Source organism: Nocardioides cavernae (assembly GCF_013410035.1).
GTDB classification, from domain to species: Bacteria; Actinomycetota; Actinomycetes; order Propionibacteriales; family Nocardioidaceae; genus Nocardioides; species Nocardioides cavernae_A.
Window position 1 is genome coordinate 1,078,589 of the sequence record NZ_JACCBW010000002.1, and the last position, 112,775, is coordinate 1,191,363.

The 112,775-nt window shown below is 72.6% G+C and carries 116 protein-coding genes (1 of these 116 cut by a window edge); 73 read left to right on the forward strand and 43 right to left on the reverse strand.

From position 1 onward, the window contains the following. From F4692_RS12655 to purE, 6 genes are all read left to right on the forward strand, one after another. Nucleotides 1–381, forward strand: partial view of a biotin--[acetyl-CoA-carboxylase] ligase gene (locus tag F4692_RS12655; protein ID WP_179619976.1) — the end only. Its footprint begins 417 nt before the window's first position; 381 of the gene's 798 nt are visible here — the last part of the coding sequence; the start codon falls outside the window, past its left edge; it ends in the stop codon at nt 379–381. Between the two features lie 15 nt (nt 382–396). Then, nucleotides 397–906 carry a PH domain-containing protein gene (locus F4692_RS21825; RefSeq protein ID WP_179619977.1) on the forward strand — a complete coding sequence of 170 codons (510 nt, stop codon included), beginning with the start codon at nt 397–399 and terminating at the stop codon, nt 904–906. Then, the gene (locus F4692_RS12665; protein ID WP_179619978.1) at nt 896–1,909 is read left to right on the forward strand and encodes an adenylate/guanylate cyclase domain-containing protein; all 1,014 of its coding nucleotides are present in this window, start codon (nt 896–898) and stop codon (nt 1,907–1,909) included. Before F4692_RS21825 ends, F4692_RS12665 begins: the two co-directional genes overlap by 11 nt. A 105-nt stretch (nt 1,910–2,014) precedes the next feature. After that, nucleotides 2,015–2,332: a winged helix-turn-helix domain-containing protein gene (locus tag F4692_RS12670; RefSeq protein ID WP_179619979.1), complete on the forward strand. Its 318-nt coding sequence runs from the start codon at nt 2,015–2,017 to the stop codon at nt 2,330–2,332. A gap of 53 nt (nt 2,333–2,385) precedes the next feature. After that, nucleotides 2,386–3,555, forward strand: a complete 1,170-nt coding sequence (locus F4692_RS12675) for a 5-(carboxyamino)imidazole ribonucleotide synthase (RefSeq protein WP_179619980.1) — start codon at nt 2,386–2,388, stop codon at nt 3,553–3,555. 3 nt (nt 3,556–3,558) lie between these two features. After that, nucleotides 3,559–4,089 (forward strand): 5-(carboxyamino)imidazole ribonucleotide mutase, encoded by a 531-nt coding sequence (gene purE, locus F4692_RS12680; protein WP_179619981.1) that lies wholly within the window; start codon nt 3,559–3,561, stop codon nt 4,087–4,089. Nucleotides 4,090–4,111: 22 nt separating this feature from the next. On the opposite strand, the gene F4692_RS12685 is transcribed toward purE, so the two are convergent. The 3 genes from F4692_RS12685 to arfB are packed head-to-tail and all read right to left on the reverse strand — an operon-like array spanning nt 4,112 to nt 5,547. After that, nucleotides 4,112–4,429, reverse strand: coding sequence for an AzlD domain-containing protein (locus tag F4692_RS12685; RefSeq protein WP_179619084.1), 318 nt, complete (start codon nt 4,427–4,429; stop codon nt 4,112–4,114). Further along, a complete protein-coding gene (locus F4692_RS12690; protein WP_308645287.1) occupies nt 4,426–5,109 on the reverse strand; it encodes an AzlC family ABC transporter permease in 684 nt (227 codons plus the stop codon). The genes F4692_RS12685 and F4692_RS12690 overlap by 4 nt, the downstream gene beginning before the upstream one ends. Nucleotides 5,110–5,118: 9 nt before the next feature. Continuing rightward, a complete protein-coding gene (gene arfB, locus F4692_RS12695; RefSeq protein WP_179619982.1) occupies nt 5,119–5,547 on the reverse strand; it encodes an alternative ribosome rescue aminoacyl-tRNA hydrolase ArfB in 429 nt (142 codons plus the stop codon). A gap of 32 nt (nt 5,548–5,579) precedes the next feature. Here arfB and F4692_RS12700 point away from each other — a divergent pair, with 32 nt between their 5' ends. Then, on the forward strand, nt 5,580–6,563 hold the full coding sequence (locus F4692_RS12700; RefSeq protein WP_179619983.1) for a Gfo/Idh/MocA family protein: 984 nt from the start codon (nt 5,580–5,582) through the stop codon (nt 6,561–6,563). On the opposite strand, the gene F4692_RS12705 is transcribed toward F4692_RS12700, so the two are convergent. Continuing rightward, entirely contained in the window at nt 6,560–6,976 is a 417-nt protein-coding gene (locus tag F4692_RS12705) for a CoA-binding protein (protein ID WP_179619984.1), read from the reverse strand. The genes F4692_RS12700 and F4692_RS12705 overlap by 4 nt on opposite strands. A gap of 54 nt (nt 6,977–7,030) precedes the next feature. Here F4692_RS12705 and F4692_RS12710 point away from each other — a divergent pair, with 54 nt between their 5' ends. From F4692_RS12710 to F4692_RS12725, 4 genes are read left to right on the forward strand one after another with little or no spacing between them, the layout of a single operon-like run. Then, the gene (locus F4692_RS12710) at nt 7,031–8,203 is read left to right on the forward strand and encodes an acyl-CoA dehydrogenase family protein (RefSeq protein WP_179619985.1); all 1,173 of its coding nucleotides are present in this window, start codon (nt 7,031–7,033) and stop codon (nt 8,201–8,203) included. Nucleotides 8,204–8,208: 5 nt separating this feature from the next. Further along, nucleotides 8,209–9,045 carry an HAD-IIB family hydrolase gene (locus F4692_RS12715; protein WP_179619986.1) on the forward strand — a complete coding sequence of 279 codons (837 nt, stop codon included), beginning with the start codon at nt 8,209–8,211 and terminating at the stop codon, nt 9,043–9,045. Nucleotides 9,046–9,074: 29 nt separating this feature from the next. Beyond that, nucleotides 9,075–9,824 (forward strand): dienelactone hydrolase family protein, encoded by a 750-nt coding sequence (locus tag F4692_RS12720; RefSeq protein WP_308645288.1) that lies wholly within the window; start codon nt 9,075–9,077, stop codon nt 9,822–9,824. Continuing rightward, nucleotides 9,821–10,708, forward strand: a complete 888-nt coding sequence (locus F4692_RS12725; protein ID WP_179619987.1) for a hypothetical protein — start codon at nt 9,821–9,823, stop codon at nt 10,706–10,708. The genes F4692_RS12720 and F4692_RS12725 overlap by 4 nt, the downstream gene beginning before the upstream one ends. Here F4692_RS12725 and F4692_RS12730 read toward each other — a convergent pair. The 5 genes from F4692_RS12730 to F4692_RS21255 form a co-directional block, all read right to left on the reverse strand. Beyond that, on the reverse strand, nt 10,700–12,370 hold the full coding sequence (locus F4692_RS12730) for a copper resistance CopC/CopD family protein (RefSeq protein WP_179619988.1): 1,671 nt from the start codon (nt 12,368–12,370) through the stop codon (nt 10,700–10,702). The two genes, F4692_RS12725 and F4692_RS12730, sit on opposite strands and share 9 nt — an antisense overlap. Continuing rightward, nucleotides 12,367–13,104 (reverse strand): YcnI family copper-binding membrane protein, encoded by a 738-nt coding sequence (locus F4692_RS12735; RefSeq protein ID WP_179619989.1) that lies wholly within the window; start codon nt 13,102–13,104, stop codon nt 12,367–12,369. The genes F4692_RS12730 and F4692_RS12735 overlap by 4 nt, the downstream gene beginning before the upstream one ends. A gap of 61 nt (nt 13,105–13,165) precedes the next feature. Further along, nucleotides 13,166–13,708 (reverse strand): hypothetical protein, encoded by a 543-nt coding sequence (locus F4692_RS12740; RefSeq protein ID WP_179619990.1) that lies wholly within the window; start codon nt 13,706–13,708, stop codon nt 13,166–13,168. Nucleotides 13,709–13,742: 34 nt separating this feature from the next. Continuing rightward, nucleotides 13,743–14,192 carry a DUF1707 SHOCT-like domain-containing protein gene (locus F4692_RS12745; RefSeq protein ID WP_179619991.1) on the reverse strand — a complete coding sequence of 150 codons (450 nt, stop codon included), beginning with the start codon at nt 14,190–14,192 and terminating at the stop codon, nt 13,743–13,745. After that, nucleotides 14,189–14,902, reverse strand: a complete 714-nt coding sequence (locus F4692_RS21255) for a PadR family transcriptional regulator (RefSeq protein WP_218858410.1) — start codon at nt 14,900–14,902, stop codon at nt 14,189–14,191. The genes F4692_RS12745 and F4692_RS21255 overlap by 4 nt, the downstream gene beginning before the upstream one ends. Nucleotides 14,903–15,077: 175 nt before the next feature. Here F4692_RS21255 and F4692_RS12755 point away from each other — a divergent pair, with 175 nt between their 5' ends. Genes F4692_RS12755 through F4692_RS12770 form a run of 4 tightly spaced genes read left to right on the forward strand, consistent with a single transcriptional unit; the run spans nt 15,078 to nt 18,669 of the window. Continuing rightward, complete coding sequence (locus F4692_RS12755) at nt 15,078–16,169, forward strand: FecCD family ABC transporter permease (protein ID WP_179619992.1); 1,092 nt, start codon at nt 15,078–15,080, stop codon at nt 16,167–16,169. 15 nt (nt 16,170–16,184) lie between these two features. Continuing rightward, nucleotides 16,185–17,183, forward strand: a complete 999-nt coding sequence (locus F4692_RS12760) for an ABC transporter substrate-binding protein (protein ID WP_179619993.1) — start codon at nt 16,185–16,187, stop codon at nt 17,181–17,183. Beyond that, complete coding sequence (locus F4692_RS12765) at nt 17,180–17,980, forward strand: ABC transporter ATP-binding protein (protein WP_179619994.1); 801 nt, start codon at nt 17,180–17,182, stop codon at nt 17,978–17,980. The genes F4692_RS12760 and F4692_RS12765 overlap by 4 nt, the downstream gene beginning before the upstream one ends. Next, nucleotides 17,977–18,669, forward strand: coding sequence for a class I SAM-dependent methyltransferase (locus F4692_RS12770; protein ID WP_179619995.1), 693 nt, complete (start codon nt 17,977–17,979; stop codon nt 18,667–18,669). Before F4692_RS12765 ends, F4692_RS12770 begins: the two co-directional genes overlap by 4 nt. 224 nt (nt 18,670–18,893) lie before the next feature. On the opposite strand, the gene F4692_RS12775 is transcribed toward F4692_RS12770, so the two are convergent. Beyond that, nucleotides 18,894–20,102: an LCP family protein gene (locus F4692_RS12775; protein ID WP_179619996.1), complete on the reverse strand. Its 1,209-nt coding sequence runs from the start codon at nt 20,100–20,102 to the stop codon at nt 18,894–18,896. A gap of 25 nt (nt 20,103–20,127) precedes the next feature. Here F4692_RS12775 and F4692_RS12780 point away from each other — a divergent pair, with 25 nt between their 5' ends. The 10 genes from F4692_RS12780 to F4692_RS12825 all read left to right on the forward strand — a co-directional run bounded on the left by F4692_RS12780 (nt 20,128) and on the right by F4692_RS12825 (nt 32,692). Beyond that, on the forward strand, nt 20,128–20,625 hold the full coding sequence (locus F4692_RS12780; protein ID WP_179619997.1) for an acyl-CoA thioesterase: 498 nt from the start codon (nt 20,128–20,130) through the stop codon (nt 20,623–20,625). Then, nucleotides 20,622–21,209: a GNAT family N-acetyltransferase gene (locus F4692_RS12785; protein ID WP_179619998.1), complete on the forward strand. Its 588-nt coding sequence runs from the start codon at nt 20,622–20,624 to the stop codon at nt 21,207–21,209. Before F4692_RS12780 ends, F4692_RS12785 begins: the two co-directional genes overlap by 4 nt. Before the next feature lie 90 nt (nt 21,210–21,299). Further along, nucleotides 21,300–22,883 carry an LCP family protein gene (locus tag F4692_RS12790; protein WP_179619999.1) on the forward strand — a complete coding sequence of 528 codons (1,584 nt, stop codon included), beginning with the start codon at nt 21,300–21,302 and terminating at the stop codon, nt 22,881–22,883. A gap of 31 nt (nt 22,884–22,914) precedes the next feature. Further along, nucleotides 22,915–23,844 carry a glycosyltransferase family 2 protein gene (locus F4692_RS12795; protein WP_308645289.1) on the forward strand — a complete coding sequence of 310 codons (930 nt, stop codon included), beginning with the start codon at nt 22,915–22,917 and terminating at the stop codon, nt 23,842–23,844. Then, nucleotides 23,841–24,764: a glycosyltransferase family 2 protein gene (locus F4692_RS12800; RefSeq protein WP_179620000.1), complete on the forward strand. Its 924-nt coding sequence runs from the start codon at nt 23,841–23,843 to the stop codon at nt 24,762–24,764. Before F4692_RS12795 ends, F4692_RS12800 begins: the two co-directional genes overlap by 4 nt. 36 nt (nt 24,765–24,800) lie before the next feature. Next, on the forward strand, nt 24,801–26,009 hold the full coding sequence (gene glf, locus F4692_RS12805; RefSeq protein WP_179620001.1) for a UDP-galactopyranose mutase: 1,209 nt from the start codon (nt 24,801–24,803) through the stop codon (nt 26,007–26,009). After that, nucleotides 26,006–28,054, forward strand: a complete 2,049-nt coding sequence (locus tag F4692_RS12810; RefSeq protein ID WP_179620002.1) for a glycosyltransferase — start codon at nt 26,006–26,008, stop codon at nt 28,052–28,054. The genes glf and F4692_RS12810 overlap by 4 nt, the downstream gene beginning before the upstream one ends. Continuing rightward, nucleotides 28,051–29,016 (forward strand): ABC transporter permease, encoded by a 966-nt coding sequence (locus tag F4692_RS12815; RefSeq protein WP_179620003.1) that lies wholly within the window; start codon nt 28,051–28,053, stop codon nt 29,014–29,016. The genes F4692_RS12810 and F4692_RS12815 overlap by 4 nt, the downstream gene beginning before the upstream one ends. Then, complete coding sequence (locus tag F4692_RS12820; protein WP_179620004.1) at nt 29,016–29,828, forward strand: ABC transporter ATP-binding protein; 813 nt, start codon at nt 29,016–29,018, stop codon at nt 29,826–29,828. The genes F4692_RS12815 and F4692_RS12820 overlap by 1 nt, the downstream gene beginning before the upstream one ends. 158 nt (nt 29,829–29,986) lie before the next feature. Further along, on the forward strand, nt 29,987–32,692 hold the full coding sequence (locus tag F4692_RS12825; protein WP_179620005.1) for an FG-GAP-like repeat-containing protein: 2,706 nt from the start codon (nt 29,987–29,989) through the stop codon (nt 32,690–32,692). 21 nt (nt 32,693–32,713) lie between these two features. Here the strand turns inward: F4692_RS12825 and F4692_RS12830 are convergent, their stop codons facing one another. The 4 genes from F4692_RS12830 to cofD all read right to left on the reverse strand — a co-directional run bounded on the left by F4692_RS12830 (nt 32,714) and on the right by cofD (nt 36,189). Beyond that, complete coding sequence (locus F4692_RS12830) at nt 32,714–33,421, reverse strand: TIGR03089 family protein (protein WP_179620006.1); 708 nt, start codon at nt 33,419–33,421, stop codon at nt 32,714–32,716. Further along, nucleotides 33,421–34,158: a DUF3105 domain-containing protein gene (locus F4692_RS12835; protein WP_179620007.1), complete on the reverse strand. Its 738-nt coding sequence runs from the start codon at nt 34,156–34,158 to the stop codon at nt 33,421–33,423. The genes F4692_RS12830 and F4692_RS12835 overlap by 1 nt, the downstream gene beginning before the upstream one ends. Nucleotides 34,159–34,258: 100 nt before the next feature. Beyond that, nucleotides 34,259–35,161 carry a coenzyme F420-0:L-glutamate ligase gene (gene cofE / locus F4692_RS12840; RefSeq protein WP_179620008.1) on the reverse strand — a complete coding sequence of 301 codons (903 nt, stop codon included), beginning with the start codon at nt 35,159–35,161 and terminating at the stop codon, nt 34,259–34,261. Then, nucleotides 35,158–36,189, reverse strand: coding sequence for a 2-phospho-L-lactate transferase (gene cofD / locus F4692_RS12845; RefSeq protein WP_308645290.1), 1,032 nt, complete (start codon nt 36,187–36,189; stop codon nt 35,158–35,160). Before cofD ends, cofE begins: the two co-directional genes overlap by 4 nt. Nucleotides 36,190–36,343: 154 nt before the next feature. On the opposite strand from cofD, the gene F4692_RS12850 reads away from it, so the two are divergent. The 3 genes from F4692_RS12850 to F4692_RS12860 are packed head-to-tail and all read left to right on the forward strand — an operon-like array spanning nt 36,344 to nt 40,976. Further along, a complete protein-coding gene (locus F4692_RS12850) occupies nt 36,344–36,601 on the forward strand; it encodes a WhiB family transcriptional regulator (protein WP_056605988.1) in 258 nt (85 codons plus the stop codon). A gap of 36 nt (nt 36,602–36,637) precedes the next feature. Then, the gene (locus F4692_RS12855) at nt 36,638–39,580 is read left to right on the forward strand and encodes a glycosyltransferase family 2 protein (RefSeq protein WP_179620010.1); all 2,943 of its coding nucleotides are present in this window, start codon (nt 36,638–36,640) and stop codon (nt 39,578–39,580) included. Beyond that, nucleotides 39,573–40,976: a DUF5719 family protein gene (locus tag F4692_RS12860; RefSeq protein WP_179620011.1), complete on the forward strand. Its 1,404-nt coding sequence runs from the start codon at nt 39,573–39,575 to the stop codon at nt 40,974–40,976. Before F4692_RS12855 ends, F4692_RS12860 begins: the two co-directional genes overlap by 8 nt. An 11-nt stretch (nt 40,977–40,987) precedes the next feature. Here the strand turns inward: F4692_RS12860 and F4692_RS12865 are convergent, their stop codons facing one another. Continuing rightward, nucleotides 40,988–41,443 carry a metallopeptidase family protein gene (locus F4692_RS12865; protein WP_308645291.1) on the reverse strand — a complete coding sequence of 152 codons (456 nt, stop codon included), beginning with the start codon at nt 41,441–41,443 and terminating at the stop codon, nt 40,988–40,990. Between the two features lie 49 nt (nt 41,444–41,492). Here F4692_RS12865 and F4692_RS12870 point away from each other — a divergent pair, with 49 nt between their 5' ends. The 4 genes from F4692_RS12870 (at nt 41,493) to F4692_RS12885 (ending at nt 43,830) form a co-directional block, all read left to right on the forward strand. Next, on the forward strand, nt 41,493–41,855 hold the full coding sequence (locus F4692_RS12870) for a DUF3499 domain-containing protein (RefSeq protein WP_179620012.1): 363 nt from the start codon (nt 41,493–41,495) through the stop codon (nt 41,853–41,855). A 30-nt stretch (nt 41,856–41,885) separates the two neighbouring features. After that, a complete protein-coding gene (locus tag F4692_RS12875; RefSeq protein ID WP_179620013.1) occupies nt 41,886–42,062 on the forward strand; it encodes a Trm112 family protein in 177 nt (58 codons plus the stop codon). Between the two features lie 23 nt (nt 42,063–42,085). Continuing rightward, nucleotides 42,086–43,117 carry an SIS domain-containing protein gene (locus F4692_RS12880; protein ID WP_179620014.1) on the forward strand — a complete coding sequence of 344 codons (1,032 nt, stop codon included), beginning with the start codon at nt 42,086–42,088 and terminating at the stop codon, nt 43,115–43,117. 116 nt (nt 43,118–43,233) lie between these two features. After that, nucleotides 43,234–43,830, forward strand: a complete 597-nt coding sequence (locus F4692_RS12885) for a hypothetical protein (protein WP_179620015.1) — start codon at nt 43,234–43,236, stop codon at nt 43,828–43,830. A gap of 7 nt (nt 43,831–43,837) precedes the next feature. Here the strand turns inward: F4692_RS12885 and F4692_RS12890 are convergent, their stop codons facing one another. The 7 genes from F4692_RS12890 to F4692_RS12920 form a co-directional block, all read right to left on the reverse strand. Beyond that, entirely contained in the window at nt 43,838–44,344 is a 507-nt protein-coding gene (locus F4692_RS12890; RefSeq protein ID WP_308645292.1) for a GNAT family N-acetyltransferase, read from the reverse strand. A 4-nt stretch (nt 44,345–44,348) separates the two neighbouring features. Next, complete coding sequence (locus F4692_RS12895) at nt 44,349–44,738, reverse strand: nuclear transport factor 2 family protein (protein WP_179620016.1); 390 nt, start codon at nt 44,736–44,738, stop codon at nt 44,349–44,351. 40 nt (nt 44,739–44,778) lie between these two features. Further along, nucleotides 44,779–45,480: a polyprenyl diphosphate synthase gene (gene uppS / locus F4692_RS12900; RefSeq protein ID WP_179620017.1), complete on the reverse strand. Its 702-nt coding sequence runs from the start codon at nt 45,478–45,480 to the stop codon at nt 44,779–44,781. 7 nt (nt 45,481–45,487) lie between these two features. After that, on the reverse strand, nt 45,488–46,216 hold the full coding sequence (locus F4692_RS12905) for a class I SAM-dependent methyltransferase (RefSeq protein WP_179620018.1): 729 nt from the start codon (nt 46,214–46,216) through the stop codon (nt 45,488–45,490). Nucleotides 46,217–46,310: 94 nt separating this feature from the next. Continuing rightward, nucleotides 46,311–47,714 (reverse strand): HNH endonuclease signature motif containing protein, encoded by a 1,404-nt coding sequence (locus F4692_RS12910; RefSeq protein ID WP_179620019.1) that lies wholly within the window; start codon nt 47,712–47,714, stop codon nt 46,311–46,313. A 215-nt stretch (nt 47,715–47,929) separates the two neighbouring features. Beyond that, the gene (locus F4692_RS12915) at nt 47,930–48,592 is read right to left on the reverse strand and encodes a cysteine hydrolase family protein (RefSeq protein WP_179620020.1); all 663 of its coding nucleotides are present in this window, start codon (nt 48,590–48,592) and stop codon (nt 47,930–47,932) included. A 9-nt stretch (nt 48,593–48,601) separates the two neighbouring features. After that, complete coding sequence (locus F4692_RS12920) at nt 48,602–49,204, reverse strand: DUF4240 domain-containing protein (RefSeq protein WP_179620021.1); 603 nt, start codon at nt 49,202–49,204, stop codon at nt 48,602–48,604. A 99-nt stretch (nt 49,205–49,303) separates the two neighbouring features. Here F4692_RS12920 and F4692_RS12925 point away from each other — a divergent pair, with 99 nt between their 5' ends. The 10 genes from F4692_RS12925 (at nt 49,304) to secA (ending at nt 62,815) form a co-directional block, all read left to right on the forward strand. Next, the gene (locus tag F4692_RS12925; RefSeq protein ID WP_179620022.1) at nt 49,304–50,374 is read left to right on the forward strand and encodes a DUF808 domain-containing protein; all 1,071 of its coding nucleotides are present in this window, start codon (nt 49,304–49,306) and stop codon (nt 50,372–50,374) included. Between the two features lie 95 nt (nt 50,375–50,469). After that, nucleotides 50,470–51,921: an adenosylhomocysteinase gene (ahcY, locus tag F4692_RS12930; protein ID WP_179620023.1), complete on the forward strand. Its 1,452-nt coding sequence runs from the start codon at nt 50,470–50,472 to the stop codon at nt 51,919–51,921. Between the two features lie 61 nt (nt 51,922–51,982). Continuing rightward, the gene (gene mtrA, locus F4692_RS12935) at nt 51,983–52,681 is read left to right on the forward strand and encodes an MtrAB system response regulator MtrA (protein ID WP_179620024.1); all 699 of its coding nucleotides are present in this window, start codon (nt 51,983–51,985) and stop codon (nt 52,679–52,681) included. Nucleotides 52,682–52,699: 18 nt separating this feature from the next. Beyond that, entirely contained in the window at nt 52,700–54,301 is a 1,602-nt protein-coding gene (gene mtrB, locus F4692_RS12940) for an MtrAB system histidine kinase MtrB (RefSeq protein WP_179620025.1), read from the forward strand. After that, entirely contained in the window at nt 54,298–56,040 is a 1,743-nt protein-coding gene (locus F4692_RS12945; RefSeq protein ID WP_179620026.1) for an LpqB family beta-propeller domain-containing protein, read from the forward strand. Before mtrB ends, F4692_RS12945 begins: the two co-directional genes overlap by 4 nt. 63 nt (nt 56,041–56,103) lie before the next feature. Beyond that, nucleotides 56,104–56,841, forward strand: a complete 738-nt coding sequence (locus F4692_RS12950; protein ID WP_179620027.1) for a ComF family protein — start codon at nt 56,104–56,106, stop codon at nt 56,839–56,841. Between the two features lie 392 nt (nt 56,842–57,233). After that, nucleotides 57,234–57,848 carry a ribosome hibernation-promoting factor, HPF/YfiA family gene (gene hpf / locus F4692_RS12955; protein ID WP_179620028.1) on the forward strand — a complete coding sequence of 205 codons (615 nt, stop codon included), beginning with the start codon at nt 57,234–57,236 and terminating at the stop codon, nt 57,846–57,848. Between the two features lie 49 nt (nt 57,849–57,897). Then, nucleotides 57,898–58,584 carry a response regulator gene (locus F4692_RS12960; protein ID WP_308645293.1) on the forward strand — a complete coding sequence of 229 codons (687 nt, stop codon included), beginning with the start codon at nt 57,898–57,900 and terminating at the stop codon, nt 58,582–58,584. A gap of 121 nt (nt 58,585–58,705) precedes the next feature. Further along, on the forward strand, nt 58,706–59,938 hold the full coding sequence (locus F4692_RS12965) for a winged helix-turn-helix domain-containing protein (RefSeq protein WP_179620029.1): 1,233 nt from the start codon (nt 58,706–58,708) through the stop codon (nt 59,936–59,938). A 15-nt stretch (nt 59,939–59,953) separates the two neighbouring features. After that, entirely contained in the window at nt 59,954–62,815 is a 2,862-nt protein-coding gene (secA, locus tag F4692_RS12970; RefSeq protein ID WP_179620030.1) for a preprotein translocase subunit SecA, read from the forward strand. Nucleotides 62,816–62,818: 3 nt separating this feature from the next. On the opposite strand, the gene F4692_RS12975 is transcribed toward secA, so the two are convergent. Together F4692_RS12975 and F4692_RS21590 are read right to left on the reverse strand one after the other, a co-directional pair. Continuing rightward, nucleotides 62,819–63,340, reverse strand: a complete 522-nt coding sequence (locus tag F4692_RS12975) for an Rv3235 family protein (RefSeq protein WP_179620031.1) — start codon at nt 63,338–63,340, stop codon at nt 62,819–62,821. Next, entirely contained in the window at nt 63,340–63,954 is a 615-nt protein-coding gene (locus F4692_RS21590) for a LysM peptidoglycan-binding domain-containing protein (protein WP_179620032.1), read from the reverse strand. The genes F4692_RS12975 and F4692_RS21590 overlap by 1 nt, the downstream gene beginning before the upstream one ends. A gap of 101 nt (nt 63,955–64,055) precedes the next feature. Between F4692_RS21590 and F4692_RS12985 the strand changes: the two genes are divergently transcribed. Further along, nucleotides 64,056–64,592 carry a hypothetical protein gene (locus F4692_RS12985; RefSeq protein ID WP_179620033.1) on the forward strand — a complete coding sequence of 179 codons (537 nt, stop codon included), beginning with the start codon at nt 64,056–64,058 and terminating at the stop codon, nt 64,590–64,592. Between the two features lie 4 nt (nt 64,593–64,596). Here F4692_RS12985 and F4692_RS12990 read toward each other — a convergent pair whose 3' ends face one another. The 4 genes from F4692_RS12990 to F4692_RS13005 are packed head-to-tail and all read right to left on the reverse strand — an operon-like array spanning nt 64,597 to nt 67,947. After that, entirely contained in the window at nt 64,597–64,929 is a 333-nt protein-coding gene (locus F4692_RS12990; protein WP_179620034.1) for a sec-independent translocase, read from the reverse strand. Between the two features lie 33 nt (nt 64,930–64,962). Further along, the gene (locus F4692_RS12995) at nt 64,963–66,123 is read right to left on the reverse strand and encodes an Mrp/NBP35 family ATP-binding protein (protein WP_179620035.1); all 1,161 of its coding nucleotides are present in this window, start codon (nt 66,121–66,123) and stop codon (nt 64,963–64,965) included. A gap of 31 nt (nt 66,124–66,154) precedes the next feature. Then, entirely contained in the window at nt 66,155–66,667 is a 513-nt protein-coding gene (locus F4692_RS13000; RefSeq protein WP_179620036.1) for a DUF1003 domain-containing protein, read from the reverse strand. Continuing rightward, a complete protein-coding gene (locus F4692_RS13005; RefSeq protein WP_179620037.1) occupies nt 66,664–67,947 on the reverse strand; it encodes a magnesium transporter MgtE N-terminal domain-containing protein in 1,284 nt (427 codons plus the stop codon). Before F4692_RS13005 ends, F4692_RS13000 begins: the two co-directional genes overlap by 4 nt. 194 nt (nt 67,948–68,141) lie before the next feature. Here F4692_RS13005 and F4692_RS13010 point away from each other — a divergent pair, with 194 nt between their 5' ends. From F4692_RS13010 to F4692_RS13035, 6 genes are all read left to right on the forward strand, one after another. Next, nucleotides 68,142–70,085, forward strand: coding sequence for an exonuclease/endonuclease/phosphatase family protein (locus F4692_RS13010; protein ID WP_179620038.1), 1,944 nt, complete (start codon nt 68,142–68,144; stop codon nt 70,083–70,085). 81 nt (nt 70,086–70,166) lie between these two features. Then, nucleotides 70,167–71,291, forward strand: a complete 1,125-nt coding sequence (locus F4692_RS13015) for an endonuclease/exonuclease/phosphatase family protein (RefSeq protein WP_179620039.1) — start codon at nt 70,167–70,169, stop codon at nt 71,289–71,291. A gap of 27 nt (nt 71,292–71,318) precedes the next feature. After that, complete coding sequence (locus F4692_RS13020) at nt 71,319–72,884, forward strand: class I SAM-dependent methyltransferase (protein ID WP_179620040.1); 1,566 nt, start codon at nt 71,319–71,321, stop codon at nt 72,882–72,884. Next, on the forward strand, nt 72,881–73,123 hold the full coding sequence (locus F4692_RS13025; protein WP_179620041.1) for a DUF6752 domain-containing protein: 243 nt from the start codon (nt 72,881–72,883) through the stop codon (nt 73,121–73,123). Before F4692_RS13020 ends, F4692_RS13025 begins: the two co-directional genes overlap by 4 nt. Continuing rightward, a complete protein-coding gene (locus F4692_RS13030; RefSeq protein WP_179620042.1) occupies nt 73,120–74,187 on the forward strand; it encodes a hypothetical protein in 1,068 nt (355 codons plus the stop codon). The genes F4692_RS13025 and F4692_RS13030 overlap by 4 nt, the downstream gene beginning before the upstream one ends. Nucleotides 74,188–74,222: 35 nt before the next feature. After that, nucleotides 74,223–75,662, forward strand: a complete 1,440-nt coding sequence (locus tag F4692_RS13035; RefSeq protein WP_179620043.1) for a phospholipase D-like domain-containing protein — start codon at nt 74,223–74,225, stop codon at nt 75,660–75,662. An 11-nt stretch (nt 75,663–75,673) separates the two neighbouring features. On the opposite strand, the gene F4692_RS13040 is transcribed toward F4692_RS13035, so the two are convergent. Then, complete coding sequence (locus F4692_RS13040; RefSeq protein WP_179620044.1) at nt 75,674–76,288, reverse strand: hypothetical protein; 615 nt, start codon at nt 76,286–76,288, stop codon at nt 75,674–75,676. 131 nt (nt 76,289–76,419) lie between these two features. Between F4692_RS13040 and F4692_RS13045 the strand changes: the two genes are divergently transcribed. After that, nucleotides 76,420–77,616 carry an acyl-CoA dehydrogenase family protein gene (locus F4692_RS13045; protein ID WP_179620045.1) on the forward strand — a complete coding sequence of 399 codons (1,197 nt, stop codon included), beginning with the start codon at nt 76,420–76,422 and terminating at the stop codon, nt 77,614–77,616. 19 nt (nt 77,617–77,635) lie between these two features. Here F4692_RS13045 and F4692_RS13050 read toward each other — a convergent pair whose 3' ends face one another. Then, nucleotides 77,636–78,823 carry an ROK family transcriptional regulator gene (locus tag F4692_RS13050; protein ID WP_308645294.1) on the reverse strand — a complete coding sequence of 396 codons (1,188 nt, stop codon included), beginning with the start codon at nt 78,821–78,823 and terminating at the stop codon, nt 77,636–77,638. A gap of 95 nt (nt 78,824–78,918) precedes the next feature. Here F4692_RS13050 and F4692_RS13055 point away from each other — a divergent pair, with 95 nt between their 5' ends. The 9 genes from F4692_RS13055 to F4692_RS13095 all read left to right on the forward strand — a co-directional run bounded on the left by F4692_RS13055 (nt 78,919) and on the right by F4692_RS13095 (nt 89,107). Continuing rightward, nucleotides 78,919–80,451 (forward strand): sugar ABC transporter ATP-binding protein, encoded by a 1,533-nt coding sequence (locus F4692_RS13055; RefSeq protein ID WP_218858411.1) that lies wholly within the window; start codon nt 78,919–78,921, stop codon nt 80,449–80,451. Next, nucleotides 80,448–81,575 (forward strand): ABC transporter permease, encoded by a 1,128-nt coding sequence (locus F4692_RS13060; protein ID WP_179620047.1) that lies wholly within the window; start codon nt 80,448–80,450, stop codon nt 81,573–81,575. The genes F4692_RS13055 and F4692_RS13060 overlap by 4 nt, the downstream gene beginning before the upstream one ends. Then, nucleotides 81,572–82,684: an ABC transporter permease gene (locus F4692_RS13065; protein WP_179620048.1), complete on the forward strand. Its 1,113-nt coding sequence runs from the start codon at nt 81,572–81,574 to the stop codon at nt 82,682–82,684. The genes F4692_RS13060 and F4692_RS13065 overlap by 4 nt, the downstream gene beginning before the upstream one ends. Next, on the forward strand, nt 82,684–83,934 hold the full coding sequence (locus F4692_RS13070; RefSeq protein ID WP_179620049.1) for a substrate-binding domain-containing protein: 1,251 nt from the start codon (nt 82,684–82,686) through the stop codon (nt 83,932–83,934). The genes F4692_RS13065 and F4692_RS13070 overlap by 1 nt, the downstream gene beginning before the upstream one ends. Nucleotides 83,935–84,058: 124 nt before the next feature. Continuing rightward, nucleotides 84,059–84,901, forward strand: a complete 843-nt coding sequence (locus F4692_RS13075) for a sugar phosphate isomerase/epimerase family protein (RefSeq protein ID WP_179620050.1) — start codon at nt 84,059–84,061, stop codon at nt 84,899–84,901. Between the two features lie 30 nt (nt 84,902–84,931). Next, on the forward strand, nt 84,932–86,092 hold the full coding sequence (locus F4692_RS21830) for a Gfo/Idh/MocA family protein (RefSeq protein ID WP_179620051.1): 1,161 nt from the start codon (nt 84,932–84,934) through the stop codon (nt 86,090–86,092). Beyond that, the gene (locus F4692_RS13085) at nt 86,092–87,102 is read left to right on the forward strand and encodes a sugar phosphate isomerase/epimerase family protein (protein WP_179620052.1); all 1,011 of its coding nucleotides are present in this window, start codon (nt 86,092–86,094) and stop codon (nt 87,100–87,102) included. Before F4692_RS21830 ends, F4692_RS13085 begins: the two co-directional genes overlap by 1 nt. A gap of 58 nt (nt 87,103–87,160) precedes the next feature. Beyond that, on the forward strand, nt 87,161–88,018 hold the full coding sequence (locus tag F4692_RS13090) for a DUF1707 SHOCT-like domain-containing protein (RefSeq protein ID WP_179620053.1): 858 nt from the start codon (nt 87,161–87,163) through the stop codon (nt 88,016–88,018). Between the two features lie 57 nt (nt 88,019–88,075). Further along, nucleotides 88,076–89,107, forward strand: a complete 1,032-nt coding sequence (locus tag F4692_RS13095; RefSeq protein ID WP_179620054.1) for a MaoC family dehydratase — start codon at nt 88,076–88,078, stop codon at nt 89,105–89,107. On the opposite strand, the gene F4692_RS13100 is transcribed toward F4692_RS13095, so the two are convergent. Beyond that, on the reverse strand, nt 89,094–90,170 hold the full coding sequence (locus tag F4692_RS13100; protein ID WP_179620055.1) for a hypothetical protein: 1,077 nt from the start codon (nt 90,168–90,170) through the stop codon (nt 89,094–89,096). The two genes, F4692_RS13095 and F4692_RS13100, sit on opposite strands and share 14 nt — an antisense overlap. A 36-nt stretch (nt 90,171–90,206) precedes the next feature. Here F4692_RS13100 and F4692_RS13105 point away from each other — a divergent pair, with 36 nt between their 5' ends. Together F4692_RS13105 and F4692_RS13110 are read left to right on the forward strand one after the other, a co-directional pair. Beyond that, nucleotides 90,207–91,031, forward strand: coding sequence for a class I SAM-dependent methyltransferase (locus F4692_RS13105; RefSeq protein ID WP_179620056.1), 825 nt, complete (start codon nt 90,207–90,209; stop codon nt 91,029–91,031). 65 nt (nt 91,032–91,096) lie between these two features. Next, nucleotides 91,097–91,282 carry a DUF5302 domain-containing protein gene (locus F4692_RS13110; RefSeq protein ID WP_179620057.1) on the forward strand — a complete coding sequence of 62 codons (186 nt, stop codon included), beginning with the start codon at nt 91,097–91,099 and terminating at the stop codon, nt 91,280–91,282. A gap of 3 nt (nt 91,283–91,285) precedes the next feature. On the opposite strand, the gene F4692_RS13115 is transcribed toward F4692_RS13110, so the two are convergent. Continuing rightward, entirely contained in the window at nt 91,286–92,458 is a 1,173-nt protein-coding gene (locus tag F4692_RS13115) for an MFS transporter (RefSeq protein WP_179620058.1), read from the reverse strand. Nucleotides 92,459–92,497: 39 nt separating this feature from the next. Here F4692_RS13115 and F4692_RS13120 point away from each other — a divergent pair, with 39 nt between their 5' ends. Next, nucleotides 92,498–93,067: a histidine phosphatase family protein gene (locus F4692_RS13120; RefSeq protein ID WP_179620059.1), complete on the forward strand. Its 570-nt coding sequence runs from the start codon at nt 92,498–92,500 to the stop codon at nt 93,065–93,067. A 1-nt stretch (nt 93,068) separates the two neighbouring features. Next, a complete protein-coding gene (locus F4692_RS13125) occupies nt 93,069–93,902 on the forward strand; it encodes a PHP domain-containing protein (RefSeq protein WP_179620060.1) in 834 nt (277 codons plus the stop codon). Nucleotides 93,903–94,637: 735 nt separating this feature from the next. On the opposite strand, the gene F4692_RS13130 is transcribed toward F4692_RS13125, so the two are convergent. Genes F4692_RS13130 through F4692_RS13140 form a run of 3 tightly spaced genes read right to left on the reverse strand, consistent with a single transcriptional unit; the run spans nt 94,638 to nt 96,138 of the window. Continuing rightward, nucleotides 94,638–94,901, reverse strand: coding sequence for a hypothetical protein (locus F4692_RS13130; protein ID WP_179620061.1), 264 nt, complete (start codon nt 94,899–94,901; stop codon nt 94,638–94,640). Next, nucleotides 94,898–95,383, reverse strand: a complete 486-nt coding sequence (locus tag F4692_RS13135) for a GNAT family N-acetyltransferase (RefSeq protein WP_179620062.1) — start codon at nt 95,381–95,383, stop codon at nt 94,898–94,900. Before F4692_RS13135 ends, F4692_RS13130 begins: the two co-directional genes overlap by 4 nt. Nucleotides 95,384–95,385: 2 nt before the next feature. Continuing rightward, a complete protein-coding gene (locus tag F4692_RS13140) occupies nt 95,386–96,138 on the reverse strand; it encodes an SDR family NAD(P)-dependent oxidoreductase (RefSeq protein ID WP_179620063.1) in 753 nt (250 codons plus the stop codon). A gap of 60 nt (nt 96,139–96,198) precedes the next feature. On the opposite strand from F4692_RS13140, the gene F4692_RS13145 reads away from it, so the two are divergent. Further along, nucleotides 96,199–97,047 (forward strand): ParA family protein, encoded by an 849-nt coding sequence (locus F4692_RS13145; protein ID WP_179620064.1) that lies wholly within the window; start codon nt 96,199–96,201, stop codon nt 97,045–97,047. A 7-nt stretch (nt 97,048–97,054) separates the two neighbouring features. On the opposite strand, the gene F4692_RS13150 is transcribed toward F4692_RS13145, so the two are convergent. Next, nucleotides 97,055–98,503: a DEAD/DEAH box helicase gene (locus F4692_RS13150; RefSeq protein ID WP_374757301.1), complete on the reverse strand. Its 1,449-nt coding sequence runs from the start codon at nt 98,501–98,503 to the stop codon at nt 97,055–97,057. 119 nt (nt 98,504–98,622) lie between these two features. On the opposite strand from F4692_RS13150, the gene F4692_RS13155 reads away from it, so the two are divergent. After that, a complete protein-coding gene (locus F4692_RS13155) occupies nt 98,623–99,297 on the forward strand; it encodes a ferritin-like fold-containing protein (protein ID WP_179620065.1) in 675 nt (224 codons plus the stop codon). Nucleotides 99,298–99,311: 14 nt separating this feature from the next. On the opposite strand, the gene F4692_RS13160 is transcribed toward F4692_RS13155, so the two are convergent. The 3 genes from F4692_RS13160 to F4692_RS13170 are packed head-to-tail and all read right to left on the reverse strand — an operon-like array spanning nt 99,312 to nt 100,531. Then, on the reverse strand, nt 99,312–99,626 hold the full coding sequence (locus F4692_RS13160; protein WP_308645296.1) for a GlsB/YeaQ/YmgE family stress response membrane protein: 315 nt from the start codon (nt 99,624–99,626) through the stop codon (nt 99,312–99,314). 40 nt (nt 99,627–99,666) lie between these two features. Further along, nucleotides 99,667–99,885, reverse strand: coding sequence for a DUF3107 domain-containing protein (locus F4692_RS13165; protein WP_179620066.1), 219 nt, complete (start codon nt 99,883–99,885; stop codon nt 99,667–99,669). A gap of 58 nt (nt 99,886–99,943) precedes the next feature. Beyond that, nucleotides 99,944–100,531, reverse strand: coding sequence for a TetR/AcrR family transcriptional regulator (locus F4692_RS13170; protein ID WP_179620501.1), 588 nt, complete (start codon nt 100,529–100,531; stop codon nt 99,944–99,946). Nucleotides 100,532–100,738: 207 nt separating this feature from the next. On the opposite strand from F4692_RS13170, the gene moeZ reads away from it, so the two are divergent. Next, nucleotides 100,739–101,938: an adenylyltransferase/sulfurtransferase MoeZ gene (gene moeZ, locus F4692_RS13175; RefSeq protein WP_179620067.1), complete on the forward strand. Its 1,200-nt coding sequence runs from the start codon at nt 100,739–100,741 to the stop codon at nt 101,936–101,938. A gap of 3 nt (nt 101,939–101,941) precedes the next feature. Here moeZ and F4692_RS13180 read toward each other — a convergent pair whose 3' ends face one another. After that, nucleotides 101,942–103,807: a hypothetical protein gene (locus F4692_RS13180; RefSeq protein ID WP_179620068.1), complete on the reverse strand. Its 1,866-nt coding sequence runs from the start codon at nt 103,805–103,807 to the stop codon at nt 101,942–101,944. Nucleotides 103,808–103,965: 158 nt separating this feature from the next. Here F4692_RS13180 and F4692_RS13185 point away from each other — a divergent pair, with 158 nt between their 5' ends. From F4692_RS13185 to F4692_RS13215, 7 genes are read left to right on the forward strand one after another with little or no spacing between them, the layout of a single operon-like run. After that, nucleotides 103,966–104,763, forward strand: coding sequence for a DUF4129 domain-containing protein (locus F4692_RS13185; protein ID WP_179620069.1), 798 nt, complete (start codon nt 103,966–103,968; stop codon nt 104,761–104,763). Continuing rightward, a complete protein-coding gene (locus tag F4692_RS13190) occupies nt 104,760–105,197 on the forward strand; it encodes a hypothetical protein (protein ID WP_179620070.1) in 438 nt (145 codons plus the stop codon). The genes F4692_RS13185 and F4692_RS13190 overlap by 4 nt, the downstream gene beginning before the upstream one ends. A gap of 37 nt (nt 105,198–105,234) precedes the next feature. Continuing rightward, entirely contained in the window at nt 105,235–106,179 is a 945-nt protein-coding gene (locus F4692_RS13195; RefSeq protein ID WP_374757302.1) for an AAA family ATPase, read from the forward strand. Further along, the gene (locus tag F4692_RS13200) at nt 106,176–107,450 is read left to right on the forward strand and encodes a DUF58 domain-containing protein (protein WP_179620072.1); all 1,275 of its coding nucleotides are present in this window, start codon (nt 106,176–106,178) and stop codon (nt 107,448–107,450) included. Before F4692_RS13195 ends, F4692_RS13200 begins: the two co-directional genes overlap by 4 nt. Continuing rightward, complete coding sequence (locus tag F4692_RS13205; RefSeq protein WP_179620073.1) at nt 107,450–107,956, forward strand: hypothetical protein; 507 nt, start codon at nt 107,450–107,452, stop codon at nt 107,954–107,956. Before F4692_RS13200 ends, F4692_RS13205 begins: the two co-directional genes overlap by 1 nt. Further along, nucleotides 107,953–108,285, forward strand: coding sequence for an MGMT family protein (locus tag F4692_RS13210; RefSeq protein ID WP_179620074.1), 333 nt, complete (start codon nt 107,953–107,955; stop codon nt 108,283–108,285). The genes F4692_RS13205 and F4692_RS13210 overlap by 4 nt, the downstream gene beginning before the upstream one ends. 4 nt (nt 108,286–108,289) lie before the next feature. Beyond that, a complete protein-coding gene (locus F4692_RS13215) occupies nt 108,290–108,964 on the forward strand; it encodes a lysophospholipid acyltransferase family protein (protein WP_179620075.1) in 675 nt (224 codons plus the stop codon). 131 nt (nt 108,965–109,095) lie between these two features. On the opposite strand, the gene F4692_RS13220 is transcribed toward F4692_RS13215, so the two are convergent. From F4692_RS13220 to F4692_RS13230, 3 genes are read right to left on the reverse strand one after another with little or no spacing between them, the layout of a single operon-like run. Beyond that, nucleotides 109,096–110,496, reverse strand: coding sequence for a YlbE family protein (locus F4692_RS13220; protein ID WP_179620076.1), 1,401 nt, complete (start codon nt 110,494–110,496; stop codon nt 109,096–109,098). Continuing rightward, entirely contained in the window at nt 110,493–112,001 is a 1,509-nt protein-coding gene (locus tag F4692_RS13225) for an FdrA family protein (protein WP_179620077.1), read from the reverse strand. The genes F4692_RS13220 and F4692_RS13225 overlap by 4 nt, the downstream gene beginning before the upstream one ends. Further along, nucleotides 111,998–112,726, reverse strand: a complete 729-nt coding sequence (locus F4692_RS13230) for an oxamate carbamoyltransferase subunit AllH family protein (RefSeq protein WP_179620078.1) — start codon at nt 112,724–112,726, stop codon at nt 111,998–112,000. The genes F4692_RS13225 and F4692_RS13230 overlap by 4 nt, the downstream gene beginning before the upstream one ends. Nucleotides 112,727–112,775 lie beyond the last annotated feature (49 nt).

The following is a 112,775-nucleotide window of genomic DNA, read 5'->3' on the forward strand; positions in this document are numbered from 1 at the left end:
GTCGAGACGGCCTCGGGCCCGATGGCCGTCGTCGGCGTCGGCATCAACGTCGACCAGACCCTCGACGAGCTGCCGGTCGCGCTGGCCACCTCGGTCGCCCTCGAGACCGGCGAGCCGGTGGAGCGCACCGGGCTCCTCGGCCAGGTCCTCGGCTCGCTGCACGGCCTCCAGGGGCTGCTCGACGACGTCGAGTCGCTGCGCCGGGCGTACGCCGACGTGTGCGTCACCCTCGGCCGGACCGTGGACGTGCACCTGCCGGGCGGCGAGGTCCGTCGCGGGGAGGCCCTCGACATCGACGCGACGGGCGCGCTGGTGGTCGGGACCGACGAGGGCGCCTTCACCGTCGCTGCGGGCGACGTGGTGCACGTACGCCCCGCGTAGTGCCATGATCGGCGCGTGGCCTACCCGAGCAAGCTCCTCAACCCCGGTGAGCACGTCGTCGTCCACACCCGCACCCACGTCAAGGCGCTGATCCTGCCGGGCCTCGTGCTGGTCGCGGTCGCCGCCGCGATCATCGCGCTGAGCAGGGTGACCGACTCGACGGCAGCCGGCGTGGCCGCCGGCGTGGTGGGTGCGCTCGCGCTCGTGTGGTTCCTCGCCGGGCCGTTGCTGCGGTGGGCGACGACGACCTACACCTTCACCAACCGTCGCTTCATCAAGCGCTCCGGCTTCATCTCCAAGGAGGGCCGCACGATCCCGCTCAACCGGATCAGCGGCGTGGACTTCGAGATCGGCGTGATCGACCGGGTATTCGGCTGCGGCACGCTCGTCGTGTCCGACGCCAGCACCGACGGCAGCGTCGAGCTCTACGACATCCCCGACGTGGAGAAGGTCCAGCTCCAGGTCTCCGACGAGCTCCACCGACTCTCCGCCGGCGGGGGCGACCGGCGCGACGATGGCGCCTGACCGCAAGCGCCGCGGCGACGACCCGCCACCGCCCGAGCGGCGCGGCGAGCAGCTCGACCACGCGATCCTGCGCAGCAAGCCCGAGTTCAACGCCCTCGAGGTGGCCGCCGAGACCGGCGTGACGGTCGAGGAGACCCGCCGCCTGTGGCGCGCGCTCGGCTTCCCGGAGTTCACCGGTGAGAAGGCCTACACGGCCGCCGACGTCGAGGCCGTCGCGACGCTGATGAGCTTCGTCGACGCCGGGGCGGTGGACTTCGACACGGCCGTCAACCTGACCCGCGGCGTCGGCCAGACCATGGCGCGGCTCGCCGACTGGGAGGTCTCCACCCTCGTCAGCCGTGTGGAGGAGATGGAGGCCGGCGAGGAGGCCACCGGCTCGCGCATCGGGTCCGCCCTGCGACTCATCGACGAGGTCAACCCGCCCTTCGAGCGCCTGCTGGTCTATGCCTGGCGCCGCCACCTCGCCGCCGCCGTCGGCCGGATCGAGGCGATGGGCGCCAAGGACGAGGACCTCCACACCATCGACGTGACGGTCGGCTTCGCCGACCTGGTCTCGTTCACCGCGCTGTCCAACACGCTCGACCGCGACGAGATCGGCGACCTGGTCGAGGTCTTCGAGAGCCGCTGCCAGGACGTCGTCGCCCGCTATGCCGGGCGGATCATCAAGAGCCTCGGCGACTCGGTCCTCTTCGTCACCAACACCGCTGAGGAGGCGGTCGGCGTCGCCGAGGGCATCATCAACGTCATCGGTCGCGACTCGAAGATGCCCGACGTGCGGCTCGGCCTGGCGAGCGGAGCGGTCATCCTCCGGCTCGGCGACATCTTCGGCCCCCCGGTCAACATGGCCGCCCGGCTCACCCAGGTCGCACGGCGCAACCGGCTCATCGTCGACCAGAACACCGCCGACCTGCTGCCGGCCGACGAGTGGGAGAACCGCCGCCTCCCGGCCCGGCCCGTGCGCGGCTTCGGGCTGGTCGAGCCGGTGGCCGTACGCCGCCGCTGACCGCCGGAGGTCGACGGGAGGCGTGCCGGAGGTGGTCTGGACCAGTCGTCCATTTCTCGCCCAAAAGGTCTCCCGCGACGCCGTGTGCTCCTTACGTTCTGCCACGTGCTGGCTGTGCAAGACGTGCGACTGGACCCCTCGACGCGACGGGTCTGGCGTGGCGACCGCGAGATCAGGCTGTCGCGCAAGGAGTTCCAGCTCCTGCACGCCCTCATGGCGCGTCCCGGCGACATCGTGACCCGCGGTGAGCTGATGGCGGACGTGTGGCAGACGTCGTTCTACACCAACTCCAAGACCATCGACGTGCACCTGGGCTGGCTGCGCCGCAAGCTCGGGGACGACCCGCGCAACCCGACGCTGATCACGACGCACCGGGGGCGTGGCCTGCGGTTCGAGACCTCCGCCGACACCGTCGCCAGCTGACCCGCGCCGGGCCGGTCCACGGTCGCCCCGGCGCGGTCGCATAGGCTCCGCACGTGTCCTCGACCGGATCGCACCGTGCTCCCACGCTCGCCGTCATCGGGGGCGGTCAGCTCGCCCGGATGATGGCCCAGCCGGCCATCGCGCTCGGTCTCCCGCTGCGCCTGCTCGCCGAGGCCGAGGGCGTCTCCGCAGCCCAGGTCATCCCCGACCAGCTCGTCGGTGACCACACCGACCTCGACACCCTGCGCCGGGTCACCGAGAGCGCCAGCGTCGTCACCTTCGACCACGAGCACGTGCCGACCGCGCACCTCCACGCGCTGGCCGCCGACGGCCTCGCCGTGCGTCCGGGACCGGACGCCCTGGTCCACGCCCAGGACAAGGCGGTGATGCGCCGTCGTCTCGCCGAGCTCGACGTGCCGTGCCCCCGCAACGCGGTCGTCACCTCGCGCGCCGAGGTCGAGGACTTCGGCCTGCCGTGCGTCCTCAAGACGACCCGCGGGGGCTACGACGGCAAGGGCGTGTGGGTCGTGCGCGACCTCGACGAGGCGCAGGCCGCCTTCGACGCCGCAGCCGCGGCCGGGGTGGAGGTGCTGGCCGAGGAGCTGGTCGACTTCCGGCGCGAGCTCTCGGCCCTCGTCGCCCGCTCGCCCAGCGGCCAGGCCGCGGCGTACCCCGTCGTCGCGTCGACCCAGCTCGACGGCATCTGCCACGAGGTCGTGGCTCCGGCGCCGGACCTCTCGCCCGCACTGGCCGGTCAGGCGCAGGAGATCGCCCTGCGCATCGCCGGTGCACTCGACGTCACGGGCATCCTCGCCGTCGAGCTCTTCGAGACGACCGACGGCCGGATCCTGGTCAACGAGCTGGCGATGCGTCCGCACAACACCGGCCACTGGTCCCAGGACGGCGCCGTGACGTCCCAGTTCGAGAATCATCTCCGCGCCGTCATGGACCTCCCGCTGGGCTCGCCGGCCCCGCGTGCGCGCTGGACCGTGATGGTCAACATCCTCGGCGGACCCACCGACACCGGCCGCCTCTACGACGGGCTGCCGCACGCCATGGCCCGCGACCCGCGGCTGCGGGTGCACTTCTACGGCAAGGACCTGCGGCCCGGCCGCAAGGTCGGCCACGTCAACGCCTACGGCGACGACCTCGAGGACTGCCTTGAGCGCGCCCGGCACGCCGCCGCGTGGTTCCGCGGCGACCTGGGCAACGAGAGCGAGTGAGCGATGGGTGAGGTGCAGCAGGTGAAGGTCGGCATCGTGATGGGCTCGGACTCCGACTGGCCGGTCATGCAGGCCGCCGGCGAGGTCCTGACCGAGCTCGGCGTCGCATGGGAGGCCGACGTCGTCTCCGCCCACCGGATGCCGACCGAGATGGTCGCGTGGGGGCAGCAGGCCCACACCCGCGGGTTGTCCGTCGTCATCGCCGGCGCCGGCGGTGCCGCACACCTGCCGGGCATGCTCGCGAGCCTCACCCCGCTGCCGGTGATCGGCGTCCCCGTGCCGCTGAAGTACCTCGACGGCATGGACTCGCTGCTCTCCATCGTGCAGATGCCCGGCGGCATCCCGGTGGCGACCGTGGCGATCGGCAACGCGAAGAACGCCGGCATCCTCGCCGCGCGGATCCTCGGCACGAGCGACCCAGACCTCCAGCAGCGGCTCGTGGACTACCAGGCGACGCTGGCCGAGTCGGCCCACGCCAAGGGCGAGGCCGTCCGCCAGGCCGCCGCGGGCGGTCACCGCCGCGTCGGCTTCTGACCGGCTCGACTCAGGTCCGGGCTCAGATCGCCCGCAGTCCCGCGGTGACCAGCACGGCGACGGCGACGCACAGCACCAGCGAGCAGCGGCGCCAGAGCATCAGCGCGGCGACGGCGACGCCGACGGTGTGAGCACCCACCGACCACGAGCGACCGGCGGCCAGCACGGAGGTCAGGACCAGCGCGCTCAGCAGGGTCGGCGCCATCAGCGCGGTCACGCGGGAGAACCACGGCGGCAGGTCCCGGCCGCCCAGGAGCACCGGCCCGAGCGCCTTGATCGCCACCGTCAGTGCGGCGAGGCCGAGGATGAGGACCCAGACCTCCGCGTAGGAGAGCGTCACCGGGACCGCCGCACCAGGCCGACGAGCGCCACGACGCTCGCCGCCAGGACCGGGACGCCGGGAGGGGTGATCGGCACGAGGGCGAGCGCGAGGAGGCCGCCGCCGAGGGCCGCCCATCGCGACCCCGCGTCGCGCAGCTCGGAGAAGAGGAGCGAGAGGAAGAAGACGGGGTAGATCGCGTCGAGGCCGAGTCGGTGCGTGTCGCCGAGGACGTCGCCGAACACCGCCCCGACGACCGACCCGAGCGTCCAGGTGACGTACTGCGGGAGCGTCGTGCCGAACAGCAGCCAGCGGTCGAACGTGCCGTCGCCCCGGTTGGCCAGCGCCCACGAGGAGTCGACGACGGTCTGTCCCTGGAGCGCCCGCTTCATCCGGCCGCCCGGCAGCGACGGTGCCAGCGCGATCCCCATGGCCAGGAACCGGGCGTTCATCAGGCTCCCGGCGGTCAACGCTGCGGGGATGCCGCCCCCGGCCGTGAGCACGGACAGCGCGGCGAACTGGGCGGAGCCGGCGAAGACGATCATCGCGGTGACGCTGGCCTGGGCGACGCTGAACCCCGCCTGCCGGGCCAGCACGCCGAACGACGCGCTCAGGAAGAAGCCGACCACGGCGAAGGGGACGCCCATCCGCACGCCACGACGGAACGCGTCGCGGGCACCCTCACCGCTCGCCGCTGCCACCGGCGCAGGCTACTCGGTGACCCGCCCCCGCAGCGCCTTGGTCTGGCCGCGGGCCTTCTTCGTCCGCAGCCGTCGCTCCTTCGATCCGCGGGTCGGCTTCGTCGCGCGGCGCGGCGGAGGGGGTGGGGCGAGCGCCTCGCGCAGCAGGTCGGCGAGCCGTTCGCGTGCCGCGACCCGGTTGCGGTGCTGGGACCGGTGCTCGGACGCGGCGATCGTCACCTTCCCGGCCGGCCAGCGCCGCAACGCGCGTGCCCGCTGCCCGGCGTTGAGGACCTCGGAGGTGCGCAGGTCGTACTCCAGCTCGACGCGCGAGTCGGTCGTGTTGACCGACTGGCCGCCCGGCCCGGGGGACCGTGAGAACCGCTCGACGAGCTCGCCGGACGGCACGACCAGCCCGTCCGGGAGCCCCGGTCCGGCGGCTACGTGGAGGTCGCGCATGCCCCCATTGTCGGACGGCTAGGGTCGGGCGCATGACGACGCGCTGGGGGATCGCCGCCACGGGTGGCATGGCGGCCACCTTCGCCTCGGACCTGGCGCTGGTGCCGGACGCCGAGCTGGCGTTCGTCAGCAGCCGTACGCCCGGCTCGGCCGCCGACTTCGCCGCGCGCTTCGGGGCCGCGGGCTCGGGCACGCACCGCGACCTCCTCGGCGCAGGCGTCGACGTCGTCTACATCGCCACCCCGCACCCGCAGCACCACGCGCTGGCGCTCGCCGCGATCGAGGCCGGGATCCCGGTGCTGGTCGAGAAGTCGTTCACCGCCACGCTCGCCGGGGCGGAGGAGGTCGTCGCCGCGGCCCGTGCCGCCGGCGTCTTCTGCATGGAGGCGATGTGGACCCGGTTCCTGCCGGCACTCGCGCACCTCCGCGAGGTGGTCGCTGCGGGAGACATCGGTGAGCCGGTCGTCGTGCAGGCCGACTTCTCGTCCTTCCGCCCCTACGACCCCGCCAGCCGGCTCTTCGACCTGTCGCTCGGCGGGGGAGCGGTCCTCGACCTGGGCGTCTACACGGTCTCGCTGGCCCAGCACGTCCTCGGCCGGCCGGACACGGTCACCACGACGGGCACGACCTTCCCCAACGGATCCGACGCCTCCGCCGCGATCCACCTCTCGTACGCCGACGGGCGCGCCGCGTCCCTCGTCTGCTCGCTGGCCAGCTCCTCGCCCGGCCGTGCGGTCGTGCTGGGGACGGGCGGCTCGATCGAGCTGGTGGCGCCGTTCTTCTCCACGACCGGGCTGGTGGTGCACCGCAACGGCGGGGAGCCGGAGCGGCTGGACCTCCCGCCCACCGGACGCGGCTACACGCACCAGGTCGAGGAGGTCCAGCGCTGCCTGGCGGCCGGTCTCACCGAGAGCCCGGTGATGCCGTGGTCGGACACGCTCGACGTGATGTGGGTGCTGGAGGAGTGCCTCACCCAGCTGGGCGTGAGCGTCGCCGAGGGACAGGTCGAGGTCTAGCGACCGCGCGTGCGCCACTCGATCGCGGGGCAGGTGTCCATCACCATCGGCACGCCCGCCGCGGTCGTCCGCTCGAAGGCCTCGGGGTCGACGACGCCGAGCTGGAACCAGACGCCGCGCGCGCCGACCTCGACGGCCTGGTCGGCGAACTCGCCCGCTTCCGACGAGCGCCGGAAGACGTCGACCACGTCGATCGGGAACGGCACCTCGGCCAGCGACGCATAGCCCTGCTCGCCGTGGACCGTCGGGGCGCTCGGGTGGATGGGGACGATCCGCTTGCCGCGCTCCTGCAGCAGCCTCGCGATCGACCAGGCGGTGCGCTCGGGGTTGTTTGAGAGGCCGACGACGGCCCAGGTCTGCGCCTCGTCGAGCATCCACTCCACCGCCGCGGGGTCCTGCCATGACGTGGTCATGACCACACCGTAGACCGCTGCCCCAGAATGCATGGACGTCCTACAATTCAGGTCATGAGCGAGTTCCCCCTCTACGCCCTCTCCGAGGAGCACCAGGCCATCCGCGAGGCCGTCCGAGCCGTGTGCGACGCCAAGATCGCCCCCCACGCCGCCGCCGTCGACGAGGAGGCCCGCTACCCGCACGAGGCCGCCGAGGCGCTGCTGGCCTCGGACTTCCACGCCCCGCACGTGCCCGAGGCGTACGGCGGGGCCGGGGCCGACGCGCTCGCGACCGTGCTGGTCATCGAGGAGGTGGCGCGTGCGTGCGTGTCGTCGTCGCTGATCCCGGCCGTCAACAAGCTCGGCTCGCTGCCCGTGCAGATCGCGGGCTCGGAGGAGCTCAAGCAGACCTACCTCGGGGCGCTCGCGCGCGGCGAGGGCGGCTTCTCCTACTGCCTGTCCGAGCCCGACGCGGGCTCGGACGCCGGCGGCATGAAGACCCGCGCCGTGCGTGACGGCGACGAGTGGGTGATCGACGGCGTCAAGCGGTGGATCACCAATGCGGGCGAGTCCGAGTTCTACACCGTCATGGCGGTCACCGACCCGGAGAAGAAGACCCGCGGTGGCATCTCCGCCTTCGTGGTGGAGAAGTCCGACGAGGGCGTGTCCTTCGGCGCTCCCGAGAAGAAGCTCGGCATCAAGGGCAGCCCGACGCGCGAGGTCTACTTCGACAAGGTCCGGATCCCGGCCGACCGGATGATCGGCAAGGAGGGCACCGGCTTCACGACCGCGATGAAGACCCTCGACCACACCCGCGTCACGATCGCCGCGCAGGCGGTCGGTGTCGCGCAGGGAGCGCTCGACTACGCGCTCGGCTACGCCAAGGAGCGTCAGCAGTTCGGCAGGTCGATCGCCGACTTCCAGGGCCTGCAGTTCATGCTCGCCGACATGGGCATGAAGGTGGAGGCGGCGCGGCAGATGACGTACGCCGCCGCCGGCCGCTCCGAGCGCGGCGACGACGACCTCACCTTCTTCGGCGCGGCGGCGAAGTGCTTCGCCTCCGACGTCGCCATGGAGGTCACCGTCGACGCGGTCCAGGTCCTCGGCGGCTACGGCTACACCCGTGACTACCCGGTCGAGCGGATGATGCGCGACGCCAAGATCACCCAGATCTACGAGGGCACCAACCAGGTCCAGCGGATCGTGATGGCTCGCCAGCTGCTCGCCGGCGTGCAGTCCGAGCTCTGAGCGGGGTGAGGGGCGACCTCGCGCCCGGCGAGCTCGCGGACGTCCGCCTCGTGGTGTCCGACCTCGACGGCACGCTGCTCGCGCCCGACCGTACGCTCCCGGCGGGCACCGGCGACCTCGTCACCGAGCTCGTCGCCGCCGGCGTCACGTTCGTCCCGGCGAGCGGGCGGGCGTACCGCTCGCAGGCGGAGCTCTTCGACGGCGTGCGCGACATCGACACCTTCATCGCCGACAACGGTGCGGTCCTCGTGGAGCAGGGGGCAGCCCGGGCGACGGGCACCCTGGACCCCGGCCTCGTGCGCGAGCTGCTCGCCGCTGTCCGGCAGCACGTCGCGGCCGGCGAGCGCCGGTCGACCGCAGTGGTCTGCGGGATCGACGACGCGTGGGCCGAGGTCGACGGCGAGCTGTGGGACGAGGCGCTCAACTACCACCCCCGGCTCACCCGGGTCGACCGCCTCGAGGACGTCACCGACACCGTGATCAAGGTGGCGATCGTCGACCTCGAGAGCACCGAGAGCGTGGACCGTGAGGTGCTGCGGGCGTTCGCGTCCCGCGCCCAGGTCACCCGCTCGGGCACCCAATGGGCGGACGTCACCTCTCTCGGCGTGACCAAGGGCCAGGCGCTGCGGGACCTGCAGGCCAGGCTCGGCGTCACCCCGGACCAGACGGCGGTCTTCGGCGACCACCTCAACGACCTCGAGATGTTCGCCGAGGCGACGCACACCTTCGCCGTCGCGCACGCCCAGCCGGAGATCCTGGCCGCCGCCCGCCACCACCTCCCCGACGTGGGCGAGCCCGTGCAGGGTGCGATCCGCCGGCTCCTGGACGACGTCCGGGGCTGACGCGCGCAGGGGACGGATAGCCTCGGGGCGTGCCCACCATCACCCTGGCCATGCCCGACGGCGAGGCGGAAGCCCACCTCGCCACCGCCCCGGGCGGGGAGCCCGCACCGGGGGTCCTCCTCGTCATCGACGCGATCGGCCTGCGGCCCCGCATCGAGGAGATGGCCGACCGGATCGCGTCGTGGGGCTACACCGTGCTGGCGCCCAACGTCTTCTACCGCGACGGGCGGGCCGCCGACCTCGCCCCGCAGGAGGACCTGACGAAGCCGGGCGCGCGCGACGCGTTCATGCCCGGGGCGATGCAGCGCGTCCGCGGGCTGACGACCGACCTGCTGGAGCGGGACCTCCCGGCGTACCTCGCCGCCCTGCGGTCCCAGCCCGGTGTCGCGGGCGAGGACGTCGGCGTCACCGGCTACTGCATGGGCGCGCGGATCGCGGTCCGGGCTGCCGGGCTGGACCCCGCGGTGGTGGCCTTGGGCGGCTGGCACGGCGGCGGGCTCGTCACGGACGACGCGGACAGCCCGCACCTGTCCCTGGCCACGGCACGCGCGGCGTTCGCCTTCGGCCACGCGTCCGACGACGGCTCGATGCCGCCCGAGGCGGTGGCCGCGCTCGGCGAGGCGCTCGACGCCGCGGGGCTGCAGGCCGTCAACGAGGTCTTCCCCGGCCCGCACGGCTACTCCATGTCGGACACGTCGATGTACGACGAGGAGTCCGCCGAGCGGCACTTCGCGAGCCTCCGGTCCCTGCTCGACTCGACGCTGCGCCCCGGCGGATGAGCATCCCGGTGACCCCCGCCCGGGCGCACGCCCTCCGGCTCGCCCTCGGCACCCTCGCGCTGTCCGGCGTGCTGGCCGGCTGCAGCGGCTCGGGAGGCTCCGGTGACGACGGGCAGGTCGAGGCCGGACACACCCACGCGCCCGGCCAGGGCCACACCTCGCTGGCCGTCGGCGACGGCACCCGCGTGAGCGAGGTGGGCTACTCGCTGGCGGCCGTGAAGGTGCGCGAGCGCGCCGACGGCATCGGCGAGCTGAGCTTCCGCATCGACGACTACGAGGGCAACCCGGTCACCGACTACGTGGAGGAGCTCACCAAGGAGCTGCACCTCTACCTCGTCAACGACGAGCTGACCGTCTTCCGGCACCTCCACCCGACCCGCGACGAGGACGGCACGTGGACCGCGCCGTTCGACGTCCCGGACGCCGGTGGCTACCGCGTCGTCACCGAGTTCGTCGCGGTCGACGAGGGCGGCAACGGCGACCACGTCGTGCTCGGCCGCCCGCTCGCCCTGCCGCCGGGGGACCCGGGCGACACCGCGGCGGAGGACACCGTGGTGGGGGTGACCGTCTCCGAGGCCCCGACCACCGGACCCAACGGCGAGCTCCGGCTGGTCGTGCGCGACGCGGCCGGGCGTCCGGTCGAGCTGGGCACCTACCTCGGCGCCTACAGCCACGTGACCGGCTTCGAGGAGGAGACCGGCGCGATGGTGCACCTGCACCCGCTGGACGCGCCCGACGTCACCGAGGACGGCTCGGAGCTGACGTTCCACGCCGAGATCGAGCAGGCGGGCGACTACCGGCTGTTCGTGCAGGTCCGCGTCGACGGCTTCCTGCACACGGTGCCCGTCGAGCTCACGGTCGACGACGCCTCCGGCTCAGCGTGAGACCTGGAGCCTGACCGTCGTCACGGGGTTCTCGAAGCGGCTCAGCGCGATGCTGACCTGCACCTCCCACTCGCCGGGCCGCGGCACGACCACCTTCCCGCGGTAGGTGCCCGCGGCGATCGGCGTGACGGTGACCGTGCCGATGTCGAGACCCTCGGTGCGGAGCTCGACGACCGGGTTCACCGGCGGGTCGTACGGCTCGCCGGCCGCGTCCTGCACCTGCACCAGCAGGGTGTTGCTACCGGTGCGGCGGGGGTCCATCACGGCCAGGACCCGCAGGTCTCCGGCGGTCGCGGCACCCACGCCGGTCGCGCCGGGGGCGACCGTGACCGGTGCGGGGCGCGGCGACTGGTTGACGAGGAAGCCGGTGACGCCGAGCAGGACGACGAGGAGCACCGCCTCCACCCGCACCGTGCGGGTCACGATCGCCGCGGCCCGCCCGCGGTCGGTGAAGCCGGTGGCCGCCTGAACGGCGGGCAGGGTGCGCCAGCGGTTCCAGCCCCCGATGGCGGCGACCGTGACGGCGATGCCGATCTTGGCCAGCAGGAGCCAGCCGTACGTCGTCTCGACGAAGGCCGCCCAGGACCCGAGGATGCGCCAGGACAGGAACGCGCCGGCGCCGGCCACGACCAGGAGCGCGAAGCCCGCCGCGGTCGAGAACCTGGCGAGCGTCTGCGCGGCCAGCAACTCACGACCGGCGAGGGCGCGCAGGCTGAGCACGAGGCCGACGAGGCCGCCCAGCCAGATCGCGCCCGCGGTCACGTGCATGACGTCCCACGTGACGAGCACGGGGGACGGGGCGAAGGCGCGGGTGTGGCCGACCATCGACGGGCCGGCGAGCGCGAGCACGGCGCCGACGCCGAGGACCCGCGCGGCCGTGTCGTCCGGGGGGCGGTCGGTCAGGGTGCGGACGACGACGCCGAGGCCCACCAGGACCAGGGCGGCGGCGACCAGCTCGTTGGTGACCAGCCCGACGTCGAAGGCGCCTGCCACGTCCGTCAGCTCGAGGCCCTGGCCGTAGACCGCCGCGATCGGCACCTGGAGGACGACGCCGACGGCCGCGGCCACGGAGGCGTACGCCACCAGCCGGCGCAGCCGGGCGCGCACCTCGGTGCCGGGCCAGGCGCGCGGCAGCACGAGGGCCACGAAGAGGGCGAGACCGCCGGCGAGCAGCAGCCCGACGAGGCTGACGACGGTGACCACGTCGCGCAGCACCCGGACCACCGCGGACGAGGTCTCCGGCTCGGGCGGGGGTGCCACGCTGGCGCTCGGTGCGCCGACGGAGAAGGTCAGGGCGCCGGAGATGGGGTGGCCGTCGCCGGAGAGGACGTTCCACGACACGACGTAGGTGCCGTCGGCGAGGTCGGCCGCACCGGTGAGCCCGACCGTGACCTCGGCGCCGTTGGCGCCGGCCGTCGACGCGACCGGGTCGCCCGTCGCGTCGTAGACCGCGATCTCCTGCGAGGTCAGCCGGACGGGCTCGTTGAACGTGAGGGTGACCGTCTCCGGGGCCACCTCGACCACGGCACCCTCGGCCGGGTCGGTCTCGACCAGCTCGGCGTGGGCGGCGGCGGGTGACGCGCCGAGCACGACCTGCAGGAGACAGAGCGCGAGCGCGACCAGCGCGGCAGCGACCCGCGCCGGTCGCGTCGCGTGCCTCACGAGGTCGTGCGCGTCCTGGCCAGGGCGAGACCGCCGGCGACCAGCCCGAGCAGCCCGGCGACCAGACCGGCCCAGCCGAGGGCCGAGGAGCCGTCGTCCCCGGCGTCGGCGGCCTGCCCGGCGGGCTCCGAGGTCTCGGACGTCGCGGAGGTGGACTCCGCGGTCGACGCGTCGTCGCCGTGGCCCTCGCCGCTCGCCGCAGTGATCTCGAACGCCGGGGCAGGCGTCTCGAGCTCGTCGGCGTCCTGGCCGTCGGCCGGGACCTGCGTCCAGCCGGTCTCGCCCTCCTCGCAGGTCTGGACGGTGGGGAAGGCGAGGGTCTCGCCCTCGGCGTCGGGCAGCTGGAAGGACAGCTCGAAAGCGTCGCGCTGCCCGTCGGGGAGCGGCGTCGTGGCGGTGTAGACGATCGACGCGGTGCGCTCGGTGACCTCGTTGCCGTGCGCGTCGGTGACCGGGTCGGCGAGCTTCTCGGTGGTCTTCTCGACGTCGTAGAACGGGTTGCGGCTCGGGGTCACCGACAGCACCGACTCGGGGACCTGGATCTCGAGCTTCGTGGTGGGCGAGCCCTCGCAGCCGTGGCCGACGCTGAAGGTGACGACGGTGTACGCGCCGGCGGCAGCGGTCGACGGCGTGGCGGTGACGTGGGCGCTCGCCGGGGCGACGAGGGAGAGGGCGATGGCCGCGGTGGCGACCGGGAGCGCGCCGAGGCGCGCGAACGTACGGGCGGTGGACATGGTTCTCCTGGTGGGTGGTGCGGGTCTGGGGTCGCGGGTGCCGCCCGGGCCCGGACCGGGCTCAGGACGGCAGGACCGCCAGGGGTGGTCCGCGCCGGGGCGCGACCAGGAGGTGGACGAGCGAGGGGACGGCCGGGGCGTCGCCCGGGCCCGGGAGGTGGGGCGCGACCGGGAGGGCGGCACGCGCGCGCAGCGTGACGGCGTACGACGCCGCACGTCGGCCCGCCCACCACAGCACCGCAGTGAGCAGGGTGACGAACGTGTGGGCCGCGAGCATCTGCCAGGTCCAGCCGTCCGGGGCCGCCGTGGCGGCTGCGGTCGTGTGGTCGTGGCCGGCGACGAGGCCGAAGGACTCGTGCACCCCCAGCTGGGACGCGGCGACCAGCGGCAGCATCGCCCGCGTCGGCACGTCGCGCCGGAAGGCGAGCACGCTCCCGGCGAGGACGACCGCAGCGACGAGGGCGAGGCCGGGGCCGGTCGGGACGCTGCCGCCGGCCCACGTGTGGGCGGCCGCAGCGCCGGCGACGGCGAGGACGGTGGCCGCGGCGGCGCGCGCGAGGGCGTACGGCGCACGCGCGCGCACCACCCTCGTCTCCAGCGTCACACCGTCATGGTCCCAGACGCGGGCGGCGACGGGACTACCAGCCGTGCCGCCCCCGCGGACGCCGGTAGTCGGTCGGTCCCTGGGCCGGTCCGTGGGCCGGTCCGTGCGCCGGAGCGCACGCCGTGCCCCGACGGCGCCCCATGAAGAACATCAGCGGGAACACCAGCACCCACACCGGCGCCTCGAACAGGATGCTGAGCGCGACGAGGAGCATCAGGACCGGCAGCAGCGGGAGCCGGAGGCGACGACCGGCCGGGCCGGACGCGCGGGCCGGCGGACGCGGCGCCCGCGGCGCCTCGGGACGCGGCAGGTCGCCGAAGAGCATCGCCAGGTCGGCTCGCGTCCGTGCGGTCCAGATGGCGTCGAGCCGCTCGTCGTACTCCTCGTGGTCGAGCCGGCCGTCCGCGTAGTGCAGCGCGAGGTCGGCCATCGCGCGCTCGCGGTCGGCGTCGGAGATGCGCAGCCGGGGGTCCGGGCGGTTCATCGCTCGGCGTCCCGTCCGTCCGCGAGGATGCCGTAGAGCCGGCGACGGGTGTCGACGAGCACGTCCAGCGCGGCGCGCTTCTGCTGGTCGGACCCCTGGGTGGCGAGCTGCCAGACCGCGCTGACGACCTGACCGATCTCGCTCTTGATGTCGGCGTGGCCGGACGGCTGGTCGGCGACCGGCTCGTCGTGCCGCGCGAACGGCGCCCAGACGGCGGCGAGGTCGTCGCCGTGGCCCTCGGCCCACTGCACGCCGGCGTCGCTCAGCCGGATCGTGCGACGTCCGCGCTCGTCGTCGGACTCGACGAGGCCCTCGTCCTGGAGCTGCTGGATCGTCGGGTAGACCGAGCCGGGGGAGGGGCGCCACTCGCCATTGCTGAGCTCGGCGATCTCCTGGATGACCTGGTAGCCGTTGATCGGCTCGTCGGCGGTGCGGGCACGGTGCAGCACGTCGATGATCGCCGTGCGGACGTCACCGCGGCGCACCTTGGGCCCGCGCTGCTGCGGGCGCTGCGGCGTGGTGGCGAAGCCGAGCAGCTCGCCGAGCCACGGCGGCGGCCCGCTTGCCCGTCGCCCGCGGGACGGGGCGCCGCTGAAGGCCTGTCCCCAGCCGGACCAGTCGTTGCCGCCCGGGCGGCGGTAGTCACGCTCGCTGCGGGCGTTGTCGTCGTCGTTGCCGGGCCAGTCGGCCCCGGGCCAGTGGTGTCCCACGTCGTTGCTCCCTCAGTGAAGTGGTGGTGTGCTGGTGATGTATCGGTGACCTATCGCGATATATCGTGAGCGTACGCCGAGGGTGGGGGCCGCACAAGAGACCCGTCCCGTGTCGCTAGGGTGTTGTTGTTGCAAGTTGTTCGCAACAAGGGGCATCGAGTCGAGGGGGTACGGCGTGGCGTCGCAGGGCACGGCGGTGCTGCACGCGGGGGACCCGCTCGGGCTGGACGCGCTGCGCCGGCGCACGACCCTGTGGACCGTCGGCCTCGGCCTCGGCCTGGTCGCGACGGTCCTGGCCGGCGTCGGCATCGGTGCCGTCTCCGTGCCCGCGACCACGGTGGCCGAGGTCGTCGGCCACCACCTGCTCGGCTGGCCGGGCGAGCGCACCTGGTCCGCGGCGGTCGACGCCATTGTCTGGCAGGTACGCCTGCCGCGGGTGCTGCTCGGCGTGCTCGTGGGTGCGGGGCTGGCGATCTGCGGCGTCGCGCTGCAGGCGATGGTGCGCAACGTCCTTGCCGACCCCTACCTGCTCGGGGTCAACTCCGGGGCCTCGAGCGGAGCGGCCGCCGCGATCCTCTTCGGGGTCGGCGCCGGGTTCGCCGAGCACGCCCTGCAGGTGACGGCGTTCCTCGGCGCGCTGGCGGCGTCCCTGCTGGTCTTCCTCGTCGCCCGCAGCGCCGGCCGGGTCACCTCCGTCCGCATCCTGCTGGCCGGCGTGGCCGTCGGCTACGCCCTGTACGCCCTCACCAGCTTCCTCATCTTCGCCTCGGGCTCGGCCGAGGGCGCCCGCTCCGTGATGTTCTGGCTGCTCGGCTCGCTCGGCCTCGCCCGCTGGGGGCTGCCACTCGCCGTCGTGGCGGTCGTCGTCGGCGGCGTCACCCTGCTCCTCACGGTGTGGGGGCGGCGGCTGGACGCGCTCGCGGTCGGCGACGAGACCGCCCACACGCTCGGCGTACGACCCGAGCGCCTGCGGCTGCAGCTGCTCGTCGCGGTCGCGCTGTGCGTCGGGGTCGTGGTCTCGGCCGCCGGCAGCATCGGCTTCGTCGGGCTGGTGGTGCCCCACCTCGCGCGCCGGGCCGTCGGCGGTGGCCACGTCCGCGTGGTCGGCGTCGCCGCGCTGATGGGCGCGATCCTGCTCGTGTGGGCCGACGTGCTCGCGCGGACGCTGTTCGCCCCGCAGGAGATCCCGATCGGGATCATCACCTCGCTCGTCGGCGCCCCGTTCCTGCTCGTCCTCGTCCGCCGCCTCCACGCCACCGCGTCCTAGCCCAGGAGAACTCCCGTGCGCCTCGTCCCGACCCGTGTCGCCGCCGCCCTGCTGCTCGCCGGGGGCCTCACCGCCTGCGGCGCCGGGTCCGGCGACGGCGAGCCCACGTCGACCGGCACCGGCTCCTACCCGCTCACGATCGAGAACTGCGGGGCCGACGTCACCTTCGACGCGGCCCCCGAGCGGCTCGTGCTGCTCAAGAGCTCGGCCGTGCCCTACCTCCACGAGCTCGGCGTGATGGACCGGGTGACGGCACGCGCGGGGGCGTACCCCGAGGAGTACTACGACGACGAGACCCTCGCCGAGCTCGAGGACATCCCGCTGCTCACCGACCAGATGGACAGCAGCGGTCACCTGCAGATCTCCCAGGAGGTCGTCATCTCGCAGGAGCCCGACCTCGTCCTCGGCCAGGTGGACAACCTGTCCCGCGACACCCTCGGCGCGGTCGGCATCCCGCTGCTGGAGGAGCCCGCGCTCTGCGAGACCGGCGCGCCCAAGGCGTCGTTCGAGGACGTGTACGCCCAGCTCGAGGCGTACGGCCGGGTCTTCGGCCGCGACGCGGAGGCACAGGAGGCGATCGCCGACCTCGAGGCCGACCTCGCCGAGACCACCGCGGGGGTCGGCGACGGGACCGGCCGCACGGCAGCCGTGCTCTACCCGACGGTGGGCGGCGGCACGACGTATGCCTACGGCACCCTCAGCATGGCCCACCCCCAGCTCGAGGCGGCCGGCTTCGAGAACGCCTTCGGCGACGTCGACGAGCGCGTCTTCGAAGTCACCCTCGAGGAGCTCCTCGGCCGCGACCCCGACGTCCTCGTCTTGCTGCACAGCGAGGGCGAGCCCGGGCCCGTCGAGGACGCGATCGCCGGCCTGCCCGGGGCCGACGAGCTCACCGCGGTGCGCAACGGCGACGTGATGACGCAGCTCTTCAACTTCACCGAGCCGCCCAGCCCGCTGGCCTTCGAAGGCCTCGCGAGGATCGTGGAGCGGTTCGGACAGGGAGCGGGATCGTGATCACCGCGTCCGACCTGTCGTGGGCGTACGGCGGGGCGCGCGTCCTGGACGCCGTGTCGCTGGCGGCACCGCACGGGCGGGTGCTGGGCCTGATCGGGCCCAACGGCAGCGGGAAGACGACGCTGCTCCGCCTGCTCCACGGCGCGCTGTCCAGCCCGACCGGCGAGGTGCGGGTCGACGGTGACCGGCTGGCCGACCTCGGCGCCCGCGACGCGGCCCGTCGGGTCGCCGTCGTCGTCCAGGAGGCGGGCGGCGAGAACGCGATGACCGTCGCCGAGATGGTCCTCCTGGGGCGCGGTCCGCACCTGTCGACCTTCCAGCGGACCGGCCGCGACGACCACGCAGTGGCGGCGGACGCCCTGGCGCGGGTTGGTGCCGCGCACCTCGCACCCCGGTCGTACGCCGGGCTCTCGGGCGGCGAGCGGCAGCGGGTGCTGATCGCGCGGGCGCTGGCCCAGCAGGCGACCCACCTGCTGCTGGACGAGCCGACCAACCACCTCGACATCCGGTTCCAGCACGAGGTCCTCGGCCTGGTGGCCGGGCTCGCGCACGAGGCGCACCGGACGGTGGTGGTCGTCCTGCACGACCTCAACCTGGCCGCCCGCTACTGCGACGACCTCGTCCTGCTCGGCGACGGCGGGATCGTCGCCACCGGCGCCGTCGACGACGTGCTGCAGCCGGCCGTGCTCGAGCCGGTCTACGGCATCGGCGTCGAGCGGGTCGAGACCCACGGCGAGCTGCACCTGCTCTTCCGACCCCACGCCCTGATCCCCACGAGGAAGGACCTCACCGCATGACCGACCCGACCGCCTCCTTCCAGGCTTCGATCAACGAGTACTGGACCGAGCGCGCCCCGGACTACGACGCCTACCAGCAGCGTCCCGAGCGCCGCGACCTCGACGTGGAGGTGTGGGGCCGCATCTGGTCGGCCGCCCTTCCGCCGGCACCCGCCGACGTGCTCGACGTCGGCACGGGCAGCGGACACGTCGCGCGACTCGTCGCCTCCCTGGGGCACCGCGTCACCGGGATCGACCTCGCCGACGGGATGCTGGAGATCGCCCGGGAGCACGCCGCGCGCGACGCCCACCCGCCTCGCTTCCTGGCCGGTGACGCCGTCGCCCCGGACTTCCCCGAGGGGTCCTTCGACGCGGTGGTGGGGCGCTACGTGATGTGGACCCTGCGCGACCCCGAGGCCGCGGTCGCGAACTGGGTGCGCCTGCTGCGGCCCGGTGGCGTGGTCGTGATGGCGGACAGCACGTGGTTCACCGATGGATTCGGGAACCTGTACGGCGATCGGCCCGACGGTCACCTGCCGCTCGCCGACGCGCGCTCGATCGAGGAGGTCGCGGACGCGCTGCGCCGCGGCGGGCTCATCGACGTGACCGTCACGCCGCTCGACGACGTGCTCGAGCTCGACCGCACTCACGGCGTCGCGCCCGGCCACGACGTGCAGCTGCAGCACCTGCTCGTCGGGCGGCGCGGCTAGGCAGAGCTCGACGCCGTCCTCGACGGCCCGGCCACCGCGGTTGCCGGCTCGGGCTGGATCCGGGTCGGGCCGGTGTGGTCGACGAGGTGGGTCACGCCGCGGGGCGTGCGCCAGAGGTGGCGCCCCTTCCGGTTCCTCGCGGAGTGCGGTCCTGGTGACGTACCTGGTACGTCAGCAAGACCGCAATGGCCGCGGAGAAGTCGCACGCCCGGCGCGGCCAGCCCCTACCGCGCCCGCCCCGTCGGCGTGCAGGCCTGCTTGGGCACCGACTCGTCGTTCCGGATCGCCTTGAACAGCGCGGGCGCCCGGTCGGGGTCGGCGATGATCCGGTTGGGGTCGCTGGGAGCCGGGAGGTTGGGCATCGTGCAGGTCTGGCTCTCGCCGGTCATGGCCAGCGCGAAGCGACCCAGGTCGAGGGGGTTCATGTCCTCGTCGATGCGGATGGCGCCGGTCGCGGCGTCGTTGATCTGCCAGTAGCGGACCGGGTTCACGAAGGTCCACGGGGACAGCGCCTCGTCGCCGATCGCGCTGATCACCTCGCGCTGGCGGGCGACCCGGTCGAGGTCGCTCAGCGCGGTGACGTGTCGCGAGCGGGAGTACGCCAGCGCGGTGATGCCGTCGACCTCCTGGCAGCCCTTCGTGATGTCGAGGCGGGCGAGCGGGTCCTTCATGTCCTGCGTCGGGCAGATCTCCACGCCGCCGAAGGCGTCGACGGTGTTGATGACGCTGCCGAAGCCGAGCTCGACGTAGTGGTCGATGTGGATGCCGGTCAGCGCCTCCACCCGCTGCACCAGCAGCGGCGCCCCGCCGCTCGCGAAGGCCGCGTTGATCATCTGGGCGCCGCCGTCGGGGACCTCGACGAGGGTGTCGCGGGGGATCGACATCATCGTGCGGCCGCCGGAGCCGGTGTGCAGCACGATGATGGTGTCGGTGTTGGTGCCCCCGCGCTCCGGGGTGTCGAGCACCTCGCGCTGCTCGTCGGTGAGGTCGTCGGCCTTGTCCGAGCCGACGATCAGGTAGTTGGTGCCCGGCTGGTCGTCGGGACGGTTGCCGTCGGGGGCCGCGTCGACCTTGTCGATCTTGGTCCAGTGGTAGAGCGGGACGCCGATCAGGTAGACGAGGACCAGCAGGAGCAGCAGCGGGATGAACCCCAGCCGGAACCGACGCCGCTTCCTGGGCCGCGACGGGGGTGAGGAGGCGGGCGCGGCAGGCGTACGCCCGCGTCCGGGCGGCGTGGCACCGGCGCCGGCAGCGGACCCGCGGGCCTCACGGCGCGCCACCGGCATCACCCGGGTCTCGTCCGGGCCGGCCGACTGCGCCTCGACGCGCTGGGTGGCGTCGCTCGACGGGGCCTTCGACCGGCTCCCGTAGAGCCAGTCGTACTCGGGCGTTCCCTTCTCGGGCATCCCGGAGCCCTGCGGACGATCAGCCATGACGAGGGACGCTACCGTGCCGACCATGACGGATCCGCGTCCCACGTCGTACAGCCGGGTGAGCCTCGGGATCATGGCCCACTCCAGCGAGGCGAACCTCCTCGGCAACGTGCACGGTGGTGAGATCATGAAGCTCGCCGACTCGACCGCGGGCGCGGTCGCGCACCGGCACAGCGGGGGACCGGCGGTCACGGCCGCGATGGACGAGATGACCTTCCTCGCCCCGGTCCACGTCGGCGACATCATCAAGACCTACGCCCAGGTCAACTGGGCCGGTACGTCGTCGATGGAGATCGGTGTCCGGGTCGAGGCGCAGCCGTGGGGCAACGCCTCCGACGAGCCGGTGCACGTCGCGAGCGCCTACTTCGTGTTCGTCGCCATCGACGACGAGGGCCGGCCTCGGCCCGTACCGCCGCTGGAGACCGAGACGCCGGGGGACGTACGCCGTCAGCGCGAGGCCGAGATCCGGCGCGCGCACCGGCTCGCCCGCAAGGCCGAGATCGACCAGGGCCGCGAGGAGTGAGGGACTGGCGCCACGTCCGGACCGAGCGGCTGTGGCTGGACGAGCCGGTCGACGGCGATGCGGACGACCTGTTCGCGATCCACCACGATCCCGCCTCGTGGGTGCACTTCCCGTCGGGGCGGGTCACCGATCCGGCCGCCGGTCCGGTGATGGTGTCGGCGAGCCGACGTCGCTTCGAGCGGGACGGGCTGGCGTACTGGTCCGTGCGCGACGAGGCGGGGGGACCGGTGGTTGGGCGCGGCGGGTGCATGGGGCCGGACGACGGGCCCTGGTGGAACCTCTACTACCGCCTCGACCAGCGGGTCGTCGGGCGCGGGTACGCGACGGAGATGGGCGCGGTCGCCCTCGAGGCGGCACACGACGTCGAGCCCGGCCGCCCGGTCCTCGCCTACCTCCTCGAGCACAACGTCGGCTCCCGGCGTACTGCGGAGAGGCTCGGCCTCCGCCTGGTGTGGCGCGGTCCGGACGCCGGCAACGACGACCCGGCCGCCGTCCGGCTCGTCTACCTCGACCGCGAGCCGGACGACGCGCTGGTCACCGCGATGGCCGACCGGGGGATGCCGGCGACGGGACTCGTGGGCTGACCTGCCGTCCACGGCGCGTCGTGTACGGCTGGGACGCGTGTGACTGGTGATACTGGGCGGGCTGACTTCCCCCAGCAGAAAGGCCCGTCGATGCCTGCCGTCCCGCCCCCCGGGTCGCACCAGCCGCGGTTCACCACGCTCCACCGCGCCCAGCGCGTCCGGTTCCGTCGCGCGGTGACGCTGATGCTGATGACCCTCGTCGTCCCCGGCTCGGCCCAGCTCGTCTCGGGCAACCGCCGGGTCGGCCGGATCGCGCTGTGGACCTGGCTCGTGCTGGTCGTCGGCGGCGTGCTGGCGGTCGTGACGGCGTACTTCTGGCACGGCCTGGCCTTCAAGGCAGGCACCGACACGTTCTTCCTGCAGCTGCTCCGCCTCGGGCTGATGCTCCTCGCGGTCGGCTGGGCCTACCTCTTCGTCGACGCCTGGCGGCTCGGCCAGCCCCTCACGCTGCAGCGCCAGCACCGGCTGGCCGTCGTCGGCGTGAACGGCGTGCTGTGCTTCAGCGTCGCCGGCGCCCTGCTCTTCGGTGCCCACGTCGTCGGCGTCCAGCGCGACTTCATGATCACGATGTTCGGCGACGGTGCCGCGTCGGGCTCCACCCACGGGCGCTACAACATCCTCCTCATGGGAGGGGACGCGGGCGCCGGCCGCTGGGGCCTGCGCCCCGACTCGATGACGGTGGCGAGCATCGACGAGGAGACCGGCAAGACGGTCCTCATCTCGCTTCCCCGCAACATGCAGAACTTCCCCTTCGCCGAGGGCTCGGTGATGGACGAGCAGTTCCCGGACGGGTTCGACGAGGAGGGGATGTACCTCAACGGCCTCGCCACCTGGGCGCTCGACCACGCCGACCTGTTCGAGGGCTCGAAGAACCCGGGCGTCGACGCGACGGTCATGGGCGTCGAGGGGATCACCGGCCTCGACATCAACTACTGGGCGATGGTCAACCTCGAGGGTTTCAAGGACCTCGTCGACGCGGTCGGTGGCGTCGAGCTCAACGTCCGCCAGCGGATCCCGGTCGGCCTGCCGTCGGACTCCTTCTTCCGCTACATCGAGCCCGGCAAGCGCACCCTCAACGGCATGGACACCCTGTGGTTCGCGCGGGCCCGCCACGACTCCGACGACTACTCGCGCATGGCCCGGCAGAAGTGCGTGATGAGCGCGATGCTGCAGCAGGTCAGCCCCCAGGTGGCGCTGCGGAACTTCGAGAAGATCGCCGGCGCGAGCTCGGCGATGGTCTCGACCGACGTGCCGCGCAGCGAGGTCGACCGCTTCGTCGACCTCGCCCTCAAGGCCAAGAGCCAGAAGATCGCCACGCTCTCGCTCGTGCCGCCCATGATCAACACGGCGAACCCCGACATCGACCTGGTCCACGCCAAGGTGCAGGCCGCCATCGCGAAGGCCGAGGGCCGCACGCCGGCGACCGAGCAGCCCGCCGACACCGCCGAGGCGGCGGCACCCGAGACGGATGCCGCCACCGACGCCGGGACCGACGCCGAGACCGACGCGGCGACCGACGCCGGGGGCGGCGACACCGCCGCGACCCCGTCGAGCCCGACCACCCCCTCGGCGCCCACGCCCAGCCAGCCGCCCGCGGTCACCGGCGGGTCCGTCGGGTCGCTGTCCACGGGCTACGCCGCCAACCAGTCGGAGGACCTCGGCGCGGTTTGCTGAGCGCCGCGGCCTCGCCCCTAGTGTGTACGCCGTGACCACCGGACCGCTGCCCCGCATCGTCGCGGTCGTGGTCACCTTCAACCGGCTGGCGCTGCTCGAGAAGCTCGTCGCCCGTCTCGGCGAGATCGAGGGCCTGGCCGAGGTGCTGGTCGTGGACAACGCGTCCTCCGACGGCACGGGTGCGTGGCTCGCCGCCCGACCCACGACCGGCGAGATCCCGCTGAGCGCCAGGACCCTGCCGACCAACCGCGGCGGCGCCGGCGGCTTCCACGACGGGCTGGCCTGGGCGATCGACCGCGAGGCCGACCTCGTCTGGCTCATGGACGACGACGGCCTGCCCGACGTCGACTGCCTCGACAAGCTCCTGCTCGAGACCGACAACCTCGACTTCTGGGGCCCGCTGGTCGTCGACGAGGCCGACCCCGGCCGGTTGGTCTTCCCGATCCGGCTGCCCGGCGGGGCCCGCGTCGTGCACGCCGTGGAGGACGTCCGGCGGGCCGCGAAGCAGGACCGCATCGACGGGATCGTCATCCCCTTCAACGGCGTCCTGGTCACCAAGGAGCTCGTCGACCGGATCGGCCTGCCCCGCGAGGAGTTCTTCATCTGGGGCGACGACCACGAGTACCGCCTCCGGGCCGAGGAGGCCGGCGCGCGGGTGGCCACGGTCGTCACCGCGACCGTCCGGCACCCCAGCGTGGGCAACCTCGGCACGCCGATGATGTTCGGCCGGACGACCTACAACGACTCGCCGAGCGACCTCAAGCACTACTGCATGGCGCGCAACAACCTGGTCAACCTGCGCGACTACCGCGGTCCGCTCCACGCGCTGGCCTTCGTGGTCAAGACCGCCTGGTTCTACACCTTCACCCGCCCGAGCCTGTCGCGCCTGCGGCTGAGCATCGGCGCCATGCGGGCCGGGATCGCCGGCGACTTCGACGGCCACCGGAGGTTCCTGTCGTGACCGGCCCGACCGCCCCCCGGGAGTCGGTGGCGGTCGTCGTGGTCACCTTCAACCGCGCCGACCTGCTCACCCGGCTCCTCGACGGCCTGGCGGCGCAGACGTGGCGTCCCGACGCTGTGATCGTGGTCGACAACGCCAGCACCGACCACACCCGCGAGGTGCTCGAGACGCGCACCGACCTCCCGCTGCACGTCACGTGGAGCGAGGACAACCTCGGTGGCGCGGGCGGCTTCCACCTCGGCGTGCGGGCGGCGTACGACGGTGGCTGGGACCGCGTCTGGCTGGTCGACGACGACGTCGTCCCGGCGCCGGACTGCCTCGAGCACCTGATGGCCGTCGACGAGGACTGCCTGACGTCGGTCCGTGAGGACCTCTCCGGGACGCTGGTGGAGAAGGCCGCGATCGACTTCGACTTGCACAACCCGCTCGCGATCCGCCCCAAGCGCTCGGCGGTCGACACGGTCTACCCCGACCGTGCCTCCATGCCCGGGCTCGTCGAGGTGCACAACGTCGCCTTCGAGGGCTTCATGGCCCGCCGTCGCGTCGTGCAGGAGATCGGCTTTCCCGACCCCTCCTTCTTCATCTTCTACGACGACGCCGAGTACGCCGTGCGCGCCCGCCGCGCCGGCCACCGCATCTGGGCGGTGCGCGACGCCCTGCTCGTGCGCCAGCTCGACTTCAACCAGCAGCACGACCTCGCCGGGTGGAAGGGCTTCTTCATGTACCGCAACCTCTTCGTGGTGCACCTGCGCCACGGGGAGAACGCGCTCGTACGGCTCAAGCCCTGGCTCATCACGGCCGTGGTGGTCCTCCTCAGCCCCCTCCGGGGCGGCCGCGCCGAGGCCAGCAACGTGATCCGGGCCATGGCGTCGGCCCGGGGCATGCGCCGCCTGACCGAATCGGCCGCGCCCCCTCGTTAGACTCAGTCCGCGTTTCTCATCCAAGGAGTTCATCCCTTGTCCCAGGGCCCCACGAACGACACAGAGCAGCTCCCCGACCTCGTCATCGTCGGCGCCGGGCTGTTCGGTCTCACGATCGCCGAGCGGTGCGCCGAGGAGCTCGGCCTCCGCGTGCTCATCCTCGAGCGGCGCCACCACCTCGGCGGCAACGCCTACTCCGAGCGCGACCCCGCGACCAACGTCGAGGTCCACAAGTACGGCGCGCACCTGTTCCACACCTCCAACGAGCGGGTGTGGGAGTACGCCAACCGGTTCACGTCGTTCACCGACTACCGGCACCGCGTCTTCGGCAAGTACCAGGGGCAGGTCTACTCGCTCCCGATGAACCTCGCGCTCATCAACCAGTTCTTCGGCAGGTCGCACACGCCCGACGAGGCGCGCGCGCTGATCGCCGAGCAGTCGAGCGAGATCGCGACCGAGGACGCCTCGAACCTCGAGGAGAAGGCGATCAGCCTCATCGGCCGCCCCCTCTACGAGGCGTTCATCAAGGGCTACACCGCCAAGCAGTGGCAGACCGACCCCACCGAGCTGAGCGCCGACATCATCACCCGGCTCCCGGTGCGCTACACCTTCGAGAACGGCTGGTTCAGCGACACCTACGAGGGCCTGCCCGTCGACGGCTACACCGCGTGGCTGACCAAGATGGCCGACCACCCGAACATCGAGGTCCGCCTCGAGACCGACTTCTTCGCGGTCGCCGACGACTACAAGGGCAAGGTCCCGATCGTCTACACCGGCCCGGTCGACGAGTACTTCGGCAACTCCGAGGGCCGGCTGTCGTGGCGCACCGTGGACCTCGAGGAGAGCGTCGTCGACACCGACGACTTCCAGGGCACCGGCGTCGTCAACTACAACGACCAGGACGTCCCCTTCACGCGCATCATCGAGTTCAAGCACTTCCACCCCGAGCGCGAGAAGACCCACCTGCCCGGCAAGAGCGTGATCGTCCACGAGTACAGCCGCTTCGCCGAGGAGGGCGACGAGCCCTACTACCCGGTCAACACCGCCGAGGACCGCGCGAAGCTGCTCAAGTACCGCGAGCTCGCCAACGCCGAGCCGATGGTCCTCTTCGGCGGGCGCCTGGGCACCTACAAGTACCTCGACATGCACATGGCGATCGGTTCCGCGCTGTCGATGTACGACAACAAGCTCAAGCCGCACTTCACCGAGGGTGCCGAGCTGAAGAGCGGAGGCATCGAGGCATGACCACGACCACCACCAACGCCAGCGACACGAGCATCGGCACGGTGACGCGACTGCTGCAGCGGCAGATCCTGCCGATCGACCGCGACACCGACGTCTTCGCGCTGTACGTCGACCTCGAGGAGGCCAAGCTCGACACCGACCGCGACGCGGTCGGCGGCGACAAGGCGGCCAAGGACCTCAACAACGCGGCGATCCGCCAGTCCACCTCGACGGGCCGCAAGCTGCACCCCGACCAGATCCGCTCGCGCACCGCGCTGCGGCTCGAGCCGTCGCAGACGCTCTCCTTCGGCACCTACTTCAACGCCTTCCCGGCGTCGTACTGGCGCCGCCACACCGTGGTCGACGACGTCGAGCTCTCCGTCTCCGTCTCGGGCGCCGGGGCGACGGTGACGGTCTACAAGTCGATGGCGCGCGGCCACGCGCAGCGCGTCGACGCAGCGACGGTCGAGGGCGACTGCGGCACGTTCACGTTCGCGCTGTCGCTCAAGCCGTTCGTCGACGGCGGGTGGTACTGGTACGACGTCGTCGCCGGTGACGACGGCGCCACCGTCGAGTCCGCCGAGTGGACCGCCCAGGTCCCGGCCGACCGCGCCGAGCACGGCACCGTCGACGTCTGCATCACCACGATGCTGCCCGACATGAGCGCCCAGCTGCTCGGCCAGCTCGGCGACGCGGAGGAGCTCGCGCCCTACCTGGACACCGTCTTCGTAATGGATCAGGGCAAGGACAAGGTCGTCGACAGCGAGTACTTCCCGGCCGCGAAGGCGGGCCTGGGCGACACGCTGCGCGTCATCCCGCAGGGCAATCTCGGCGGATCCGGCGGGTACGCCCGCGGCCAGCTCGAGAGCGTGCGCAAGGGCACGGCGACGTACGCGATGATGATGGACGACGACGTCGTCTGCGAGCCCGAGGGCATCATCCGCGCCGTCACGTTCGGCGACCTGGCCAAGCGGCCGACCATCGTCGGCGGCCACATGTTCAACCTCTACAGCCGCTCGGAGCTGCACTCCTTCGGCGAGATCGTCCAGCCGTGGCGCTTCTGGTGGCAGACCCGGCTCGACGGCTACAGCCAGTGGGACTTCGCCGCCCGCAACCTGCGCTCGTCGCGCTGGCTGCACAAGCGCGCCGACGTCGACTTCAACGGCTGGTTCATGTGCCTGATCCCGCGGGTCGTGCTCGAGGAGGTCGGCCTGTCGCTGCCGGTCTTCATCAAGTGGGACGACTCGGAGTTCGGCCTGCGCGCCAAGGCCGCCGGCTACCCGACCGTGTCCTTCCCCGGAGCAGCCGTGTGGCACGTGCCGTGGACCGACAAGAACGACGGCCTGGACTGGCAGTCCTACTTCCACCAGCGCAACCGGTTCATCGCGGCGCTGCTGCACTCGCCCTACGAGCGCGGCGGCCGGATGGTGCGCGAGAGCCTCAACCACCAGGTCAAGCACCTCGCGTCGCTGCAGTACTCCACCGCGGAGCTGCGCCACCTCGCGCTGGAGGACGTGCTGCGCGGCCCGCAGGCCCTGCACGGGGAGCTCGCGACGAAGCTCGCCGACATCAACGCCTTCCGCAAGCAGTGGTCCGACGCGCAGCTGCACACCGACCGCGACGACCTGCCGCCGGTGCGCCGCAAGAAGCCGCCCAAGAAGGGCAAGTCCGACATCGAGATCCCCGGCCGCAAGGCCACCCTCGTCGCGGCCGCCCTCGCGCCGCTGCGGCAGCTGCGTCCGGTGCGCGACATGTCCGGCGACTACCCGGAGACCGAGCTCACCGCGATGGACGCCAAGTGGTGGAACCTCGTCAAGTACGACTCGGCCGTGGTCTCGATGAACGACGGCACGTCGGTGGCGCTCTACAAGCGTGACCCCGCGCACTACCGCGACCTGCTCAAGCGGACCGTGGACATCCACCGGCGCTTCCACCGCGAGTGGCCCGAGCTGGCCCGTCAGTACCGCGAGGCCCTGGGCGAGATCACCTCGCCCGAGGCGTGGGAGAGGACCTTCGCGCCGTGGACCGACGACGAGGCGGCCGGCTCGTCGAAGGGGGAGGGGTGAGCCAGGCGGGCGACACCCGCCCGGTCGAGGTACGCCACGACCTGGCACACGTGCCGCTGACGCCCCCCTCGCGCACGTCGGGCGTCCTCGAGGTCTTCCGCCGCCGCTACCTGCTGCGGCTCATGGTGCGCCGCGAGATCCAGGCCCGCTACGCGGGCACGGCGTTCGGGCTCCTCTGGTCCTACATCAACCCGTTCACCCGGTTCCTGACCTTCTACGTCGTCTTCGGCCTCCTGCTCGGACGAGGGCTCGGCATCCAGAACTTCGCCATCCACCTCTTCGCCGGCATGGTGCTGGTCAACTACTTCACCGAGACGGTCACCGCGGGCACCCGGTCCCTGCTGTCCAACAAGGGCGTCATCGGCAAGATGGCGTTGCCGCGCGAGATGTTCCCGGTCGCGTCGATGCTGGTGTCGCTGTGGCACGCGATCCCGCAGCTCATCATCCTCGTCATCGCCTGCGTCGTGACCGGCGTGTGGGGGGACGGGCCGTTGTGGGTGCCCGATGCCGTCGGCATGGGCGCGGCCCTGCTCGGCTTCCTGCTGATCATGGTCTACGGCACCGCGTTCGGGCTGATGTTCTCGTGCATCAACGTGATCTTCCGCGACTTCCAGCGCATCGTGCAGACCTTCATCAACATGGTCCCGTTCACGACGCCGATGATGTACCCGTACTGGATCACCTTCGACCGGTTCCCGGCGTTCTGGCACGAGGTCTACCTCGCGAACCCGGTCGCCGAGGCCGTCCAGCTCATCCAGCGCGGCTTCTGGTACCCCACGTGCGAGGGACCGTGCGCGGTCTGGCCCAATCCCAACGGCGACGGCACCCTGGTGCCGGCGCCCGAGTTCGCCGACCACCTCTACACCCGCGGCTTCATCATGCTCGCGGTCGGGCTGGTGCTGCTGGTCGTCGGCCAGTGGATGTTCGCGCGGCTCGAGAAGTCGATCCCGGAGCGCCTCTGATGACGACCTCGATCGTGGTGGACGACGTCAGCAAGACGTTCCGCTACCAGTACCACCGCACGCTCAAGCAGGTGCTGCGCCCGTCGCGGCGTACGCGCGAGGCCGCCGACCCGGACGGGGGCCCGCCGACGGACGGCACCTTCAAGGCGCTCGACGGGGTGTCGTTCGAGGTGCAGCAGGGCGAGTCGATCGGCCTGATGGGCCTGAACGGGTCGGGCAAGTCCACGCTGCTCAAGCTCGTCAGCGGCGTGATGCGCCCCGACGAGGGCCGGGTCCTCACCCGCGGTCGCATCTCCGGCCTCATCGCCACCGGGGCCGGGTTCCACAACGAGCTCACCGGTCGCGACAACATCTACATGAACGCCGCGATGCTCGGCATGTCGAAGGAGGAGACGGACGCCAAGTTCGACGACATCGCCGCCTTCGCCGACGTCGGCCGCTTCCTCGACACCCCGGTCGGCAACTACTCCTCCGGCATGTTCGCGCGGCTGGGGTTCTCGGTCGCCGTGCACGTCGACTGCGACATCTTCATCGCCGACGAGGTCCTCGCGGTGGGGGACCGGCCCTTCAAGCGCAAGTGCCTCAAGCGCATGAAGGAGATCCGCGAGTCCGGGATCACGATGTTCTACGTCAGCCACTCCGCCGGCTCGGTGAAGCGGATGTGCGACCGCGCGATCGTCCTCGAGAAGGGACGCGTCGGCTTCGACGGCGACGTCGAGGAGGCCATCAAGTTCCTCCACTACGACGGCGAGGACGAGGAGCCGGACGCCGAGGAGGACGAGCGCGACGACGCGCTCGCCAACGACATCTGAGACGCACAGCCGCTACTCTTCTCAGAATTACACCGATGTAACGGCGTGTCGACTGGAAATTACAGTGTTGTAGTTACTCAGAAACTCTTCCGTGACTGGTGTGACTGGTGTGAACTTCTGCCTTGTGTGACCTTCCCCCACACAGGAGTAGATCTTTCATGCGACCTCTTCAGGCCCGTCTCGTCACCCTCTGCCAGCAGGTGCTGGCGCTGGGTGTCGTGCTCGTCGTCCTCACGCCCGCCTCCGGCGTGGTGTCCCTCGACATCGTCGGGGAGCACCCCGGCCAGCGGCCGGCCGGCGCCGACCGGTCGGCTCCCGCCGAGCTGGTGTCCGCCACCGTGCCGACCTCCTCGGTGACCCCGACCGTCACCGAGGTGCCGCTCACCGGTGCCTCCGGCGGGTTCGCCGGACTCCGCGGCCGCACCGTCGCCGGCGGCGCCACCGACGCCCGCGTCGTCAGCCGGCCGCAGGCCGTCGGCGAGCTCAGCGCCATCGGCGTCACGTGGCAGGGCGGCGAGGAGCTCGAGGAGGACCAGATCTCGCTGCGCGTGCGCACCCGCACCGGCGAGGAGTGGAGCGCCTGGGAGGAGCTCGAGTACCACGACGAGCACGGTCCGGACCCCGACAGCGCCGAGGGCGCGAACGCGCGCCCCGGCACCGAGCCGACCTTCGTCGGCGAGGTCGACGACGTCCAGGTCGAGGCGGCCACGACCGGCGTGACGCTGCCCGACGACCTGTCGCTGGCGATCATCGACCCGGGCTCGGCGCAGCGGAGCGAGACCGAGGCCCCCGCCGACACCGACCCCGACGCGGACCCGAGTGCGGCGTACGACGAGGAGTACGAGGACTCGCAGGGGAGCGGCGACGCCCTGACCCTGCAGGCGAGGAAGCAGACCGTCGCGCAGCCCACGATCTTCTCCCGCGCCCAGTGGGGCGCCGACGAGAGCATCCGCAACAAGAGCGCGCTGAGCTACGGCACGATCAGCGGCGGCTTCGTCCACCACACCGTCAACGCCAACGACTACTCCGAGGCGCAGGTGCCGGCGATCATCCGCAGCATCTACGCCTACCACGTGAAGTCCCGCGGCTGGAGCGACATCGGCTACAACTTCCTCGTCGACCGGTTCGGCCGCATCTGGGAGGGCCGCTACGGCGGGATCGACAAGCCCGTCGTCGGCGCCCACACGCTCAACTACAACCAGTACTCCTTCGCGATGTCGGCCATCGGCAACTTCGACGTCGTGCAGCCCCCGGACGTGATGCTGCGCGCCTACGGCCAGCTGTTCGCCTGGAAGCTGTCGCTGCACGGCGTGAACCCGGCCTCGACCGCGCAGAAGATCGGCAGCAAGACCTTCCAGGCGATCAACGGTCACCGCGACGCCGGCTCGACCGCCTGCCCGGGCAAGTACCTGTACGCCCAGCTGCCGCTGATCCGGACGTACGCCGCGCAGGCCGCGCCGGTCACGCCGGTCGTCGTGCCGATCGCCGTCAACGCGCCCAACCCGCAGAACAACCTCGACGCCTCGCCCTACCCGGACCTCGTCGTGCGCCGGGTCTCGGACGGCCGCGGCCTCGTCCTGCCGACGGGCGGCCTGACCTCGTTCCAGAAGCGCACCGTCGTGGGCAAGAAGGGCTGGGACAAGACGGCCGACGTCCTCGTCTCGCCCGACCTCACCCGCGACGGCACGCCGGACCTGGTCACGATCGACGCGAAGGGCACGCTGCGGATCCGCGCCGGCCTGGGCAACGGCAAGTTCGGCAAGACCACGCGCAAGATCTCGCTGCGCGGCTACTCGCTCGTCACCGCCGTCGGCGACATCAACGGCGACGGTCGCAACGACCTCGTCGCCCGCTTCAAGGGTCGCCTGGTCACCCTCCTCGGCACGAGCAAGGGCGGCTTCACCCGCAAGGTGACCCGCAAGGGCTACGGCGACTACAAGCAGATCATCGGCGCCGGCGACGTGAACGGCGACGGTCGCGCCGACCTGCTGCTCCGCACGAAGAACCGCCTCTACCTCCAGACCGGCTACGGCACCGGGCTGTTCTCCCGCCCCCAGCGGGTGGCCGGCTCGTGGAGCAAGTTCAACCGGCTGGTCGCCGGCGACTTCAACGGCGACGGGCGCTCCGACATCGTCGCCCGCTCGTCCGCCGGCAAGATGATGATGATGCCGGGGCGCGGCGACGGGACGTACGGCGCCCCGCGCGGCCCCGCCACCAACCTCAAGACGATGCGCTCGATCACCGGCGCCAACCTGGTCGGCGGGCCCGGCGCGGACCTCATCGGCGTGGCCGGCAAGCAGCTGGTCGTCGTCGCCAACCGCGACACCTTCGAGCTCGGCGCCCCGATCGACACGGGGCAGTCCTTCGCCGGGATGAACCTCCTGCTCAACGCCGGCGACGTCAACCGCGACGGGTTCGGCGACGTCCTCACCCGCGACGGGTCCGGACAGCTGTGGCTCTTCACCGGCAACGGCACCGGCGCCCTGGCGCCCGGCAGGGTCATCGGCGGCGGCTGGGACGCGGTCACGGGCCTCACCGCGGTCGGAGACGTCACCGGCGACGGCATCCCCGACCTGATCGGCACGGCGGGCGGCGTGCTCACCGTCTGGCCCGGCAACGGCAGCGGATTCGCGACCAGCGCACCCGTCAAGGGCGGCGTACCGGCGCGGGCCGGGCTCCCGTCGGACCTCTCCGGCTACGACTGGGTCCTGGAGGTGCAGGCCGTGACGCTCAAGGGGTCCGGGGACTACATCGTCCGCGACCGCGCGAGCGGGGTGGCGTACGTCTACAGCGGTCGGCGCTCAGGGGTCTCGAGCCCGCGCGTGCTCGGCGAGGGACTGGGGGCGTTCGACCTGGCCGGGTGACCGGCTCGCCCGCAGCGCGACTCAGGCCCGGGCGGTCGCCCGTTCGGCGTCGAACACGGCGTCGAGGCGATCGGGGTCGGGGTTGCGGACAAGGACCAGCGAGCCTCCTCGTCCGAGGGGCTCGGTGAAGGTGGCCATTCCTGGTGGGGAAGCCGGGTCGGCCACCGAGAGAAGACGGCCGCCGTCGGTGAGAACACTCCCGACGGCGGCCGTCAGGTCGTTAACCTCCCGCTGCGTCAGGTCGTCGGTGGCGAGGTCGTCCTCGCCGGGCGGGTCCCACGCGGTGAAGCCGTCGGGCTGCGACCAGATCTCGACGCCGACGTCGTGCACGCCGGCCGGGAGCGGGTCGGCGAAGCGCACGCCCAGCGGGCGCAGGCTGCACGCCAGGACCGGCAGCGACGCCGCGCGAGCGGCCCACACCTCCAGCGTGTCGGGGCCGCACACCACCGCGTCGGGCTCGTCGGACGTCGTCACGCGCGCGCCGACCGTCCAGGCGGCACCGAGGAACACCGGCGACAGCCAGTGGGGCGGCAGGTCGACGCGCAGCGACATCCCGCGCTCGAGGTCGGTCTCCTCGACGAGCAGACCGGCGGCCTTGGCGACCCAGTTGGCATAGGTGGTGACCGACAGCTCGACCCGCTCGTCGGTGGCGTGGTCGTAGAAGGTGAGCAGGGGGCGGCCGGGGTCCCGCCGCAGCTGGGCGGCGAGGACCTCGGCGAACGTGCTCATCAGAGGACGGCGGGCTCCGCGGAGTCCATGTAGGGGTAGTCCTCCATGAACGTGTCGAGCGCCGCGCCGCTCACGTCCGAGCAGTACTGCCAGACGCCGACCTGCTTGGCCGGGTCGGTCTCGCCGACACCGCCGACGGACCAGTGCGTGAAGGCGACGTGCTGGCCCTTGGGGAAGGCCTTGCCGTCCTCCTTCGTCCACGGCACGGCCTTGAACTTGTCGCGCAGGTTGGTCGTGCTGCTCAGCTTGGACGCGATGCCGCGCAGGTCGTCCATCGCGTCGGCGTCGTCGGCGATGGTCTCGTCGTACCAGAGGATCGTGTAGCCGTGCTCGAGGTTGTGCACGAGCTCGCCCAGGTCGGGGCGGTCGGACGCGGTGTAGAGCTTGCGGTCGATGGTGTCCCACATGTTCCAGTGCTGGCCGAAGGCCGGCGGGGCGTCGGGGTAGCTCATCGGCGTGCCGACGTCGACGTGGTCCTGGTTGCCCTCCGCCGGCTTGGTGGTGACCTTCTGGCACACCGAGGCCTTGGCGCCGATGTCGGACAGCGAGTCCGAGGCGTACGACCGCAGGTCGTACCAGTCCTTCACCGGCTTGAACGCGGCCGCTCCCACGATCAGCACCGCGACCGTGACGCACACGGCGACGATGGCCATGCCGCGACGGTTCTCGCGCTTGGACTGCTGGGAACGGATGGAGTCGATGACCGCCTGACGGTCGGTCTTTGCCTGCTTGGCCACGGTGCTCGGTGTCTCTCGGTCGACTGCGGGAGGGGTGCTGCGCTGGCAGAGTCTACGTAGTCGCGGGTGATCCGACCCACACGACGCCTCACTTCGCGCCTCACGCCTCCCGTCGTCGCCACTCCTCGAGCGTCCAGCCGTGGGCGAAGCAGGTGGCCGCCAGGGCCGTGGTGTCGTGGGGGTCGGGCAGCCGGTCGAGGGCTGCCGCCACGTCGACCGCCGGTGCGGGCGAGCCGAAGGGGGTGCGGTCCGCGGGGTCGCCGACGAGCGCCCGCACGACCGCCTCGCGCGCTCCCCAGCCGAACATGTCGCCGCCCTCGGGGCGTACGAGCGACGCCGCGCCCGGTCCGTCCTCGCCGGGCGGGAGGACGAGGTCGGCCCGTCCGCGCACCACCGCGACCGGCCGCCCCGCCAGCTTGCCCTGCGCGAGCTCCGCCGCCCCGGCGAGCTCGTCGGCCACCGCGGGGAGGGTGACGGCCAGCGGGTTGCCGTGCGGGTCGGTGCGACCGGCGAAGGCCTCGGCCACGACGAGGCCGGCGGCGCCGACGGCGATGTCGGTCTGCCCCTCCCGCCAGGCGCGGCCCGCGGTGTCGGTGACCACGACGCCGACGTTGACGCCCGTCCGGTCACGCACCGCGCGGCGCAGCGACCGGGCGGACGCGTCGGGGTCGAGAGGGAGCAGCACCACCGAGCCGAGGGCCACGTTGGACGCGTCGACGCCGGCCGCAGCCATGGTGAGGCCGTGGCGGGTGCGGACGATGCGGGTCGCACCCCGCCGGGCCACCACGCGGACCGTCTCCTCGTCGATCGCCGCCTCGCGGTCCCCGGCCCGGCTGCGGCCCTCGGCCTTGCTCACCACCTTGCTGGTCACGCACAGCACGTCACCGTCCGCGATCGGGTCCTCGGTGCCCGGACCCACGGCCGCGAGCACCAGGCCCGCCAGGTCGTCGCCCGCCGACACCTCGGGCATCCCGTCGGGTGCCCAGACCTCGAGGCGCGTCACGCGGCGCCGTCCACGACGAGCGAGGCCGCGGCGGCGGCCATCGCGGCGGTGGCGTCGTGGTCGGACATCATCAGCGGCACGGCCCGGGCGCGGACCCCGGCGTCCTCCAGCCGGGCCACCTGGTCGGCGTCGCGGTCGTCGACCAGCCAGCCGTCGAGCACGCCGCCGCGCTCGCGCGCGCCGTAGTGGATCCCGACGGCCGACGCGCTGACCTCGACGCCGATGCTGGTCAGCATCTGGGCGGCCATGCCGTGCACGTGGGAGGCGCCGACGATGGGGGAGAGGCCCACGACGGGTGCGGACGTGGCACGGACGGCGTCGCGCACGCCCGGCACGCCGAGGATGGTGCCGACCGACACGACCGGGTTGGACGGCGGCAGGACGACCAGGTCGGCCCCGGCGATCGCCTCGAGCACCCCGGGCGCGGGCGTCGCGGCGTCCTGGCCGACGACGAGGACGGTCTCGGCGGGCACCGCGGCGCGCAGGCGTACCCAGTACTCCTGGAAGTGCACGACCCGCCGCCCGCTGGGGCTCTCGGGGTCGGCGACCGCGACGTGGGTCTCCACCCGGTCGTCGCTCATCGGGAGCAGCCGCACCCCGTCCCCGTGCACGGGCGTCAGCCAGCGGCGGCACAGCGCCTCGGTGACCTGCGAGAGCGTGAAGCCCGCCTCGAGCATCTGCGTCCGCACGAGGTGGGTGGCGATGTCGCGGTCGCCCAGCCCGAACCACGTCGGCTCCACGCCGTACGCCTCGAGCTCCGTCCTCGCGCTCCACGTCTCGTCGCGCCGGCCCCAGCCACGCTCGACGTCGATGCCGTCGCCGAGGGTGTACATGACGGTGTCGAGGTCGGGACACACCTTCAGGCCGTGGATCCACCAGTCGTCGGCGGTGTTGGCGACGACGGTCACCTCGGTGTCGGCGGACCCTCCGGGTACGGTCCCCGACCGCAGGCCGTGGAGCAGTCCCTGGACGAACCGGGCCCCGCCGACACCACCGGACAGGACGGTGACGCGGCGGAGCGTGGGCACGGATGATGGCATAGGAACAGCCTGCCGTAAGCGGAACGGCCATATCAGATCCGGGCTTGACTTGAGGTGTACGACAGGCATGTAATTCCCACAGTGTCGTTATGTTCTCTGGAGCAGGTCGGCAGGGTTGTCTAGGGTCGGAAGGTCGTCAGCGATGAGAGCAGAGCTGTTTCTCCTCGAGCCTGAGGGCGAGGAGTTCGGGTGGCAGGACCGCGCCTTGTGCGCGCAGACGGACCCCGAGGCGTTCTTCCCCGAGAAGGGCGGCTCCACCCGGGAGGCCAAGAAGGTCTGCCTGACGTGCGAGGTCCGCGACGACTGCCTCGAGTACGCGTTGATGAACGACGAGCGCTTCGGCATCTGGGGCGGTCTCTCCGAGCGTGAGCGGCGCAAGCTCAAGAAGCGCGCCGTCTGATTTCTGCCGTACGGAGGCCCTCGTTAGGGTGCTCCGGTGACCGTCACAGCGCTTCTCGTCAGCCATGACGGGGCGCGGTGGTTGCCAGCAGTACTCGCCGGTCTGATCGGGCAGACCCTCCCGGTGGACCGCGTCGCGGCTGTCGACACCACCAGCCGCGACGACAGCGTCGACCTGGTGCGTGACGCCCTCGACCGCGCGGGACTCGACGCCTCCCACGCGGTCGTCGAGGTCGTCCCCGGATCGACCAGCTATCCCGCCGCGGTACGGCACGGGCTGGCGCTCGCCGCCGCCCTCCCCACCCCTGCGGGCGGGGTCGACGACGAGTGGATCTGGCTGCTCCACGACGACAGCAATCCCGCCCCGACCGCCCTCGCCGAGCTGCTCGCCGCAGCGGACGCCCACCCCGACGCCGACGTCCTCGGCCCCAAGCTGCGCGAGTGGCCCTCGCTGCGCCGCCTCCTGGAGGTCGGGCTCACGATCACCGGCACCGGGCGCCGGGAGACCGGCCTCGAGCGCGGGGAGTACGACCAGGGCCAGCACGACGCCGTGCGCGAGGTGCTAGCGGTCAACACCGCCGGGATGCTCGTGCGGCGCCGGGTGCTGGAGTCCCTCGGCGGGCTCGACGAGGAGCTGCCGATCTTCGGCAACGACATCGACTTCGGCTGGCGCGCCGCCCTCGCCGGGCACCGCACGCTCGTGGTGCCCCAGGCGGTGGTCTTCCACGCCGAGGCGGCGCACCGCGGCACCCGGCGTACGCCCCTCACCGGCCGCCACACCCACTACCAGGAGCGTCGGGCGGCGCTGTTCACCTCGCTGGCCAACGTCTCCTCGCGCGGGCTCGCCTGGCAGTACGTCCGGCTCCTCGTCGGCTCGCTGCTGCGGGTCGTCGGGTTCCTCGCCGTGCGCTCGGTGGGCGAGGCCCTCGACGAGCTGGCCGCGGTGCTGTCGGTCCACGGCCGCCCGGGCCAGGTGCGTGCCGCGCGCCGCGAGCGTGCCGCGCGGCGCCGGGGCGACCCGGCCCGGGTGCGCCGGCTCCTGGCGCCGGCGTGGCTGCCCTACCGCCACGGCCTCGACTTCGTCACCGACCTGGCCTCCGCCGCGACCAACCAGGCCGCCGACGTCGCCGAGCGCCGGCGCATCGCCCGGGCCGCCGAGGCCGGCCAGCCCGGACTGGTCACGCGACCGGAGCGTCGGGCCGCGGCCGCGGCGGGCGAGGACGACGAGGACGCCTACCTCACCGACACCGGACTCGTCGCGCGCTTCTTCACCAACCCCGTCGCCGTCGTCCTGGTGCTGTTCGGCGTGCTGGCGCTGCTCGCCGGTCGCGAGGCGTTCGGGTCGATCACCGGAGGCGCCCTGTCGCCGGTCCCGGCCACCGCGGGCGACTGGTGGGGGCTCCACGCGTCCACCTGGCACCCCCTCGGCACCGGCACCGACGTGCCCGCGCCGGCCTACGTCCTGGCCTTCGCGCTCGCGGCGACGGTGCTGCTGGGCCACACCGGGGCCGTCGTCTCCGGGCTCATGCTGCTCGCCGTGCCCGTCGCCGCCTGGGGCGCGTGGCGCCTGCTCAAGGTGGTCGGGCGCCTCGTCGACCCGCTCGGCCTGCCTCGCTGGCTGGTCGTGTGGGGCGCGCTGGCGTACGCCCTCGTCCCCGTCACGTCGGGCGCGTGGGCGGAGGGGCGCTTCGGCACCGTCGCCGTCGCCGCGCTGCTGCCGTGGGCCGCGCACGCCGCCCTGGGCTTCGTCGACCCCGACCGCGACCGCCGCTGGCGCGCTGCCTGGCGCACCGCCCTGCTGCTCGCGCTGTCGGCCGCGTTCGTCCCGGGCGTGTGGTTGTTCGCGGTGCTGGCGACGGCGGTGGTGCTCGGCTCGGCCGCCGTGATCGCCCCGCGCCTCCTGCGCGAGCGCGACAGCTGGGGACCTCCGGTCGTCGCGGTCGTCGCCACGCCGGTCCTGCTCGCCCCGTGGCTCGTGCCGCTGCTCACCACGGGCTCGGCGTCCGGCCTGCTCCTCGAGGCGGGGCGGCTGACGGTCGACCAGGTCACCTTCGGCGGCCTGCTGACCGGGCGGCTCAACGACCTCGGCGCGCCGTGGTGGCTCGGTGTCGTGCTGGGGCTGCTCGCCGTGGTCGCCCTCGTGCCGCGTCGCACCCGCGTCCCCGTGGTCATCTGCTGGCTGGTCGCCCTCGCCGCCGCGGTCGTCTCCGGCGTGCTGTCCCACGTCACCCTCGACCTCCCCGCCGTGTCGACCCGCCCCAGCCTCGGGCTGTTCGTGGTGATCCTGCAGGGCACCTCGATCGTGGCCGTCGTGCTCGGCGCCGACGCCTACCTCCGCCGCCTCGCCGACCACCACCCGTGGTGGCAGCGCGGCCTGGCGACCGCCCTCGCGCTGGTCGCCGCGGCCGTGCCCGTCGGCGGCCTCGGCTGGTGGCTGACCACCCCGGACAACGCGATGACGCAGGAGGCCGAGCAGACCGTGCCGGTCTACATGCAGCAGAGCTCCCTGACCGGCCAGGAGCACGGCGTGCTCGTGCTCGACGGGTCCGTCGACGACGGCATCACCTACCGCATCCGACGCGACGACGGGACCACCGTCGGCGAGGACGAGATCCTCACCCTCGCCGACGAGGACGCCGACCTCACCAGCGAGGTCCGCGCGCTCGTGTCCACGCCGACGCCCGCCGTCGTGGCCGCGCTCGGCGCCCGCGGCGTGGAGTACGTCGTGCTCAGCTCGCCCGCCGACGGCCGGGTCTCCGCGCTGCTGGACGCCACCGCCGGCCTCGAGCAGGCCAGCGCGGAGGACCGCACCACCCGTGCGTGGCGGGTGGACCGCCCGCTCGACCCGGCCGCCGTCGACGGCGACGGGTCGTGGTGGCGTACGGCTCTGCTCGTCCTGCAGGGCATCGTCATCGTGCTCGTGCTGGTGCTGGCCGCGCCCACCGTCCGCCAGCGCCGGGAGCGGGGCAGCGATGTCTGAGCACGTGCCTGCCCCCGCACGTACGCCCGGCAGCCGCCGCCGTGCCGCCGAGGTGACCCGCCGCGGGCCCTCGCCGCTCACCGTCCTCGCGATCCTCATCCCGCTGCTGACCGTCGCGGCGCTCGCCCTCGTGCGACCCGCCGGGCAGTCGTCGTCGACCCGCCCGCCGACGAGCGCCGCCCTCGACCGCGCCACGGCCGTGTGCCCCGCCCGGCTCCCCGGTGCGGACGAGGTCCGCATCGGCAGCACCGGCCTGGGGTCCGGCGACGTCGCGCTGCGCGTCGGGCGGGAGGAGGACACCGAGACCCTCACCGACGGCGTCGCCACGCGCACCGCCCGGGAGACCGTGGTCGTCGGCGCGACCGGCGACCTCGCACCCGGTCTGGTGGCGTCGCGCTCCGGCGCCGGGTCTGCCGTGGGCTGCGAGGCGCCCGCGCCCGAGCGCTGGTTCACCGGCGTCGGCGCCTCGGCCGAGCACGCCTCCACCCTCACGCTCGTCAACCCCGACCGGGGTCCGGCGGTCGCCGACGTCACCGTCTGGGACGGGAGCGGCCTCGTCGACGTGCCGGCCCTGCGCGGCGTCCGGGTGCCGGGCGGCGCGACCACGTCGTTCGACCTCGCGTCCGTCGCACCCAGCCGCGACGCGCTCGCGCTGCAGGTCACCGTCTCGCGCGGTCGCCTCGCCTCCAGCGTCGTCGACGTCATCGACCCGGTCGGGCGCGACAAGCCGGTCCGCGAGTGGCTGCCGGGCCAGGCAGCCCCCGCCTCCACGTCCTACGTCGCCGGCATCGGCACGACGGCCGCCGACCGCGTCCTCACGCTCGCCAACCCGGGCGACAGCGAGGTCCGCGTGGACCTCGAGCTGGTGAGCGAGGACAGCGAGTTCGCGCCCTCCGGTGTCGACGAGGTGACCCTGCCGCCCGCCACGGTCAGCGAGGTCGACCTCAGCGGCGTGCTCCGCGGGCGCACCCTCCAGGGGGTCCAGGCCCTGCGGCTCGAGGCGACCGGACCGGTCACGGCATCGTTGCGCACCCGCACGCCCGCCGACCTCGCCCTGTCGGTCGCCGGCCCCACGGTCTCCACCGACACGGCCGTCGCCCTCCCGGAGGGTGCCAAGCGCCTCGTGGTCACCGCCGCGACCGCTCCGGGCGTGGTGACCCTGCAGGCGTGGGACGCCGACGGCGCCGAGGTCGTCCGCGAGCGCCGCGTCGAGATCGACCCCGCGACGGCGGCCCGGCTGCGCCTGCCCGACGACGCGGCGCTGGCGCTCGTCCGGCTCGACCGCACCAGCGCGGTGGTCTCGCTGGAGGTCGACGACCGCGGGCTCTCGGTGCTGCCGCTGTCCCAGCTCGAGGCCACGAGCGAGGTCGCGGACGTCAGGCCTGCGCAGCGCTGAGCCGCCGGACGTCAGGGCTCGTCGCCGTACCTCTCGTCGACCTGCCCGGGCATGAGGTTGAGGAGCTCGGCGAGCTGCTCGACGACGACGGTGTGCACCATCGCCTCGAGCTCGTCACGGTTGGTGGCCCGGTGCTCGATCGGGCGTCGGAAGAGCACGAGGCGCGTCGGCGCCGTGCCCTTGCCCCGCACCAGGGAGGAGAGCGGCACGGTCTCGTCGCCCCAGTCGTCGGGGAGCATCGGCGCGTCCTCGACGGCGTACTCCACGAGCCCGAGGTGGCGCTGCCACTTCTCGTCCAGCGGCGTGACGACGTCGAGCACGAGCTGGTCGAACTTCTGCCGGGCCGTCCGGAGCGCCGGCGTGCCCGGCACGTGGGGCAGGACGCCCGGCCCCCGCATGCCGCGACCCCGCCGGTCCCGCGTCCGGGTCCTGGTGCCGCCCGCCGTGTCCTCGACCCCGATCTCCACGCCGCGAGCCTAAGCGGCGCGCGTGCGTCCGGCAGGTAGCGTCGCCGTCGTGAGCCTTGCCCGTCGTTGTTCGCGGACGGCGTGTGGCCGTCCTGCGGTCAACACGCTGACCTACGTCTATGCCGACCAGACCGCGGTCCTCGGCCCGCTCGCGACGTACGCCGAGCCCCACGCCTACGACCTCTGCGACGTGCACAGCGAGCGGCTGTCCGCCCCGCGCGGGTGGGAGGTGCTGCGGCTCGCGTCGGACCAGAAGGCGCAGGGGCCCAGCAGCGACGACCTGCTGGCGCTCGCCGACGCCGTCCGGGAGGCCGCCCGACCCGCGCCCGCACCGGCCCCGCTCCACTCGACGGACGACCCGACCCGGGGCGCCAAGCGCGGCCACCTGCGGGTCCTCACGCCCACCGACTGACCCCGGCCCGGGTGGCCTAGGCTTCGGCACGTGAACATCGACCAGCAGCTGCTGAGCATCATCGTCTGCCCGGCCTGCCACGGCGAGCTGTCCCCGTCGGCGACCGACGGCGTCGAGGAGCTCGTCTGCCAGGGCTGCGGCAACGCCTACCCGGTCCGCGACGACATCCCGGTCCTGCTGGTCGACGAGGCCCGCAAGCCCGACTGACCCGACCGAGAGGACACCCGCCCGTGGCGACCTGGTTCGACGAGGCCCGGCTGGACGACGCCGGCGTGCTGGACACCGTGGACCTCCGGCTGCGCACGCTCGCCGAGTCCGGCGCCCGGGTGCGCCGCGAGGCGCACGAGGCCGCGACCGCGACCGCGGAGCTGATCGCCGCGGGCCGTGACGGCGAGCGCCCGCGGGCCGTCATCGCCGCCGGCCCGGACTCACGGCTGCTGCGCGCCGTGCTCGAGCCGTGGTGCCCGGTGCCCTTCGTCGCATGGCCCAACCCCGGCCTCCCCGGCTGGGCCGGGTCGCTCGACCTCGTCGTGATGCTCGCCCCGGAGGGCAACGACCACGGCTCGGCGTCGGCGGTCGCGGAGGCCGTACGCCGTGGCGCGCAGGTGGTGGTCGCGTGCCCGCCGCGCAGCCTGGTGGGGGAGCACGCCGCAGGGCGCCACGTCACGGTGCTGCCCACGGTGACCGGCGACCAGCTCGCCACCGCCGTGGTCATGCTCGACTACCTCGCCCACGTGCACCTCGGTCCGCGCGCCGACGCCGAGTCGGTCGCCGCGTCGCTCGACGACGTGGCGACCAACTGCTCGCCGCACCGCGACCTCGCGGTCAACCCCGCCAAGATGCTGGCGATCGCGATGGCCGACACCAACCCGCTCGTCTGGGGCGGGTCCGTGCTGGCGGCACGTGCGGCGCGCCGGCTGGCGGAGTCGCTGCGTCGCACGAGCGGCCGCTCCGCGATCGCGGGTGACGCCGAGCACCTGCTGCCGGTCATCGAGGCGACGAAGCCGCACGACCTCTTCGCCGACCCGTTCGCCGACGAGCCGGCTGACCTGCGCCCGCTGCTGCTCGTCCTCGACGACCGCAGCGACGACCCGGTGGTGCGCGAGCAGACCGGCCAGCTCGCGGCCGCGGCCGCGCGCCACGGCGTACGCGTCGAGACCCTCGAGACGACCGCCGACGCCGAGGTGGCGCGCTACGCGTCGCTGCTGCTGACCGGCACCTACGCTGCGGAGTACCTCCGCGTGGGCCTCGTCGAGGACTGATCCGCCCCCCGCTGCCCCCGCCGCATCGCCGCCTCCCCGGTTCCGGGGGGACTGAGATGCGTCCGTGGCGGGTATGAATTCGGGGTCAGCTCATTCGAACGCTCCAAGGAGACATCATGCGTCGCACCTCCCTGTCCGTCGCCGCCGGCCTCGCCGCCGCCCTGCTCGTCGCCGGCAGCCCCGCGCAGGCAGCCGTGTCCGCGAAGGACCTGCCCAAGAGCGGTGACATCGTCAAGGCCTTCCCGGAGCTGGCGGGCGCCACGTTCTCGACCGACAAGAGCAAGCAGATCAGCGTCCCGGGCAACACCTGCGGCGTGGCCGAGATGGCCAAGGCCAAGTCCGCGATCGCCACCACCGGTGCCTCCGCGGCCGGCTTCCCGGTCGTCGTGGCCGGTGCCGCCGAGGTGAAGTCGGCCGCCAAGGCCAAGGCGTACCTCAAGGCCTACACCGCCTACACCAAGAAGTGCGCGACCTTCACCGAGCCGACCACCGGCGCGACGGTCACCTCCAGCATCACCAAGGCCCCGAAGGTCGGCCAGGGCGCCGTGGCCTTCGTCCAGGAGACGACCGTGTTCGGGATCACGAGTTACTCCAGCAGCGTCCTCTACCGCGACGGCAACCGCGTGGGCAACGTCGTCGCCATCGACGACGCGCCGGTCTCGGCGTCCGCCATCGCCAAGCTCGCGAAGGTCGGCGCCAAGAAGCTGAAGTGAGGCTCGATCAGGCCTTCTGCTGAAGGTCCGTCCCGAAGACCAGGGCGTCCCCGCCGTGGACGCGCGCCGTCCGCTCCAGCTCCATGCCGAGGCGGCGGGCGACGCCCTGGCTCGCGGTGTGCTCGGGACGGATCAGGGCGACGAGGTGCTCGACGCCGTGAGCGGCCGCCAGGTCGCGCACGGCTCGGGCCGCCTCGGTCGCGAAGCCGCGGCCGCGTACGTGCGGCAGCAGGTGGTAGCCCACCTCGACGTGGGGCGTGCCCTCGACGTCCTGGACGGTCAGGCCGCAGTCGCCGACGATCTCGCCCTCGTGGGTCTCGACGACCCACAGCCCGAAGTCGTGGTCGGCGTAGGTGCGCTCCTGCCACTCGATCCACCGCACCGCGTCCTCGCGCGTGCTGGGCGGCCGGTCGCCGCGGAACGGGTCGAAGGCGATCAGTAGCTCGGTCACGACGTCGACGTCGTCGCGGACCATGGGGCGGAACCGCAGGCGGGCGGTCGGCTCGGGCAGCACCGCGTCAGGCCACGTCGCCGTGCACGGCGGGACGCGTCCCCGCCGGTGCGGCCTGGCCCACGTCGGCCCACACCTCGACGAGCTCGTGGAGCAGGCCGTCCCGGAGGGTGCCGACGCTCGCGACGGCGAAGACGAGGTCGAAGCCGTCGTCGCCCGTCCCGATCACGGTGGCCCGCAGCACGCCCTTCTCGCCGTCGGCAACGAGGTCCTCGACGTGCATCCGCTGGAACCCCGGGTAGTCGGCGTTGAGCCGCACCCACCCGTCGCGGTCGAAGACCTCGCCCGTGTGCACGAGCCGACAGCTGAAGTCGGGGTGCAGCAGGGACGGGAGCGCCGGCCAGTCGTGGGCGTCGATGACGCGGCCGAGGTGGGTGAGCAGGGTCGCGGCGTCCATGAGGCCCAGTGTGGCGGGGTGGTCCGACAGGGCGTCCGGCTCAGCCCGTCCGGACCGCGGCGTACCTGGCCAGCGCCGCGTCGAGATCGACCTCGTCGAAGTCGGGCCACAGCTTCGGGCTGACGTGCACCTCCGCGTGCGCCGCCTGCCACGGCACGAACCCGGAGAGGCGCTGCTCCCCGCTGGTGCGGATCACGAGGTCGATGTCCTTCACCGGCCCGCCCGGGAGGTGCGCCGTGACGGCGTCGGGGTCGAGCGCCCCGTCCGCGCCGAGAGCGCCCGCCCGGATGGCGCCCCGGATGCCGGCGGCGATGTCGGCGCGCCCGTCGTACGCGATGGCGAGCGTGAGGTGCGCCGCCCTTCCGGCAGTGGTCACCTCGGCGCGCCGCAGGGCGTCGGCCGCTCTCTCGGGGAGCAGGGCGACCTCGCCGCTGACGTGGAGCGTCCAGTGCCCCGACCGTTCGACGATCCCGGGCAGGACGTCGCAGACCAGGTCGAAGAGGAACCCGACCTCGGCGCCATCGCGCTTGCGGATGTTGTCGGCCGAGAGCACGTAGACGGTCAGGTGGTCGATGCGCCGCGCCTCGCACCAGCCGAGCAGGTCCTCGACATGGTCCGCCCCGCGGCGGTGACCCTCGCTCGGGTTGGAGAGGCCGTTCCTCCTGGCCCACCGGCGGTTGCCGTCCATGACGACGCCGACGTGCCGGGGGAGCGTCGGGGTCCGCTCGTCCGTGGTGGTCACGGCCTCATCATGACGTGTGCCGGCGGGCGATGAACACGTGCTCGAGACCGAGCCGGTCGGGCGCCTCGCGGACCTCGACGACGTCGAAACCGTGTGCCGCGAGGTCGCGCCCGACCTCGGCGCGCGACCGGAAGCGCAGGGTGGACGTGGAGCGCAGGTCCTCCCCGTCGACCGAGATGGTCCCGACGAAGGTCACCAGCGGCAGCGCGACCTCGGTCACCGACATGGAGGCGGTGGCGGTGCGCCCGTCAGGCAGCGTGACCTCGCTCGCCGGCTGGTCCCAGTGCTCCCAGGCGCGGGCCTCGGGCCGCCGCGTCTCGAGCACCAGCCAGCCACCGGGCCGGACGGCAGCAGCGAGACCGTCGAGCGTGCCGGCCCAGTCCTCGTCGTCGACGAAGACCTGCGCCACGTTGCCCGTCATCACCGCGAGGTCGAGCGGCGGGACGTCGGCGAGATCGGTCGCGTCACCGTGGATCCACGTCACCCCGTCGGCGTACGGCTTCCCCCGTGCGACCTCCAGCGAGGCGGCCGCCGGATCCACTCCCACGACGGTGAGACCGCGTCCGGCCAGCCGAACGGCGAACGAGCCCGTGCCGCAGCCCACGTCTGCCACGCGTTCGGCGCCGAGCTCCCTGACGATCGCCTCGTAGGCGTCGAGATCGGAGCGGTCGTCGTCGAGGAGGTCGTAGAGGGCAGCCAGGCGCGGGTCGGCGAAGGCAGCATCGGGAGCTCGCATCCCGGTCAACCTAGGGGCACGAAGCCATCCGCGGCACGCGACGTGGTCGCTGGCGTGCCTGTGGCCCCGCCGGCTTCAGTCCGGCGGGGTGTGGTCATCGTCGGCGGGGTCGCGGGACGTCGGGTGGCTCGTCGCCTCTGATCGCCCTCGTGCCGGTGTGGTCGCGTCGGAAGCGGTGGCCGTGGGGTGAGGTCCACTCGTACGTCCCGGGTGCGGTGGTCTCGTAGTGCCAGGAGCTGTGGGTCTTGAGCCTGTGGTGGGTGCGGCACAGGGGCGCGAGGTTCGACGTGGAGGTGGGTCCGCCAGCATTGAACGGGATGACGTGGTCGAGGTCGCAGCGGCGGGCGGATCGGGTGCACCAGGGGAACACGCAGGTCTGGTCGCGGATGATCACGTGCTCGCGGATGCGGGTGGTGGGTTCGTAGGCCGGAGTCGACAGCTCGGCGTTCAGGTCGATCACCGGTCGGATGGTGACCTTGGTCTGGGAGTCGGCGCACCAGTCCTTGACCTGCTCGAGCAGGACCAGGCGCTGGCCTTCCTCGAGGCGACCGTTCTGGTCGAGGATCGGGCCGTCCGCGGTCGAGCTCGCGTTGAAGTGAGCGTGAAGCACGACCTCGCGGGCATGCGGGAGGTCGGGTCTCGATACTCCCGCTCGTTCCTCACGGACTACTCGACCACCTTCGTTGGTGGCGAGGTCGAGGGCGGTCTGGGTGCGGGCGAGGTCGCCGAGGGCGGCGGAGCGGCGGACGTCGAGCGAGGCGTCGGAGCCGAGGGCCTTCATCGTCGCGGCGCCATGGGCCAGTGCCCGGTCCAGGTCGAGGGCGTCGGCGATGTCGAGCTCAGCCTCGAACCTCATCGTGCCCGCGTAGTGCACGTCCTCCGAGTGGAGGGTGGCGTGGCGCGGGTCGACGTGCTGCCACCCGTCCTCCGGGTCGTCGGCGGGATCTGCGTCGGCGAGGTCGTACCGCTTGATCGCCTCCGCAACCAAGCGGTCCAGCTGCGCGGGCCCGATCCGTCCCGCGACCGCGGCGACCTGCGCGTCGACGAATGCTGCGGCCTCGACCGTCAACGGAGGTGAGGAGTGGATGGTGGTCTCGGCTACCGACCGGGCCCGCCACGCGGGCACCGCTCCGGACTGGAGTCCGGCATGGAGTCGCGGGAGTCGGTGGCGCAGCTCCAGGGCGTGCCCGACGAGCCGCTTCGCCGCGGTCGTCGAGATCCCCAGCACCGCACCGAGCTCAGCGATGCAGAACTCCGCCACCAGGGGCGTACCGGGTCCGGCGATGGGTTCCTCGTGCTCGCAGCCCGGGACGGTGAACGACGCGGCGGAGTGGATCGACTCCGGCCGGTGGAGGTCCGCCCACCGCGCGGCGAGATCGAGCTGCCGGGCAGCGGCAGCGTTCTCGGTCTCGCGCGCGGTGCGGATCGAGGCGAGCAGGCCGGCAGCGGAGAGGTCGTCGTCGACCTCCGCTGCATCCCGTTCCAGCGTCTCGATCATGTGTTCGATTATACGTGAAGGGTCCGACAGCCACCCGTGGTGGAGCGTCAAGATCGGCCTGGGTCTCGACACGGGCGCGGGACGCCCTGCTCAACCAGCGGGACGCGGGGAGCAGCCCTGCTCAATCAGCGGTACACGGGGGTGGGGCGTCCACCTGGACCACGAGTGGCGGGGGCGCGGGGCCTGGGTTTCGACACGGGCGCGGGGCGCCCTGCTCAACCAGCGTCAGTAGCACCCAGCAACCCCAGCACCTCCGCCGTCGACCGCACGTCGCCGTAGGAGCGGTAGACCACGTGCAGCGTCGCGTTGTGGTCCTGGTCGCGGGTCGCGGCGCAGGCGTCGGCGACGAGGACGACGCGCAGGCCCGCGGCGCTGGCGTCGCGGGCGGTGTGCTCCACGCAGACGTTGGTGACGGTGCCGGCCACGACGACCGTGTCGACGTCGCGCTCGGACAGGAGGCGGGGGAGCTCGGACGACCCGGGGGTCCAGGCGCTGCGCCCGGTCTTCTCCACGACGAGGTCGCCGTCGACCACGGACAGCGACGGATCCGGGCCCCCGGTGCCGGACCGGGCGTACATCTCGGCCACCTCGTCGCCGAAGAGCTCGCGGTCCTTCGCGCTCGGCGGGGCGTACCCCGGCACCACCCACGCGACCGTGCCACCGGACGCACGGACCGCGGCGGCGAGCAGGTTGACCTGCGGCACGATGCCGCGGACGTACGCCGAGTCCCGCACGAAGAACGGGACCACGTCGACGACGACGAGGGCGGTCCGGTGCGGGTCGAGGTGCTCGAAGGCGTGTCGCCTGCCCCGGCGGGCCTCGTGGCGGGCGTACTCCCGCTCGTCGATGGACCAGTGGTGGTGGGCGACGTCCGGCACCCGGCGAGGCTACTGCCCGGCCGCGGCCGCGGCGTGGCTCAGAGCCGGCCCCGCGGCCTCGGACTGCTCCCGCTCGCCCTCGACCGGGTTGCCGGTGGCCGCTGCGCCGAAGAACTCGCCGAGTCCGCAGCCGGCCGTGGCGTCCGGGAAGTCGCGCAGTCGTGCGGGGTCGTCGAGGACGGCCTCGTACGCGTCCTGCCCGTGGGCGATCACCCAGCTGCGGTAGTCCGTGCCGAGGTCCTCCGCGAGCCCGAGGCCGGGTGCGCAGAGGTCGTCGGCGACCTCGGTGATGATCACCAGGTCGTTGTTGAGGCGACGGAAGGTACGGCCGAACTCGGCGGTCCGGTCCTCGGGCAGCCGGGAGAGGACCTCCTCGAGCGCCTCGCCCTGCCGCACGTCGCCGTCCTGCGCGACCGCGCACGACGCGTGGACCAGCTCCCAGAACGACGCGAGGTCGCCGCCACGCCCCCCGCAGTACTCCGGGAGCCCGCCCTCGACCCACGGCTCGGTCGTGACGGGCTCGACCGGGTCCGACGAGCACCCCACCGCCAGCGCCGCGAGGAGCGCCGTGCCCACCCACGCGTACGCCCGACGCCTCGTGTCCCCCCGCATGGGCGGGATTCTGGCAGGTCCGGGCAGCAGGCGCGGGCGATCGCGGCGTCCCCGCGGATAGGCTGCCCCGGTCACGACCCACGACCTGAAGGACATCCCATGGCCGGCGGACTGTTCGCCCTCCTCGACGACGTCGCCGCACTCGCCCGGATCGCCGCAGCCAGCGTGGACGACGTCGGTGCGGCTGCCGCGCGGGCGAGCGCGAAGGCGGCGGGCGTCGTCGTCGACGACACGGCCGTGACGCCGCAGTACCTCCACGGGTCCGCCGCCGAGCGCGAGCTGCCGATCATCAAGAAGATCGCGATCGGCTCGCTGCGCAACAAGCTGCTGTTCATCCTCCCCGCCGCCGTGCTGCTCGGGCAGTTCCTGCCGTGGCTGCTCCCCGTGATCCTCATCTTCGGTGGTGGGTTCCTGGCCTACGAGGGCGCGCACAAGGTCTACGAGAAGTTCTCCGGCCACGGCAACGAGGCGGAGGAGGCGGTCACCGAGCAGGGCGAGTTCACGCCCGAGCACGAGGCCCGCACGATCTCGCAGGCCGTGCGCACGGACTTCATCCTCAGCGCCGAGATCATGGTCATCGCGCTCAAGGAGGTCGTCGGCTCCGACCCGGACGCGAGCATCTGGATGCGCGCGATCGTCCTCGCCGTCGTGGCGGTCCTCATCACCGTCCTCGTCTACGGCGTGGTCGCCCTGATCGTGAAGATGGACGACGTCGGCCTGCACCTCGCCGAGAAGCCGTCGAAGGGCTCGCAGCGCCTCGGCCTCGCGCTCGTCTCGGCGATGCCGCGCCTGCTGTCGGCGATCTCGCTCATCGGCACCCTCGCCATGCTGTGGGTCGGTGGTCACATCCTCCTGGTCAGCCTCTACGAGATCGGCGGGCACGACGGCCTGCTCGAGGGCACCGGCCTCGGCGACGCGCTGCACGCGCCGTACGACCTCCTCCACCACTGGGAGGAAGGCGTCCACGACGCGGTCGGCGGCGCCCTCGGAGCAGTGCTCGGCTGGCTGCTCAACACCGTCCTGTCCGGCGTCGTCGGCCTGGTCGTCGGCGGCCTCGTGCTGGCCGTGCTGCACGCCCTCGGCGTCGGTGGCGGACACGGTGACGAGCACGCGGACGAGCACCCGGACGAGCACGCTCGCGGGGCCGTCGAGGATTCTCCGAATCCCTGAGGCCCGACCTACGCTCTTCTGGTCCGCGCGGGAGATCCCGACGACGCACAGATGTGCGGCGCAGACGCACTTGCTCCGGATCCAGGAGACACACCATGGACTTCAACGTCGCTGACCTCAGCCTCGCTGCCTACGGCCGCAAGGAGATCGAGCTCGCCGAGCACGAGATGCCGGGCCTCATGGCCATGCGCGAGCGCTACGGCAAGGAGCAGCCCCTCGCCGGCGCCCGCATCGCCGGCTCGCTGCACATGACGATCCAGACCGCCGTGCTGATCGAGACCCTCGCGGCCCTCGGCGCGGACATCCGCTGGGCCACCTGCAACATCTTCTCCACCCAGGACCACGCCGCCGCCGCGGTCGTCGTCGGCCCGCCCGCCAAGGGCGGGACCCCCGAGGACCCGCAGGGCGTCCCCGTCTTCGCCTGGAAGGGCGAGACCCTCGCCGAGTACTGGGACGAGGCGGAGAAGGTCTTCGACTTCGCCGAGGGCGGCCCCAACATGCTCCTCGACGACGGCGGCGACATCACCATGCTGCTGCACCTCGGTGTCGAGTACGAGAAGGCCGGCAAGGTCCCGTCGCAGGACTCCACCGACAACGAGGAGTTCAAGGAGGTGCTGCGCGTCCTGGCCCGCTCGCTCGAGGCCGACCCGCAGCGCTGGACCAACCGCGCCCCCCTCGTCAAGGGCGTCTCCGAGGAGACCACCACCGGTGTGCTGCGTCTCTACGAGCGCTTCAAGGAGGGCACGCTGCTCTTCCCGGCGATCAACGTCAACGACTCGGTCACCAAGTCGAAGTTCGACAACAAGTACGGCTGCCGCCACTCGCTCGTCGACGGCATCAACCGCGCGACCGACGTCATGATCGGCGGCAAGGTTGCGGTCGTGTGCGGCTACGGCGACGTGGGCAAGGGCTCGGCCGAGTCCCTGCGCGGCCAGGGCGCCCGCGTCATCGTCACCGAGATCGACCCGATCTGCGCGCTGCAGGCCGCGATGGACGGCTACGAGGTCAAGCGCCTCGAGTCGGTCGTCGAGACCGCCGATATCTTCATCACCACGACCGGCAACTTCAACATCATCACGGTCGAGCACTTCCACAAGATGAAGCACCAGGCGATCGTCGGCAACATCGGGCACTTCGACAACGAGATCAACATGGCGGGCCTCGCCAAGATCCCGGGCATCGTCAAGGACGAGATCAAGCCGCAGGTCCACCAGTGGATCTTCCCGTCCGAGGACGGCAAGCCCGGCAAGAAGATCATCGTGCTGTCCGAGGGCCGCCTGCTCAACCTGGGCAACGCCACCGGTCACCCGTCCTTCGTGATGTCGAACTCCTTCACCAACCAGGTGCTGGCCCAGATCGACCTCTTCACCAAGGCCGACGAGTACGCCCTCGGCGTCCACGTGCTGCCCAAGCACCTCGACGAGGAGGTCGCCCGGCTGCACCTCGACGCCCTCGGTGTCGAGCTGACCGAGCTCTCCAAGGAGCAGGCCGCCTACCTCGGCGTCCCGGTCGAGGGGCCGTACAAGCCCGACCACTACCGCTACTGAGCGGCATCCGGCCTGCCCGGACCCGCCTCTCCGGTCATGGCGCCAGCCCTAGACTGGCGCCATGACTGACCTTGTCGAGCCCGCGCGCGGCAGCGTGCTCGTCGTCGACGACGACGCCTCCCTGGCGGAGATGCTCTCCATCGTCCTGCGCCAGGAGGGGTTCGACAGCCGCATCGTCGGTCGTGGCGACGTCGCCCTCGACGCCTTCCGCGACTACAAGCCCGACCTGGTCCTCCTCGACCTGATGCTCCCCGGCAAGGACGGCATCGACGTGTGCAAGGAGATCCGCGCCGAGTCGGGGGTGCCGATCGTGATGCTGACCGCGAAGGGCGACACGATCGACGTCGTGCTCGGCCTCGAGTCCGGTGCCGACGACTACATCATCAAGCCGTTCAAGCCCAAGGAGCTCGTCGCCCGCATCCGCGCGCGCGTGCGCCGCAACGACGCCGCCCCCGACGAGGGACTCACGATCGGCGACGTCTCGATCGACGTGGCCGGCCACTCGGTCACCCGCGACGGTGCGCCGATCAACCTCACGCCACTCGAGTTCGACCTGCTGGTCTGCCTGGCGCGCAAACCGTGGCAGGTCTTCACCCGCGAGGTCCTGCTGGAACAGGTCTGGGGCTACCGCCACAGCGCCGACACGCGGCTGGTCAACGTGCACGTCCAGCGCCTGCGCTCCAAGGTCGAGCACGACCCGGAGAACCCGGAGGTCGTGGTGACCGTGCGCGGTGTCGGCTACAAGGCCGGCAAGTCCTAGCCGTCGCATGAGTCGTCGATGAGCCTGGTCGACCGGTTGCCGCCGGTGCTGCGCCACGGGCCTGCCTTCTGGCGGCGCTCGGTGCAGGCGCGCGTCGTGGTGAGCACGCTGCTGCTCTCCGCGGCGGTGGTCGGCGTCGTCGGCTGGTTCCTCATCCAGCAGACCCGCGACGGCCTGCTCGAGAACCGCGTCCAGGCCGTGGTGGCCGAGGCCGAGGGCGAGACGCAGGCCGCCCGCGAGAAGCTCGCCGCGACGCCCGGGGTCGACGTCAACGAGTCCGCCCAGCAGGAGGCGCTCGTCGAGCCGATCCAGGCCCGCGGGGCGACACGCGGCTTCGCGGTCGTGCTGTCACCGCCGATCAGCGAGGGCGTACGCCTCGCCGACGGCGGTGCGAAGTTCACCGAGGGGCTCAATCTCGCGAGCGTGCCCGAGGCGATGCAGGCCCGCTTCGACCAGGCGTCCGGGACCGCGTGGTCCTACACCGACATCACCACGACCAAGGAGGTCGCGGGCCTCACCCCCGGGCCCGGCATCGTCGTCGGCAGCCAGGTGCGCCTCCCCGCCGACGGCAACACCTACACCCTCTACTACCTCTACCCGCTGGCCGAGCAGCAGGAGACGCTCGCGCTGGTGTCCCGCGCGATGCTCATCGCCGGCGTCCCCCTGCTGCTCCTGGTCGCGCTGCTCACCTGGCTGGTCACCCGGCAGGTCGTGACCCCGATCCGCATGGCGCGACGGGTCGCGGAGCGACTGGCCGCGGGACAGCTGCAGGAGCGGCTGCGGGTCACCGGCGAGGACGACCTCGCCCGGCTCGCCACGTCCTTCAACCAGATGGCCTCCAACCTCCAGAAGCAGATCCGCCAGCTCGAGGAGCTCAGCCGCCTCCAGCGCCGGTTCGTCTCCGACGTCTCCCACGAGCTGCGCACCCCCATCACCACCGTCCGGATGGCCAGCGACGTCATCCACGACGCCAAGCCCTTCCTCGACCCGGTGACCGGCCGCGCCGCCGAGCTGCTGCAGAAGGAGCTCGACCGCTTCGAGACGCTGCTCGCCGACCTCCTCGAGATCAGCCGCTTCGACGCGGGCGCGGCGGTGCTCGAGGCCGAGGACGTCGACCTCGTCGAGGTGGCGCGCCGGGTGGTCGACATGACGTCGGTCCTGGCCGCGCAGCGCGACACGCGGGTCGTCCTGCACGACCCCGGCACGCCCTGCGTCGCCGAGGCGGACGTACGCCGTGTCGAGCGGATCGTGCGCAACCTGGTCACGAACGCGATCGACCACGCCGAGAGCAACGACGTCGAGATCTTCGTCGGCGCCGACCGGCAGTCGGCCGCGATCGCCGTGCGCGACCACGGGGTCGGCCTCGGGCCGGGGGAGTCCGCGATGGTCTTCAACCGGTTCTGGCGCGCCGACCCCGCGCGGGCGCGCACCAGCGGGGGCACCGGCCTGGGCCTGTCGATCTCCCTGGAGGACACCCACCTCCACGGCGGGTGGCTGCAGGCCTGGGGCCGTCCGGGGGAGGGGGCGCAGTTCCGCCTCACCCTGGCCCGCACCCTCGGCACCCAGCTGCGCCACTCGCCGCTGCCGCTGGTGCCCGACGACGCCCGGGAGACCGCATGAGGACGCGTACGGCCTCCCGCTGGCTCGGGCTGCTGGCCGCCTCCGCCCTGCTAACCGGCTGCGTCCAGATGCCGACGTCCGGGCCGGTCGTGGAGTCGGAGGTGACCGGCGACTCCGACGACGCGCCGGGCATCTCCTACGACCCCCGCCCGCCGCAGGAGGGTGCGCCGGCCGCCGACATCGTCGACGGCTTCCTCGAGGCGATGCAGGCGACGCCCGTCGGGACGACCGTCGCGCGCCAGTTCCTCTCCCGCGAGGCCGCCGAGACATGGGTCCCGGAGAAGCAGATCATCACCTACGGCGAGCTCGGCGACGCCTCCGTCGGGACCGAGGTGCGGATCCCGCTGACCGACGTCAACCGCTACGACGCCCGTGGTGCCTGGGAGCGCACCCAGCCCGAGGCCGCGCTGACCGTCGGCCTCGTCGAGGAGGACGGCGAGTGGCGCATCGACGACGTCCCGGACGCCCTGATCGTCCCGGAGACCTGGTTCGGTGACTGGTACGAACGCGCCTCGCTCTACTACTTCGACCCCTCCGCCGAGGTGCTGGTGCCCGAGCCGGTCTTCGCACCGCGCGGCGACCAGTTCGCCTCCTCGCTCGTGCGCGGCCTCGTCACCCCTCCGTCCGCCGAGGAGGCGGACGTCGTCCGCACCTTCTTCCCGCCGGGCACCACCCAGGGGTTGGCCGTGCCGATCGTGTCGGGCATCGCGCGCGTCGCGCTCAGCGGTGACCCGGACGCGGTCGACGACGAGACCGCCGACCGGATGCGGGCGCAGCTCGCGTGGACGCTGCGGCAGGACGACCGGATCAACGCCATCGAGCTCAGCGTCGGCGGACAGGCCTTCGGCGTCACCGGCAGTCCCCAGTTCGGGCTGGAGTTCGGCAGCGGCTACGACCCCAACGGGGCCGACGTGAGCGGTGAGCTGTTCGCCCTCGACCGGGGCCTGGTCGTCGCGGGGAGCCTCGGTGGGTTCGAGGAGACCCTCGGCCCCCTCGGGCAGCAGGACTACGGCCTGCGCTCGATCGGGGTCAGCATCGACGGGTCGCGGGTCGCCGGCGTCGCCGGAGGCGGCACGATCCTCGTCACGGCGCCGACCGAGGCCCCGAGCGGCGAGGTCGCGACCGTGATCTCGGGCGCGGTGGACCTCGCCGCGCCCAGCTGGGACCACCGCGGCCGGACCTGGGTCCTCGACCGCGGGCGGGGGACGGCGCGCATCTTCCTGACCGCGGACGGATCGGCGCGCGAGGTGGACGTGCCCGGCCTCAGCGGCCGGCGGGTCACCAAGCTCCTCGTCTCGCGCGACGGCACGCGGCTGGTGGCGGTGCTGCGCGGTCGTACGGCCGACACGGTGGTCTCCGCCCGGGTCCGCCACGACTCGTCCGGCGCGGTCGTGGGCTTCACGCCGCTCACCACGCTGCCGGTCCCGCTCGAGGGCGACGCGCGGGTGCGCGACATCGGCTGGCGCTCGCCCACCACGGTCTCGGTGCTCAGCGACATCACGCCGCTGTCGCAGTCGGTGCGGACCGTGTCGGTCGACGGCGCGCCCGGGGAGGTCACCACCACCGGCACCAGCAGGCTCCGCGGTCCCAACCGCGTGCTCGTCTCCTCGCCGGTCGACCGCCCCGTCGCGACCGAGGTGTACGCCCTCGCCGGCCGCGCGGTCACCAGCCTCAGCCGGCCGGAACGCACCGTCGCCGACCTGCCGCAGGGCCTCACGTCGCTGACCTACGTCGGCTGAGCCTCCCCGGGGTCTCCACAGGCCCGGCCCCGCCGGTTGTCGCGACCGGGCGGACCTGCTGCGATGGGTCGGGTGCTCGACGAGGCGCTCGACCTGTTCCTCGGCAGCCGGTGCGTCGGGTGCGACCGGCCCGGCCGGATGCTGTGCGTGGCGTGCCGCAGCGGCCTGTCCACCGGCGCCCGCACCGCCTGGCCCTCCCCGGTGCCGGACGGGCTCGTCACCCCGTGGGCGGCCGAGGAGTACGACGGTCCGGTGCGCGCGCTGGTCGTCGGCCACAAGGACCGGGGCCAGTGGCGTCACCGCCGCGTGCTGGGCGGGCTGCTCGCGCAGGCCGTGCGCGCCGCGGTGGCGGACCTCGACCCCGCCGTGCCGGTCCTCCTGGTGCCGGTGCCGTCCCGTCCGGGAGCCGGGCGGGCCCGTGGCTACGAGGCGACCTCCGCCCTGACGCGTACGGCGGCGGCGCAGCTGCGCGACGAGCGCCCCGTCGCCGTCGCACCCCTCCTCGCGTCGCGGGGCGCGGCGGACCAGGCGGGTCTCGACGCGGCCGGCCGGGCGGCCAACCTGGGCGGCTCGATGCACTGCCCCACGGCGACGCTGGCTCACGCCGGGCGGCGCCGGCGCGAGGCGTACGTCGTGGTCTGCGACGACGTGCTGACGACCGGGTCCACGGCGCGGGAGGCCCAGCGAGCGCTCGAGGCCGTCGGCCTGCCGCCCGTCGCCGTCGCCGCCGTCGCGGCGACCCGCAGGCGTGCGGGACCGACAGGTGGCCCGACAGTTGGCCCGCGGCCGATCACGGGCTAGCGTCTCTTCATGGAGTCCGCCCGGGTCCGTGGTTGCGTCACGGAGAGGGGTGCGCGCGGCACCAGCAGGTGCCTCGCGGGGCCCGACCCGTGGCAAGCCGATGCCAGTCGCAGGCGAAACGGTCCACGTAAGTCCGAGGGAGACGCGTCCGACGCGGGGCCCGACGGACGATCACGGTGCGGCTTAGAAGTAAGTCCTGCCCCGTCCCCGGCACCAGACGTGCCGGACGCCGGGAGAAGGCCAGTAGTGACGGAGAAGTTGCGAACGCTTCAGCAGGCGGTTGTGGGGTCGAAGACCAGGTCGGCCGGGCGGACTCCATCCCACCCTGCCCCGGCGGTAGGCGCCGCGGCCCATGGAAGGGTGCGGTCCGCTCGCTAGTTGAGGAGGTTCACATGGAGGTTGTGGTCACGGGACGGCACTGCGAGGTGTCCGATCGCTTCCGCGAACATGTCTCGGAGAAGCTCACCCGTCTGGAGAAGCACGACCACCGCATCATGCGGGTCCAGGTGGAGGTGGAGCTCGAGAAGAACCCCCGGCAGCACGACCGGGCGACCAAGGTCGAGCTCACCGCGTTCTCCAAGGGCCCCGTCATCCGGGCCGAGGCCGCCGCGGAGGACAAGATGGGTGCCCTCGACCTGGCGCTGGACAAGATGCAGTCGCAGATGCGGCGCGCCGCCGACCGCAGGCGCGTGCACAAGGGGCGCAACTCGCACGTCGGCGTGGGCGAGGCCCTGGCCGCCCTGCCCGAGGTGGAGGACGGTGTCGAGGAGGACGGCGTCACCGAGCGCAAGGTCGGACCGATCACAGTCACCGGTGACGGACCGCTCGTGGTCCGCGAGAAGTCGCACTCCGCGGTCCCGATGACCCTCGACCAGGCGCTCTACGAGATGGAGCTGGTCGGGCACGACTTCTACCTCTACGTCGACAAGGAGAGCGAGCGGCCGGCGGTCGTCTACCGCCGTCGCGGCTACGACTACGGCGTCATCTCGCTCGACGTGAACGAGTGACCCACGGCAGCACCACGCGTCGGTCACGCGCGCATGACATGATGCGCGCGTGACCGAAGCATCCGGCTCTGCAGCAGGCACCGAACCCGTGCGCGTCCTGGTCGTCGACGACCAGGAGCTCTTCCGACGGGGGCTGATCATGCTGCTCGGTGGCGACACCGACATCGAGGTGGTCGGCGAGGCAGCGGACGGCATCACCGCCACCGAGCTCGCGATCACCACCGCGCCGGACGTGATCCTGCTCGACGTCCGGATGCCGCGTCGCACCGGCGTGGAGGCGTGCCGGGCCATCAAGGAGGCCGTCCCGGCCACCAAGATCATCATGCTGACGGTCTCCGACGAGGAGGCCGACCTCTACGAGTCGGTCAAGAACGGCGCCGCCGGCTACCTCCTCAAGGACTCCTCGATCGAGGAGGTCGCCCAGGCGATCCGCGTGGTCAACGAGGGCCAGTCCCTCATCAGCCCGTCGATGGCGGTCAAGCTGATCGACGAGTTCAAGCAGATGTCGAAGCCCGAGCGCGAGCAGGGTCCGGCGCTGCGGCTGACCGAGCGTGAGCTCGAGGTGCTGCGGCTCGTCGCCAAGGGCCTCAACAACCGCGAGGTGGCCAAGGAGCTGTTCATCTCCGAGAACACCGTGAAGAACCACGTCCGCAACATCCTGGAGAAGCTGCAGCTGCACTCGCGGATGGAGGCGGTCATGTACGCCATGCGCGAGAAGTTGCTGGACCTGCCCTGAGACCGAGGCACGAGGTCACAGGGTCGGCCAGCAAGGTCGAGTGACCCCACGTCCGAGCTTGCGAGGACGTGTCGGGTCGTATCGAGACCCGCTGTCGGTCCGCTCTGGTTGAGTACGGACGGTGGACCAGCTGACCCGGCTCCAGGCCCGACGCATCGCGCTGGCCGCGCAGGGGTTCTGCGACCGCCCGCACGCCACGCCGTCGACGAGGACCTTCGACCGCACCCTCGCCCGCACGGGCGTGCTGCAGGTCGACTCGGTCAACGTCCTGCAGCGCGCCCACTTCATGCCGCTCTACTCGCGGATGGGGCCCTACGACGTCGACCTGCTGCGACGCGCCGCCGAGCGCCGGCCACGCCGCGTCGTGGAGTACTGGGCCCACGTGCAGGCGTTGATGCCGGTCGAGCTCTGGCCGCTGATGCGCCACCGGATGGAGAAGTACCGCTCGGAGCGCGGCAAGTGGGGCTTCGTCGCCTCCGACCCCGACCTCGAGCAGCGGGTGCTCGCCGCCGTCCGCGATCGCGGTCCGGTGACCGCACGCGACCTGGAGGACGAGTTCAGCACCGGCCCCCGCACCAGGGAGCACTGGGGCTGGAACTGGTCCGAGGCACGCAAGGTGCTCGACTACCTCTTCCTCGTGGGCGACGTCGCCATCGCCGGGCGCACCAGCCAGTTCGAGGTCGTCTACGACCTGCCGGAGCGGGTGCTGCCCGCGGCGGTCCTCGACGCCCCGACCCCGACGGAGCAGGAGGCGGTCACCGAGCTCGTACGCCGCGCCGCCCGCTCGCACGGCGTCGCCAGCGCCGCCTGCCTGGCCGACTACTACCGCCTGCGGCTCCAGCCCGCCCCCGGCAGGGCGAGCACGAAGGTCGCCGTCGACGAGCTCGTGGAGTCGGGCGAGCTCATCCCCGTGACCGTGCAGGGGTGGAAGCGGCAGGCCTACCTCCACCGCGACGCCCGCCTCCCGCGACGGGTCACCGCCCGGGCCCTGCTCAGCCCGTTCGACCCGGTGGTCTGGGAGCGCGACCGGGCCGAGGCGCTCTTCGACTTCTTCTACCGCATCGAGATCTACGTCCCCGCGCCCAAGCGCGTGCACGGCTACTACGTCCTGCCGTTCTTGCTCGGTGACCGGCTGGTCGCGCGGGTCGACCTCAAGGCCGACCGGGCCAACCGGGTCCTGCTCGTCCCGGGCGCCTTCGCCGAGGACGCCGCGCCCCCGGAGACCGCCGAGGAGCTCGCGGCGGAGCTCTGGCGCCTGGCCGGCTGGCTCGGGCTCGACGACGTCGTGGTCGGCACCCGCGGTGGCCTCGCGGGCGACCTGGCGCACGCATTGGGAGCACCGTTGGGGCGGTAGGTACAGTTACCACTCGTGCCTGCCATCATCGACAAGCTGCTCCGCATCGGCGAGGGCAAGATCATCCGCGAGCTCGAGGCCGTGTCCAAGGCCGTCAACGCCATCGAGGACGACTTCGTCAAGATGACCGACGACGAGCTGCGCGGGATGACCGACGAGTTCCGCGAGCGCCTGTCCAACGGCGAGACGCTCGACGACATCATGCCCGAGGCGTTCGCGACCGTCCGCGAGGCCTCCAAGCGGGTGCTCGGGATGCGTCCCTTCGACGTCCAGGTGATGGGCGCCGCCTCGCTCCACCTCGGCAACATCGCCGAGATGAAGACCGGTGAGGGCAAGACCCTCGTCGCCGTGCTCCCCGCCTACCTCAACGCCCTCGAGGGCAAGGGCGTGCACGTCGTCACGGTCAACGACTACCTCGCCAAGTTCCAGTCCGAGCAGATGGGCCGCGTGCACCACTTCCTCGGCCTGACCACCGGCGTGATCCTGCCGTCGATGCGCCCGGCCGAGCGCCGCGAGGCCTACGCCTGCGACATCACCTACGGCACCAACAACGAGCTCGGCTTCGACTACCTGCGCGACAACATGGCCGACTCCGTCGAGGAGTGCGTCCAGCGCGGCCACAACTTCGCCATCGTCGACGAGGTCGACTCGATCCTCATCGACGAGGCCCGCACGCCGCTGATCATCAGCGGCCCGACCCAGGACGAGGTCAAGTGGTACGCCGAGTTCGCCAAGATCGCGCGGACCCTCCTGCGTGACACCGACTACGAGGTCGACGAGAAGAAGCGCACCATCTCCGTCCTCGAGCCCGGCATCACCAAGGTCGAGGACCACCTCGGCATCGACAACCTCTACGATTCGGTCAACACCCCGCTCATCTCGTTCCTCAACAACTCCATCAAGGCCAAGGAGCTGTTCCGCAACGACAAGGAGTACGTCGTCATGGACGGCGAGGTGCTCATCGTCGACGAGCACACCGGGCGCATCCTGGCCGGCCGCCGCTACAACGACGGCCTCCACCAGGCCATCGAGGCGAAGGAGGGCGTGACCGTCCGCGAGGAGTACCAGACGCTCGCCACGATCACCCTCCAGAACTACTTCCGCCTCTACGACAAGCTCTCCGGCATGACCGGCACGGCCATGACCGAGGCGTCCGAGTTCGACAAGATCTACAAGCTCGGCGTGACGCCGATCCCCACGAACCGGCCGATGCAGCGCGTCGACAACGTCGACCTGGTCTACCGGACCGAGGAGGCGAAGTACGAGGCCGTGGCCGACGACATCGCCGAGCGCCACGAGAAGGGCCAGCCGATCCTCATCGGCACGGTCTCGGTCGAGAAGTCGGAGTACCTCTCCAACCTGCTCAAGAAGCGCGGCATCCCGCACACCGTCCTCAACGCCAAGCAGCACGCCGACGAGGCCAAGGTCGTCGCGCTCGCAGGTCACAAGGGCGCGGTCACCGTCGCGACCAACATGGCCGGTCGAGGCACCGACATCATGCTCGGCGGCTCGGTCGACTTCCTCGCCGACCAGGAGCTGCGCAAGCAGGGGCTCGACCCGGTCGAGGACCCCGAGGCGTACGACGAGGCCTGGCCGTCGATGGTGGAGCGCATCAAGGCGCAGGTCGCCGCCGAGCACGACGAGGTGCGCGAGCTGGGCGGCCTCTACGTCGTCGGCACCGAGCGCCACGAGTCGCGCCGCATCGACAACCAGCTGCGTGGTCGTTCCGGCCGTCAGGGCGACCCGGGTGAGTCCCGGTTCTACCTGTCGCTGCAGGACGAGATGATGCGGCTGTTCAAGTCCGAGTGGGTCGACCGCATCCTCACCGTGCTCAAGGTCCCCGACGACGTGCCGATCGACGCCAAGCGCGTCAGCAACGCCATCGCGGGCGCCCAGGCCAACATCGAGTCGCAGAACTTCGAGTCGCGCAAGAACGTCCTCAAGTACGACGACGTGATGAGCCGCCAGCGCGAGGTCATCTACGCCGAGCGTCGCCGCGTCCTCGAGGGCGCCGACCTCGGCGAGCAGATCCGCGGCTTCCTCGACGACGTGATCGCCGGCTACGTCCGCGGCACGACGGAGGGCTACGCCGAGGACTGGGACCTCGACGGCCTCTTCACCGCGCTCGGTCAGCTCTACCCGGTCGGCCTCACCAAGGACGGCGTCGTCAAGGCCGCCGGTGGCGTGGACGGCCTGACCCGCGAGCAGCTCATCGAGGACCTCCAGAAGGACGTCCAGGAGGCGTACGACCGCCGCGAGGACGAGATGGGCGAGGAGGTGCAGCGCGAGCTCGAGCGCCGCGTCGTCCTGTCCGTGCTCGACCGCAAGTGGCGCGAGCACCTCTACGAGATGGACTACCTCCGCGAGGGCATCTACCTGCGCGCCTACTCCCAGCGCGACCCGCTCGTGGAGTACCAGCGCGAGGGCTTCGACATGTTCGCCGCCATGATGGACGGCATCAAGGAGGAGTCGGTCGGCTTCCTGTTCAACCTGCAGGTCGAGGTCGAGGAGGAGGTCGAGGACGACGACGAGGTGACCCCGGCCGCCCCGCAGGTCTCGGCGGCGACGCCGCAGATCGACTTCGCCCAGGCCGCCGCCCGCGCTCCGGGCGCCCAGCCCGCCGAGTCGGAGCACCAGCACACCCCGACGATCCGGGCACGTGGCCTCGACAAGCCGAGCCGTCCGCGGAACCTGTCCTACAGCGCGCCGTCGGAGGACGGCGAGGCCGAGGTGCACGCCGCTCCGGACGCCGAGGACGACCCGTTCGCCGGCGTCGGTCGCAACTCGCTGTGTCCCTGCGGCTCGGGCCAGAAGTTCAAGCGCTGCCACGGTGCCCCCGGCGGGGCCTCGGGCTACACGACGCGCGCTGGCGGCTGAGGGTCAGCCCCAGCTCAGCGCCACGCACTGCCAGCGGTCCCGCACGACCTCGAAGCGTGCGGCGACCGCTCGCGAGCGGCGTCCGTAGCGCACGTGCGCGCTGGCCTCGACGGCGTCGGCGCGGATGAGGGCCGTGCGGACCCCGACCACCACCGGGCGCGCCGGGTTGGACCCGCGGGGCGCCCCCGGCGCGGTGCCCGCGGCGGCCGCCACGGTGCGCGCCCGGCGGGACAGGTCGTCGTAGACCTCCGGGAGCGTGTGGCGCAGGACCTGTGAGACGGGTCGGTCGCCCGCGGCGATCTCGACGACGGCTGCGAGGTAGCGCGCGATGATCGCGTCGACCTGACTGCGCTCGGCGCGGGGCGCGAGGACGAGGTCGTTGCTGCGGGCCAGCCGCGGACGCGGCCGCGGGGGAGCGGTGCGCGGGGTGAGGTCGAGGGCCAGCGATCCCTGGACGCTCGTCGCGACGGGTCCGGACCGCCGGAGGACGATGACCTCGGCGTGCGTGCTGTCGGGTGTGGCCATCATCGTGCTCCGTCCTGGTCGGTGGCGGGCAGGCGCAGGACCTGCCCCGGGTGGATGACGTCGGGGTCGTCCCCGACCTCGGCGTGGTTGGCGGCCCAGATGGCGCGCCAGCGCTCGTCGGTGTCGCCGTCCCCGGGGTGGGCGACGGCGATCGACCACAGCGAGTCGCCGCGGCGTACGACGTAGGGCGCGAGCGCGGGGGTCGCGACGGGCGGGTCGGCCGCCCGGGCCACCGCGCGCTCGGGGAGGGCGAGTCCGGTCAGGAGCCCGCGCGCGTCGCCACCACCCGCGTGGGCCGGCAGGGCCGTCCCGGCAGCGACGGCGGCCCCGCAGGCGAGCAGGACCAGCCTCCGGGTGGCGGTGCGCGCGTCGGGCGTGCACCCGCGCGCGAGGTCGCGCACGGCGACCGTGGTCAGGAGCCAGAGCCGCCCGAGACCCACCACCAGCACGCTCGTGCAGCCCGCCACCAGCACGGCGATCGGCCGGTCGCTCCCGACCGCGTGGACCGCGTCGCGCCAGGCCGCGGGCGCCGAGGCGGCTGCGGCCGCGGTCGCGCCGCCGACGACCAGCCAGACGGCGAACGGACGGCCGAACCGTACGAGATCCCGAGACACCGCATGATCCTTTCGTTTGCGTGCGTTTGCATCATCTAAAGCGGGTTCAGATGTGCTGTCAAAGGTTTCTCCACAGGTGCTGTCCGGCCTACGCTCGGGCCATGACGTGGGAGACCGAGCTGTTCGCGCTGCTCGACGACCTCGAGGGCCAGGCCGCGGCGGCCTGGGAGTCGGACCGGGAGGCGGAGCTCGCCGACCGTGCGAGGACGGAGTACGCCGCGGTCACGCTGGCCAGCCGCCTGATGGCGACCCGCGGCGACGAGGTGGCGCTGGACGTGCCCCACGTGGGCAGGGTCGAGGGCAGGCTGTCCCGCGTCGGCGAGCAGTGGTGCCTGGTGGCCGCCCGCGGTCAGGACTGGATCGTGCCGCTCCACGCGGTGTCGGCGGTCCACGGCGCCAGCGAGCGCTCGGTCCCCGAGGTGGCCTGGTCCCCGGTCGACCGGCTCAGCCTGCGCGCCGCCCTGCGGCGCCTCGCCGACGCGGGCGCCCGGTGCCTGCTGCACCTGGCCGACGGCACCCGCCACGAGGCGTACGTCGCGCGCGTCGGCGCCGACTTCCTCGAGGTCCGGGGCGCCGCCGGCGGGACCGTGCTGGTGCCCTACGCCGGGCTGGTCGCGGTGCAGAGCCGCGACGACTGACGCGTCAGGTGGCCTCGACGTCGTAGGGCGGGACCTGGCCCTCGGCGAGGGTGTTGCGCGAGGCCGCGGCCTCCGCCTGCTCGCGGTCGACCTCGGCCATCGCCTCGGTGATGTGCTTGCGCACGATCGAGCGCGGGTCGAGGTCGCGCAGCTGGAGGTCGGCGTAGTCCGGCCCGAGCTCGCTGCGCAGCTCGTCGCGCGCGTTGTGGGCCAGGCCCCGCGCCCGGTGGAGCAGGTGGGCGGCCTGGCGGGCGAGCTCGGGGAGCTTGTCAGGGCCGAGCACCACGACCGCCACGAGGGCGATCACGGCCAGCTCGAGCAGCCCGACGTCGAACATGCCTTAGAACCTAGCGTCTCGACCGAGGCCGGGTCAGAACTTGCTCGACGGAGTCAGGCCGAGCTGCATCCCGGCCAGCCCGCGCCCACGACCGGACAGGGTCTGCGCCACCCGGGTGAGCTCGCGCGCCGCCGGGGCGACCGGGTCGGCCTCCACGATCGGCTTGCCGACGTCGCCGCCCTCGCGCAGCGAGATGTCGAGGGGGATGTGCGCGAGCACCGGGACGTCGTAGCCGAAGCGCTCGGAGAGCGTCTGCGCCACCCGCGTTCCGCCGCCGCTGCCGAAGACCTCGAGGCGGTGGTCGTCCTCCGGGGGGCAGTGGGGGCAGGGGAGGTAGCTCATGTTCTCCACGACCCCGACCACCCGCTGGTGCATCATCGAGGCCATCGTGCCCGCGCGCTCGGCGACCTCCGCGGCCGCCTCCTGGGGGGTCGTGACGACGACGACCTCGGCGCTCGGCAGGTGCTGGCCCAGCGATATCGCCACGTCGCCGGTGCCCGGGGGCAGGTCGAGGAGGAGCGCGTCGAGGTCGCCCCAGTAGACGTCGGCGAGCATCTGCACCAGTGCACGGTCGAGCATCGGGCCGCGCCACGCGACCACCTGGTCGCGCCGCGGCTTGAGCATGCCGATGGAGATCACCGACACGCCGCTGGGGGTCGGCACGGGCATGATCAGGTCGTCGACCTGGGTCGGACGCGTGTCGGCCACGCCCAGCATGGCGGGGACGGAGTGGCCGTAGATGTCGGCGTCGACGATGCCGACCTTGAGGCCCTGGGCGGCCATGGCGATCGCGAGGTTGACGGTCACCGACGACTTGCCCACACCGCCCTTGCCGCTCGCGATGGCGTAGACCTTGGTCAGCGAGCCGGGCTGGGCGAACGGGATCTCGCGCTGCGCGCGACCGTCGCTGAGGATCTCCTTGAGGCCGGCGCGCTGCTCCGCGGTCATCACGCCGAGGGTGAGGTCCACCGAGGCGACGCCCGGGACCCTGGTGACGGCCGCGGTCACGTCGCGGTCGATGGTGTCCTTGAGCGGGCAGCCGGCCACGGTCAGCAGCACGTGGACCGCGACGGAACCGTCCTCGGCGACCTCGACGGAGTCGACCATCCCCAGGTCCGTGATCGGGCGCTTGATCTCCGGGTCGTTGACGGTCGCGAGGGCGTCCATCACCTGCTGCTGCGTGGGGGTGCTCATGATGGTGAAGTCTACGAGCCGCCCCGTGACCTCACGGTCCCGGCTCGTCCTCGGGCTCCTGGCGCGACAGGTCCTCGATGTCGCTCATCAGCCCGCGCAGCTCCGAGCGGAGGAAGTCGCGGGTCGCGACCTCGCCGACGGCCATCCGGAGGGAGGCGACCTCGCGGGCCAGGAACTCCATGTCCGCGTGGGCGCGGGCGTTGGCCTGGCGGTCCTGCTCCTGCACGACCTTGTCGCGCTGCTCCTGCCGGTTCTGGGCGAGCAGGATGAGCGGAGCGGCGTACGACGCCTGCAGGCTGAGCATGAGCGTCAGGAAGATGAACGGGAACTCGTCGAAGCGCAGGTCCCCGGGCGCCAGGACGTTCCAGCAGATCCACGCCGCGACGAACAACGTCATCCACAGCAGGAACTTCGCGGTGCCCATGTAGCGCGCGAACGACTCGGCGAAGACACCGAACGCGTCGGCGTCGACCGTCGGGCGCCGCACGATCGGGCGACGGGCCTCGCGGGGAGTGTCGAGGCGGGGGCGACGGCTCTCGCTCATCCGGCCCTCCCCGCGGTGGGTCCGCCGTTGATGCTGCCGGGCCGTGGCGCGCGGTCGCGCCAGCCTTCGGGCAGCATGTGGTCGAGCAGGTCGTCGACCGTGACCGCGCCGAGGAGGCGGCCCTCGTCGTCCACCACCGGCGCGGCGACGAGGTTGTAGGTGGCCAGGTGGGCGGCGACCTCGTCCATGGTGGCGTCGGCCCGCAGCGGGTCCATCGACTCGTCCAGCGCGGCGGCGACCAGAGTCGAGGGCGGCTCGCGCAGCAGCCGCTGGATGTGGGCGGCGCCGAGGAGCCGTCCGGTGGGCGTCTCCAGCGGCTGGCGGCAGATGTAGACGAGGGCGGCCACCGACGGGGTGAGCTCGGGGTTGCGCACGTGGGCGAGGGCGTCGGCGATGGTCGCGTCGGGGGAGAGGATCACCGGCTCGGGGGTCATCATCGCGCCCGCGGTGTTGTCGTCGTACGACATCAGGCGCCGTACGTCCTCGGCCTCGTCGGGCTCCATCAGGCCCAGGAGCGTCGCGGCGGTCTCGGGGTTGAGGTCGGCGATGAGGTCGGCGGCGTCGTCGGCCGACATCTCCTCGAGGACGTCCGCGGCGCGCTCGGAGTCGAGGTGCTCGAGGATCTCGACCTGGTCCTCCTCGGGCAGCTCCTCGAGGACGTCGGCGAGCCGCTCGTCGTCGAGCGCGGCCACGACGGCCGTACGCCGCTCCGGCGGCAGGTCGTGGATCATGTTCGCCGCGTCCGCGGGTCGCATGTCGTTGAGTGCCGCGATGAGGTGGGTGGCGCCCTGGGTCGGCTCGTGGACGGTGAGCCCGGTGACGTCGCGCCACTCCACGACGTGGGTCTGGCCGCGGCGGCGGAAGCCCTTGCTCGCCTCCTGCACGGCGACCCGCGAGAGCACCCAGTCGCGGTTGCGGGCCTGCTCCATGGCGACGTCGTAGACCACGCCGGAGACGCCGGACTCAGTGATCGTGACGGTCCGGTCGAGCATCTGGCCCATGACCAGCGTCTCGGTCGAGCGCTGCTCGAACCGGCGCATGTTGAGCAGCCCCGTCGTGTGCACCTGACCGCTGTCGATCGCCGTGATCCGTGTCATCGGGACGAAGATCCGGCGCCGCCCGAAGACCTCCGCGACCATGCCCAGCACCCGCGGCTGGCTCGTCTCGGTGCGGATCGCGACGACCAGGTCGCGGACCTTGGCCACCTGGTCGCCCTGGGGATCGAAGATCGGAAGTCCGACGATCCGGGCCACGAAGACGCGGGTCGGAGTGGTGCTCACGGAGGGAACGTTAGCGTGCCGGGCCGCTGCGCGAACCCCGCCCACGCGCGTGCGGGTGGTGTACCCTGACGTCGCACGAGTCACTTCTGTCACATCGATCGGGCCCGTGCCGACGCGTCGTGGACGTGTGGGGGACAGCCTGGTCGGGCAACCTCGACGACGCCACTTCCCCGACGACTGTGAGGCCACAGCCAATGCCCGGCACGACCATCTCCCCGCGCCCGTCCACCACCAGGCGCCGCCGCCTCGGCGTGCTCGCAGTCGCGCTCGCGACCGCCGTCGTCCTCGCACCGACCGCACCGGACGCCCCGGCCGCACCGGCCGGCGCCGCCACCGTGTCCGCCGGCACGTCGACGGCGGACCCGACCGCCACCACCCGCAACGCGGCGCTCACCGTCGACCAGACGACGCCCGCCACGTTCTTCCGGCTCGGCAACTTCAACGTCCTCGGCGCCGACCACACCGCGCCCGGCGGCAACCGCAAGGGCTGGGACTCCGGCGTGGTCCGGATGGACCGCGTGGTGACGCTGCTCAAGGAGCGCGAGCTCGACGTGGTCGGCTTCCAGGAGTTCCAGCCGCCGCAGGCCACGCGCTTCGGCGAGCTGATGGGCAGCACGTGGCAGACCTACCCCGGCATCAACAACCCCGCCGGCCCGTCGGTCAACTCGATCGGGTGGAAGACCGACGTGTGGACGCTCCTCGAGGCGCGCACCATCCCGATCCCCTACTTCGACGGCGTGCCGAGCCGGATGCCGGCCGTGCTGCTACAGAACATCTCGACCGGTCGCAAGGTGTGGTTCTTCAACACCCACAACCCGGCCGACACCCGCGGCAACGCCCAGCAGCACCGCAACACCGGGTTCGCGATGGAGGTGGCCCTCGCCAACGAGCTGCGCGCGGCGTACCCCGACGCGCCCTTCATCTCCCTGGGTGACAAGAACGAGCGCGGCAGCGACTACTACTGCGCGGTCGCGCCGGGCTCGGACATGTGGTCCGCCAGCGGCGGCTACGTCCAGGGCACGACCTGCTCGCCGCCCACCGACGGGGCGATCGACTGGATCATGGGCACCAAGGACGTGTTCTTCAACACCTACACCCGCGTGTGGAACGACTACGTCTCCAAGACCAGCGACCACCCCCTCTACACCGCCAACGCCGTGGTTCCCGCGTCGCGACCCGTCGGCGTGGACCACGTCGTCGTGGTCGCCGTGCCGGGCCTCACCTCGACGGTCGTCCGCAGCTCCAGCGTGGGCGAGATCAAGCGGATGACGGAGAACGGCGCGTCCACCGGCAACGCCCGCACCGTTGCCGAGAACACCGGTCCGGACGCGAACCTGATGTCCGTCCTCACCGGTCGCCGCGTCTTCCCCAAGCGCGGTGGTCACGGCGTCGGGTCGACGACCAAGCTCCCGACCACGGTGCACCAGTCGGCGGGGCAGTACGTCTCGAGCATCTTCGACCTCGCGCACAACATGTCCCACCGCACGATGTTCGTCTCCAGCCGCCAGGACACCCAGCTCATCCTGCGCAGCTGGAACCGCAAGACCGGCGGCAAGGACCCCTACGGCATCGACGACGGCCCCGCGAAGATCGACACCTTCAAGATCAAGAAGGACGACGCGACCGCGGTCGGCCTGTGGCGCGACCGGATCGCCAAGCGTCCGGCCCGACTGAGCGTCATCGAGCTGTCGTCCGTCCTCGACGAGGGGCTCCGCGGCGGCTTCCGCGGCCCGGCCTACCAGAAGGCGGTGCGCAAGACGTTCCAGAAGGTCGCCGCCATCCGCCGCTCGATCGCCAAGCAGCCCGAGATGGCGGGGCGCACCCTGCTCGTCGTCACCGGCACCGGCGGGGCGCAGAAGTCCAAGGGCTCCTCGCGCACCTGGGCCGAGAGCTACCGCGTGCCGATGTGGGTCACCGGCCCGGGCGTCCCCGCGGGCAGCGACCTCTACGGCCTCAACCCGGCCTTCGTCTCGCCCGGCAAGGCGCAGGCGCCCTACTCCGGGAACCAGCCCATCCGCGTCGGCGACCTCACCAACCTGGTGACCCGCACCCTCGGCCTGCCGCCGGTGCCGGGCTCGTCGATGGACCCCGAGCAGCGCTTCCAGGTGTACGACCCGTTCCTGGTGCCCGGCAACTGAGGGCCGCGTTAGGCTTGGTCCTCCGAGCCGTCCCCTGACGGCGCCCCCGGCGCACGGCTCACCTCTCGACGAAGGCTGGCCGTGACCCACCAGGACCCCCCGACGACGCCGCGCGGGCCGCGCTGGCGGCGTGCGGAGGTCTGGGCCCCGGTGGTGGCGCTGGTCGTCGTGGCCGCCGTCGTCTGGGCGTCGTTCTGGTCCGGACCGACGGTGGGCGGGGCGACCGACGCCAGCGTCGGCGCTTCCCAGGACGGCACCCCCGGCTCGTACGACGCGGACCCCGAGACCGGGGGGTCCGACGGCGAGGACGGTGAGGAGCCGGACGCGACGGGCAACCAGGGCGCCGAGGTAGGGCACGTCGCCCCCGAGGAGCTCGAGGAGTCCGTACGCCGCTTCCGCGCCGCCCAGCGCAAGCTCGCCGACCGGGTCTCGGCGCAGCTGCGCAAGCGGACCGCGCCCTTCGTGTTCCGCGTCGCGAGCTTCAACGTGCTCGGCGACTCGCACACCGGTCCGGGCGGCAACAAGCCCGGCTTCCCCGACGGCAGCCCGCGCATGGACATGGCCATCGCCGCCCTGCGCAACAACGACATCGACGTGGTCGGCTTCCAGGAGTTCGAGCAGAGCCAGTACAACTTCTTCACCGCCCGGGCCGGTGAGTACGCGACCTACCCCGGGATGGCGCTCGGCAACAAGTCCGTCCGCTTCAACATCGCCTGGCGCACCAGCGTGTGGACCTTCGTCGACGCGCACACGCTGTCGATCCCGTACGCCGGAGGCAGCCGCATCGACATGCCGGTGGTGTTGCTGCAGTCCAACGAGACCGGGCGCCGCGCCTGGTTCGCCAACTTCCACAACCCCGCGGACACCCCGAGCCTGGGCAACAACGGCCGCTGGCGTGCGGAGGCGGCGGGCATCGAGATCTCCCACCTCACCGAGCTGGCCCAGTCCGACGGCTACCCGGTCATCGCCACCGGCGACTACAACGAGCGCGAGGAGATCTTCTGCCGCTTCACCGCAGGGGGCGTCTTCACCGCCGCCGCGGGCGGGAGCTCGGCCGGCGGCTGCGCCCCGCCGCCCCGGATGCAGGTCGACTGGATCTTCGGGTCCACGGGCGTCGCGTTCTCCGACTACGCCGTCACCGACACGGGCAGGGCCTCCGACCACGCCATGGTGCACTCCACCGCCACCCTGACCGGCGACGAGTAGGTCCGGGCGCTCGATATACTCCGCCGCGTGAGGTCCCTGAGCCAGCTGCGGCGTCCCGGCGCGCTGGACGTCCTCCGGATCGACGGCGACGCCATCGTCCTCGGCGCGTCGCGCGAGCGGCTCGTCGACATCGCCTTCGACGGCCGGCGGATCTGGTCCTTCTGGCTCGTCCGCGACGGGGAGCAGCGCGAGGACGGCGTCCACGTGGTGTGGCCCAAGCCGCTGCGCCCGTTCCTCGACGGCGTCACCGACGTGACGATGACCGACCCCGGCACCGACACGGTCCTCTACTCCCAGACCGTCCGGTTTGGCGACCGGCCCGAGCGGATCGACGTGGTCAACCCGGCCGGACGCCCCCTCGCGATCGACAAGTCGCTCAAGCTCGTCGAGACCTTCGACACCCGCGACGCCGCCCAGGTCGAGCCGCTCCTCGACGCGATCGACGAGGTCCTCGGGGCGCTCCGTGCGGTGGGCCTCGACGCGTTCCTGGCCTACGGCACCGCGCTCGGCGCGATCCGCGACGGCGGCCTCATCGGCCACGACAGCGACGCCGACCTGGGCTACGTCAGCTCCCACGACCACCCCGTCGACGTGATCCGGGAGTCGTTCCGGATCCAGCGCGCGCTCACCGACATGGGCTACCGCGTCACCCGCTACTCCGCGATCGCCCTGAAGGTCCACGTGGAGGAGAGCGACGGCCTCGACCGCGGCCTCGACGTGTTCGGCGGCTTCATGCGCGACGGCATCCTCTACCTCATGGGCGAGATCGCCGTGCCGTTCCGGCGCGACTGGATCTACCCCCTCGGCCGGGCCTCGCTCGAGGGCCGCGAGTTCCCGGTGCCGGCCAACGCCGACAAGTTCCTCACCGCGACCTACGGGCCGCGGTGGCGCGTGCCGGACCCGGCCTACAAGTTCACCACCCCGGCGAGCACCATCGAGCTGTTCAACGGGTGGTTCCGCGGCATGCGCACCGGCCGCGCGGGCTGGCACGGCTACCACAAGCGCACCATCCACCTGGAGCCGTCGGTCACCGACGTCGCCCGGCAGGTGGCCGAGCGGCACCCGGACCTCGCGACCTACGTCGACATCGGGTGCGGCCGGGGGGCCGACGTGGCGTTCTTCGCCGACCGGGGCGTCAACGCCGTCGGCCTCGACTTCCAGCCGTACGCCTACGACGCCGAGGCCGAGCGCCGTGCGGACGACCCGCGGGCGACGTTCCAGCTGTTCAACCTCCTCGAGCTGCGCCACGTGCTGGCCGTCCCGGCCTGGATCGCCCGGATGCCCGGCCCCCGGGCCGTCGGGTGCGTGCATGTGGTGGAGCGGCTGGGGCGGCGCGGTCGCCTCAACATGCTGCGGGCGTCCCGGATGGTGCTCGCGGGCACCGACGGCACCCTGCACCTGCAGTTCCTGAGCGAGAAGGGCCGCGACGGCTACGCTCGCCGCACCGGTGCCCGCAAGCCGCTCGACCCGGCGATCGTGCTCGCCGAGGTGGCGGAGTCCGGTGGCCGCGTGCTCGAGGACGTACGCACCCGGGTGTCGGCCGAGCCCGGGAGCTCGCAGGTGTGCCGCATGATCATCGACTGGAACGCGTGAGGTGGGGAGCTGACATGTTCGGACGTGGCAACCGTGTGGGGAACCGGGCCGGGCTCGGCGGCGGCGACCTCGAGAAGCGGGTGGCCGCCCTCGAGGAGGCCGTGCAGGAGAACCGCGCCCTCAACGTGCGGCTGGCCGAGCTCACCGACGTCGTGACCGAGCTGCTGCTGCCGGTCGCCGCGCGCGACGAGGAGAGGCTGGAGGAGCTGCTCGGGAAGTACCGCGGGGACTTCTCTTGAGCCCAGGCTCCCGGGGCGCCGGCGGGCCACGCCGGGTCTTCCTCCACATCGGCCTGCCCAAGACCGGCACGACCTACCTCCAGCAGGTGGTGTGGAGCAACCGCGACCGGCTGCGCTCCGCCGGGGTGCACCTGCCCGGGTTCGGGCACCGCGAGCACCTCTGGGCAGCACTCGACCTCCAGGAGCGACCCCGCCTGGCCAAGCGCCACCCCGACGCACCCGGCGCCTGGCAGCGCCTCGTCGACGAGGCGAGGGCCCAGCAGTCCGACGTGCTGATCACCCACGAGTTCTTCTGCGGCGCGAGCGCCGGGCAGGCCGCCCGCGCGCTCGCCGCGTTCGGCGAGGCCGAGGTGCACCTCGTCGTCACCGCCCGCGACGCGGCGAGCACGGTGCTCGCCGGGTGGCAGGAGTCGGTCAAGAACGGCAGCACCGTCGGCCTCGACGAGGTGATGGCGGGCGAGCCCGCCGGCGGCCCGGAGTTCAGCATGCGCACCTGGGACCTCGCCGGGGTGCTCGAGCGCTGGACGCCCGACCTGCCGGCCGAGCGCGTGCACGTCCTCGTGATGCCCGGGCCCGGCGAGCCGCGCGGGCTGCACTGGCGGCACTTCGCGCAGGTGCTCGGCCTCGACCCCGCGGCGTACGCCGCACCCGACGACGCGGTCAACCCCGCCCTCGGCATCGTCCAGGTCGAGACCCTGCGCCTGGTCAACCAGTACCTCCCGAAGTACTCCGCGCAGGAGCGCGGCACGTGGATCCGCGGCTACCTCGCCGAGGACCTGCTCGCCCGGCAGCCCCGCGAGCGGGCGGGCCTGCCCGAGCAGCACCGCGCCCGCTTCGAGGAGCTAGACGCGGCGGCGACGGCGCTCGTGCGCGAGCGAGGGTTCCACGTGCTGGGCGACCTCGCCGGCCTCTCCGGGGGCGGCGCGGCCGCCCGCGGACGCCTCCCCGGAACGGTCTCGGCGCAGGAGATCGCCGAATCGGCCGCCCGGATGGTCGCTGATATCGTGGCGGACGTCCGCGCGAGCACCCAGGACGTGGTGCCGCGGTCCCGGGGGAGTCGCTGACCCGGGTGCCGGAGGGCACCCTGAGGAGTGTTGTTGTGCGTTCGAAGTTCATTGCCCTGACGGCTGCCGTCGCGCTGACGGCGTCGCTCGGCCCCGCCACCGCTGCGACCACGTCGGCGCCGGCCCCCGCGTCGAGCGCCGCCCCGGCAGCCAAGGCCCCGGTCGCCCCGGCCGCACGCAAGGCCGGCAAGCCCAACAAGAAGTGGAAGGTCCCGACGGGGCCGAAGTTCAACAACCCGATGATCCCGAAGGACCGCTTCGTCATCGAGCGCCACGTGCTGCGGGCCATCCGCAACACGCCCAAGGGCGAGAAGATCACGATCTCGGCCTACTCCCTCGACCGGCAGGTCTTCGCCGACGAGCTGATCCGCGCGAAGAAGCGCGGCGTCAAGGTCAAGGTGCTCCTCAACGACCATCTCGTCCCGAGCGCGCAGACCCGGATCCAGAAGGTGCTCGGCGCCAACACCAAGAAGAAGAGCTTCCTCAAGCGCTGCGTCTCGGGGTGCCGGGCCGACGAGAACGAGTACAACAACCTGCACAGCAAGTTCTACCTGTTCAGCAAGACCGGCCGGAACCGCAACGTCGTCATGCTCGGCTCCTACAACATGACGCTCAACGCCGTACGCTGGCAGTGGAACGACCTCTGGACCACGGTCGGCAAGAAGACGCTCTACAACGAGTTCGTCCAGCTGTTCAACGACATGCGTCCCGACTGGGACAAGCGCCGTGCCTCCTACGTCTTCTGCGAGAACGGCCGCGACTGCCCGGCCGGCGACCAGCAGAAGTACTACAACGTCGTCTTCCCGCGCCACACCACGCCCGGCAAGGACGTCGTCCTCGACATCCTCAACAACGTCCAGTGCGTCTACACCGACGCCGCCGGCGTGCAGCGCCGCACCCGTCTCGCGCTGTCGATGCACACCATGCGCGGCGGGCGAGGCAACTACATCGCCGACAAGCTCCGCGACCTGTACGCCCAGGGCTGCGCGCTGCGTGTCAACTACGGCCTGATGGGCTTCCACACCAAGCAGCACATCGGCGCCCCGACCGCGCGCGGCCGCGTGCCGCTGCGCTCGACCGGGTTCAACCTGGCCGACGACGTCCCGACGGGCGACCCCGAGATCGACAACATGCCCGAGAGCATCGAGCGCTACACGCACCACAAGTACTTCGTGCTCAAGGGCTCCTACAAGGGCAACGTCGACAGCAACATCGTGTGGACCGGGTCGACCAACTGGTCGAGCCTCGGCACGCCGCAGGACGAGATCATGTTCAACGTCCACGGCCGCGGCGTGGTGCGCGACTACCTGAAGAACTTCAACCTGATGTGGAAGAAGCCCTTCAGCCGCGACGCCTACACCACGACGTACTCGGAGTGGAAGACGGTCAACGGCCGCCGGGTCGGCAGCAAGCCGGTCACCACCATCGAGCCGGACCGGCTCACGCCGGGCGGCCCGACCTGGGAGAACGACTGACCGAGCGGGTCTCAGCCCTCGCGGCCGGACGCCTTCGACGCGTCCTCCGCCGGCAGGAGTGACTCGGCGAGGCTGCGGACCGTCTCCACGTCGGGACCCTGCAGCACGACGGTGCTGCCCTTGAGGTCGTAGGCCAGCACGGCTGCGCCGCTGTGGTCCCACGCGGCCCACGGGCCGGTGCCCCAGTCGGTGAGGTCGACGGCCTCGACGCTCGTCAGGCCGGACGCGGAGCCGAGCGCCTCGTCGGCGGTGCCGGGCAGCTGGTCGAGCACCACGTCGCCGGTGGGCGCGGTGAACTCCATGCGCCACCACTGCGGGTCGGGCTGGTAGCCGCCCCCGACCGTGGTCCAGCCGTCGGGCAGCGTCGAGGGCACCATCGTGATGAGGTCGTCGTCGACGGCGCGCAGCGCGGCCTTCTTGTACGTCGCCTCGACCGCGGGCTCGTCACCGAAGTCGATCGGGTCGACCGGCGCCGCGGGCGTCTCGGTGGTGGTCTCGCTGGGTGAGGCGCTCGCCGACGGGTCGCTCGCACTGTCGGGGGAGTCGCCCGAGTCCTGCCCGCACGCTCCGGCGAGCAGGACGAGTGAGGCGCCGAGGGCTGGTCCGATCGCACGGGTGAGTCGCATGCACTCCAGTCTCTCACGTCACGCCCGACGCTGGGGCGTGTGACGACCGTCTCGCCCCGCCGCCCTGCCCACGGTGAACGATCGATAACTAGACTCCGAGCGATCCAGCCGCGAGCGCACAGGAGCCCCGCATGCCCCGCCTCTGCCAGACCGACGGCCTCTCCGAGGACCAGACCGAGATCCTCAAGGCCGTGCGCCAGTTCGTGGACGAGCAGATCATCCCGGTGGCCCAGGAGCTCGAGCACGCGGACGAGTACCCGACCGAGATCATCGAGGGGCTCAAGGAGCTCGGCGTGTTCGGCCTGACGATCCCCGAGGAGTTCGGTGGTCTCGGCGAGAGCCTGCTGACGTACGCCCTGGTGGTCGAGGAGATCGCGCGCGGGTGGATGAGCGTCTCGGGCGTGATCAACACGCACTTCATCGTGGCCTACATGCTCGTCCAGCACGGCACGCAGGCGCAGAAGGAGAAGTACCTGCCGAGGATGGCGACCGGCGAGGTCCGCGGCGCGTTCTCCATGTCCGAGCCCGGCCTGGGCTCCGACGTGTCCGCGGTGTCCACCAAGGCCACCGTGCAGGACGACGGGTCGTACTCGATCACGGGGCAGAAGATGTGGCTGACCAACGGCGCCACCTCCACCCTGGTCGCGCTGCTGACCAAGACCGACGAGGGTGCCGACTCGGTCTACAAGAACATGACCACCTTCCTCGTCGAGAAGGAGCCCGGGTTCGGCGAGACCGCGCAGGGGGTCACCGTGCCGGGCAAGATCGACAAGATGGGCTACAAGGGCGTCGAGACCACCGAGCTCGTCCTCGAGGGCCACCGCATCTCCGCGGACCAGGTCCTGGGCGGGGATTCCGGCAAGGGCTTCTTCCAGATGATGGACGGCGTCGAGGTCGGCCGTGTCAACGTCGCGGCACGCGCGTGCGGGCTGGCGTGGCGCGGCTTCGAGCTCGCCATCGCCTACGCCCAGCAGCGCAAGACCTTCGGCAAGGCGATCGCGGAGCACCAGGCGGTGCTGTTCCGGCTCGCGGAGATGGCCACCAAGGTCGAGGTCGCCCACACGATGATGGTCAAGGCCGCCCGCCTCAAGGACACCGGCCAGCGCATGGACGTCGAGGCCGGGATGGCCAAGATGGTCGCGAGCGAGAACGCCAACGAGGTCGTCGAGGACTCGTTCCGCATCCACGGCGGCTACGGCTACTCCAAGGAGTACGAGATCGAGCGGCTGATGCGCGAGGTCAAGTTCATGCTCATCGGCGAGGGCACCTCCGACATCCAGAAGATGATCATCGGTCGCAGCCTGCTCAAGGACTACCGGCTGCGCTGAGCCCGCGGGCGGGGGAGCGTCAGGCGCGGGCCTCGGCCTCGGCGTCCGCCGCGGCCAGCGCCTCGCTGGCCGCCTCGACGACGTCGGGGGACAGGACGTGCTCGATCGCGAGCGCGGAGGCGCCGAGCACGGCAGCCTCGCCGCCGGCGCGTGAGGTCACGATGCGCAGGTGCTCGGTGGCCAGCGGTAGCGACCGCTGGTAGACCGACTCGCGTATCCCGGCGAGCAGGTGCTCGCCCGCGCCGGCCACCTGGCCCCCGATGACGACGACCGACGGGTTGATGAGGTTGACCATCGTCGCGACGACCTCGCCGATGTCGCGGCCCGCCTGCCGGACGACCGCCATGGCCGCCTGGCTGCCCGAGCGGACCAGCTCGACCACGTCGCCGCCGGTCTCGGCGTCCTCGCCCTGGGCGCGTACGGCCGTGGCCAGCGCCGGTCCCGCCGCGACCGCCTCGAGGCAGCCGGAGTTGCCGCAGCGGCAGGGGACGTCGTCGGCGCCGGGGACGCGGACGTGGCCGAGGTCGCCGGCGGTGCCCTGCGCACCGCGCTGGAGGATGCCGCCGGACACGATGCCGGCGCCGATGCCGGTCGCGACCTTGATCAGGACGAGGTCGTCGACGTCGCGCAGGTGCCTGCGGCGCTCGCCGAGGGCCATGATGTTGACGTCGTTGTCGACCAGGACGGGCACGGGGTAGGTCTGCTGGAGGTGCCCGGGGACGTCGAAGCGGTCCCACCCGGGCATGATCGGCGGGTTGATCGGGCGGCCGGTGGAGTGCTCGACCGGTCCGGGCAGGCCGATGCCGATCGCGGCGAGGTCCTCGATCGGGCGCTCCGTGGCGGCGACGAGCTCGCGCACCGACTCCAGCACCCAGCTCAGCACCGCCTCGGGGCCGTCGGCGACCGCGATCTGCGCGTCGACCTCGCCGAGGATCGAGCCGTTGAGGTCGGTCAGGGCGGCGCTCGCGTGCGTCGCGCCGATGTCGACGCCCACGACGAGCTTGGCGGTCGGGTTCAGCGCGAAGAGGGCCGGGGGTCGGCCACCGGTCGAGCGGGCGCCACCGAACGGGGCGACGAGCCCCAGGCGCATCAACGTGTCGATGCGGGCGGTGATCGTCGAGCGCGCCAGACCCGTCGCCTCGGCCAGCTGGGCGCGGGTCCAGGGCCTTCCGTCACGGAGGAGATCGAAGAGCTCACCGGTGCGCACCGCCGGAGTCAAGCACATGCACGACTTTGCACGCTAGGCCTAAGACTTTTGAGAGTCGCTCGACAAAAGCCCGTGACGCGTGCCACAGTGACGCCGTGCCCCCTGACACCACCCCCGCGAACGCCGCACCGGACGCGTTGGTCGCCACTGGCATGACCAAGAGCTTCTTCGGCAACACCGTCCTCGACGGCCTCGACCTGACCCTGCGCGCCGGCGAGGTCCACGGACTCGTCGGCGAGAACGGCGCCGGCAAGTCGACGCTGATGAAGATGCTGGCCGGCGTCTACACCCCCGACGGCGGGACGATCGTCGTGGCCGGCGAGCAGGTCTCGTTCAGCCACCCCGTGCAGGCGCAGCGCGCCGGCGTGTCGACCGTCTTCCAGGAGTTCAACCTCCTCCTCGAGCGCACGATCGCCGAGAACATCTGGCTCGGCCGCGAGCCCCGGCGCTTCGGCAGGGCCGGTCCCGTCGACACCGCCCGGATGCGCCGCGACACCGAGGAGCTGCTCACCGGCCTCGGCGTGTCCGGCCTCAAGGCGAGCACCCTCGTGCGCAGCCTCTCGGTCGCCGAGCAGCAGATCGTCGAGATCGCCAAGGCGGTCAGCTTCGACGCCAAGGTGATCCAGATGGACGAGCCCACCGCGGCGCTCGCCGACCACGAGGTCGAGCTGCTCTACTCGATCATCCGGCGGCTCACCGAGCGCGGCGTGGCGATCGTCTACGTCTCGCACCGGCTCAAGGAGATCTTCGACCTCTGCCAGACCATCACGATCCTCAAGGACGGCCAGCACGTCGCCACCCGGCCGGCCGCCGAGCTGTCCGAGGCCGAGCTGGTCCGCCTCATGGTCGGTCGTCCGCTCACCACCTACTTCCCGGAGAAGCCCGTGGACGTGGAGGTCGGCGAGGTCCGCCTGGCGCTGAGCGGCGTCGGCAACGGCTACGTCGACGACGTGTCGCTCGACGTCCGGGCCGGCGAGATCGTCGGTCTCGCCGGGCTGCAGGGCTCGGGTCGCACCGAGCTGCTCGAGACGGTCTTCGGCGTCCACCCGGTGGCGCGCGGGAGCATCTCCCTCGACGGCGCGCCGCTCAAGGTGAGCAGCCCGCGCCAGGGCGTACGCGCCCGCCTCGCCTTCATCACCGAGGACCGCAAGGCCAAGGGCCTCGCCCTCAACCAGTCGATCCTCGACAACGCGCTCGGCGTCGTGCGCTCGGTCTTCCCGCGCCGCACGGGTCAGGCCCGCCGCGAGATGCCGGAGGTGCTGTCCAACCTCGACGTCGCCGCCGCCAGCCTCGGCCAGGAGGTGCAGTTCCTCTCCGGCGGCAACCAGCAGAAGGTCGTGCTCGCCCGCTGGCTCAGCATCGACCCGCTGGTCGTGCTGATGGACGAGCCCACCCGCGGCATCGACGTCGGCGCCAAGCACCGCGTCTACGAGCTGATGCGCGAGCTGACCCGGCAGGGCGTCGCCGTGCTGATGGTGTCCAGCGAGCTGCCCGAGGTGATCGGCATGTCCGACCGCATCCTCGTGATGCGCGACGGCCGCCTCGCGGGCGAGCTGCCCGCGGGTTCGACGGAGGAGGCCGTGCTCGCGATGGCGACCGGCGCGACGAGCGAGGAGGACGCGGCATGAGCGCCACCGCCGCCCAGAGTCCCGGCCAGACGCCCGGCCAGACCCCCACCGCCCCCGAGCCGCGCGAGTCGGTGCGCCGGCGCCGCGCCGCCCGCCCCAGGAACACCGGCGGGCTCAGCTCGACCAGCCTGATCTACCTCGTGCTGGTCGGCGTCATCGCCGCGTCGGTCGTGCTGACCGCGATCGAGGGCCGCAACTTCTTCAGCCAGGGCAACATCTGGGCGGTCCTCACCGCGATGAGCGTGCTCGGCCTGATCGCCATCGGCCAGACCCTCGTGATCCTCGTCGGCAGCCTGGACCTCTCGGTGCCCTACGTCGTCAGCCTCGCCACGGTGATCGCCGCGGGCGGGATGAAGGGGCTCGACTCCAACCTGCCCGCCGCGGGGGTCAACACCCTCGGCCTGTGCGCGCTCATCGGCCTCGTGATGGGCCTGCTGGTCGGCGTGCTGCACGTCCACGGCTTCATCGCGAGCCTCGGCATCGGCCTCGTCGTCAGCGGCTACCTCGGCACCAACTACCAGGGCAGCCACGGCGACGCCTCGCCCGACCTCGAGCTCCTCGGTCGCAGCGGGATCGCCGGCATCATCCCGACGGCGTTCATCATCCTGCTGGTCGCCGCGGCGCTGGTCACGCTCCTGCTGCGCTACACCCGGCTGGGCCACCACCTCTACGCGATCGGCGGCAACCAGGACGTCGCGCGGATGTCGGGCGTACGCACCGTGGTGCCGGTCGTGGCCGCCCACGTGATGTGCTCGGTCCTCGCGGGCTTCGCGGCGCTGCTGCTGCTCTCCCGCACCGGGGTCGGCCTGCCGACGATCGGCTCCCAGGGCCGCTACGACCTGCTCTCCATCGCGGCCGTCGTGCTCGGCGGCACCCTGCTCGCCGGCGGCAAGGGCAGCGTCATCGGCACGATCGGCGGCGTCGCGATCTTCGCCGTCCTCGACAACGTCATGGGCGTCATGCAGGTCAACCCGTTCCTCAAGGACTTCGTGCGCGGTCTCGTGATCGTCCTCGCCGTCGCCGTGTACGCCCGCCGCAGCGTCGTGCGCCGCCCACCCCGCTTCGGCGGCTCGGGACCGCTGGGCGCGAGCCTCGGCACGAACCAGAAGGGAGGGGCCGCATGAGCACCGCGACCTCGACTCCGTCGCGCCCGTCCGCGGGCCGCGCGCTGCCGCTCACCGAGGGCTCGCTCGTCCAGCGCCTGCTGCGCGGCGCGCTGACCCCGGGCGGCGCCGTCTTCATCCTCGCCGCCGTCCTGTTCGTCGCGGTCGTCGCGATCAACCCCAACTTCGGCGACCCGCCGCAGCTGATCCGGTTCATCGGCCGCACCGCGCCGATCGCGATCGCGGCGATGGGCCAGTACTACGTGATCGTCTCCGGCGAGTTCGACCTCTCGATGGGGGCGGTGATCGCGACGCAGGTCGTCATCGCGGGCAACTACATCGGGCAGGACGAGGGCCGCGTGCTCCCCGCGCTCGTGCTGATGCTGCTCGTCGGCGCGGTGGTCGGGCTCGTCAACGGCCTCGGCACCACCCTGCTCAAGGTGCCGAGCTTCATCGTCACCCTCGGGACGATGCTCGCCCTGGGCGGGCTCGTGCGCTACCTCACCGGCGGCGCCGCCACGGGCAACCCCGTCGACACCTTCCGCGAGATCGGTCGCGGCGGCATCCAGGACGTCCCGGTGATCGAGGTCCTGCCCTACTCCGTGATCATCCTCGTGGCGATCATGGCCGGCGGCGTGTGGCTGATGCGCTCGCCCTTCGGTCGCACGATCATCGCCACGGGCGACAACCCCGACGCCGCCGGGCTCGCCGGCGCGCACGTGTGGTGGGTCAAGACCCGGGCCTTCATGCTCTCATCCCTCTCGGCCACCGTCGCCGGCATCCTGCTCGTCGGCTACGCCGGCGTGCACCCCTCGGTGGGCGCGGGCTACGAGTTCCAGGCGATCACCGCCGTCGTGCTGGGCGGCGTCGTGCTCGGCGGCGGCCGGGGCTGGCTGCTCTCCGCGGCCGCCGGCGCCTTCGCCCTCGAGCTGCTCTTCTCGTTCCTCAACTTCCAGGAGGTCGAATCCACCTGGAGGCCGACGGTGCAGGGAGTGATCATCATCCTCGCCGTGGCCGCTGCCGGTCGCGCCTGGTCACTCGGTCGGCGGCCCTCTCGGACATCTCCACCAGCAGCACCAGCACCACCATCCACCCCTGCCCACCCGGGCACTGAAACAGGAGAAAAGTGATGCGCAGAAAGATCCACCGCGCGCCGATCGCCGTGGCTTCGGCCCTGCTGCTCGGGGTGGTCGCCACCGCCTGCAGCACCGAGGACCCGACGGACACCGACTCGGGCTCGGAGAGCTCAGAGACCTCGGCTCCCGAGGAGTCCGAGGAGAGCCCGGCGGAAGGGGGAGAGCAGGAGTGGTTCGACCAGGCCGTCTACGACGAGCAGTACGAGCAGCGCTCGGCCACCTTCGAGGGTGACCCCGAGACGCCGTACCTGCAGTACATCGACGGCGAGATGACCGACACGTCGGAGTACAAGTCCAACAAGGCGGGCAAGGCCTGCTTCGCCAACGCCTCGATCTCCAACCCGTGGCGCCAGACCGGCTGGATCACCATGAACCAGCAGCTCAAGGCCCTGCAGGAGGAGGGCGTCATCTCCGAGATGGAGACCCGTGACGCCGGTGACGACGACAACACCCAGATCGCCGACATCGACTACTTCATCTCCGAGGGCAACTGCGACGCCTTCATCATCTCGCCCAACTCCACGGCGGCCATGACCGACGCCGTCGAGCGTGCCTGCGAGACCGGCAAGCCGGTCGTCGTCTTCGACCGCGGCGTCAACACCGACTGCGCCACCTCGTTCATCCACCCGATCGGTGGCTTCGCGTGGGGCATCGACACCGCCGAGTTCCTCGTCGACAACCTCGAGGAGGGCGACAAGGTCGTCGCGCTGCGCATCCTGCCCGGCGTCGACGTGCTCGAGCAGCGCTGGGCCGCCGCCGAGAAGATCTTCGACGAGAACGGCATCGAGGCGGTCGACTTCTTCACCGGCGCCGACCCGACCGAGATCAAGACGTTCATCACCGACGAGCTCAACAAGGGCGAGATCCAGGGCGTCTGGATGGACGCCGGTGACGGTGCCGTCGCCGCCATCGAGGCCTTCGAGGACTTCGGCGCCGACCTGCCGGTCATGACCGGTGAGGACGAGATGAGCTTCCTGCGCAAGTGGGAGGAGACCGGCCTGACCGGCCTCGCGCCCGTCTACTCCAACTTCCAGTGGCGCACGCCGCTGCTCGCCCTCCAGAAGATCTGGGCCGGCGAGGAGGTCCCGAAGGAGTGGGTCCTGCCCCAGACGCCGATCACCGAGGACGAGCGCGCCGACTACCTCGAGGCCAACGACGGCATGCCCGACGGCCACTACGCCAAGTTCGGCGGCGAGGACCTGGTGGGCTACCCCGAGGTGTGGCAGGAGCGCCAGATCCCCTGATCCGGCACCAGCAGCACTGACGCTCCTCTGGAGCAGCACCTGAAGCACCACCGAACGCGTCGGTGGGCCGGGCTCCGCGCCCGGCCCACCGGCGGCACACGCCCTCTGGAAGGACGGCCACCACATGCGCAAGATCGGCGTCAACACGTGGGTCTGGACCTCACCGCTCACCGACGCTGGGGTGGCCGACCGGCTGCGCAGCATCGCGGACATGGGGTTCGACGCGGTCGAGCTGCCCCTGGAGAACCCCGGTGACCTCACCGTCGACGTCGTCGCCGACGTCCTGGCCGAGACCGGGCTGACGCCGTGCGTGGTGGGCGCGATGGCGCCCGGGCGCGACCTCGTCGACGCGTCCTGCGTCGCCGACACCCAGGACTACCTCCGCGCCTGCGTCGACTTCGCGGCGGGCGTCGGGGCCGCCTCGGTCTGCGGCCCGTTCTACGCCTCCACGGGGCGGGTCTGGCGCATGGACGCCGAGCAGCGCGCGACGGCGTACGCCGACCTGCGCGAGCACCTCGCCCCCGTGGTCGAGCACGCGGCGAGCCGCGGCGTACGCCTCGGCATCGAGCCGCTGAACCGCTACGAGACCTCGCTCATCAACACGGTCGACCAGGCGCTCACCGCCCTCGACCCCCTCCTCGGTGACGGGCTCGGGCTCGCGCTGGACAGCTACCACCTCAACATCGAGGAGCGCTCCAGCGGCGACGCGATCCGCGCCGCCGGCAGCCACCTCGCGCACGTGCAGGTGTGCGGCAGCGACCGCGGCGCCCCCGGTGGCGACCAGACCGACTGGAAGGCCTTCGTCGACGCCCTCGACGAGGTCGGCTACGACGGGCCGCTCGTCATCGAGAGCTTCACCGCGGACAACGCCTCCATCGCCACCGCGGCCTCCATCTGGCGGCCGCTGGCACCCACCCAGGACGAGCTCGCCCGAGACGGCTTGTCCTTCCTCCGGACGCTCGTCTGAGCGCCCGTCACCGCAAGTCAGGAGAACCACGTGACCAGCACACCCAGCGCATCGGGCGCCGCCGGGTCCCCGGGGGTCGCCGTCATCGGCTATGCCTTCATGGGCAAGGCCCACTCCCACGCATGGCGCAACGTCGCAGCCCTCCACCCGGGCGCGCCCGGCGCTCGCCTGCAGGTGCTGGTCGGACGTGACGCCGACGCGGTCGCCTCGGCCGCCGGGCAGTACGGCTGGTCCGAGTCGGCCACCGACTGGCACGCGGTGCTGGAGCGCGACGACATCGACATCGTCGACGTCTGCGTCCCCGGCCACCTGCACGCCGAGGTCGCCATCGCCGCCCTCGAGGCCGGCAAGCACGTGATCGCGGAGAAGCCCCTGGCCAACAGCCTCGCCGAGGCCGAGAAGATGGTCGCCACCGCCCGCGCGGCCCGTGAGCGCGGCGTGCACTCGATGGTCGGCTTCAACTACCGCCGCGTCCCCGCCCTCGCGCTGGCGCGCCAGCACATCGCCGCCGGTCGGATCGGTGAGGTCCGGCAGGTGCGGGTGTCGTACCTGCAGGACTGGCTCGCGGACGCCGCGGCCCCGATGACGTGGCGGCTGCGCCGAGAGCTCGCCGGCTCCGGTGCGCTGGGCGACCTCGCCTCGCACGCCGTGGACCAGGTCCGCTACCTGACCGGCCACGAGGTCACGGCCGTCAACGCCATGACCCAGACCTTCGTCCCGCAGCGTGCCGGCGAGTCCGGCATGGAGGACGTGACCGTCGACGACGCGGCGTGGAGCACGATGCGCACCGATCGCGGAGCCGTCGTCAGCCTCGAGGTCTCCCGGATGGCCTCCGCGCGCAAGAACGCGCTCGAGATCGAGGTCTACGGCAGCACCGGCGCGGTCCGCTTCGACCTCGAGTCGCTCAACCACCTCGACGTCGCGCTCGACGGCGCCAGCACCTTCTGCCGTCGGCTGGTCACCGACCCGGGCGACCCCTACATCGACGGCTGGTGGCCGCCCGGCCACGTGCTGGGCTGGGACGCCACCTTCACCAACCAGGCCTCCGACTTCCTCACCGCGCTCGCCGCCGGGCAGGAGCCGACGCCGTCGTTCGAGGACGGGCTCGCCGTGCAGCGCGTGCTCGCCGCGATCGAGGCCAGCGCCGCGCAGGCAGGCAGCTGCGTCGAGGTCGAGCGGGGCTTGGCCTGATGGGTCGACCGTTCACGCTCTTCACCGGCCAGTGGGTCGACCTGCCGCTCGAGGAGGTGGCCCGGCTCGCGGCCGAGTGGGGGTACGACGGGCTCGAGGTCGCGGTCTCCGGCGAGCACCTCGACGCCTGGCGCTGGGACGACGACGACTACGTCGCCGAGCGGCTCGGCATCCTGGAGCGGCACGGCCTGCAGCTCCACGCGATCTCCAACCACCTCACCGGGCAGGCGATCTGCGACGACCCGATCGACTTCCGTCACCAGGCCATCGTGCGCGAGCGCGTGTGGGGCGACGGGGACCCCGAGGGCGTACGCCAGCGGGCGGCCGAGGAGATGAAGCTGACCGCACGCCTCGCCCAGCGGCTCGGGGTGCGGACCGTCGTCGGCTTCACCGGGTCATCGATCTGGCAGTACGTCGCGATGTTCCCGCCGGTGCCGGCGGAGCGGATCGAGGCCGGCTACCAGGACTTCGCCGACCGGTGGAACCCGATCCTCGACGTCTTCGACGAGTGCGGCGTGCGCTTCGCCCACGAGGTGCATCCCTCGGAGATCGCCTACGACTACTGGACGACGCGGCGCGCGCTCGACGCGGTGGGCAACCGGCCCGCGTTCGGCATCAACTGGGACCCGAGCCACATGATGTGGCAGGGGATCGACCCGGTCGCGTTCATCACCGACTTCGCCGACCGGATCTACCACGTCGACTGCAAGGACACCCGGATGCGGATGGGCGGCGGCCGCAACGGCATCCTCTCCTCGCACCTGCCCTGGGACGACCCGCGGCGAGGGTGGACCTTCGTGTCCACCGGCCACGGCGACATCCCCTGGGAGGACTGCTTCCGCACCCTCACCGCGATCGGCTACGACGGTCCGATCTCGGTGGAGTGGGAGGACGCCGGGATGGACCGGCTCCGCGGGGCGCCTGAGGCCCTCGCCCGCCTGCGCGCACTCGACTTCGAGCCGCCGGCGGTGTCGTTCGACGCCAACTTCAGCAAGCAGTCGGAGACCTGAGGCAGGGCCCGGCCGCAGTCCGAGCCCCTCGGGCGCGGTCGGCCCTACACTCCCTCCCATGAGGGGCTTCCGCGCCAGGGATGCGGACCGCGACCGCTACGTCGAGGTCATCGAGGCGGCCTACGTCGACGGCCAGATCAACGACGCGGACCGTGAGCTGCGGGTGTCCCGCGCGCTCTCCGCGGAGACCCTCGACGAGCTCGAGACGCTGACGCGGGACCTGCAGAACCGGCCGGCACCGGCGCCGCCGGTGCAGGTCCGGGCGGCCCGGCCGACGCGGACGCGGCACCTGACGGGCGTGCTCGTCGCGCTCGGCGTGTTCGTGGCGCTGATCGGCGTCGGCGTCACCGGCGTCGTCGCCCTCTTCGCCACGTCCGTCGGTCCCACGGAGGTCGACACCCCCGCCGTCGTCGCGTCGGACGGCACGACGTCCCTGCCCGCCGAGGAGGTCGAGGCGCCGCCCGCCCCGACCTTCGAGATGACCGCGCGCGACGTGCGCGGCTTCGTGCGCGCCTACGAGCGCCAGTTCGGCACGCGGGACGCGTGGGACGTCTCCTTCTACCCCGAGCGGGTCTCGGTCGACGTCCCGGTGCGCGGCTCGCGCCCGCGCTACGAGTCGTGGTCCTGGGACGGGGCGTGGGAGATGACCTCGGGGCCGCGCGGGGCCAGTCCCTTCCACACCGCTCTCGTCGACCTCGGCTCGATCGGCCCCGACCGGCTGATGGCCAACATCCGCCTCGCGGAGCGCAGCCTGGGGGTCGAGCGCGGCGTCTTCACGCATGCCGTGCTGTGGGACGACCCGACCGCCGGAACGACGTTGAACATCCACGTCGGCAACGAGTTCCAGGAGAACGGCTACCTCCGCACCACCCTCTCCGGGGACCGGGTGGTGCTGCGCATCCCCTACGACGGGTGACGTAGTCCACGTCGCCGGGGCCACTGCGGTCGTCGCGCCTGCGGCACGATGTCGGGCATGAAGACGAACGCCGGACACTTCTTCGAGGACTTCCACGTCGGGCAGGTCATCGACCACGCCACCCCCCGCACGATCACCGAGGGGGACCGGGCGCTCTACGGCGCGATCTACCCGACCCGGTTCGCGCTGCCGTCGTCGGCGGAGTTCGCCGCGTCCGTCGGGCTGGCCGCGCACCCGGTCGAGGAGCTCGTCGGCTTCCACGTCGCCTTCGGCAAGACCGTGCCCGACGTCTCGCTCAACGCCGTCGCGAACCTCGGGTACGCCGAGTGCCGCTTCCACGTGCCCGTCGTGCCCGGTGACACGCTCCGCACGCGCTCCGAGGTGATCGGGGTCAAGGAGAACTCCAACGGCAGGACCGGGGTCGTCTGGGTCCGCTCCACGGCCACCAACCAGCGCGGCGAGGTCGTCGTCGACTGGGCGCGCTGGGTGATGGTGCACAAGCGCGACGCCGGTGCGCCGGCGCCGGCCACGGTGGTGCCGGACCTCGCCCCCGCCGTCGCCGCCGCCGACCTCGTCGTGCCCGCGGGCCTCGACTTGACGGCGTACGACACCGTGGCCGCCGGTGAGCCGCACCGTCTCGGCGACTACGAGGTGGGGGAGCGGATCGACCACGTCGACGGCGTCACCCTGACCGACGCCGAGCACATGATGGCGACCCGGCTGTGGCAGAACACCGCCAAGGTGCACTTCGACACCGGCGCCCGCCCCGACGGCACCCGGCTCGTCTACGGCGGGCACGTGATCTCGCTCGCCCGTGCGCTGTCCTTCAACGGGCTCGCCAACGCGCAGCTCGTGGCCGCGATCAACGCCGGCGCCCACGTCGCTCCAGCCTTCGCCGGCGACACCGTCCACGCGTGGTCCGAGGTGCTCGACCAGACCGAGCTCGATGCACCCGGGGTGGGCGCGCTGCGCCTGCGGCTGGTGGCGACCAAGGGGCGCGACGAGTCGATGACCCTGCGCGGCGACGACCGGAAGTACGCCCCGGGCGTGCTGCTCGACCTCGACTACTGGGCGCTCATCCCGCGCTGAACCGGCGGACGAGGTCGCCCGCGACGAGGTCCAGGGCCGTGTCGAGGGAGTCGGCGCCGTCGTGGCCGAGCCGGTGCAGGACCTCACGGGCGGCCGCCAGCAGCTCGTCGTCGGTCGCGTCGCCGGGCGTACGTCCCTCACGCGGTGCACCCGCCAGCAGGTCGTCGAGGTCGCCCACCACGTCGAAGGGGGCCGCCCGGAGGCTGGCCACCATCTCCGCCGAGCGCTCCTGGACCCACCCGGCGTGCTGGACGGGCAGGACGAACGGCTCGGACGGTGCCGCGCCGGCGAGTGCCTCGGGGACGAAGGTGCCCTTGATCCGGCGCGTCAGCTCAGGCGTACGCCCGGCGCGGGGGAGTCGCTCGTTGATCCGCCGCAACAGCTCGGCCTCGACCAGGCCGAGGGAGTCGTTGGCCCGCCGGACCTCGGTGTCGAGGCCCGCGACGTCGACGCCGAGGACGGCGGCGCTGCGCCGCCAGAGCTCGTCGCGCGGGGCGCCCGACGGGGGGACCACCACGAGGTGCACGCGGTCGGCGGGCAGGTCCGCGGACCAGCGCCGGAGGATGGCCGGGACGTCCTGGTAGCGCCAGAACTTCTGGTCGTCCTCACCGTGGCGCACGGAGCCGAGGAAGCGGCGGTAGGGCTGGCGCGCGCCCATCTTGACCCGCTGCTGCCAGGCGGAGGGCAGGACCCGGCCGAGGTCGCGCGCGGTGACGACGACGTGGACCTCCCCGGCGACGGCGGCGAGCTCCGACAGGGCCCGACGTGCCGCCCGGTCCGGGGTGTCGGCGAAGTGCTCGTTGCTGACCAGCACGTCACCGGACCAGTCGCCGGCCTCGTCGAGGACCCGGCGCCACGCGTCCTGCTCGCGGTCGCTGAGGGTGTCGAGCACGGCGCTCATCCCCTTCACCACGGCGGCGGCGGTGAAGTGGTCGCGGCGTCCCGCGCCGGGCAGGAGCAGGCCGCGGTCGCGCAACTCGTCGTGGTGGCGCCACCACAGGTCCTGCAGGTAGCTCGTGCCCGACTTCGCCGTCCCGACGTGGAGGAACGCGCGGCGAGCCATGCCCGTGACCCTATCGGGGGCGGGCAGACTCGGGCCGTGGCCTGGGACCGTGACTTCTTCTACGACGCCTACCCGCGGCTGGAGGCCGCGTTCGGGGCGCGGCTCGACGAGAGCCTGTCCCCGCGCGACCCCTCCGTGCTGCTGCAGGCGGTGCGCGAGCTCGACCTGCGCCCCGACAGCCGGGTCGTCGACGTCGGGTGCGGGGAGGGGGCGTACGCCTTCCGGCTCGTGACCCACTTCGGGTTCCGGGTGCTGGGCATCGACCCCGTCCAGCGGCACCTCGACCTGGCCCGTACCGCGCGTCGCGACCTGGTCACCGACATCGCCTCCCGGGTGGCGTTCGAGCGCGGCACGGCCACCGCGATCCCGGCGCCCGACGCCTCGGTCGACCTGGTGTGGTGCCGCGACGTCATGGTCCACGCCGAGCACCCGGACGACGCCTACGCTGAGTTCGCCCGGGTGCTGCGGCCGGGCGGGCACGTCGTCGCCTACCAGGCGGTCGCCACCGACCTGCTCTCCGACGCGGAGGCCGACTGGCTCTTCGACGTGATGGGGGTCGTCGCGACCTCGGCCGAGCCGCGGGTCGTCGACGACGCCATCGCGGCCTCCGGGCTCGAGACGGTCGCGACCCTCGACCTCTCCAGCGAGTGGGGCGAGTGGGGCCAGGAGCAGGAGGGCGCGGCCGGACGCGCGCTGCTCCACCTGGCGCGGCTCCAGCGCGACCCCGAGCGCTACCGGGCCGAGTTCGGGGACCAGGCGTACGACGTGATGCTCGGCGACTGCCGCTGGCAGGTCTACCGGATGATGGGCAAGCTGGGCGCGCGGGTGGACGTGCTGCGCAAGCCGGGGCCACGCCGCTAATCCCCTCGACCCGCTGGGCCGGGTTTGGCAGGGTGGGGGTCCGTCAACCGATGAGGAGGAGCCCCATGGCTGATCAGGACCCGAACGCAGACCTCAAGGCGAAGATGCGGGAGGCCCTCGATCGCAAGAAGGGTCATCACCACCCCGACGACAGCGCCGACTCGCGCGAGAAGGCGCACGGCTCCGAGGTCACCAACGCCAACGTCGCCAAGCCGATGCACCGCCGCAAGGCCGGTGGCGGCGGCGTCTGAGGCCTACGACGCGCCGGCGGGCACCTCGTCCGCCGGCGCGAAGGCGCGCGCCAGCCAGAACAGCGCCACCACCAGCACCAGCGGGACCGCGAAGCCGATCCGCAGGGAGCCCGACCCCACCGCGCCGGTCATCACGGCCCCCAGCAGGGCGCCCGCGTAGTTGAACTGGTTGAACCTCGCGACGACCGCGTCGACCCGCGCCTGCCGGGTCGCCGGGTCGGCGTCGCGTGAGGCCAGCGCGGCCGCGGCCGAGAAGCTCAGCGGGGCGACGACGGCCACGCCGCAGCCGAGCAGCGTGAAGCCGAGCACCGCGACCGGCCATGACGGCGCCGCGACGACGATCGCGAGGGCGACGAACGCGACGGCCGCACCGGCGCGCAGGAGGCGTACGGCCCCCACCTGCTTGGTCAGGCGGTCACCCGCGAGGCGTACGAGCCCGCTGGCCACGAGGTAGGGCAGGGTCGCCAGCGCGACCAGCTCCTCGGGCGCGGCGAAGACGTCGTCGAGGTAGACCGGTCCCCACGTCGCCGCCGCCGTGTCGACGGTGTAGAACGCCACGAGCGCCAGGCCGATCATCACGATCGCGCGCCAGGGCACGTCGGTCTCCGTCGAGGTCGCCGCCTCGCCGTGGTCGCGCGGGAGGTACGGCGCCGCGGCCGCCGCGAGGGGCAGGAGGGCGACCAGCGCGACGGCCGACCACGGGACGTCCGCGGTGCCCAGGGTGACGAGTGCGCCGATGACGCCGCCGAGGGTCCACGCCCCGTGGCACGACGGCAGCACCACGCGGCCGAGCCGGTGCTCCAGTGCGACGGCCTGCATGTTGCCGGTGGCGTCGACGAGGCCCAGCCCGACGCCGTACGCCGCGAGACCGAGCACGAACACCGGCGACACCGGGGCGAGCACGACGACCGCGACCGCCGCGGCGACCACGACCAGGCCCACGCGGAGCACGACCGCGCTGTCGAGGCGCGGGGCGAGGCGTTCGGCCACGAGCGACCCGACGCCCGCGAGGAGCACCATCATCAGCAGCACGCCGGACAGCGCGAGCTCGTCGAGGTCCCAGCGATTCTGGATGCGCGGCAGCCGGGTGGTGAGGCTGATGAACACCAGGCCCTGGGTGAGGAAGGCGGCGGCGATGGCGAGCCGCGCACGGCGGAGGTCCGGCATGTCGAGCATGGTGGCAGGGCTCCGGCCCGCTCGTGGGAGACTCGCTGCATGTCGTCCGTGACCGGTCCCGAGCTCTGGGTGGTGCGCCACGGCGAGACCGAGTGGAGCCGTGCCGGCCGCCACACCTCGACCACCGACCTGCCGCTGACCGACGAGGGCGAGGAGGCCGCGATCTCGCTCGGCCCCCGGCTCTACGACGTCGACTTCGACCTGGTGCTGACGAGCCCGCGGCAGCGCGCGCGACGCACCGCCGAGCTGGCCGGCTACGGGCACGCCGAGGTCGACGACGACCTCGCCGAGTGGGCCTACGGCGACTACGAGGGCGTGACCACCGCGAAGATCCGCGAGACCGTCCCCGGCTGGACGGTCTGGACGCACCCGACGCCCGGGGGCGAGACCGCCGACGAGGTCGCGGCCCGGCTCGACCGCGTGATCGCGCGGGCGCAGTCGCACGAGCGCACCCTCGTGTTCGCCCACGGCCACTCGCTGCGCGTCCTCACCGCCCGGTGGCTGCAGCAGCCGCCGGACGAGGGCCGCTTCTTCCGGCTCGACACCTCGACCGTCTCGGTGCTCGGCTTCGAGCGGGAGACCCCGGTCCTGCTGCGGTGGAACAGCTGACGTGCGCATCGACCTCCACACGCACTCCTCGGCCAGCGACGGCACGGACACCCCCGGCGACCTGGTCCGCGAGGCCGCCGCCGCGGGCCTCGACGTCGTCGCGCTGACCGACCACGACGCCATGTCGGGCTGGGACGAGGCGCGGCGGGCGGCCGACGAGGTCGGCATCACCCTCGTGCCGGGCCTCGAGGTCAGCACCCGCTTCCACCATCGCGGCGTCCACCTGCTCGGCTACCTGCCCGACCCGGCGTACCCGCCCCTCGTCGCCGAGCTCGACCGCATCCTCGTCGGGCGCACCGAGCGGACGCCCGCCATCGTCAGTGCCCTGCGCGAGCACGGCGTCGACATCACCGAGGAGGACGTACGCCGCGAGTCCGGCGGCTCCGTCGCCGCCGGGCGCCCGCACGTCGCCGACGCCCTCGCGCGGCTCGGCGTGGTGCGTGACCGCACCGAGGCGTTCGCGACCCTGCTCAGCCCCGGCCAGCCCGGCTACGTCAACCGCTACGCGTCGCGGCTCGAGGACATGGTCGGGCTCGTGACGGACGCCGGCGGCGTCGCCGTCGTCGCTCACCCGTGGGGCCGGGGGAGCCGCTCGGTGGTGACCCCCGAGGCGCTCGCCGCGCTCAAGGACCTCGGGCTCGCCGGCATCGAGGTGGACCACCAGGACCACTCCGCCGAGGCCCGCGCCGAGCTCCGCGCCATCGCCCGCGACCTCGACCTCGTCGTCACCGGCAGCAGCGACCACCACGGCCTGGGCAAGGTCGACCACGACCTCGGGGTCAACACCACCGACCCGGAGCAGTACGAGCGGCTGATGTCGCTGGTCCGGCGGTGACCCGGGGGCGGTTTCGCGGACACGTGTGGCGCTTGTGGCCCTCGATCGGGGCGTCCGAGGGCCACTTCTAGGACACGTGCGGCGGTTGTGGTCCTCACGTCTGCGCGGGGAGGTCAACGAAAGCGCCGGCTCCGGTCGCCGGCGGGATGGTGGAGTCCCCGAGTCACCAGGTGACCCGCAGGTTCCACCCTCACCCGGCGACCCCGGTCCTGTCGCCGTGGTCGCGTCCTGGGCCGGTCCGGCACGAGGTTCGAGGGCGGTTTCGCGGACACGTGTGGCGGTCGTGGCCCTCAACCGGGGCGTTGAGGGCCCCCTCCTCGGACACGTGCGGTGGTTGTGGTCCTGACCCAATCCGACAAGAGGTCCCGGCGGGCGGTTTCGCGGACACGTGTGGCGCTTGTGGCCCTCGATCGGGGCGTCCGAGGGCCACTTCTAGGACATGTGCGGCGGTTGTGGCCCTCACGTCTGCGCGGGGAGGTCAACGAAAGCGCCGGCTCCGGTCGCCGGCGGGATGGTGGGAGTCCCCGAGTCACCAGGTGACCCGCAGGTTCCACCCTCACCCGGGGACCCCGGTCCTGTCGCCGTGGTCGCGTCCTGGGCCGGTCCGGCAAGAGGTCTGGGGGCGGTTTCGCGGACACGTGTGGCGGTTGTGGCCCTCAATCGACGCGTCCAGGGGCCACTTCTCGGACACGTGTGGCGGTTGTAGCCCCCGACCCCGGCCGAGCCGCACGACCGTCACGCCATCCGTCTCCTGAGCCAGCCGTTCGTCCCCGGGGCGAGGCCCTTGGCCTTCGGTACGCCCGCCAGCGGCGCGACAGCGAGGGCGGAGCCGTCCGGGAGGGACCACTTCATCGCGTGGTGGACGGCGGAGAGGCTGTCGTCGGACTCGACGAACGCCAGTCCCTCGGCGGCGATCACGACCTCGCGCCACGGGCCGGGCAGGTCCTGCGGGTCGAGCTCGCGCAGGTCGGCGGACGTCCACACCACGTACACCGTCATGCCCGCCGCACCATCCGGTGCTCGGAGCCGACGTCGTCGCTCCTCCTCGCGCCGTCGGACCGGAACCCCTGGCGCTCGTAGAACGCGACCGCACGGTCGTTGCCGTCCAGCACCCAGAGGTAGCACGCGGACGTCCCGACCGCGGCCGTGAGCAGCGCGTGGCCCACGCCCGTGCCGTACGCCGACGCCCGCACGTAGAGCGCCATGAGCTCCAGCCCGGGGAGCCCCTCGTGCGGACCGTCCCGGCCCGGACCGGTGCTGGCGAAGCCGACGAGCGTGCCGTCCTCCGACCACGCCAGCAGCGTCTCCATGGCCCCCGGCGAGAGCAGGCCCCGCCACCGATCGACCCGGTCCGCGCGGGTGGCGCGACGCTCGGTGAGGACGTCCGCGGGCACGAGCCGGGCGTACGCCTCCTCCCACACGTCGAGGTGCAGGTCGGTGAGCGCGGCGGCGTCCTCGACGCGCGCGGGGGCGATGCGCATCCTCAGCGGCGCCCCATCGACTGCGTCAGCCGCAGCACGCGGTTGGGGATCGCGGTCGTCAGCACCCGGATGGCCTTGTACTGCATCCCGGGGATGGAGTACGCGCGACCCTTCGCGAAGTCCGCCAGGGAGGTGCGGACGAGGAAGTCCACGTCGAGCCACATGAAGCCCTCGCCGCGCGTGACCTCCATGCGCTCGTGGAACTCGGTCTTGGTGAAGCCCGGGCACAGGGCCATGACCTGCACGCCGCGGGGCTTGTACTCCATGTGCGCCCACTCGCTGAAGCTGTTCACCCACGCCTTGGCGGCGGAGTAGGAGCCGCGGGGGAGGAAGGCCGCGACGCTGGAGACGTTGATGATCCCGCCGTGGCCGCGCTCGGCCATCGCGCCGAGCGCCGCGTGGCTGAGCCGGAGCACGGCGGTGACGAGGACCTCGAGCATCGCCGTCTCGTCGTCGGCGGAGTTGTCGAGGAAGCGCTGCTTGAGCCCGAAGCCGGCGTTGTTCACCAGCAGGTCGACGGGCCGGTCGCGGTCGGCCAGCCGGGCCTCGACGAGGGCGAGCTGCTCGCGGTCGACGAGGTCGGCGACGAGGACCTCGACCTCGACCTGGTGCGTACGGCGCAGGTCCGCCGCGACCTCCTCGAGCCGGGCGGCGTCGCGGGCGACCAGGACGAGGTCGTCACCGCGCGCGGCGAGCTGGACGGCGTACTCGTGGCCGATGCCGGCGGTCGCGCCGGTGATCAGTGCAGTGCTCATGCCCCCAGCATTTCAGGTGTCCTGTGGAGGCGGCCATCCCGTCCGGCACAATTGCGGGCAATGAGCCCCCAGAAGCCCGCCAGCGTGACGCTGGCCGTCGCCAACCAGAAGGGTGGCGTCGCCAAGACCACCTCCGTCGCCTCGATCGGCGCCGCGCTGGCCGAGCTCGGGCACCGCGTGCTGCTGGTCGACCTCGACCCGCAGGCGTGCCTCACGTTCTCGCTCGGCATCGACCCAGAGGACCTCGACACCTCGGTGCACCACGTCCTCACCCAGGGCGTGGACCCGGCCGAGGTCATCATCGAGACCGAGGACGGCGTCGACGTCCTGCCGGCGACCATCGAGCTCGCCCGCGCCGAGGCCGACCTGCTGACCCGGACCGGACGCGAGCACGTCATCAAGGGCGCCCTGGAGCAGCTGGCCGACGACCTCGCCGACAGCGAGGAGGGGCCGTACGACTGGGTGCTGCTCGACTGCCCGCCCTCGCTCGGCGTGCTGACGGTCGCCGCGCTCACCGCCGCGGACGGCGTGCTGGTGCCGCTGCAGTGCGAGACCCTGTCGCACCGGGGGGTCGGGCAGCTGCTCGACACGGTGCACGACGTGCGCCGCTTCACCAACCGCGGCCTCGAGGTGTGGGGCGTGCTGCCGACGCTCTACGACGGGCGTACGACCCACGCGCGGACCGTGCTGGAGACGATCAGCGAGACCTACGACCTCGAGGTCGTCGAGCCGCCGATCCCCAAGACGATCAAGTTCGCCGAGGCGCCCGCCGCCGGTCGGTCGATCCTGGCGACGAGCCGCAGCAGCAAGGGCGCCGTCGCCTACCGCGAGGTGGCCCGGAACCTCGTCGAGCGGGCCTCCCGCCCCCGTCCGAAGAAGGTGGTGAGGAAGCCCGCTCGCACGAGGTGAGCGCGGGTCAGGCCTTCGGGGCCTCGACCGACTCGCCGCCACGCGTGCGGCGACGGCTGCGGTTGCGGCGGCGCGGGGCGTCGCCGGACTTCTCCGAGGAGCCGGAGCGGTCCGAGCCCGAACGGTCGGAGCCCGAACGGTCGGAGGAGCGACGCTCGCGCGGGGCCCGCTCCTTCCTCTCCACCGGGGCGGGGTCGACGATCCGGCCCTTGGTGCCGACCGGGATGCCCTGGTCGTGGAAGAGGTGCTCGGAGGTCGAGTAGGTCTCCTGCGGGTCGGGGAAGGGCAGGTCGAGCGCCTTGTTGATCATCTTCCAGCGGTGCAGGTCCGCCCAGTCGACGAAGGTGATCGCGATGCCCGACGCGCCCGCGCGACCGGTGCGGCCGATGCGGTGCACGTAGGTCTTGTCGTCCTCGGGGCAGGTGTAGTTGATGACGTGGGAGACACCGCGCACGTCGATGCCGCGCGCCGCGACGTCGGTGGCGACGAGCACCCGGATCTTGTCCTCGCGGAACTTGGCGAGCGCCTTCTCGCGCGCGACCTGCGCCATGTCGCCGTGCAGCGGCGAGGCGCTGAACCCACGCTCGACCAGGTCGTCGGCGACCCGCTGGGCCTGACGCTTGGTGCGGGTGAAGACGATGATCTTCTCGGCGTCCTCGGCCTGCAGGACGCGCCCGATGATCTCCGGCTTGTCGAGGTCGTGGGCCAGGTAGATGAACTGCGCCGTGGCCGGCACCATCGTGGTGTCGTACGAGGACTCGGCGCGGATGTTCATCGGGTGGCGCATGTGCGTGCGGGCCAGCGCGACGATCGCGGCCGGCATGGTCGCGGAGAACAGCATCGTCTGCCGCGTCTCCGGGGTCTTGGAGAGCAGGGTGATGACGTCGGGCAGGAAGCCGAGGTCGAGCATCTCGTCGGCCTCGTCGAGCACGAGGGCGTGCACGTGGGAGAGGTCGAGCGCGCGGCGGTTGGCCAGGTCGATGAGGCGACCGGGGGTGCCGACGACGATGTCGACGCCGGCCTCGAGCGCCTCGAGCTGGGTGTCGTAGCCGACGCCGCCGTAGACGGTGAGGACACGCAGGCCCGTGTCGGCGCTGGCGATGGACAGGTCGCTCGAGACCTGCAGCGCGAGCTCGCGGGTGGGCGCGACGATGAGCGCCTGCGGCTTGCCCTGCGGCATGTCGGCGTACGCCGGGTCGCGCGGGGAGACCGAGCGCTGCAGCACCGGGATGCCGAAGGCGAGGGTCTTGCCGGTGCCCGTGCGGGCCTGGCCGATGAGGTCGGTGCCGAGGAGCGCGACCGAGAGGGTCATCTCCTGGATGGCGAAGGGGGTGGTGATGCCGGCGCGCTCGAGGGCGTCGCAGATCTCGGCCTGCACGCCGAGGTCACGGAAGGTGGTCGTCACGAATGGAGTCGCTTTCGGATGGAGTTGGATGTCCCACGCGTATGCGGTCAGGCCACTCGAAAGCTCCCTCCACTCGGTTGGGGGAGGGAATGCCGACCGCGCACATACAGGCGGCCACCGGCAGAACGTCGGCGGCTCGGTCGGCATCATCGTATCGCTAGGCTGCGAACATGACGGAATCGCCCGACGAGGACTACCGCCGAGCCGCAGTCGACCTCCTCGGGGCGATCGCGTACGGCGAGCTCTCCGCCTTCGAGCGCCTCGTCGAGGACGCCAAGATGGCGCCCGGCATCGACGACAAGATCGCGATCGGGGCGATGGCGACGGCCGAGTTCGCGCACCTGCAGAAGCTCGTCGAGCGGCTCGAGCAGCTCGGGGCCGATCCCTACGAGGCGATGCAGGCCTTCCGCGACAGCTTCGACGGCTTCCACGCCCACACAGCGCCGTCGGACTACTACGAGGGCCTGATCAAGGCGTACGTCGGCGACGGCCTCGCCGCGGACTTCTACCGCGAGATCGCGGCCTACCTCGACGCCGAGACCCGCGAGGTGATCATCAGCTCGCTCGAGGACTCCGGGCAGACGGCCTTCATCGTCGAGCGGGTCCGCGCGGGCATCGCGGAGGACCACCGCCTCGGCGGCCGGCTCGCGCTCTGGGGCCGCCGGCTGATGGGAGAGGCACTCACGCAGGCGCAGCGCGTCGCGGGCGACCGCGACTCGCTCACCGCGCTGCTGGCCGGGGGCGTGGACCGCCCGGGCCTCGACCTCGCCGCCCTCGGGCGGATGTTCACCCGGCTCACCGAGCTGCACGCGGCCCGGATGGCCGAGCTCGGGCTCGAGGCCTGAGGCGAGCGCGTACGTCAGGCGTCGCGGTCGCGGCGTCCGGTGATCGTCGCGGCGACGACCACCAGCACGGCGGCCACCCCGACCTGCCAGGCGTGGCGCCACCAGTCCAGGCCGCGGCTGGTGTCGTAGCGGTCGCCGCCCGGGTAGGTGTCGGAGACCCCGAAGATCGCGAAGTAGAGCCAGTTGCCGACGAACGCGCCGACGATGCCGCACACGACCGTCAGCCACAGCGGGATGTTGTCGCGCGAGCCCGGGGCGACCGCCTTGCCGAGGAAGCCGATGACGAGCCCGAGCAGGATCGTGACGATCACGGTCCAGATCAGGCCCACGACGGGTGCTCCTCGGCGTTGCTGTGAGGTCGGGGACCGGTCAGCGGAAGCCGACGGTGCTGGAGGTGGGGGAGCCGAGCTCGACGTAGGCGATCTTGTCGGCCGGGACCACGACGGCGCGGCCCTTGGTGTCCTTCAGGTGCAGCACGCCGTTGCCGGCGAGCGCGTCGCCGAGCATCTTCTCGACGTCCTCCGGCGTGCTGTCGGTCTCGAGGACCAGCTCGCGCTGGGCCTGCTGCACGCCGATCTTGACCTCCACGGTGGTGCTCCTTGCTGGTCGTTCCTGCTGGTCAGGGATTCGGGTCGAGTGTGCCGGGTCAGTGGTCGTCGGTCATCGGGTAGCCCCGGATGCCGCGCCAGGCGAGGCCGGCGATGAGCGCGGCCGCGTCGTCCTGCGCGATGTCGCCACCGCCCGCGAGCCAGAACCTCGCCGACACCTGCGCCATTCCCACCAGGGACACCGCCAGCAGCTCCGAGGCCTGGTCGGGCAGGCCGGTGTCGGTGCGGATGACGTCGGCGATCATGGCCGCGCACTCGGTCGTGACCCGGTCGACGCGCTCGCGCACGTCGGGCTCGCTGGTGAGGTCGGACTCGAAGACCAGCCGGAACGCGCCCTCCTCGGACGCGACGTAGCTGTAGAACACCTTCATCGTCGCGGCGACGCGGTCCTTGTTGTCCGTGGTCGACGCGAGGGCCTCGCGGCAGTTGTCGATGATCATGTCGCACGAGGCGTCGAGGAGCGCGAGGTAGAGGTCGAGCTTGCCCGGGAAGTGCTGGTAGAGCACGGGCTTGGACACGCCAGCCCGCTCGGCGATGTCGTCCATCGCGGCCGCGTGGTAGCCCTGCGCGACGAACACCTCGAGGGCCGACTCGAGCAGCTGGACGCGGCGCTCGCGCCGCGGCATCCGCCCACCGCGGGGTCGCGGGGCGTCGGGGTCCAGCTGGCCTGCAGTCACGTCGTACTCCTGGGTAGTCGGTCGCGCTGAGCCTAGCCGCCCGGCGCCTGCACGCCTCAGTCCGCATCTCGGGACGTCGTCGAGCCGCTCACCACCCCACGTGGAACATGGAGGACGTCGGTGCTGTTGCACCCACACCCGAGTCAAGGAGAAGACGTGTCGTTCGCACCCCTGGTGGAGCCCGCAGACGAGCTCACCGTCGACGAGGTACGCCGCTACAGCCGCCACCTGATCATCCCCGACGTGGGCATGGCGGGGCAGAAGCGCCTGAAGAACGCCAAGGTGCTGGTCATCGGCGCGGGCGGCCTGGGGTCCCCGGCCCTGCTCTACCTGGCCGCCGCCGGCGTCGGGACGCTCGGCATCGCCGAGTTCGACGAGGTCGACGAGTCCAACCTGCAGCGCCAGATCATCCACGGCATGTCCGACATCGGCCGACCCAAGGCCGAGTCCGCGAAGGAGTCGATCGCCGAGGTCAACCCCTACGTCGAGGTGGTCGTGCACAACGAGCGCCTCGACAACGACAACGTCATGGGGATCTTCGAGGGCTACGACCTCATCCTCGACGGCACCGACAACTTCGCGACCCGCTACATGGTCAACGACGCGGCCTACTTCCTCGGCATCCCCTACGTGTGGGGGTCGATCTACCGCTTCGACGGCCAGGCGTCGGTCTTCGCGCCCACGATGGCCGACGACGCCCCCTGCTACCGCTGCCTCTACCCCGAGCCCCCGCCGCCGGGCATGGTCCCGAGCTGCGCCGAGGGCGGCGTGCTCGGCGTCCTGTGCGCGAGCATCGGCTCGATCCAGGTCAACGAGGCGATCAAGCTGCTGACCGGCATCGGCGACCCCGCCATCGGCAAGCTCGTCATCTACGACGCCCTCGAGCTCGAGTGGCGCAAGCTCAAGGTGCGCAAGGACCCGAGCTGCGCGCTGTGCGGCGAGAACGCCACGGTGACCGGCCTCATCGACTACGACGCCTTCTGCGGCGCGGTCTCCGACGAGGCCGCCGACGCCGCGGCCGGGTCGACGATCTCGGTCGTGCAGCTCGAGCACATGCTGAAGGAGCGCGACAACGGCGAGCGCGACTTCACCCTCATCGACGTCCGCGAGCCCAACGAGTACGAGATCAACAAGATCCCCGGCTCGGTGCTGATCCCCAAGGGCGAGTTCCTCAACGGCAACGCCCTGGGCGACCTGCCCAGCGACAAGCCGATCGTGCTGCACTGCAAGTCGGGCGTCCGCTCGGCGGAGGTCCTCGCCATCGTGAAGGGCGCGGGCTACGCCGACGCCGTGCACGTCGGTGGCGGCGTGGTCGCCTGGGTGAGCCAGATCGACCCCAGCCAGCCGGCGTACTGACCCTCAGGCGCGGACGGCCGCGATCGTTCGGCTCCTGAGGTTCTTGCCGGACACGGTGACCTTGACCTTCGCCCGGGCCGCCGGCTTCGGCGACACCTTCACGGTGCCGGCGACGCGGCAGCCCGCACCGACCGCCTTCGCCGGGAGCGTGGTCGTGGTGAGGACCGTGCGGCCCTTCCTGACGACCACCGTCGCGCGTCGGGGGCACGCCTTCGAGGCGCGGACCCGCTGGAGGACGGCGTTGACGGCGACCTTCGTGCCGCTCAGGCGCACCTCCAGAGCAGTGGGCGGCGCGGGGGTCGGGGTCGGCGTCGGGGTCGGGGCCGTCGCCGGGGCGGGCGCCGCCACCGTCCACGAGAGCACCCTGGTCGTCTGGTTGCCGACGGTGTCGGTCGCGACGATCGTGAGGGTGTGCGGACCCACGGCGAGGCCGGTCGCACCGTAGGTGCCCGCGCACGGCTGGCCGGGCGCGCCGTCGAGCGAGCAGGTGGTGGTCGCGTCCGCGTCGACCGTGAACGCCGCGGACACCGAGGTCGAGGTGCCGTCGGTGGGCGCGGAGGTGACCGTGACGGTCGGCGCGGTGAGGTCGGGCTGCGGCACGAAGATCGCTGCGACCCCGGGGTCGTAGGTCAGCAGCGGCCCCCCGGTGGTGTAGACCCGGCCCAGGAAGGAGACGGTCCTCGTCCCGGCCCCGACGGGGACCGCGGACGAGTCCGCGACGGCCACGTCGTCACCGTCGCCGCCGTCGGCGACCACGTCGACGTAGCGGTCGGTGGCGGGGGCTCCGTCCCCACCCACCGTCAGCAGGAACTGGCTCTCGTAGGGGGAGCCCCCTGCGCCGATACCGGCACTGGCGGTCCCGACGACGAGCGCGCTCCCGGCCCTCGTCGCGGTCAGGTCGCACGCGGTCATCGAGGTGCTGGTGGTCGACGGGTTGACCCAGACGGTGTCGACGCCTCCGGCGCACACCTGCAGGCCGGTCGAGGACGTCGGGACGGCGATCGCGAGGAGCGACGGGCGGTAGAGCTTGACCGTCCCGGTCCCGCCCTGGCGGGCGGCGTTGAGGGTGATGGTGTGGGACCCCGCGGCGACGACGTCGCTGTGCTGCGTGGCGACCGTGCGGTCGGCGCCGTCGCTGCCGGCCGACGTGATGTCGAAGTAGCGGTCGGAGGCGGTGGAGCCCTGAGGCTGGTCGATCCCGACGCGGACGCGTCCCTCGTAGTCGGCGTCGCTGTACGCCGCGCTCGCGGACCCCAGCACGAGGACCCTGCTGGGGCTGGTCACGTCGAGCGTGCACGAGCTGACCGTCGACATGGCCGCCTGCGTGGCGGTCCAGTCGAGCGGCACGGCGGGCGCGCACGTCGCGTACGGGCTCCCGCTGGGGATGAAGAGCGCCCAGACGGACGGGTCGTAGGTCGCGATGCGCCCGGTGCCGGCGCTGCGCCGGACCCGCATGGTGAACGTGTGGGAGCCGTCCGTGACCGAGGTCAGGGCGGTGATCGCCACGGACCGGTCGGTCCCGTCGCCGGGAGCGGAGCTGACGTCCACCCACCGCTGGTTGCGGCCGACTGCGCCGTCGACGGCGACCTCGTAGAGCGCCTCGGAGTCCGCGGTGTCGTACGCCACGCTCGCCGTGGCGACCAGGACGACCTTGCCGTCGCTCGGAGCGACGATCGAGCACGACACGAGGTCCGAGACGTCCGTCCCGCTCGTGAAGTCCGTGCCGTCCACCGCGTGGTGGCACTCGAGCGGGTTGAGGGCCGGAGCGGCCGTGGCGGGGACGGCCGGCATCACGAGGACGACCGACGCGGTGGCGAGCAGGGTGAGCGCGAGGCCGAGCGGCCGGGCGCGACGGACGGAACGGATCACGGCAACCCCTTGGGGAGAACGGGCGCGGGCCACGCGCCCGAGCACCCGCACGCTAGGACCGGTGCCGTGCGCCCCGTGGGCGGATCGGCGAACCTTTACCGAACACGGGTGCTGGCACCACCTCGCGGTCCTCGCCCCTCCTCGCCTAGGGTCGCGCCATGCGCGCTCCCGGGGACTGGACGCCGGCCGTGCGGGCCGTGGCCGCGGTCGCCGCGACGTGCCTGTTCATGGTGCTGGTCGCCTGGGCGACGGTGATCGGGCCGGACGAGGTCTTCACCGGGCCCGGGCCGCGCCCCGGGCCGGCGTCCACCCCGACCGAGACCTGCATCCCGCTGCCCGTCCGCACGCTGGCCGACGGCTCGGTCGAGGTCGTCATCCCCGAGGACTTCGCGGAGCGCGACTACTGCGACCCGCCGCCGGCCGGCAGCGAGGAGTACCGCCGCATCGTCGAGGACAACCCGCCCCCGCTGTGGCTGAAGGTGCTGATCTGGCTCTTCCTCGGCGCGGTCGTCCTCGGCGCCACGGCGTTCGTCGCGTGGATGGTCGTGCTCGCCGCGCGCGGGGTCCTCGCCCGGCGTCGCGACGGTGTACGCGCCGAGGTCGGGTTCACGACGCTCGACGAGCCGCTGCGGGTCGTCGAGCAGGTCGAGCGCGACGCCGAGGAGCACGAGGCCGTCCTGCGCGACGGCGACCCCCGCAACGCGATCGTCGCCGCGTGGCACCGTTTCGAGGTGCAGGGCGAGCGGGCGGGCGTGCCCCGGCTCGCCGCGGAGACCTCTTCCGAGTACACGCTGCGGATCCTCGACCTCGCCGATGCCGACACCGGGCCGGTGAACCGCCTCGCCGAGCTCTACCGCGAGGCGCGCTTCTCCGACCACCCGATCACCGAGCAGCACCGGTCCGAGGCGCTCGCCGCCCTCGCCGGCATCCGGCGGAGCCTGGGGGACCGGGCGTGAGGCGGCTGCCGGAGGGATGGGGCGGCCGGCTCGTGGGCGGCGTGGTCCTGGCCGCCCTCGGCTGGGGCGCAGCCGTGCTCCTCGACTTCGAGCCCCGGCCGCTGCCGTACGTCGTGTGGGCCGTCGTCGTGCTGACGATGTGCTTCCTCGTGGTCGACAGCGTGGACGCGCCGGTCGCGACGTGGCAGCACGGTCTGCCCGCCCCGCGGGACCGCGTCGACGAGGCCACCTCGGACCTGCGCGTCCTCACCAGCCACCGGCAGGCGGACCAGCCGTCCGACGCGCTGGCGCACCGTCTCGTCGCGCTCGCCCGGGGCCGCGACCCGGCCCTGGCGGCCGAGCTCGAGCGCGAGCTCGCCGGCCAGCGCCGCATCACCCCGGCCGACATCGACCGCATCCTGACCCGAATCGAGGACCTCCGTGACCCACGCTGACACCCCCGCCCACGAGCCCGCCGCGAACGCCGCCGAGGTGGCGCGCTTCGCCGAGCAGGTGCTCGACGAGGTCGGGCGCGCCGTCGTCGGCAAGCGTGACGCGCTGTCCCTCGTCCTCGCCGGGATCCTGGCCAAGGGCCACGTGCTCCTGGAGGACTTCCCGGGGCTGGGCAAGACCCTCGCCGCCCGGTCGTTCGCCGGCGCGCTCGGCCTCGACTTCTCCCGCGCGCAGTTCACCCCCGACCTGCTGCCTGCGGACCTCACGGGCTCCTACGTCTACGACCAGCGCCGCGCGGAGTTCGACTTCCGTCCGGGGCCGGTCTTCGCGGGGCTGCTGCTCGCCGACGAGATCAACCGGACGCCGCCGAAGACCCAGGCGGCGCTGCTGGAGGCGATGCAGGAGGGCCAGGTCACCGTCGAGGGGCAGACCCACCGGCTGCCGTCCCCGTTCCACGTCCTCGCGACCGCCAACCCCGTGGAGTACGAGGGCACCTACCCGCTCCCGGAGGCTCAGCTCGACCGCTTCCTCCTGCGGGTCGGCTTCGGCTACCCGACGGCGGGCGAGGAGTACGACGTCCTGCGCCGCCGCCTGGACCGCCGGCGCGAGGAGGTGGACCTCACCCGGGTCACCGACGCGGCCGGGCTGGCCGCGGTCCAGGCCGCCGTCGAGCGCGTGGTGGTTGACGAGTCCGTCGCCCGCTACTGCGTGGAGCTCGTCGCGGCGACCCGGTCCCACGCCGACGTCCTCACCGGCGCCTCGCCCCGCGGCAGCCTCGGGCTCGTGCTCACGGCCCGGGCGTGGGCGGCGATCCGGGGTCGTGACTACGTCGTGCCGGAGGACGTGAAGGTCGTCGCGCGCGCGGTGCTCGCGCACCGGATCACGGTCAAGCCCGAGCTCTGGATGACCCAGGCGTCGGGCGCGCGGGTCGTCGACGCGGTGCTCTCGTCGGTCGAGACCCCACGGACGCTGGAGCACCGGTGACCACCTGGCGGCCCACCCCGGCGCTCGTCCGGGCCTGCCTGCTCGCGCTCGGCGGCGTCTGCGCCGGCGTCGTGCTGGGCCAGGAGGTGCTCGTCGTGGTGGCCGCACCGTTCGTCGTCCTCGCGGTGATGGGACTCGCCGGTCGGCCCCGGCAGTCCGTGCGGGTCACCGCCCGCATCGACCACCACCGGCTCCACGAGGGCCAGGGCACCACCTCACGGCTCGACGTCGACGACCTCACCGGCGTCGAGCACGTCACCCGCACCGCGGCCGCCACCGCGCACGTCGTCACCGACCCGGCGTACGGCGCGACCGGCGCCCTGATCGGTGACGGCCTGCCGACGATCGGGTTCAGCCCGCGGCGCTGGGGCCGTCGGGCCATCGGCGCCGAGCGGGTGGCCCTGACGAGCGCCTGGGCGGGCTGGCAGTGGGGACCGTTCGACCTGCCCGAGCACGGCCTGACCGTGCTGCCCCAGACCGCGCCGTACGACAGCCGCGCCGAGGTGCCGCAGCCCGACGGGCTCGTCGGGCGGCACCGCTCCCGTCGGCTCGGGTCGGGCACGGACTTCGAGGGCATCCGGGCGTTCGCGACCGGCGACCGGCTCAAGCGGATCAACTGGCCGGTCTCCCTGCGCACCGGGGAGCTGCACGTCATCACCACCCGCGCCGAGCAGGACGCCGGGGTGTGGCTCGTCGTCGACGGGCTGCGCGACATCGGCGCGTCCGGCGGGATCGACGGGGCGGCGAGCTCCCTCGACCTCACGGTGCGCGCGGCCGCCGCCCTGGCCGAGCACCACGTCCGGGTCGGCGACCGCGTCGGGCTGCTCGTCGTGGCCGCGGACGGCTCCCGGGTCCGGCTCGGCTCGGGGCCCCGTCACCTGCATCGCCTCCAGGGCACCCTGGCCCGCATCCGTACGGACGCGCGCAGCGTGGCGCCCGAGCGACTCGACCTGGGTGCCGGCGCGGGGAGCGTGGTCCACGTGCTGTCCCCGATGCTCTTCACCCCGCTCGTCACCGCGACCGCCAGCCTCCAGCGCAGCGGGGCGTCGGTGGTCGTGATCGACACCCTCGGCGAGGCGATGACCGGTGACCGGGGCCGCCTCGAGCTCCCGTCGCTCGCCGCCCGCATGCAGCGGATCGAGCGTGACGACCGGCTGCGCCACCTGGCCGCCGCCGGCACGCCGGTGGTGCCCTGGCGAGGTCCCGGCACGCTCGACACGGTGCTGCACCAGCTGGCCCGCCGCGCCCAGGTGCCCCGGGTGCGTGCCTGATGCGCGTCCTGGCCCCCGGCACGACCGGACCCGTCGCGACCCTCCGGGCGATGCTGCTCCTCCTGCCGTGCGCCGCCCTCGCGCTGGCGCTGCCCGAGGTCCCGCACTGGGCGGTCGTCGCCGGCGTCGTGGTCAGCTCCGCGGTCTGGGCGCGTACGCCCGACCACGCCGCCGGCGTCGTCTCGCTGGTGCTCGTCGCGGGGTGGTGGGCCTCGCGCGGCGTCGTCGACTGGCGGGTGCTGGTGGTGGCCGTGCTGCTGCTCGTCGCGCACGTCTGCGCCACGCTCGCGTCGTACGGTCCGCCGACGATGGCGGTCGACCGCAGGCTCGCACGGCTCTGGTTCTCCCGCGCCCTGCTCGCGCTCGTGCCGGTGCCGGTGGCGTGGCTGGCGGTCCGGGGGCTCGACCCGGAGCTCGCTCCGTCGTGGCTGTGGCTCGCGACCGGCGCCGTCGTGGTCGTGCTGCTGCTCGCCACGGCGAGGGTGACCCGGACGGACCAGGCATGACGACCGCGGAGGAGCGCGAGCTCTACGCCGAGCTGACCCTCCAGTGCGCCGAGTCGGTGCCACGCGGCCGGGTGACGACCTACGGCGCGATCGCCGACGTGGTGGGCGAGCGCCTCGGTCGGGGCGGCCCGCGGCTGGTCGGCAACGTCATGGCGACGCACGGCGCTGCCGTGCCGTGGTGGCGGGTGGTCCGGGCGGACGGCTCGCTCCCGCCGTCGCACGACGAGGAGGCCCGGCAGGCGTACCTCGAGGAGGGCACCCCGTTGCGGCCGAACGGGTCCGTGGATCTGGCGCGGGCGTTCTGGGCGCCGCGTCTCGGGGCACAATGACGCCATGCTCTACACGGTCGCGCACGGCGTCATCCCCCCGCTCGTCCGTGCCGTGTGGCGCCCGCGCGTGGAGGGGATCGAGCACGTCCCGACCAGTGGGCCGGTCATCGTGGCAAGCAACCACCTGTCGTTCTTCGACAGCGTCGTGATCCCGGTGGTCGTGCCGCGCAAGGTCGTCTTCCTCGCCAAGTCCGACTACTTCACCGGCAGCGGCGTCAAGGGGACGTTCACCCGGGCCTGGTTCGAGGGCCTCGGCATGCTGCCGGTCGACCGGGACGACACCCGCGCCGCGATCGCCAGCCTCGACACCGCGCTGGAGGTCCTCGGCCGTGGCGAGGCGTTCGGCATCTACCCCGAGGGCACGCGCTCGCGGGACGGCCGGCTCTACCGCGGACGCACCGGCGTCGCCCACCTCGCGCTCACCTCGGGCGCCCCCGTCCTGCCCGTCGGTCTCACCGGCACCGAGGACATCCAGCCCGTCGGCACCAACCGCCCGCGCGTGGGTCGCGTCGACGTCACCGTCCGCTTCGGCGAGCCGATCCGGGTCGCGGGGGAGTACGACGGCGTACCCACCGGCCGTGCGCGTCGCGACCTCACCGACCGCATCATGGCCGCGATCGCCGGCCTCACCGGCCAGGAGCTCGCCGGCGCCTACAACGAGCGCCCGGCCGACGCCTGAGCCGCCGGGCGGTGAGTGAGACACCTTCTCGGCGGTCGGAACGTGCCTCACGCACCGCCGGGGGTGCGTGAGGCCCGGGTGGCGGTGAGTGAAACACCTTCTCGGCAGTCGGAACGTGCCTCACGCACCGCTCAGGCGGTCGGCACCCGGGCGGCCAGCGCGGCGAGCGCCTTCGGGAAGATCTCCGCGGGCGGCGTGACGAGGCCCGCGCCGACCTGGCCCACGCCCGCGACCGCGCCGGCCATGCCGGTGTTGATCTGCGGGAGGATCCCGGTGCGGCAGACCTTCGAGACGTCGATGCCCGTCGGCGTGCCCTGGAACTCCAGCACCGGCACCGACCAGCGCGGGTTCTCGGCGAGGGTGATCTCGTGCATGCGGCGGGTGGTCGCGAGCGCGTCGGGCACCGAGCCGCCGACGAGGCGGACGATCGCCGGGGCGGTGGCCATCGCGAAGCCACCGATGCCGGCGGTCTCGGTGATGGCCGAGTCGCCGATGTCGGGGTTGGCGTCGTCGGGGCCGTAGTCCCCGAGGAACAGGCCCTCGGCGACCTGCGCCGGGCCGGTGAACCACTCGTCGCCCGTGCCGGACACCTGGATGCCGAAGTCGGTGCCGTTGCGCGCCATCGCCACGACCATCGTCGAGCCGGGCACGTCGCGGCCGGCGTCGAGCGCGAGCTTGCAGGCCGGCATGGCGAGGTTGAGGAAGAAGTGGTCGTTGCCGCCGACGAAGCGCAGCACGTCGGCGACGTCCTTGCCGTCGAAACCGGCGTCCGAGCCGGCGCTCACCATCGCGGGGGAGAGGTCGCGCAGCAGCATGAGCGTGCCGGCGCGGTTGCGGTTGTGCGCCTCGTCGCCCATCTGCAGCATCTGGGTGAGGATGCCGGTGACGTCGGTCGCCTCCTCGGTGCCGCGCACGGCGGCCTGGAGGAGCGGCCCGAGCACGTCGCCCATCCAGCGCAGCCGGGTGAGGACCTCGTCGTTGTAGGCGCCGTAGCGCAGCACCTTGCCGAGACCCTCGTTGAGGGAGCAGTACGTCCGGCGGCCGGTGGCGCGGTCCTCGAGGACCCACATCCACATGGACGGCGTGACCACGCCGGCCATCGGCCCGACGGCGCTGCGGTGGTGGCACGGCTCGAGGCTGACGTTGCTGCCGGACTCGAAGAGCGCGGCCGCGTCCTCGGGGTCGTCGACCAGTCCCTCGAGCGCGGCACCGCCCATCAGGGCTCCGCGGAGGGGACCGGAGGTCCGCGCCCACTCGATGGGCGGGCCGGCGTGCAGGAACTGGCCCTTCTCGAGGCCGAGCACCTCGCTGGCGGGGGCGACGTCGACGAGGTGGGCGGTGACGCCGAGCATCGCCTCGACGGCCCTGCGGTTGGCCTCCGGTCGCCGCGGGTCGGTCGCGACCGCGGCGAGGTCGGTCTCCGTGCCGGGCATCGGCGGGCGCCAGTCCACGCGCTCGACGTCGACGGCCTGTGCGGCGACGGCGTCGGCGAACATGTCGGCGCCGACGCTCACGATCGTGGTGTCGGTCATCGGGCGGCTCCTTCGGATCGGCTGATGAGCTCCAGCGCGCGGCGGGTCGCCGACGCGTTGGACAGGTGCACCTCGGCGCCGGCGGCGACGAGCGCGTCGCGCTGGGCCTCGAGTCCCTGGGGGTCGAGGTCGGTGCCGACGAGGCTGACGACCACCGGCACCGGACGCTCGCGGCGGGCCGCGACGATCTCCGGCGCGAGCAGCGCGGCGGGGTCGGGCTCGGCCCCGTGGCCCAGGACCAGGTCGAGCAGGATGACCCCGGTGGCCGGGTCGGCGGCCGCCCGGGCGAGCTGCTCGTTGCGCAGCGTCGGGTCGATCATCGGGTGGGCGCGGCCCTGCGTGAGCGCGTCGTCGCCGAAGTCGACGAACGTGTGGTCGTCGACGAGCAGCTCGTCGCCGAGGGCGAGCTCCTCGGAGAGGGGGATGTTGCTGCGCACCGGGCCGAGCACGTCGGTCGCCATCAGCATCGACTCGTCGCAGAGCGTCCCGCCGACGAACAGGCCGCGCAGCAGCGGTCCGGTCGCCGGGCCGGTGTTGTCCGCGCCGTGGACCGGCCAGGCGGGAGCCTCGTGGCCGAGCCGGGCCAGGACGGCCTCGGCGACGGCGGTGAGGTCGCGCTGGCCGCGCCCGAGCAGGCCGAGCTCGACGGGGGTGCCGAGGGCGTCGCTCTCCCGGGCCAGGGCGTCGGCGACGTCGGGGGCGGGCGGCTTGGAGACCACCACGACGAGGTCGACGTCCGGGTCGGCGTCGAGCCGGCGCAGCGCCTCGCGGGTGGCGAGCCCGCCGACGGCAGCCGACAGGTCGCGGCCGCCGACGCCCAGCGCGTGGCGTACGCCCACGCCGTCGAGGCTGGCGCCCGCGTGGTGCAGCAGCGCCAGGAGCTGCTGGCAGCCGGTGCCGGACGCGGCGACGAGGCCGATCCGGCCGGGGCGGACCGTGTTGGCGAACCCGAGCCCGACGCCGTCGATGACCGCCGTGCCGCAGTCGGGTCCCATGACCAGGGCGCCGCGGGAGGCGGCGTACGTCTTGAGCGCGACCTCCTCGGCGACCGGGACGTTGTCGCTGAAGGCCATCACGTCGTGGCCGGCCTCGAGCGCGTCCATCGCCTCCACGGTCGCGCTGGCCCCGGGGACCGAGACGAGGGCGACGGCGCCGGCACCCGTACGGCGCAGCGCTGCCGTGGTCGTGCGCGGCGGCGCGACGGTGGTGTCGCCCGAGGTGGGGCGGGTCGGAGCGAGTGCGGCGTCGACGGCGGCGAGCGCCTGGGCGGCGTCGGCCCCTTCCTCGAGCCGCAGCGCGACCACCATGTCGTTCGGCGAGGAGGCCGGGACGGTGAAGCCCATCCCCTCGAGCACCTCGAGGTTGAGCCCGGTCGCCATGGCGACCTGCGCGGTCACCACCCCGGGCGTGGCCTGCACCGATCGACTGACCTGCAGCAGGGTCACCGAGTCGGCGTACGCGCCGCTGCGCAGCTCGACGTGGTCCGTGGTCAGGGGTGTTGTCATGCGGCCCTCCCAGAGGCGTCGTGGAGCGAGGTGAGTGCGAGGCGGGCGCCGGCCATCAGGCCGGCCCCCGAGGTGGCGCCGACAGCGAGGAGCGCGGCGGCGGTGGTGTCGGTCGGATCAGCCAGCCAGTCCGCCAGCTGGGGCAGTGCCTCGCCGCGCAGGGCGCAGTCGAGGAGCGTGGCGGAGAGCAGGGTGGTCAGGCCCAGCCGACGGCGTACGGCTGCCGCCAGCACGTCGTCGGGCCGGTCGAGGGCGGCACGGGCGGCGAACCAGCCCGCGAGCACGTCGTCGCCGAGCGGGGTGAGGCCCGGGCCGCGCCCCACCAGGCGGTCGAGGTCGGCGACGGTCAGCCGTCCGTCGACGGGCAGGTCGAGGCCGGACGTCGCGGAGATCTCACGTGCGGACCGCGCTCCGGGGTGACGCCCGACGCGGGTGACCCGCGGGTCGGCGAGCCGGGCGACCCGGACGGTGCGGTCGCTGACGACCAGGGCGCCGTCGCGCACGCCCACGACCGGCTCGAGCACGCCGAGGTCGGGAAGCGTCGAGGCCAGGCCGCACGGCACGCGGGTCGCGCCCGACGACAGGAGCCCCAGCGCCCAGCCGTCGAGGTCGACGTAGATCGCGGTGCTGCTCGCGTGGACCACCTCGCGGGGTCCGTCGGGGGCCGCGGCCAGCCGGGACGCGACACGCGTCGGTGCAGCCACCGGGATGGGGCGGGGGATCACCTTCCCGACGCTAGCGGCCCGTGCGACACTCATCCGATGTGAGTTCCTG

Excerpts from the sequence above, each read along its gene's own strand:
- F4692_RS12665 (WP_179619978.1), top strand. The coding sequence starts at position 896 with ATGGCGCCTGACCGCAAGCGCCGCGGCGACGACCCGCCACCGCCCGAG.
- purE (WP_179619981.1), top strand. The coding sequence starts at position 3,559 with ATGGGTGAGGTGCAGCAGGTGAAGGTCGGCATCGTGATGGGCTCGGAC.
- arfB (WP_179619982.1), bottom strand. The coding sequence starts at position 5,547 with ATGCGCGACCTCCACGTAGCCGCCGGACCGGGGCTCCCGGACGGGCTG.
- F4692_RS12700 (WP_179619983.1), top strand. The coding sequence starts at position 5,580 with ATGACGACGCGCTGGGGGATCGCCGCCACGGGTGGCATGGCGGCCACC.
- F4692_RS12705 (WP_179619984.1), bottom strand. The coding sequence starts at position 6,976 with ATGACCACGTCATGGCAGGACCCCGCGGCGGTGGAGTGGATGCTCGAC.
- F4692_RS12710 (WP_179619985.1), top strand. The coding sequence starts at position 7,031 with ATGAGCGAGTTCCCCCTCTACGCCCTCTCCGAGGAGCACCAGGCCATC.
- F4692_RS12725 (WP_179619987.1), top strand. The coding sequence starts at position 9,821 with ATGAGCATCCCGGTGACCCCCGCCCGGGCGCACGCCCTCCGGCTCGCC.
- F4692_RS12735 (WP_179619989.1), bottom strand. The coding sequence starts at position 13,104 with ATGTCCACCGCCCGTACGTTCGCGCGCCTCGGCGCGCTCCCGGTCGCC.
- F4692_RS12745 (WP_179619991.1), bottom strand. The coding sequence starts at position 14,192 with ATGAACCGCCCGGACCCCCGGCTGCGCATCTCCGACGCCGACCGCGAG.
- F4692_RS12770 (WP_179619995.1), top strand. The coding sequence starts at position 17,977 with ATGACCGACCCGACCGCCTCCTTCCAGGCTTCGATCAACGAGTACTGG.
- F4692_RS12775 (WP_179619996.1), bottom strand. The coding sequence starts at position 20,102 with ATGGCTGATCGTCCGCAGGGCTCCGGGATGCCCGAGAAGGGAACGCCC.
- F4692_RS12780 (WP_179619997.1), top strand. The coding sequence starts at position 20,128 with ATGACGGATCCGCGTCCCACGTCGTACAGCCGGGTGAGCCTCGGGATC.
- F4692_RS12790 (WP_179619999.1), top strand. The coding sequence starts at position 21,300 with ATGCCTGCCGTCCCGCCCCCCGGGTCGCACCAGCCGCGGTTCACCACG.
- F4692_RS12810 (WP_179620002.1), top strand. The coding sequence starts at position 26,006 with ATGACCACGACCACCACCAACGCCAGCGACACGAGCATCGGCACGGTG.
- F4692_RS12820 (WP_179620004.1), top strand. The coding sequence starts at position 29,016 with ATGACGACCTCGATCGTGGTGGACGACGTCAGCAAGACGTTCCGCTAC.
- F4692_RS12825 (WP_179620005.1), top strand. The coding sequence starts at position 29,987 with ATGCGACCTCTTCAGGCCCGTCTCGTCACCCTCTGCCAGCAGGTGCTG.
- F4692_RS12830 (WP_179620006.1), bottom strand. The coding sequence starts at position 33,421 with ATGAGCACGTTCGCCGAGGTCCTCGCCGCCCAGCTGCGGCGGGACCCC.
- F4692_RS12850 (WP_056605988.1), top strand. The coding sequence starts at position 36,344 with ATGAGAGCAGAGCTGTTTCTCCTCGAGCCTGAGGGCGAGGAGTTCGGG.
- F4692_RS12860 (WP_179620011.1), top strand. The coding sequence starts at position 39,573 with ATGTCTGAGCACGTGCCTGCCCCCGCACGTACGCCCGGCAGCCGCCGC.
- F4692_RS12885 (WP_179620015.1), top strand. The coding sequence starts at position 43,234 with ATGCGTCGCACCTCCCTGTCCGTCGCCGCCGGCCTCGCCGCCGCCCTG.
- F4692_RS12895 (WP_179620016.1), bottom strand. The coding sequence starts at position 44,738 with ATGGACGCCGCGACCCTGCTCACCCACCTCGGCCGCGTCATCGACGCC.
- F4692_RS12905 (WP_179620018.1), bottom strand. The coding sequence starts at position 46,216 with ATGCGAGCTCCCGATGCTGCCTTCGCCGACCCGCGCCTGGCTGCCCTC.
- F4692_RS12910 (WP_179620019.1), bottom strand. The coding sequence starts at position 47,714 with ATGATCGAGACGCTGGAACGGGATGCAGCGGAGGTCGACGACGACCTC.
- F4692_RS12920 (WP_179620021.1), bottom strand. The coding sequence starts at position 49,204 with ATGCGGGGGGACACGAGGCGTCGGGCGTACGCGTGGGTGGGCACGGCG.
- F4692_RS12925 (WP_179620022.1), top strand. The coding sequence starts at position 49,304 with ATGGCCGGCGGACTGTTCGCCCTCCTCGACGACGTCGCCGCACTCGCC.
- ahcY (WP_179620023.1), top strand. The coding sequence starts at position 50,470 with ATGGACTTCAACGTCGCTGACCTCAGCCTCGCTGCCTACGGCCGCAAG.
- mtrA (WP_179620024.1), top strand. The coding sequence starts at position 51,983 with ATGACTGACCTTGTCGAGCCCGCGCGCGGCAGCGTGCTCGTCGTCGAC.
- mtrB (WP_179620025.1), top strand. The coding sequence starts at position 52,700 with ATGAGCCTGGTCGACCGGTTGCCGCCGGTGCTGCGCCACGGGCCTGCC.
- F4692_RS12945 (WP_179620026.1), top strand. The coding sequence starts at position 54,298 with ATGAGGACGCGTACGGCCTCCCGCTGGCTCGGGCTGCTGGCCGCCTCC.
- F4692_RS12950 (WP_179620027.1), top strand. The coding sequence starts at position 56,104 with ATGGGTCGGGTGCTCGACGAGGCGCTCGACCTGTTCCTCGGCAGCCGG.
- hpf (WP_179620028.1), top strand. The coding sequence starts at position 57,234 with ATGGAGGTTGTGGTCACGGGACGGCACTGCGAGGTGTCCGATCGCTTC.
- F4692_RS12975 (WP_179620031.1), bottom strand. The coding sequence starts at position 63,340 with ATGGCCACACCCGACAGCACGCACGCCGAGGTCATCGTCCTCCGGCGG.
- F4692_RS12985 (WP_179620033.1), top strand. The coding sequence starts at position 64,056 with ATGACGTGGGAGACCGAGCTGTTCGCGCTGCTCGACGACCTCGAGGGC.
- F4692_RS12990 (WP_179620034.1), bottom strand. The coding sequence starts at position 64,929 with ATGTTCGACGTCGGGCTGCTCGAGCTGGCCGTGATCGCCCTCGTGGCG.
- F4692_RS12995 (WP_179620035.1), bottom strand. The coding sequence starts at position 66,123 with ATGAGCACCCCCACGCAGCAGCAGGTGATGGACGCCCTCGCGACCGTC.
- F4692_RS13000 (WP_179620036.1), bottom strand. The coding sequence starts at position 66,667 with ATGAGCGAGAGCCGTCGCCCCCGCCTCGACACTCCCCGCGAGGCCCGT.
- F4692_RS13010 (WP_179620038.1), top strand. The coding sequence starts at position 68,142 with ATGCCCGGCACGACCATCTCCCCGCGCCCGTCCACCACCAGGCGCCGC.
- F4692_RS13040 (WP_179620044.1), bottom strand. The coding sequence starts at position 76,288 with ATGCGACTCACCCGTGCGATCGGACCAGCCCTCGGCGCCTCACTCGTC.
- F4692_RS13045 (WP_179620045.1), top strand. The coding sequence starts at position 76,420 with ATGCCCCGCCTCTGCCAGACCGACGGCCTCTCCGAGGACCAGACCGAG.
- F4692_RS13060 (WP_179620047.1), top strand. The coding sequence starts at position 80,448 with ATGAGCGCCACCGCCGCCCAGAGTCCCGGCCAGACGCCCGGCCAGACC.
- F4692_RS13065 (WP_179620048.1), top strand. The coding sequence starts at position 81,572 with ATGAGCACCGCGACCTCGACTCCGTCGCGCCCGTCCGCGGGCCGCGCG.
- F4692_RS13070 (WP_179620049.1), top strand. The coding sequence starts at position 82,684 with ATGCGCAGAAAGATCCACCGCGCGCCGATCGCCGTGGCTTCGGCCCTG.
- F4692_RS13075 (WP_179620050.1), top strand. The coding sequence starts at position 84,059 with ATGCGCAAGATCGGCGTCAACACGTGGGTCTGGACCTCACCGCTCACC.
- F4692_RS13085 (WP_179620052.1), top strand. The coding sequence starts at position 86,092 with ATGGGTCGACCGTTCACGCTCTTCACCGGCCAGTGGGTCGACCTGCCG.
- F4692_RS13090 (WP_179620053.1), top strand. The coding sequence starts at position 87,161 with ATGAGGGGCTTCCGCGCCAGGGATGCGGACCGCGACCGCTACGTCGAG.
- F4692_RS13095 (WP_179620054.1), top strand. The coding sequence starts at position 88,076 with ATGAAGACGAACGCCGGACACTTCTTCGAGGACTTCCACGTCGGGCAG.
- F4692_RS13100 (WP_179620055.1), bottom strand. The coding sequence starts at position 90,170 with ATGGCTCGCCGCGCGTTCCTCCACGTCGGGACGGCGAAGTCGGGCACG.
- F4692_RS13110 (WP_179620057.1), top strand. The coding sequence starts at position 91,097 with ATGGCTGATCAGGACCCGAACGCAGACCTCAAGGCGAAGATGCGGGAG.
- F4692_RS13115 (WP_179620058.1), bottom strand. The coding sequence starts at position 92,458 with ATGCTCGACATGCCGGACCTCCGCCGTGCGCGGCTCGCCATCGCCGCC.
- F4692_RS13120 (WP_179620059.1), top strand. The coding sequence starts at position 92,498 with ATGTCGTCCGTGACCGGTCCCGAGCTCTGGGTGGTGCGCCACGGCGAG.
- F4692_RS13130 (WP_179620061.1), bottom strand. The coding sequence starts at position 94,901 with ATGACGGTGTACGTGGTGTGGACGTCCGCCGACCTGCGCGAGCTCGAC.
- F4692_RS13135 (WP_179620062.1), bottom strand. The coding sequence starts at position 95,383 with ATGCGCATCGCCCCCGCGCGCGTCGAGGACGCCGCCGCGCTCACCGAC.
- F4692_RS13140 (WP_179620063.1), bottom strand. The coding sequence starts at position 96,138 with ATGAGCACTGCACTGATCACCGGCGCGACCGCCGGCATCGGCCACGAG.
- F4692_RS13145 (WP_179620064.1), top strand. The coding sequence starts at position 96,199 with ATGAGCCCCCAGAAGCCCGCCAGCGTGACGCTGGCCGTCGCCAACCAG.
- F4692_RS13155 (WP_179620065.1), top strand. The coding sequence starts at position 98,623 with ATGACGGAATCGCCCGACGAGGACTACCGCCGAGCCGCAGTCGACCTC.
- F4692_RS13170 (WP_179620501.1), bottom strand. The coding sequence starts at position 100,531 with ATGCCGCGGCGCGAGCGCCGCGTCCAGCTGCTCGAGTCGGCCCTCGAG.
- F4692_RS13185 (WP_179620069.1), top strand. The coding sequence starts at position 103,966 with ATGCGCGCTCCCGGGGACTGGACGCCGGCCGTGCGGGCCGTGGCCGCG.
- F4692_RS13205 (WP_179620073.1), top strand. The coding sequence starts at position 107,450 with ATGCGCGTCCTGGCCCCCGGCACGACCGGACCCGTCGCGACCCTCCGG.
- F4692_RS13210 (WP_179620074.1), top strand. The coding sequence starts at position 107,953 with ATGACGACCGCGGAGGAGCGCGAGCTCTACGCCGAGCTGACCCTCCAG.
- F4692_RS13215 (WP_179620075.1), top strand. The coding sequence starts at position 108,290 with ATGCTCTACACGGTCGCGCACGGCGTCATCCCCCCGCTCGTCCGTGCC.
- F4692_RS13220 (WP_179620076.1), bottom strand. The coding sequence starts at position 110,496 with ATGACCGACACCACGATCGTGAGCGTCGGCGCCGACATGTTCGCCGAC.
- F4692_RS13225 (WP_179620077.1), bottom strand. The coding sequence starts at position 112,001 with ATGACAACACCCCTGACCACGGACCACGTCGAGCTGCGCAGCGGCGCG.